100 protein-coding genes and 2 pseudogenes (1 of these 102 only partly in view) are annotated in these 113,712 nt (G+C 70.2%); 47 read left to right on the top strand and 55 right to left on the bottom strand.

Annotated features, from left to right (window positions below; genetic code table 11):
- From ACFVXE_RS15230 to ACFVXE_RS15210, 5 genes are all read left to right on the top strand, one after another.
- Positions 1-50: the 3' portion of a ThuA domain-containing protein gene (locus tag ACFVXE_RS15230; protein WP_389671594.1), read on the top strand. Its footprint begins 613 nt before the window's first position; 50 of the gene's 663 nt are visible here — the last part of the coding sequence; its start codon lies beyond the left edge, outside the window; the stop codon is at positions 48-50.
- A 175-nt stretch (positions 51-225) separates the two neighbouring features.
- On the top strand, positions 226-1,452 hold the full coding sequence (gene manD, locus ACFVXE_RS15225) for a D-mannonate dehydratase ManD (RefSeq protein WP_389671593.1): 1,227 nt from the start codon (positions 226-228) through the stop codon (positions 1,450-1,452).
- Positions 1,453-1,749: 297 nt separating this feature from the next.
- The gene (locus tag ACFVXE_RS15220) at positions 1,750-3,111 is read left to right on the top strand and encodes an FAD-dependent oxidoreductase (RefSeq protein ID WP_389671592.1); all 1,362 of its coding nucleotides are present in this window, start codon (positions 1,750-1,752) and stop codon (positions 3,109-3,111) included.
- 205 nt (positions 3,112-3,316) lie between these two features.
- Entirely contained in the window at positions 3,317-5,101 is a 1,785-nt protein-coding gene (locus ACFVXE_RS15215) for an ABC transporter ATP-binding protein (protein WP_389671591.1), read from the top strand.
- Positions 5,102-5,419: 318 nt separating this feature from the next.
- Positions 5,420-6,313, top strand: a complete 894-nt coding sequence (locus ACFVXE_RS15210) for an aminoglycoside phosphotransferase family protein (RefSeq protein WP_389671615.1) — start codon at positions 5,420-5,422, stop codon at positions 6,311-6,313.
- Between the two features lie 170 nt (positions 6,314-6,483).
- Here the strand turns inward: ACFVXE_RS15210 and ACFVXE_RS15205 are convergent, their stop codons facing one another.
- Positions 6,484-8,433: a discoidin domain-containing protein gene (locus tag ACFVXE_RS15205; RefSeq protein ID WP_389671590.1), complete on the bottom strand. Its 1,950-nt coding sequence runs from the start codon at positions 8,431-8,433 to the stop codon at positions 6,484-6,486.
- A 259-nt stretch (positions 8,434-8,692) separates the two neighbouring features.
- On the opposite strand from ACFVXE_RS15205, the gene ACFVXE_RS15200 reads away from it, so the two are divergent.
- A complete protein-coding gene (locus ACFVXE_RS15200; protein ID WP_389671589.1) occupies positions 8,693-9,721 on the top strand; it encodes a LacI family DNA-binding transcriptional regulator in 1,029 nt (342 codons plus the stop codon).
- 79 nt (positions 9,722-9,800) lie between these two features.
- Entirely contained in the window at positions 9,801-10,817 is a 1,017-nt protein-coding gene (locus ACFVXE_RS15195) for an aminoglycoside phosphotransferase family protein (RefSeq protein WP_389671588.1), read from the top strand.
- A gap of 126 nt (positions 10,818-10,943) precedes the next feature.
- Here the strand turns inward: ACFVXE_RS15195 and ACFVXE_RS15190 are convergent, their stop codons facing one another.
- Positions 10,944-12,518, bottom strand: a complete 1,575-nt coding sequence (locus tag ACFVXE_RS15190) for an alkaline phosphatase D family protein (protein ID WP_389671587.1) — start codon at positions 12,516-12,518, stop codon at positions 10,944-10,946.
- 380 nt (positions 12,519-12,898) lie between these two features.
- On the bottom strand, positions 12,899-13,051 hold the full coding sequence (locus ACFVXE_RS15185; RefSeq protein WP_389671586.1) for a hypothetical protein: 153 nt from the start codon (positions 13,049-13,051) through the stop codon (positions 12,899-12,901).
- Positions 13,052-13,070: 19 nt separating this feature from the next.
- Here ACFVXE_RS15185 and ACFVXE_RS15180 point away from each other — a divergent pair, with 19 nt between their 5' ends.
- Positions 13,071-13,577, top strand: a complete 507-nt coding sequence (locus ACFVXE_RS15180) for a hypothetical protein (RefSeq protein ID WP_389671585.1) — start codon at positions 13,071-13,073, stop codon at positions 13,575-13,577.
- A gap of 109 nt (positions 13,578-13,686) precedes the next feature.
- Here the strand turns inward: ACFVXE_RS15180 and ACFVXE_RS15175 are convergent, their stop codons facing one another.
- The gene (locus tag ACFVXE_RS15175) at positions 13,687-14,454 is read right to left on the bottom strand and encodes a DUF4389 domain-containing protein (RefSeq protein WP_389671584.1); all 768 of its coding nucleotides are present in this window, start codon (positions 14,452-14,454) and stop codon (positions 13,687-13,689) included.
- Between the two features lie 219 nt (positions 14,455-14,673).
- Here ACFVXE_RS15175 and ACFVXE_RS15170 point away from each other — a divergent pair.
- A pseudogene (locus ACFVXE_RS15170) lies at positions 14,674-14,901 on the top strand (hypothetical protein); the annotation flags it as partial.
- A 21-nt stretch (positions 14,902-14,922) separates the two neighbouring features.
- On the opposite strand, the gene ACFVXE_RS15165 reads toward ACFVXE_RS15170, so the two are convergent.
- Positions 14,923-15,714, bottom strand: a complete 792-nt coding sequence (locus tag ACFVXE_RS15165; RefSeq protein ID WP_389671583.1) for a VanZ family protein — start codon at positions 15,712-15,714, stop codon at positions 14,923-14,925.
- Between the two features lie 194 nt (positions 15,715-15,908).
- On the opposite strand from ACFVXE_RS15165, the gene ACFVXE_RS15160 reads away from it, so the two are divergent.
- On the top strand, positions 15,909-16,964 hold the full coding sequence (locus ACFVXE_RS15160; protein ID WP_389671582.1) for a phosphatidylinositol-specific phospholipase C domain-containing protein: 1,056 nt from the start codon (positions 15,909-15,911) through the stop codon (positions 16,962-16,964).
- 305 nt (positions 16,965-17,269) lie between these two features.
- Positions 17,270-17,947: a YoaK family protein gene (locus ACFVXE_RS15155; RefSeq protein WP_389671581.1), complete on the top strand. Its 678-nt coding sequence runs from the start codon at positions 17,270-17,272 to the stop codon at positions 17,945-17,947.
- 164 nt (positions 17,948-18,111) lie between these two features.
- Here the strand turns inward: ACFVXE_RS15155 and ACFVXE_RS15150 are convergent, their stop codons facing one another.
- Together ACFVXE_RS15150 and rpmG are read right to left on the bottom strand one after the other, a co-directional pair.
- Positions 18,112-18,372, bottom strand: coding sequence for a type B 50S ribosomal protein L31 (locus ACFVXE_RS15150; protein WP_389671580.1), 261 nt, complete (start codon positions 18,370-18,372; stop codon positions 18,112-18,114).
- Positions 18,373-18,461: 89 nt separating this feature from the next.
- Positions 18,462-18,626: a 50S ribosomal protein L33 gene (rpmG, locus tag ACFVXE_RS15145; protein ID WP_389671579.1), complete on the bottom strand. Its 165-nt coding sequence runs from the start codon at positions 18,624-18,626 to the stop codon at positions 18,462-18,464.
- 536 nt (positions 18,627-19,162) lie between these two features.
- On the opposite strand from rpmG, the gene ACFVXE_RS15140 reads away from it, so the two are divergent.
- Positions 19,163-20,605: a PP2C family protein-serine/threonine phosphatase gene (locus ACFVXE_RS15140; RefSeq protein ID WP_389671578.1), complete on the top strand. Its 1,443-nt coding sequence runs from the start codon at positions 19,163-19,165 to the stop codon at positions 20,603-20,605.
- Between the two features lie 132 nt (positions 20,606-20,737).
- Here ACFVXE_RS15140 and ACFVXE_RS15135 read toward each other — a convergent pair whose 3' ends face one another.
- A complete protein-coding gene (locus ACFVXE_RS15135; protein WP_389671577.1) occupies positions 20,738-22,234 on the bottom strand; it encodes a hypothetical protein in 1,497 nt (498 codons plus the stop codon).
- 231 nt (positions 22,235-22,465) lie between these two features.
- Between ACFVXE_RS15135 and ACFVXE_RS15130 the strand changes: the two genes are divergently transcribed.
- The gene (locus tag ACFVXE_RS15130; RefSeq protein WP_389671576.1) at positions 22,466-23,602 is read left to right on the top strand and encodes an aminoglycoside phosphotransferase family protein; all 1,137 of its coding nucleotides are present in this window, start codon (positions 22,466-22,468) and stop codon (positions 23,600-23,602) included.
- Positions 23,603-23,797: 195 nt separating this feature from the next.
- Here ACFVXE_RS15130 and ACFVXE_RS15125 read toward each other — a convergent pair whose 3' ends face one another.
- A complete protein-coding gene (locus tag ACFVXE_RS15125; protein ID WP_389671575.1) occupies positions 23,798-25,132 on the bottom strand; it encodes an N-acetylmuramoyl-L-alanine amidase in 1,335 nt (444 codons plus the stop codon).
- A 382-nt stretch (positions 25,133-25,514) separates the two neighbouring features.
- Between ACFVXE_RS15125 and ACFVXE_RS15120 the strand changes: the two genes are divergently transcribed.
- On the top strand, positions 25,515-27,728 hold the full coding sequence (locus tag ACFVXE_RS15120; protein ID WP_389671574.1) for a germacradienol/geosmin synthase: 2,214 nt from the start codon (positions 25,515-25,517) through the stop codon (positions 27,726-27,728).
- Positions 27,729-28,237: 509 nt separating this feature from the next.
- A complete protein-coding gene (locus ACFVXE_RS15115) occupies positions 28,238-29,173 on the top strand; it encodes an alpha/beta fold hydrolase (RefSeq protein WP_389671573.1) in 936 nt (311 codons plus the stop codon).
- Positions 29,174-29,568: 395 nt separating this feature from the next.
- Here ACFVXE_RS15115 and ACFVXE_RS15110 read toward each other — a convergent pair whose 3' ends face one another.
- Positions 29,569-30,003, bottom strand: coding sequence for a MarR family winged helix-turn-helix transcriptional regulator (locus ACFVXE_RS15110; protein ID WP_389671572.1), 435 nt, complete (start codon positions 30,001-30,003; stop codon positions 29,569-29,571).
- A 122-nt stretch (positions 30,004-30,125) separates the two neighbouring features.
- Between ACFVXE_RS15110 and ACFVXE_RS15105 the strand changes: the two genes are divergently transcribed.
- Positions 30,126-30,989, top strand: a complete 864-nt coding sequence (locus ACFVXE_RS15105) for an NAD(P)H-binding protein (protein WP_389671571.1) — start codon at positions 30,126-30,128, stop codon at positions 30,987-30,989.
- Between the two features lie 176 nt (positions 30,990-31,165).
- Here the strand turns inward: ACFVXE_RS15105 and ACFVXE_RS15100 are convergent, their stop codons facing one another.
- From ACFVXE_RS15100 to ACFVXE_RS15090, 3 genes are all read right to left on the bottom strand, one after another.
- Complete coding sequence (locus ACFVXE_RS15100; protein ID WP_030928952.1) at positions 31,166-31,666, bottom strand: hypothetical protein; 501 nt, start codon at positions 31,664-31,666, stop codon at positions 31,166-31,168.
- A gap of 408 nt (positions 31,667-32,074) precedes the next feature.
- Positions 32,075-32,476: an ACT domain-containing protein gene (locus ACFVXE_RS15095; protein WP_389671570.1), complete on the bottom strand. Its 402-nt coding sequence runs from the start codon at positions 32,474-32,476 to the stop codon at positions 32,075-32,077.
- Between the two features lie 294 nt (positions 32,477-32,770).
- Positions 32,771-33,013, bottom strand: coding sequence for a DUF397 domain-containing protein (locus ACFVXE_RS15090; protein ID WP_389671569.1), 243 nt, complete (start codon positions 33,011-33,013; stop codon positions 32,771-32,773).
- Positions 33,014-33,559: 546 nt separating this feature from the next.
- Here ACFVXE_RS15090 and ACFVXE_RS15085 point away from each other — a divergent pair.
- Together ACFVXE_RS15085 and ACFVXE_RS15080 are read left to right on the top strand one after the other, a co-directional pair.
- Positions 33,560-34,633: a nitrous oxide reductase family maturation protein NosD gene (locus tag ACFVXE_RS15085; protein ID WP_389671568.1), complete on the top strand. Its 1,074-nt coding sequence runs from the start codon at positions 33,560-33,562 to the stop codon at positions 34,631-34,633.
- 35 nt (positions 34,634-34,668) lie between these two features.
- The gene (locus ACFVXE_RS15080; protein WP_389671567.1) at positions 34,669-35,733 is read left to right on the top strand and encodes a methyltransferase; all 1,065 of its coding nucleotides are present in this window, start codon (positions 34,669-34,671) and stop codon (positions 35,731-35,733) included.
- Between the two features lie 122 nt (positions 35,734-35,855).
- On the opposite strand, the gene ACFVXE_RS15075 is transcribed toward ACFVXE_RS15080, so the two are convergent.
- From ACFVXE_RS15075 to ACFVXE_RS15045, 7 genes are all read right to left on the bottom strand, one after another.
- Entirely contained in the window at positions 35,856-36,188 is a 333-nt protein-coding gene (locus tag ACFVXE_RS15075) for a TcmI family type II polyketide cyclase (protein WP_389671566.1), read from the bottom strand.
- Between the two features lie 64 nt (positions 36,189-36,252).
- Positions 36,253-36,732: an SRPBCC family protein gene (locus ACFVXE_RS15070; RefSeq protein WP_389671565.1), complete on the bottom strand. Its 480-nt coding sequence runs from the start codon at positions 36,730-36,732 to the stop codon at positions 36,253-36,255.
- A gap of 1 nt (position 36,733) precedes the next feature.
- Positions 36,734-36,991 (bottom strand): acyl carrier protein, encoded by a 258-nt coding sequence (locus tag ACFVXE_RS15065; protein ID WP_389671564.1) that lies wholly within the window; start codon positions 36,989-36,991, stop codon positions 36,734-36,736.
- Positions 36,992-37,006: 15 nt separating this feature from the next.
- Complete coding sequence (locus ACFVXE_RS15060) at positions 37,007-38,257, bottom strand: ketosynthase chain-length factor (protein WP_389671563.1); 1,251 nt, start codon at positions 38,255-38,257, stop codon at positions 37,007-37,009.
- Positions 38,254-39,522: a beta-ketoacyl-[acyl-carrier-protein] synthase family protein gene (locus tag ACFVXE_RS15055; protein ID WP_389671562.1), complete on the bottom strand. Its 1,269-nt coding sequence runs from the start codon at positions 39,520-39,522 to the stop codon at positions 38,254-38,256. The genes ACFVXE_RS15060 and ACFVXE_RS15055 overlap by 4 nt, the downstream gene beginning before the upstream one ends.
- Positions 39,519-39,953, bottom strand: coding sequence for a cupin domain-containing protein (locus ACFVXE_RS15050; RefSeq protein WP_389671561.1), 435 nt, complete (start codon positions 39,951-39,953; stop codon positions 39,519-39,521). The genes ACFVXE_RS15055 and ACFVXE_RS15050 overlap by 4 nt, the downstream gene beginning before the upstream one ends.
- A gap of 75 nt (positions 39,954-40,028) precedes the next feature.
- Positions 40,029-41,147 (bottom strand): SchA/CurD-like domain-containing protein, encoded by a 1,119-nt coding sequence (locus ACFVXE_RS15045; RefSeq protein ID WP_389671560.1) that lies wholly within the window; start codon positions 41,145-41,147, stop codon positions 40,029-40,031.
- 276 nt (positions 41,148-41,423) lie between these two features.
- On the opposite strand from ACFVXE_RS15045, the gene ACFVXE_RS15040 reads away from it, so the two are divergent.
- Positions 41,424-43,052, top strand: coding sequence for an FAD-dependent oxidoreductase (locus ACFVXE_RS15040; RefSeq protein ID WP_389671559.1), 1,629 nt, complete (start codon positions 41,424-41,426; stop codon positions 43,050-43,052).
- A 14-nt stretch (positions 43,053-43,066) separates the two neighbouring features.
- Here ACFVXE_RS15040 and ACFVXE_RS15035 read toward each other — a convergent pair whose 3' ends face one another.
- On the bottom strand, positions 43,067-44,611 hold the full coding sequence (locus ACFVXE_RS15035) for an alpha/beta fold hydrolase (RefSeq protein ID WP_389671614.1): 1,545 nt from the start codon (positions 44,609-44,611) through the stop codon (positions 43,067-43,069).
- A 193-nt stretch (positions 44,612-44,804) separates the two neighbouring features.
- Here ACFVXE_RS15035 and paaK point away from each other — a divergent pair, with 193 nt between their 5' ends.
- A complete protein-coding gene (gene paaK / locus ACFVXE_RS15030) occupies positions 44,805-46,094 on the top strand; it encodes a phenylacetate--CoA ligase PaaK (RefSeq protein ID WP_389671558.1) in 1,290 nt (429 codons plus the stop codon).
- Positions 46,095-46,317: 223 nt separating this feature from the next.
- Here paaK and ACFVXE_RS15025 read toward each other — a convergent pair whose 3' ends face one another.
- Entirely contained in the window at positions 46,318-47,853 is a 1,536-nt protein-coding gene (locus tag ACFVXE_RS15025; RefSeq protein ID WP_389671557.1) for an acyl-CoA synthetase, read from the bottom strand.
- 151 nt (positions 47,854-48,004) lie between these two features.
- On the opposite strand from ACFVXE_RS15025, the gene ACFVXE_RS15020 reads away from it, so the two are divergent.
- Positions 48,005-50,416, top strand: a complete 2,412-nt coding sequence (locus ACFVXE_RS15020) for a penicillin acylase family protein (RefSeq protein ID WP_389671556.1) — start codon at positions 48,005-48,007, stop codon at positions 50,414-50,416.
- A 117-nt stretch (positions 50,417-50,533) separates the two neighbouring features.
- Here ACFVXE_RS15020 and ACFVXE_RS15015 read toward each other — a convergent pair whose 3' ends face one another.
- Positions 50,534-51,634: a calcium:proton antiporter gene (locus ACFVXE_RS15015; RefSeq protein ID WP_389671613.1), complete on the bottom strand. Its 1,101-nt coding sequence runs from the start codon at positions 51,632-51,634 to the stop codon at positions 50,534-50,536.
- A 649-nt stretch (positions 51,635-52,283) separates the two neighbouring features.
- Here ACFVXE_RS15015 and ACFVXE_RS15010 point away from each other — a divergent pair.
- Positions 52,284-54,119: a serine hydrolase gene (locus ACFVXE_RS15010; protein ID WP_389671555.1), complete on the top strand. Its 1,836-nt coding sequence runs from the start codon at positions 52,284-52,286 to the stop codon at positions 54,117-54,119.
- Between the two features lie 98 nt (positions 54,120-54,217).
- On the opposite strand, the gene ACFVXE_RS15005 is transcribed toward ACFVXE_RS15010, so the two are convergent.
- Positions 54,218-54,850: a LysE family transporter gene (locus tag ACFVXE_RS15005; protein WP_389671554.1), complete on the bottom strand. Its 633-nt coding sequence runs from the start codon at positions 54,848-54,850 to the stop codon at positions 54,218-54,220.
- Positions 54,851-55,841: 991 nt separating this feature from the next.
- On the opposite strand from ACFVXE_RS15005, the gene ACFVXE_RS15000 reads away from it, so the two are divergent.
- Positions 55,842-57,188 carry an endo-1,4-beta-xylanase gene (locus ACFVXE_RS15000; RefSeq protein ID WP_389671612.1) on the top strand — a complete coding sequence of 449 codons (1,347 nt, stop codon included), beginning with the start codon at positions 55,842-55,844 and terminating at the stop codon, positions 57,186-57,188.
- Between the two features lie 286 nt (positions 57,189-57,474).
- Here ACFVXE_RS15000 and ACFVXE_RS14995 read toward each other — a convergent pair whose 3' ends face one another.
- The gene (locus ACFVXE_RS14995; protein WP_389671553.1) at positions 57,475-58,581 is read right to left on the bottom strand and encodes a LacI family DNA-binding transcriptional regulator; all 1,107 of its coding nucleotides are present in this window, start codon (positions 58,579-58,581) and stop codon (positions 57,475-57,477) included.
- A gap of 225 nt (positions 58,582-58,806) precedes the next feature.
- On the opposite strand from ACFVXE_RS14995, the gene ACFVXE_RS14990 reads away from it, so the two are divergent.
- The 11 genes from ACFVXE_RS14990 to ACFVXE_RS14940 all read left to right on the top strand — a co-directional run bounded on the left by ACFVXE_RS14990 (position 58,807) and on the right by ACFVXE_RS14940 (position 72,786).
- Positions 58,807-60,075, top strand: coding sequence for an ABC transporter substrate-binding protein (locus tag ACFVXE_RS14990; protein WP_389671552.1), 1,269 nt, complete (start codon positions 58,807-58,809; stop codon positions 60,073-60,075).
- A 69-nt stretch (positions 60,076-60,144) separates the two neighbouring features.
- Entirely contained in the window at positions 60,145-61,056 is a 912-nt protein-coding gene (locus tag ACFVXE_RS14985) for a carbohydrate ABC transporter permease (RefSeq protein WP_389671551.1), read from the top strand.
- A complete protein-coding gene (locus ACFVXE_RS14980; RefSeq protein WP_389671550.1) occupies positions 61,043-61,963 on the top strand; it encodes a carbohydrate ABC transporter permease in 921 nt (306 codons plus the stop codon). The genes ACFVXE_RS14985 and ACFVXE_RS14980 overlap by 14 nt, the downstream gene beginning before the upstream one ends.
- 44 nt (positions 61,964-62,007) lie before the next feature.
- Positions 62,008-62,772: an SDR family NAD(P)-dependent oxidoreductase gene (locus ACFVXE_RS14975; protein WP_389671549.1), complete on the top strand. Its 765-nt coding sequence runs from the start codon at positions 62,008-62,010 to the stop codon at positions 62,770-62,772.
- The gene (locus tag ACFVXE_RS14970; RefSeq protein WP_389671548.1) at positions 62,760-64,547 is read left to right on the top strand and encodes a heparinase II/III family protein; all 1,788 of its coding nucleotides are present in this window, start codon (positions 62,760-62,762) and stop codon (positions 64,545-64,547) included. Before ACFVXE_RS14975 ends, ACFVXE_RS14970 begins: the two co-directional genes overlap by 13 nt.
- 4 nt (positions 64,548-64,551) lie before the next feature.
- Positions 64,552-66,534 (top strand): hypothetical protein, encoded by a 1,983-nt coding sequence (locus ACFVXE_RS14965; protein ID WP_389671547.1) that lies wholly within the window; start codon positions 64,552-64,554, stop codon positions 66,532-66,534.
- 2 nt (positions 66,535-66,536) lie between these two features.
- A complete protein-coding gene (locus ACFVXE_RS14960) occupies positions 66,537-67,166 on the top strand; it encodes a hypothetical protein (RefSeq protein WP_389671546.1) in 630 nt (209 codons plus the stop codon).
- A complete protein-coding gene (locus ACFVXE_RS14955; RefSeq protein ID WP_389671545.1) occupies positions 67,163-68,242 on the top strand; it encodes a DUF1565 domain-containing protein in 1,080 nt (359 codons plus the stop codon). Before ACFVXE_RS14960 ends, ACFVXE_RS14955 begins: the two co-directional genes overlap by 4 nt.
- Positions 68,239-69,393 (top strand): SGNH/GDSL hydrolase family protein, encoded by a 1,155-nt coding sequence (locus ACFVXE_RS14950; protein WP_389671611.1) that lies wholly within the window; start codon positions 68,239-68,241, stop codon positions 69,391-69,393. Before ACFVXE_RS14955 ends, ACFVXE_RS14950 begins: the two co-directional genes overlap by 4 nt.
- A gap of 11 nt (positions 69,394-69,404) precedes the next feature.
- A complete protein-coding gene (locus ACFVXE_RS14945) occupies positions 69,405-71,807 on the top strand; it encodes a polysaccharide lyase 8 family protein (protein ID WP_389671544.1) in 2,403 nt (800 codons plus the stop codon).
- A 4-nt stretch (positions 71,808-71,811) separates the two neighbouring features.
- The gene (locus ACFVXE_RS14940) at positions 71,812-72,786 is read left to right on the top strand and encodes an acetylxylan esterase (RefSeq protein ID WP_389671543.1); all 975 of its coding nucleotides are present in this window, start codon (positions 71,812-71,814) and stop codon (positions 72,784-72,786) included.
- 27 nt (positions 72,787-72,813) lie between these two features.
- Here the strand turns inward: ACFVXE_RS14940 and ACFVXE_RS14935 are convergent, their stop codons facing one another.
- From ACFVXE_RS14935 to ACFVXE_RS14920, 4 genes are all read right to left on the bottom strand, one after another.
- Positions 72,814-74,358 (bottom strand): phytoene desaturase family protein, encoded by a 1,545-nt coding sequence (locus ACFVXE_RS14935; protein ID WP_389671542.1) that lies wholly within the window; start codon positions 74,356-74,358, stop codon positions 72,814-72,816.
- Between the two features lie 61 nt (positions 74,359-74,419).
- On the bottom strand, positions 74,420-76,705 hold the full coding sequence (locus tag ACFVXE_RS14930; protein WP_389671541.1) for a tetratricopeptide repeat protein: 2,286 nt from the start codon (positions 76,703-76,705) through the stop codon (positions 74,420-74,422).
- A gap of 27 nt (positions 76,706-76,732) precedes the next feature.
- Positions 76,733-77,620, bottom strand: coding sequence for an oxygenase MpaB family protein (locus tag ACFVXE_RS14925; protein ID WP_389671540.1), 888 nt, complete (start codon positions 77,618-77,620; stop codon positions 76,733-76,735).
- A 101-nt stretch (positions 77,621-77,721) separates the two neighbouring features.
- Positions 77,722-78,495, bottom strand: a complete 774-nt coding sequence (locus ACFVXE_RS14920; protein ID WP_389671539.1) for an SDR family NAD(P)-dependent oxidoreductase — start codon at positions 78,493-78,495, stop codon at positions 77,722-77,724.
- Between the two features lie 213 nt (positions 78,496-78,708).
- Between ACFVXE_RS14920 and ACFVXE_RS14915 the strand changes: the two genes are divergently transcribed.
- Positions 78,709-79,320, top strand: a complete 612-nt coding sequence (locus ACFVXE_RS14915; protein WP_389671538.1) for a TetR/AcrR family transcriptional regulator — start codon at positions 78,709-78,711, stop codon at positions 79,318-79,320.
- 152 nt (positions 79,321-79,472) lie between these two features.
- Here the strand turns inward: ACFVXE_RS14915 and ACFVXE_RS14910 are convergent, their stop codons facing one another.
- Positions 79,473-80,630, bottom strand: coding sequence for a methyltransferase (locus ACFVXE_RS14910; protein ID WP_389671537.1), 1,158 nt, complete (start codon positions 80,628-80,630; stop codon positions 79,473-79,475).
- A 67-nt stretch (positions 80,631-80,697) separates the two neighbouring features.
- Positions 80,698-80,898, bottom strand: a complete 201-nt coding sequence (locus ACFVXE_RS14905; RefSeq protein ID WP_389671536.1) for a hypothetical protein — start codon at positions 80,896-80,898, stop codon at positions 80,698-80,700.
- 219 nt (positions 80,899-81,117) lie between these two features.
- Here ACFVXE_RS14905 and ACFVXE_RS14900 point away from each other — a divergent pair, with 219 nt between their 5' ends.
- Positions 81,118-81,939, top strand: coding sequence for an endonuclease I family protein (locus ACFVXE_RS14900; RefSeq protein ID WP_389671535.1), 822 nt, complete (start codon positions 81,118-81,120; stop codon positions 81,937-81,939).
- A 37-nt stretch (positions 81,940-81,976) separates the two neighbouring features.
- Here the strand turns inward: ACFVXE_RS14900 and ACFVXE_RS14895 are convergent, their stop codons facing one another.
- The 4 genes from ACFVXE_RS14895 to ACFVXE_RS14880 form a co-directional block, all read right to left on the bottom strand.
- Positions 81,977-83,197 carry a cysteine desulfurase-like protein gene (locus ACFVXE_RS14895; protein WP_389671534.1) on the bottom strand — a complete coding sequence of 407 codons (1,221 nt, stop codon included), beginning with the start codon at positions 83,195-83,197 and terminating at the stop codon, positions 81,977-81,979.
- A 181-nt stretch (positions 83,198-83,378) separates the two neighbouring features.
- The gene (glsA, locus tag ACFVXE_RS14890; RefSeq protein ID WP_389671533.1) at positions 83,379-84,722 is read right to left on the bottom strand and encodes a glutaminase A; all 1,344 of its coding nucleotides are present in this window, start codon (positions 84,720-84,722) and stop codon (positions 83,379-83,381) included.
- 14 nt (positions 84,723-84,736) lie between these two features.
- Complete coding sequence (locus tag ACFVXE_RS14885; protein WP_389671532.1) at positions 84,737-85,303, bottom strand: hypothetical protein; 567 nt, start codon at positions 85,301-85,303, stop codon at positions 84,737-84,739.
- A gap of 97 nt (positions 85,304-85,400) precedes the next feature.
- Positions 85,401-85,895, bottom strand: coding sequence for a DUF1269 domain-containing protein (locus tag ACFVXE_RS14880; RefSeq protein ID WP_389671531.1), 495 nt, complete (start codon positions 85,893-85,895; stop codon positions 85,401-85,403).
- Positions 85,896-86,208: 313 nt separating this feature from the next.
- On the opposite strand from ACFVXE_RS14880, the gene ACFVXE_RS14875 reads away from it, so the two are divergent.
- Positions 86,209-86,532, top strand: a complete 324-nt coding sequence (locus ACFVXE_RS14875) for a plasmid stabilization protein (protein WP_389671530.1) — start codon at positions 86,209-86,211, stop codon at positions 86,530-86,532.
- Positions 86,533-86,600: 68 nt separating this feature from the next.
- Here the strand turns inward: ACFVXE_RS14875 and ACFVXE_RS14870 are convergent, their stop codons facing one another.
- The 9 genes from ACFVXE_RS14870 to ACFVXE_RS14830 form a co-directional block, all read right to left on the bottom strand.
- Complete coding sequence (locus ACFVXE_RS14870; RefSeq protein ID WP_389671529.1) at positions 86,601-88,022, bottom strand: NADP-dependent succinic semialdehyde dehydrogenase; 1,422 nt, start codon at positions 88,020-88,022, stop codon at positions 86,601-86,603.
- 220 nt (positions 88,023-88,242) lie between these two features.
- The gene (locus tag ACFVXE_RS14865; protein WP_389671528.1) at positions 88,243-88,710 is read right to left on the bottom strand and encodes an ATP-binding protein; all 468 of its coding nucleotides are present in this window, start codon (positions 88,708-88,710) and stop codon (positions 88,243-88,245) included.
- A gap of 207 nt (positions 88,711-88,917) precedes the next feature.
- Complete coding sequence (locus tag ACFVXE_RS14860) at positions 88,918-90,675, bottom strand: complex I subunit 5 family protein (protein WP_389671527.1); 1,758 nt, start codon at positions 90,673-90,675, stop codon at positions 88,918-88,920.
- On the bottom strand, positions 90,672-91,019 hold the full coding sequence (locus ACFVXE_RS14855) for a sodium:proton antiporter (RefSeq protein WP_389671610.1): 348 nt from the start codon (positions 91,017-91,019) through the stop codon (positions 90,672-90,674). The genes ACFVXE_RS14860 and ACFVXE_RS14855 overlap by 4 nt, the downstream gene beginning before the upstream one ends.
- 22 nt (positions 91,020-91,041) lie before the next feature.
- Positions 91,042-91,782: an MnhB domain-containing protein gene (locus ACFVXE_RS14850; RefSeq protein ID WP_389671526.1), complete on the bottom strand. Its 741-nt coding sequence runs from the start codon at positions 91,780-91,782 to the stop codon at positions 91,042-91,044.
- Complete coding sequence (locus ACFVXE_RS14845; protein WP_389671525.1) at positions 91,779-92,093, bottom strand: DUF4040 domain-containing protein; 315 nt, start codon at positions 92,091-92,093, stop codon at positions 91,779-91,781. The genes ACFVXE_RS14850 and ACFVXE_RS14845 overlap by 4 nt, the downstream gene beginning before the upstream one ends.
- Positions 92,086-92,541, bottom strand: a complete 456-nt coding sequence (locus ACFVXE_RS14840; RefSeq protein ID WP_389671524.1) for an MrpF/PhaF family protein — start codon at positions 92,539-92,541, stop codon at positions 92,086-92,088. The genes ACFVXE_RS14845 and ACFVXE_RS14840 overlap by 8 nt, the downstream gene beginning before the upstream one ends.
- Positions 92,538-92,714, bottom strand: coding sequence for a hypothetical protein (locus tag ACFVXE_RS14835; RefSeq protein WP_389671523.1), 177 nt, complete (start codon positions 92,712-92,714; stop codon positions 92,538-92,540). The genes ACFVXE_RS14840 and ACFVXE_RS14835 overlap by 4 nt, the downstream gene beginning before the upstream one ends.
- A 323-nt stretch (positions 92,715-93,037) precedes the next feature.
- Positions 93,038-93,427 (bottom strand): hypothetical protein, encoded by a 390-nt coding sequence (locus ACFVXE_RS14830; protein ID WP_389671522.1) that lies wholly within the window; start codon positions 93,425-93,427, stop codon positions 93,038-93,040.
- Positions 93,428-93,806: 379 nt separating this feature from the next.
- Here ACFVXE_RS14830 and ACFVXE_RS14825 point away from each other — a divergent pair, with 379 nt between their 5' ends.
- The 3 genes from ACFVXE_RS14825 (at position 93,807) to ACFVXE_RS14815 (ending at position 96,102) form a co-directional block, all read left to right on the top strand.
- Entirely contained in the window at positions 93,807-94,142 is a 336-nt protein-coding gene (locus tag ACFVXE_RS14825) for a DUF6479 family protein (RefSeq protein ID WP_389671521.1), read from the top strand.
- Positions 94,143-94,279: 137 nt separating this feature from the next.
- Positions 94,280-95,152 carry a cation diffusion facilitator family transporter gene (locus ACFVXE_RS14820; RefSeq protein WP_389671609.1) on the top strand — a complete coding sequence of 291 codons (873 nt, stop codon included), beginning with the start codon at positions 94,280-94,282 and terminating at the stop codon, positions 95,150-95,152.
- Between the two features lie 125 nt (positions 95,153-95,277).
- Complete coding sequence (locus tag ACFVXE_RS14815) at positions 95,278-96,102, top strand: VOC family protein (RefSeq protein WP_389671520.1); 825 nt, start codon at positions 95,278-95,280, stop codon at positions 96,100-96,102.
- A 61-nt stretch (positions 96,103-96,163) separates the two neighbouring features.
- Here ACFVXE_RS14815 and ACFVXE_RS14810 read toward each other — a convergent pair whose 3' ends face one another.
- The gene (locus ACFVXE_RS14810; protein ID WP_389671519.1) at positions 96,164-96,694 is read right to left on the bottom strand and encodes a DUF6328 family protein; all 531 of its coding nucleotides are present in this window, start codon (positions 96,692-96,694) and stop codon (positions 96,164-96,166) included.
- Between the two features lie 272 nt (positions 96,695-96,966).
- Between ACFVXE_RS14810 and ACFVXE_RS14805 the strand changes: the two genes are divergently transcribed.
- Positions 96,967-97,356 carry a VOC family protein gene (locus tag ACFVXE_RS14805; protein WP_389671518.1) on the top strand — a complete coding sequence of 130 codons (390 nt, stop codon included), beginning with the start codon at positions 96,967-96,969 and terminating at the stop codon, positions 97,354-97,356.
- 73 nt (positions 97,357-97,429) lie between these two features.
- Here ACFVXE_RS14805 and ACFVXE_RS14800 read toward each other — a convergent pair whose 3' ends face one another.
- From ACFVXE_RS14800 to ACFVXE_RS14780, 5 genes are all read right to left on the bottom strand, one after another.
- Positions 97,430-97,921, bottom strand: coding sequence for a GNAT family N-acetyltransferase (locus ACFVXE_RS14800; RefSeq protein WP_389671517.1), 492 nt, complete (start codon positions 97,919-97,921; stop codon positions 97,430-97,432).
- 10 nt (positions 97,922-97,931) lie between these two features.
- Complete coding sequence (locus tag ACFVXE_RS14795) at positions 97,932-98,348, bottom strand: DUF1992 domain-containing protein (protein WP_389671516.1); 417 nt, start codon at positions 98,346-98,348, stop codon at positions 97,932-97,934.
- A 112-nt stretch (positions 98,349-98,460) separates the two neighbouring features.
- Positions 98,461-99,294 (bottom strand): tyrosine-protein phosphatase, encoded by an 834-nt coding sequence (locus ACFVXE_RS14790; RefSeq protein WP_389671608.1) that lies wholly within the window; start codon positions 99,292-99,294, stop codon positions 98,461-98,463.
- Positions 99,295-99,418: 124 nt separating this feature from the next.
- Positions 99,419-99,703: an SHOCT domain-containing protein gene (locus ACFVXE_RS14785; protein ID WP_389671515.1), complete on the bottom strand. Its 285-nt coding sequence runs from the start codon at positions 99,701-99,703 to the stop codon at positions 99,419-99,421.
- A gap of 82 nt (positions 99,704-99,785) precedes the next feature.
- A complete protein-coding gene (locus tag ACFVXE_RS14780; RefSeq protein ID WP_389671607.1) occupies positions 99,786-100,190 on the bottom strand; it encodes a DUF6325 family protein in 405 nt (134 codons plus the stop codon).
- A gap of 417 nt (positions 100,191-100,607) precedes the next feature.
- Here ACFVXE_RS14780 and ACFVXE_RS14775 point away from each other — a divergent pair, with 417 nt between their 5' ends.
- The 5 genes from ACFVXE_RS14775 to ACFVXE_RS14755 all read left to right on the top strand — a co-directional run bounded on the left by ACFVXE_RS14775 (position 100,608) and on the right by ACFVXE_RS14755 (position 108,280).
- The gene (locus tag ACFVXE_RS14775; RefSeq protein ID WP_389671514.1) at positions 100,608-102,467 is read left to right on the top strand and encodes a methylmalonyl-CoA mutase family protein; all 1,860 of its coding nucleotides are present in this window, start codon (positions 100,608-100,610) and stop codon (positions 102,465-102,467) included.
- Positions 102,467-104,668: a methylmalonyl-CoA mutase gene (gene scpA / locus ACFVXE_RS14770; protein ID WP_389671513.1), complete on the top strand. Its 2,202-nt coding sequence runs from the start codon at positions 102,467-102,469 to the stop codon at positions 104,666-104,668. Before ACFVXE_RS14775 ends, scpA begins: the two co-directional genes overlap by 1 nt.
- A 12-nt stretch (positions 104,669-104,680) precedes the next feature.
- Positions 104,681-105,679 (top strand): methylmalonyl Co-A mutase-associated GTPase MeaB, encoded by a 999-nt coding sequence (gene meaB / locus ACFVXE_RS14765; protein WP_389671512.1) that lies wholly within the window; start codon positions 104,681-104,683, stop codon positions 105,677-105,679.
- Positions 105,680-106,072: 393 nt separating this feature from the next.
- Positions 106,073-107,209 carry a transcription termination factor Rho gene (gene rho, locus ACFVXE_RS14760; protein WP_389671511.1) on the top strand — a complete coding sequence of 379 codons (1,137 nt, stop codon included), beginning with the start codon at positions 106,073-106,075 and terminating at the stop codon, positions 107,207-107,209.
- A 72-nt stretch (positions 107,210-107,281) separates the two neighbouring features.
- Positions 107,282-108,280 (top strand): aldo/keto reductase family protein, encoded by a 999-nt coding sequence (locus ACFVXE_RS14755; RefSeq protein ID WP_389671510.1) that lies wholly within the window; start codon positions 107,282-107,284, stop codon positions 108,278-108,280.
- 119 nt (positions 108,281-108,399) lie between these two features.
- Here ACFVXE_RS14755 and ACFVXE_RS14750 read toward each other — a convergent pair whose 3' ends face one another.
- The 5 genes from ACFVXE_RS14750 to ACFVXE_RS14730 form a co-directional block, all read right to left on the bottom strand.
- Positions 108,400-109,761 carry an NAD(P)/FAD-dependent oxidoreductase gene (locus tag ACFVXE_RS14750; RefSeq protein ID WP_389671509.1) on the bottom strand — a complete coding sequence of 454 codons (1,362 nt, stop codon included), beginning with the start codon at positions 109,759-109,761 and terminating at the stop codon, positions 108,400-108,402.
- A 134-nt stretch (positions 109,762-109,895) separates the two neighbouring features.
- Positions 109,896-110,240: a hypothetical protein gene (locus ACFVXE_RS14745; protein WP_389671508.1), complete on the bottom strand. Its 345-nt coding sequence runs from the start codon at positions 110,238-110,240 to the stop codon at positions 109,896-109,898.
- A gap of 28 nt (positions 110,241-110,268) precedes the next feature.
- Positions 110,269-111,987 carry a cytochrome c oxidase subunit I gene (gene ctaD / locus ACFVXE_RS14740; protein ID WP_389671606.1) on the bottom strand — a complete coding sequence of 573 codons (1,719 nt, stop codon included), beginning with the start codon at positions 111,985-111,987 and terminating at the stop codon, positions 110,269-110,271.
- A 317-nt stretch (positions 111,988-112,304) separates the two neighbouring features.
- Positions 112,305-112,682 carry a zinc ribbon domain-containing protein gene (locus ACFVXE_RS14735; RefSeq protein ID WP_389671507.1) on the bottom strand — a complete coding sequence of 126 codons (378 nt, stop codon included), beginning with the start codon at positions 112,680-112,682 and terminating at the stop codon, positions 112,305-112,307.
- Positions 112,683-112,812: 130 nt separating this feature from the next.
- Positions 112,813-113,523, bottom strand: a complete 711-nt coding sequence (locus ACFVXE_RS14730; protein ID WP_389671506.1) for a TetR family transcriptional regulator — start codon at positions 113,521-113,523, stop codon at positions 112,813-112,815.
- A gap of 108 nt (positions 113,524-113,631) precedes the next feature.
- On the opposite strand from ACFVXE_RS14730, the pseudogene ACFVXE_RS14725 reads away from it, so the two are divergent.
- Positions 113,632-113,712: pseudogene (locus ACFVXE_RS14725) on the top strand (electron transfer flavoprotein subunit beta); the annotation flags it as partial.

The raw sequence follows: 113,712 nt of genomic DNA, 5'->3' as shown, positions 1-113,712 counted from the left end.
GCGCCCATCTGGAAGGTGGCCTGCGCTACGCGGCCCGTGTCGACGGGTGACTCCTGACGGTGCATCGGTGTCCCGGCCGTCTGAGGTGGAGACGCGTTCCAGCCCTACGTCGGGGTCCTGCCCCCTCGGTGCCGGGCGGCCGCCCTGCTCACGTGGTGGAACGCACCGCACGGAATGATCACGCGGCGGGACGATGGAACACCGATCGAGAGGAAGAGCCATCCGATGAAGATCACGGAAGCCGACGTCGTCGTCACCAACCCCGGACGCAACTTCGTCACGCTGCGCCTCACCACCGAGGACGGTCTGACCGGACTCGGTGACGCCACACTCAACGGCCGCGAACTGGCCGTCGTCGCGTACCTGAGCGAGCATGTCGTGCCCCTGCTCATCGGCCGGGACGCCGGGCGGATCGAGGACACCTGGCAGTACCTGTACCGCGGGGCGTACTGGCGGCGCGGTCCGGTGACGATGGCCGCCATCGCCGCGGTGGACACGGCTCTGTGGGACATCAAGGCGAAGGCGGCCGGAATGCCGCTGTACCAGCTGCTCGGCGGCGCCTCACGCACCGGGGCGCTCGCCTACGGGCACGCCAGCGGGCGTGACATCCCCGAACTGCTGGACTCGATACGTGCGCACCTGGAGCAGGGATTCCGGGCAATCAGGGTGCAGACGGGCATCCCGGGACTGGGCACGGTGTACGGAGTCGCCTCCTCGGCCGGGGACGACGGGCGTTACGACTACGAGCCGGCCCGGCGCACCGCCCTGCCGACCGTGGAGACCTGGGACACGCGGGCGTATCTTCGGCATGTCCCGACAGTCTTCGAGGCGGTACGTGCCGAATTCGGGCCCGAGCTGCCCCTGCTCCACGACGGGCACCACCGCATGACTCCCATCCAGGCGGCGAAGCTGGGCAAGTCCCTGGAGCCGTACGACCTGTTCTGGCTGGAGGACGCGACACCGGGTGAGGACCAGACCGCGCTCCGGCTGATCCGTCAGCACACCACCACTCCGCTGGCCATCGGCGAGGTGTTCAACTCGGTCCACGACTACACCGTCCTGCTGCAGGAACGGCTGATCGACTACGTGCGCTCGGCCGTCACGCACGCCGGTGGCATCACCGCCCTGCGCAAGGTGCTGGACCTGGCGGGCGTGTACGGCATCAAGTCCGGCATGCACGGACCCACCGACATCTCGCCCGTGGGCATGGCTGCGGCCCTCCACCTGGACCTGGCCATCCACAACTTCGGTATCCAGGAGTACATGCCCCACTCCCTTGCGACCCTGGAGGTCTTCCGTACCTCCTACGGGTTCAAGGACGGACTGCTGCATCCCTCCGACTCCCCCGGGCTGGGCGTCGAACTCGATCTCGACGCCGCCGCGCGGTTCCCGTACGAAGCGGCGTACCTGCCCGTCAGCCGGCTCACCGACGGAACCGTGCACGACTGGTGACCGAGGCGGCGGGGCGGCGGCACGGTGCGCAGGCCCCGCCCTTCGCCGCGACGGGGACCGGCCCGCGCACGCACGGAACACTCGGTGCCGCACACGACCGGGCAGCCACATGGAGGTCCCGCGGCGGACGGCGCGCCGACGCGGACAGGGAGGGCCGGCACCTCCCAGGTGGCCCCCCGGTCGACGGCCCGACGAGGGCAGGACATAGCGTGTGCCATGGGGGTGGTTAGTCATGCCTTACTTCTACTGCCCCTGCCAGCGTTCGACTGTCCCGAGGAACGAAGGAACAAGAGCCCCATGACACGCCCCGTCCGCGTCGCCATTGTCGGAGCCGGCCCCGCCGGAATCTACGCAGCAGACGCGCTGCTGAAATCCGAGTGTGCGCAGGACCCGGGTGTATCGATCGACCTGTTCGAGCGCATGCCGGCCCCCTTCGGCCTGATCCGGTACGGAGTGGCTCCCGACCACCCCCGGATCAAGGGGATCGTCACCGCTCTGCACCAGGTGCTGGACAAGCCGCAGCTGCGGCTGTTCGGTAACGTCGACTACCCCCATGACATCGGCCTGGACGAACTGCGGTCCTTCTACGACGCGGTGATCTTCTCCACCGGAGCCGAGGCGGACCGCCCCCTCGACATACCGGGAATCGACCTCGACGGCTCCTACGGTGCGGCCGACTTCGTCTCCTGGTACGACGGGCACCCCGAGGTGCCTCGCACCTGGCCGCTGACGGCCGAGAAGGTCGCCGTGCTGGGCGTGGGCAATGTGGCTCTGGACGTGGCGCGCATGCTCGCCAAGACTGCGGACGAGCTCCTGCCGACGGAAATCCCGGCAAATGTGTATGACGGCCTCAAGGCGAACAAGGCGCTGGAGGTGCACGTCTTCGGGCGGCGCGGTCCGGCCCAGGCCAAGTTCAGTCCCATGGAGCTCCGCGAGCTCGACCACTCGCCCAACATCGAGGTCATCGTCAACCCCGAGGACATCGAGTACGACGAGGGTTCCATCGAGACCCGCCGCGGCAACAAGCAGGCGAACATGGTCGCCTCCACGCTGGAGAACTGGGCCATCCGGGACGTGGGCGATCGGCCGCACAAGCTGTTCCTGCACTTCTTCGAGTCCCCGGTGGAGATCCTCGGCGAGGACGGCAGCGTCGTCGGCCTGCGCACCGAGCGGACGGAGCTGGACGGGACCGGCAACGTCCGAGGCACCGGACGTTTCACCGACTGGGACATCCAGAGCATCTACCGAGCGGTCGGTTACTACTCGGACGAACTGCCCAAGCTTCCGTTCGACCCGGCGTCCGGCACCGTTCCGCACGCCGCCGGGCGGGTCGTCGACGGCGTGGAGCCGATGCCTTCGGTGTACGTCACCGGGTGGATCAAGCGGGGGCCGATCGGACTGATCGGCCACACCAAGGGCGACGCAAACGAGACCGTCGCCTGCCTGCTGGAGGACCGGGCAGCCGGCCGGCTGCCGGCCCCCTCCCAGCCCGAGCCCGAGGCGGTCGTCGCCTTCCTCCAGGAGCGTGGCGTCCGCTATACGACGCGCGACGGCTGGCACCGTCTGGACGCCCACGAGCAGGCTCTCGGCGCTGAGCAGGGCCGAGAGCGGATCAAGGTCGTGGAACGCGGCGCCATGCTGGACGCGTCCGGAGCCTGACCCCATGACCGCGTCCCCGACGGCTTCCCCCAGGGGGCGTCGGGGACGCGGCGCGTTTTCAGCGGGTGGCAGGCCACGGGCGTGACGGCAGCAAGCCACCGACACCGGCCTGCCTCGCAGGGGCGAGGCCCGGAGTCCAGCCTGACCGGGGCCACTATGCGGAAGGGGGGTTGTGGGGTGCGGATGCTGCGGTTTGGCTGATCCGATGCAGCAAACGTCCTCTCTCTCGCAGGGGCTCTCCGCGCTCGACCACCGGTACCGGGGCGAGCATCCGATCCGTACCCTCGGCTATCTCCTCCGGCCGGACCGCCGACGGCTCGTCGCCGCCGTGGGGGCCTTCATCGTCAAGCACAGCCCTGTCTGGCTGCTCCCGCTGATCACCGCGAACATCATCGATGTGGTCGTCCAGCACCTCCCGGAACGGGAACTGTGGTTCAACGCCGGGGCCCTGCTCTTCGTCCTCGTGCTCAACTACCCGATGCACCTGCTGTACGTGCGGTGCCTCAACGGCAGTGTCCGGCGCATGGGCACCGCGTTGCGCGAGGCACTGTGCCGCCGCATGCAGCAGCTCTCCATCGGCTACCACTCACGTACCAGCGCCGGCGTCCTGCAGGCCAAGGTGGTCCGGGACGTCGAGACGGTCGAGCAGATGATCCAGCAGACCGCGGACCTCGGACTGGCCGGCATCATCACCCTGATCGGCGGTCTCGTCGTCATAGCCGTCCGGGTCCCCTCCTTTCTGCCGGTCTTCCTGGTGGTCGTGCCCACCGCCGCGTACCTCGTCATGAAGCTGCGCACCCGGCTGCGCAGCCACAACGAGACCTTCCGCCAGGAGGTGGAGCAACTCTCCGCACGGGTCAGCGAGATGACCAGCCTGATTCCGATCACCCGTGCTCACGGCCTGGAGAGCGCCGCGCTCGGCCGGGTCGACGGTCCGCTGCGCCAGGTCCTGCTGGCGGGGCTGCGGCTGGACCTGCTCAACGGGCGCTTCGGAGCCCTCGCCTGGATCCTGCTGAACTCTCTCGGGGTGGGCTGCCTCGCCGGTTCGGCCCTCGTCGCGTACCACGGCTGGTTGCCGATCACCGCGGGCGACGTCGTCATGCTCAGCGCCTTCTTCACCACGCTGACCGGTTCGGTGTCCACCCTGCTGAGTCTGGCCCCGGTGATCAGCAAGGGCCTGGAGTCGGTGCGCTCCGCCGGTGAGGTGCTCGAAGCACCCGATCTGGAGAGCAATTCAGGGAAGAAGCGGGTGGAGCAGGTCGAGGGCCGGATCGCCTTCGAGAACGCGGGCTTCACCTACGAGGAAGCGGCGGGGGCAGCCGTCACGGACTTCACACTCTCGGCACGCCCGGGTGAGACGGTCGCGCTGGTCGGCGCCTCGGGTGCGGGCAAGTCGACCGTCCTCAACCTCCTCATCGGCTTCATCAGGCCGACCTCCGGCCGGATCCTGCTCGACGGTACGGACATGGCGAAGCTCGACCTCCGCACGTACCGGCAGTTCCTCTCGGTCGTCCCGCAGGAGTCGATCCTGTTCGAAGGCACCATCGAGGAGAACGTCACGTACGGCATGGGCGACACGGACGAGCAGACGGTCCGGCAGGCCCTGCGGGACGCCAACGCGCTCGAATTCGTCGAGACGCTGCCCGACGGGATCCACACCGTCGTCGGCGAACGTGGGGCCCGGCTCTCCGGCGGGCAGAAGCAGCGCCTGGCCATCGCACGTGCACTGATCCGCGACCCGAAGGTGCTGATCCTCGACGAGGCGACGTCCGCCCTGGACACCCGGTCCGAGGCGCTCGTCCAGGAGGCGCTGGCACGGCTGGTGCACGGCAGGACGGTCTTCGTGGTCGCCCACCGGCTCTCCACGATCCGTGCCGCGGACCGGATCGTGGCCATGGAACGGGGACGGATCGCCGAGGTGGGGACGCACGCGGAGCTGATGCGCCGGGGCGGCGTCTACGCGGGGCTCCAGCCGGCCCACTCCGCCTGAGAATTCGTGGGGATGCGGGAGAAACGGTCCGGGGACGAGCCGGCCACCGTCCTCGGGCTCCGCGGACGCTCCCGGAGGTGGGGCGCGCGGCGGGTACCGAGGACGGCGGGGACGCGGACCGCGGCGAACCATGTCGTCCGGTGCATGATGGCGGCCGGCGCAGTGGCCGATCGGTCCACGTGTCCACCGCGTGCGTGGCCGCGCCCGTAGCGAGCCGCGTCCCCGGCGTCCTGGTCCCGGGTCCACCGCCCCGCATCACCACGGCAAAACCGGTTGACGGGTACGACACCCTGAGGATTTCTTTGACGGATGATCAAAATGCACGCCGACGAGCTCGACATCGACGCGGGACTCGTCGCCCGACTGGTCGGCGGGCAGTTCCCGCAGTGGGCGGATCTGCCGGTCGAGCGGCTCGCCTCCGGGGGGACCGTCAACGCGGTCTACCGGCTCGGGAACGCACTGTCGGTCCGGCTCCCCCTCAACGAGGGAGGCGGCAAGGATCCCGAGAAGGAACAACGCTGGCTCCCCGAACTCGCGCCCGCCCTGCCCGTGACGGTCCCGACCGTGGTCGCGACGGGGGAACCCGCGGAGGGATATCCGTGGCCGTGGTCGGTGCACCGGTGGATCGAAGGCGAGAACCCGGTCGAAGGCCGGCTCGACGAGCCCGAGCTCCTGGCGCGCGACGTGGCGGAGTTCGTCAAGGCCATGCGGGCCGCCGGTGTCGCGGGCGGGCCGCCCGCCTACCGAGGGGGTCCGTTGGTGTCCGTGGACGCCGGGACGCGCGCCGCCATCGAGAAACTGCGCCACTGCGACGAGGACTTCGACGCGGACGCGGCGCTGACGGCCTGGGAGGACGCACTCGCCGCGCCGCCCTGGAGCGGACCGCCCCGGTGGGCGCATTCCGACCTCATGCCCAGCAACCTGCTCGTCACCGACGGCAGGCTCACCGCCGTGCTCGATTTCGCCACCGTCGGGATCGGTGATCCCGCCTGCGATCTGATCCCCGCTTGGAATCTGCTGCCGCCGACGGCCAGGGACGTGTTCCGGGGTGCCGTGGACGTCGACGACGCGACATGGATGCGTGGCCGTGGCTGGGCCCTCGCCATGGCCGTCCTGCAACTCCCGTACTACCGCCGCACGAACCCGGTCATTTCCGCCAACGCCCGCCATGTCATCCGCGAGGTCCTCGCTTCCGAGTGCTCCGCTCGTTGACGGTACGCAGGCACATGGCCGGGTCCGCGGAGAGCCGGCCGGGACCGGATCCGGGCGGCCCACCGCGGTGCGGCAGCCGGAAAGACTTGCCCGGGCGTGTGCCCTCGTCCTCGCTCCGTGAGGACGGGACGAAGGCACACCGCCGACGGGCCGGTCGGGCTACCGCGCGGTCAGCGGTAGAGGCGGACGTCGGCCAGGCTCCACCAGTTCCCGGCTGTGCCGGTGGCGGTCACGCGGATGTGGCGTGCGGTGGTGGGCCGCAGGTCGACGTCGGTGAGCTGACCGGTTCCGGTTCCGCTGGCCACGGTGTGCCAGGTGGTTCCGTCATCGCTGACGGAGACCTGCCACCCCCGGGCGTAGTCCCCGGGTTCGTCGCCGCTGTCGATCGCGACCCGCCGGAACTCGGTGCGCTTACCGAGATCGATGTCGATGTGCTGACCGGGCTCCTGAGCCTGTCCACCGGACCAGCGGGTCGAACCGTCGCCGTCGATCGCGAGACCGGCAGCGCCCTGCCCGGCAGGCTGGGTCGTGGCGTGGGCGCCCTCCAGCGAAACCGCGTGGAGCCGGCTGGTCAGCGCCGCCGACTTCGGCCAGGTGAAGGTGGCCAGCGCGCCGCCCGGCAGGGTGTAGTCGAAGGTCCGGTCCCCCACGGCGACTGCGAAGTTGCGCGGGTCGTCGTTCTCGTTGTGGACGACCAGTGCGGTCGAACCGTCGGGGTTGCGGAAGGCGACATCGGTGAGCCGGCCGTTCCAGCCGGTGGTGCCGTAGTTGGTGCTGCCGATCCGTACCGCGCCGGGGCGCACGAACTTCGACAGGTGGCCGATGGTGTAGTACTCGGCGCTGTTCGAGACTGTTCCGTCCGGCTGGACGGAGAGCAGGGCGCTGCAGGTGTCGCAGCCGCCGTTGTGCGGACCGCCGTCGGCGTCCAGCACGAGGTTCCAGTCGGCGACCGACTTGGCCCAGTTACGGGTGGTGCCGACGGTGATGGTGCGCGCGTGCCAGGTGAGTGTGGAGCGGAAGATCTGCGCGGGGGTGTCGGTGGCCCCGTGCGAGCCGGAGCATTCGGTGAACCAGATGCCCTTGTCGGGATGGGCGTCGTGCAGGGCGGTCTGGGCGCTGGGGTCGCCGGAGTAGCAGTGGTAGGCGGTGCCCGCTATCCACTTGGCCGCCGGGCTGTCCAGCACCTGGTACGGGTAGTCGGTCTCCGGGGCTTCGCCGAGCTGCTCGGCGGTGGCGATGTCGTCGGCGTGGGTGGTCCAGTTGTGGTCGTACGCAAGGATCTTGGTGCGCGGGCTGGCCCTGTGCAGCAGCGGCCCGAGTGCCTCGATGACCTTGGCTTCCTGCTGTACGGGCAGGTCGGTGCCGGGGTAGGCACTGGGCTTGCGGTTCTGCGGCTCGTTCTGAACGGTGAGGTAGTCGACCGGCACACCCGCGGCGGCGTACGCCTGGACGAACTTCACCAGGTAACGGGCGTAGGCGTCGTACGCCTTCGGGTCGTCCTTGAGGTGCCCGCCGACGAGCGAGTCGTTGTCCTTCATCCAGGCGGGCGGACTCCACGGGGTGGCCATCACCGTGAGCTGCGGGTTGAGCTTCTTCGCCTGGCGCAGCAACGGCAGTACGTGCTGCTGGTCGTGGGCGACGCTGAAATGCCGCAGGGAGTAGTCGGTCGTTCCGGCCGGGACGTCGTCGTAGGTGTAATGCGTGGCCGAGGCGGTGAAGTCGGAGGAGCCGACCGGCTGGCGCACGAAGCTGACGCCGATGCCCTCCTCGGGGTCGAAGAGACTCCGCATCGCGGAGTCCCTCGCCTTTTCGGGCAGCTCGGCGAGGACGCTCGCCGTGGAATCGGTGAGCGCACCGCCGAAGCCGTCCATGCGCTGGAACTTCTCGTCGGGGTCGACGGTGATGGTGGTGCGGTCGGATGCCCCGGTGCGGAAGGTGACCGGCTTCTGGCGCTGCAGCCTCTGCGCGCCGTCGGCGGTGGTCAGCCACACCTGCGCCTGTGGCGCCTCCTGGTGACGCCCGGACGACGCGGGGGTGTGTGCGGTGGTCGCCGTGGCCGGCAGACAGGTCAGACAGAGAGCGGCGGCTGTGAAGGCAGCGGCACCCAGGGCACGTTTCATGAATGGTCTTCCTCGTTGGCACGGTCGGGGGGCGAGGGCTGAGGGCAGGAGCCGGAGCACGGCGGGGACGGTTCACGGTGCTCCTGGCTCCGCGGGTGACGGGTCACCGGAACTTGCTATGAAACAAACTGAAACAACATGGAAACATCTTTCACGTGCCCAAAGAAAAGCCCCAACCGGATTCAACTGTCAAGCCGTTCTCACCCTGTAAGCACTCTCCCTCGCTATGCTGCAAGCATGAAACAAGGTGCTGTAACAGGTGACTGAGCCGAAGTCTGCCCGGGTCACGGTGCGTGCCGTCGCGGCGGAGGCCGGCGTATCGATCGCCACGGTTTCCCGCGTGATGAACGGACACTCCCAAGTGGCCCCCGCCACGCGGGCGCTGGTGCACCAAACGGTCGAGCGGCTGGGCGCTCCTGCCCCTGTCGGGCGCGGGGCCGCGGAAGGGGCGATCTACGTCCGCTGCCCGTACGTACTGACCGACTACTTCGGAGTCATCGTCTCCTCGCTCGCCGAGACGCTGGAACTTCACGGCAGACGAGTGGTGCTCAGCGCCGGAGACGCCGGCCGCCGGTCCGGAGTGCTGGCCGGGCTGCCACGGGAACCCGGGATCGCCGGCGCGGTACTGCTCCTGCCACCTGAACCGGAGACGGAGCTGGAAGCGCTACGGGCACAGAACTTCCCTTTCGTGGTGATCGACCCGAAGAACCCGCTGTCCCGGGACATCGCCTCGGTGTCCGCGGCGCATCTGACCGCCGCCCACTCGGTCACCGCCCATCTGTTGCAGCTCGGGCACCGGCGCATCGGCGTCATCGGCGGCCCAGGCAACTGGCTGGCCAGTCGGTCGCGCGTCTCCGGCCACACCGCGGCGCTCGCGGAGGCCGGTCTGCTGTCCTCCCCCGGTCTGCTGCGCAGCATCGAGCCGACGGCCGAGCACGGGTACGAGGCCGCGGGTGAACTCCTCGATCTGCCCGAACGCCCCACCGCACTGATCGCGTTCAACGACAAGACCGCGGTCGGCGCTCTGCGGGCCGCGTACGAACGGAATCTGCGCGTTCCGGCCGATCTGTCGATCACCGGATTCGACGACACCGATCTGGGTCGCAGCACCGTGCCCCGGCTGACGACGGTCCGCCAGCCGCTTGAGGAGATGGGCCGGATGGCCGTCTCGCTGCTGATGCGGCTGCTGGAGCAGCACACGGTGGACACCCTGCACGTGGAGCTCGCCACCCAGCTCGTGCTGCGTGAATCGACCGGGCCCGCGCCTCGCGTCCGGCCACCGGCCTGACACGCCGTGCGGTACCGCACGGCGCTCGGCCGGCAATACCCGGTGGAGTTCGAGACGGGTGCGATGCTCAGATGGCTGGATGCGACACGACATGATGCACGAAGTCGACCGGGGGCCGTACGAGAGCACGGTGACCCCCTGGGAGCAGGAGACATGGCGGGAAGCCGCTCTCCGGTGGGCCGAGCAGGGACTGGCGGCCCACGGACTGCGGGAGACCGGCCGGCGAAGCGTGCGGGTGCGACCGTGGTCCGTGCTGGTGCGCATGCCTGTCGCGGGCCAGGGGAGCGTGTGGTTCAAGGCCAATCCCCCCGCCAGCTCCTTCGAGGCGGGGCTCGGCGAGGCGCTGGCCCGATGGGTTCCGGACCATGTGCTGCGGCCGCTCGCCGTCGATGCCGAGCGGGGCTGGTCGCTCCTGCCGGACGGCGGCACCCTCTTCGCCGATGTGCTCGGCGACGGTCCTGCTGCCCCGCGGGCCTGGGAGGAGCCGTTGCGCCAGTACGCCGACATGCAGCGCAAGCTGATCCCGTACGCGGAGAGGCTCGATGCGCTCGGCGTGCCCAGCGGACGTACGACCGTGCTGCCGGAGCTCTTCGACCGGCTGGTCGAGGCGAACACGGCGCTGGAATCCTCCGACCGTGAGGCGCTGCGGGCTCTGCGGCCCCTGCTCCTCGACTGGTGCGCGGAACTCGCGGGCACCGGTATCGGTGACTCCCTCGACCATTCCGACCTGCACGAGTCGCAGCTCTTCGCACCGGGGCCGGGCCGTTTCACGTTCTTCGACTGGGGCGACGCCACCGTCGCGCACCCCTTCACCAGTCTGCTGGTCACTGCCCGGGTGACCCGCGCACGGTACGGGCCGCAGGCACTCCCCCGGCTCCGGGACGCCTACCTGGAGCCGTGGACGGGAGACGGCCGTACGGCGGCCGAGCTGCGGCGCGCGGTGAGTCTGGCCTGCCGGGTCGGGGCCATCGGGCGGGCGGGCGCCTGGGGCCGGCTCTTTCCCGGAACCTACGGTGGCCAGGGTGGTGCAGGTTCGATCGGTGACCCGGATGTCGCCCGCTGGCTGCGCGAACTCCTTTCGGAGCCGCTGCTGTAGAGCGGGCCGGCAGCGCCCGGAGCCCGTCCGAACGCTGTCGATCCGCTCGGCGGGCAGCAGCCGTCCGCCGGAGACGGCCGGAGTGTCCGGGGGTCCAGGACACTCCGGCCGTAGGACAGCGGCCGGTCAGATCTGCACCCCGGGGCGACCGTCCTCGACGACCACCGAGGCCCGGGTGCTGATCGGAGCGTCCGGGCGGGTCACGTACGGAACCACCCGGAAGTCGCTCCGCCAGCGGTTCTTGTCGACGTTGCAGCGGACATAGCCGCGCTGGTTGTTGAAGAACTTCATGTGCGGGTTGGCTGCCAGGAACGTCTCTCCCTGCGGGGTCATGTCCGCGCCGTCGCCGCCACTGGTGATGGAGGTGCCGACGAACTCACTGCCCACCGTGGGCGAGTCGGGATCGGCGTAGTCACGCTTGAGGTCCCAGGCGTAGTTCTGGTGGCGGTCGCCGGTGATCACGACGAGGTTGCGCACCCCGCGGTCCTGCGCTCCGGCCAGCAGGGTGTTGCGCTCGGCGACATAGCCGTCCCAGGGGTCGAGGAAGACGTTGACGGCCTCGCCCGGGTCCTGGTCCGTCTGGCCCATCGGCGCCTGGTTGCCCAGGATCTGCCAGCGGGTCCGCGAGCGGGCGAAACCCTGAAGGACCCAGTCGCGCTGCTCCGCCCCCATCAGGGTGCGGTCGGGATCGAGACGGTCGGTGCAGGTGGCCGAGGAGCCGTCGCCGCACGGCTGGTCGTCGCGGTACTGGCGGGTGTCGAGCATGGTGAAGTCGGCGAGCTGCCCGTAGTTCAACCGCCGATACATCTGCACGTCGGGACCGGAGGGGAGCTGGCCGTGGCGGAACGGGCCGTGCTCGTACATGGCCTGGAACGCCTGTCGGCGCCGCGCCAGGAAGTACGCCGGGTCGTCGTTGTTCTCCGATGTCTCGTCGGCCCAGTTGTTCTCCACCTCGTGGTCGTCGAAGACCATGACCCACGGGAAGCGTGCATGGGCCAGCTGCAGGGGTTCCTCCGACTTGTAGAGGCCGTACTGAAGGCGGTAGCGCGCCAGGTCCGTCGCCTCGGTGTGGAACTTGATGTCGGTGGTCACCCCGCGCTTGTTGGTGCCCACGCCGGACTCGTAGACGTAGTCGCCGAGATGCACGACCAGGTCGAGGTCCTCCTCGGCCATGTGCCGGTAGGCCGTGAAGTAGCCGTCCTGCCATGCCTGGCAGGAGGCGAAGGCGAAGTTCACCTCGCGGGGCGTCGACCAGACGGCCGGTGTCGTCCGGGTACGGCCCGTCCGCGATACGTAGTCGCCCACACGGAAGCGGTAGTAGTACTCGCGGTCCGGGTGCAGGCCGTGGATCTCCGGGTGTACGGAGTGTGCCAGCGCTGGAGTGGCGATCACGCTGCCCTTCCGCACGGACCGGCGGAAACGCTCGTCCGCGGCTATCTCGTAATCCACCCGGATCGGGCGCTGCGGCATGCCGCCGTGCCCGTCGGCCGCGAACGGGTCGGGGGCCAGGCGCGTCCACAGCACCACGCCGTCGGGCCGAGGATCACCCGAGGCCACACCGAGGGTGAAGGGGTTGCCACTCAGCGCCGGGGCGGCGAACGCCAGGTCGGACTGCCACAGCCCGGTCCCGAGCGCCAGAGCGGCTGCTCCGGCACCGCCGAAGCCGAGCAGATGCCTCCGGGACAGAGATTGCGCGGTCAAGGGAACCTCCAGTGCGGGCGAGTTCGGGCGTCGCCATGACCTTCTCGGCCGGTAGTGTCCGCAGAGGTTCCCGAGTACGGCCACAGAGCGGCTATTTGGGCAACTCCGAGTGATCGGGCCGGTCTTGCCGAGGGGTACGGGCAGCGCGGCGGCGTCAGGAGATTGCCTGGGGAGGAGCCTGCGCGAGGAAGGGCGGAGCGCTGACAGCGCGCGGTCGGACCGCTGCCGGCGGGGGCCTGTCGCACAGCTTCTTCGCACCCGCTGACGTCATGACCCGGCGGTTCGCCGTGGGGCACGACCGCGGCGAGGACAGCACGCTGGCCCTCACGCAGCCGTGGAAGGGGACGCGCGGCAACAACCTCGGCGGGGGCATCGTGGCCTCAGCGGTGGACCGACTCCGCTGGGCCCGGTTCCATCTCGGTGACGGCCGCGCGGCAGGCGGTGTCCGTGTCCTGTCCGCCGAGCTCCTGCACCGGATGCAGGAGCCGACGGTCGCGCTGCGCGCCGGCACGCTCGGCGACGCCATCGGGCATCGGCTGGCTCCTGCGCGATGTGGACGGCGTTCGGACGGTCGGGCACGGCGATTCGGCCAACGGCCGGTTCGCCGAGCTTCTCACGGTCCCTGAACGGGACTTCGCCGTCGTCGCGTTCTCCGATGACGGCCCGGACGGCATGCCCTTCAGCCAGGCCGTCGTCCGCTGGGCGCTCAGGACCTGCCTGGGGGTGACCGACCGGGACCCGGAGCCGCTCCCCCACGACAGGAAGCGGGCCGCGGAGATTTTCGGGCGTTACGAGAGCGACGCCATGACACTCACCATCGGTGAGGAGGCGGCAGGACTGCGTCTCGAGGTCCTGATCGAACCGGAGATCCGTGCGGCGGCGGACAGCGGGCTTCCCCGACCGGCTTCTTCACCCGCTCCGGGAGCGGCACGGTCGTGGGCGTCGACCTTGCCGGCCGGTTGTTCAAGGGGAGGCAGGCGGCACGGTGGAGAGCACTCACCCAGGAACGCCAATGATCACTCACGCTTCACCGGAACGAGTGCAGTGCACACCCCGTGAGCATCTCCCGCTCGCCTGCGACGAGGGGACCGGGCGTGCGTAGTGCGTCAGGCGCTGTCCATGTCATCGCATGATCATGCCCGCCACCCCGGGAATCCGGCCAGACCCTTTACCAGTTGTCGGTGGTCTCCGAAGGCGTGGCCACGGAGGTCGCGATCTCCGCGGCCACTCCGACCACCAGGAACAGGACCAGCAGTGCCTTGCCCGCGCCGCTCATGATCAGTGGCCTGGTGGCGGAACGGGATCGCTGCTCGGGTACGGAGAGTGCGTCGTCGCCGAAGAAGCCCTTGGGGTAGGCGGGGGTGAGCATCAGGAAGTAGGCGGTGAAGCGCATCTGGTAGCGGAGCGTGGCGGCCGAGGCTTCGAAGAGGGGTCGCGGCATCCGCCCCAGGATCAGCGTGATCAGCCACCAGATGATGGACAGCGTCCACCAGCCCGACGACACGAGCCCTTGTACGACCGCTGCCGGAATCATCAGGATCAGGCGGAAGAAGACCGCCAGCCGGTTGAGTTCCGTCGGCCGCACCTCGATCCGGACCGGATAGTCCGGCGGCGGATTCAGGGCGAACGGCGGGTAGCGGTCGATCAGCAGCATCGCGCTCGCGGAAACCCGTGTGTGGTAGCCGAGATAGCCGGCGAGGAAGCGGAAGACCGGTTCGGGCAGCCGCCCCAGCACCAGAGCGGCGAACCAGCCGGCGATGGTGGTGAAGAAGGCCGCGATCTGGAGGAAGAACAGCACGATGAAGTGCGGAATCAGCAGGAGCATGCGCACCAGGACGGTGAGCCGGCGTTGCCTCGCCGGTTCGACGAGGTCGAGCACGGGCAGCCACTCACCCATGTCCGTCCCCCTGGGGCCCGTCCACCGGGCGTCAGCCATGTCGCTCCTCCTCGGCGGATGATGCGTACGCCATCGGCACCTACGACGTCATCCCACGCTCGGGGCTCGGAGGCCGTCCCGCAACACACCAAAGGCCGATCGGGTGTCCGGCTCGACCCCCTGGACCGGACCGACCGGAGGCCGACGCACGAGCTCTTCGCCGCGGGCGATGCACGGTTCGCTTCTCCGGCCGTCGCAGGACCGGAGTTGCCGACGGACAACGAGCCGCACCCCGACCGCGCCACGTCCATCGTCGAACAGGCCCGGACCTGATGGCGTACCGGTGGCAGCCGGCCGGGCATCGGGTACGAGGTCGCGGGGATGCAGGATCTCGTCGATGCGGTACGGGCCACCGGCGCCGAGAACCTGATCCCGGCCGGCGGTCTCGCGCACTCCTATGCCCTGACCGGGCGGCTGGGTCCCCGACCGATCGACCCGGCCGGCAATCGCCTGGACCCGGCCCACCGGTCAAGGGTCACGGTGCAGCAACCGGCCGAACAGGGCGCGCCGGGAGGAGCGCCGCCCGGAGACGCTCCGGGCGGCCGCAGCTCTTCCGGTGGTCTTCGGCTTCGAGATCGATGTGGTCTTCGAACTCGGCTTCGGGTTCGCCTTCGCTTTCGTCTTCGCCCTCAGATTCGCCTTCGCCTTCGCCGTCAGATCCGTCTTGGTCGTCGGCTTCGTCTTCGTCGCCTTCGTCGGCTTCGGGTCAGGCTTCGCCCTGGCCTTCGCGCTCGGTTTCTCCTTCGGCTCGGGCGGGACGCTCGCCCGGGTCGTCCCCTCCGCAAGCAGGTGATAGCGGTGACTGAGCCGCCTCCCCACCAGCAGATATCCGAGGAGCGCACCGCTGGTGTTGAGGATCACGTCGTCCACGTCGAAGGCGCGCCCCGCGACCAGTGCGCCCTGGACGAGTTCGATCACCGACATCACCAGTGCGGTCAGCACCACCATGCGCAGCATGCGCAGTCGACGCGGCACCAGAATCGGCAGCAGGATACCGAACGGCACACCCAGCAGCAGGTTTCCGCCCGCCTGTTTGCAGGCCGCGAGGAAGGTGTAGTCCTCGGCGTACTGCCGCAGTGACCTGCCAGGCCGCAGGTTGGCCCGGACGAGGGCCTCGGAAGCCGGCGAGGGCGTCAAGGTCACCTTCGCAAGCGCGACGGAAAAGCCCACCAAGGCCACGAAGGCCACCATCAGCACCAGGGCGCGCAACAGCGTGTTGCCCCACACTCTGTGCCGCTCAGTACGGTCCTCTGCAGTCATGGCACACGGATGCCCTCATCGGCCGTGGCCACACATCCCGAACGCGCCCGGCCCGGGCGCAAGTCGGTCCGCGGCTCCGGAGCACCCGTCCGGGTCGAATCCGAACGGCCTGATTGCGTACGCCTGTTCGTCACTCCATTCTCCTACCGTGCTGTCGTTTGACACGTCCGCATCAAGAATGAGGGTGAAGCTCCATGGGACGCACAAGGCATGGACGGCGCCGATGGGTGACGGCCGCGACTGCCGGTCTGCTCGCCGTCGGTCTGGCTTCGGGAACCGCCCGGTCGGCCGATACGGGTGATTCGGCCTACTCGACGACCACCGGCGTCGGTGTGCACAACGCGTATGAAAAGGCCACGTACCCCTACTTCGCCGACGCACTCGACTCCGGGGCGGCGCTGCTCGAACTCGATGTATGGACCAACGCCTTCGGCAGCTCCTGGCGGGTCTCCCACAGCAATCCGCTCGGCAACGACAACAACTGCGAGAACGCGGCGACCGCGGCAGAACTGCGCACCAAGTCACGCAATCAGAATCTGGCGGGCTGTCTCTCAGACATCCGGGCGTGGCACGACGCGCACCCCGGCCACCGCCCGGTGATGCTGAAGCTCGAACTCAAGGACGGCTTCCAGGCCAACAGCGGTCGCGGACCGGCCGAACTGGACGCTCTGCTGTCCGCGAAGCTCGGCGACGCGCTGTTCCGCCCCGCCGATCTGGCCGCCGGCCACACCACCCTCGACGAAGCGGTGCGGGCCGACGGCTGGCCCAGCCGGACCGCGCTGGCGGGGCGTTTCGTCGTCGAGCTCATTCCCGGAACGGTGGAGGAGGGCAATCCCCTCGATTCGCTGTGGACCGACCGGGAGTACGCCACGCACCTGCGTGACCTCTCGGCAGCCGGGCGGCTGAGAGAGGCTGCCGCCTTCCCCGCGGTCCACGGAGCCGTGTCCGGCGACCCACGCGATCGGTACACGGAGGCGGCCATACGGCCCTGGTTCGTGGTGTTCGACGGCGATGCCGCCACCTATACCGGGGGCTCGGTCGACACCGGGTGGTACGCCCGGAACCAGTACCTCGTCGTGATGACCGACGCGCAGAACGTGGCGCCCGCCATCGACGGCACGAACCCGACGCAGGCGCAGGCCCTGGACCGGCTCGACCTGCTGGCGGGGCGGCACGCGAGCATCATCACCGCGGACTGGCACGCACTCACTGCGGTGCTCTCGACCGTCGTGCCACGCGCGGCCGGCTGACGGATTCCGACGGGTCCACCGTTGCCGGAAATCCGGTTCAGGACGACGCGATCACCGCCCGGCCGCGGTCACCCGCGGCACAAGGAGCGGTCAGGTGATACGTCGTGAGCGGTCTCGGGGCGACGGTCGGCCGGGGAGCACGTGGGCTCTCTCCCGGCCGTCGCCGCGGGGCCCGTCCGGCACCTGGCGGAGGACGGCCGCCCCGGAGCGCCTGTCGACACGGCCCGTCCGCCGGCATCACGGAAGCTGGGGAGTCGCGAGCAGGGTACGTGTCCGTCGCACCGCGGAACCCTATGGTGTCAGGCGTGTCCACTCCCCCCGTGTCCACCGGACGGCCCCGCACGGACTCCGTGCGCGATCCGCGCAGCGAGTGGATGCTGATACTTCTCTCCGCCGCCTCCGGGGCAGCCGATGCCTTCGCGTTCATCTGCGTCGGCCAGGTCTTCGCCGGGGTGATGACGGGCAATCTGGTGCTGCTGGGGGCCTCCGCCGCCGGTTCCACGGAGGCCGGAGTGGCGCAGCGGGTGATGACCGCTCTCGTCTCGTACGGCTGCGGCGTGGTGTGCGGTGCGTGGATGAGCGAGCGGCTGCGGTGGCGTCTGTCGCTCATGCTGCTGACCGAGGTGGCGCTGCTCGCATCAGGTGCCGTGGTGTGGGGGCTGGGTCCGGTCACGTCCGACGGGGGCCGGCTGGGTCTGCTGGTGATCTTCACCGTGGCGATGGGAATTCAGGGCCGCATCCGCGCGACGCCGACCAACTATTTCACCGGCACCCTGACCTCCCTCGTCGGCCGGTTGGCGCTGCGCGCAGCGCGTGAGGGGGACCGCTGGGTGGCCGGCCGGCTGCTTGCGGTGGTGGCGGGCGCGGCAGGGACGGCATCGATGGTGCGGGTCTGGCCGGACGGGGCTGCCGCGGTCGCCGCCGCGCTGGCGGCGGGTGCGTTGCTGGCCGAGGTCGCGCCGAGACGCTTGTCCCGGAGGTGAGGGACGGGCGGACACGGAGAAGCCCCGGCCGAATCGGGGGAATCCAGCCGGGGCAGCCATGGGCGTGGGCGCTGTGCGCGTCATCCACATATAGGTGAACGATAAACCATCCCGTCGCGTTCCCGGGAATCCGCACCGTTCACTGTGACGCGGCACACGAGACCTCAGCGCCCGGTGGGCTCCGCGTTCTCGTAGCGGCGCCGGAACTGTTCGATCCGACCCGCCGTGTCCAGCACCCGGTGGGTACCGGTGTAGAACGGGTGGCTCGCCGCCGAGGTCTCCACGTCGATGACCGGGTAACTGTTGCCGTCCTCCCAGTCCACGCGCTGATCGGCGTCAGCGGTCGAGCGGGTCAGGAAGGCCACTCCCGCGGCGCGGTCGCGGAAGACGACCGGACGGGAGACGGGGTGGATACGGGACTTCATGCGCGTTCCTTCCTTGATGCTGGGAGACCTTGAGGCCGTAGAGCATTGAGGCCGGGGGACGGACTGCCGACACCGGTCGGGTGCAGGGGTCAGCGCTCCTCACGGAAGAGGACATGCTGCCCGGCCGCGGGGTCGTACTTGCGAAGCACCAGCCGGTCCGGGTCGTTGCGGCGGTTCTTCCGGGTCACATAGGTCTGACCTGTTCCGGCGGTCGACCTCAGAGTGACGACGGGACGGGTTTCGCTGCGTGCCATGACATCTCCGCTGGCTTCCACCGACCCCATCCGCCCTGATGGGAATGGGTATCGTTTTCGTTCTGATGCTGTAACGCGGCAGGGTCCGGTCGCATTCCCGTGCCGGACGCCGACCCCCGGCGACGCCCGGCACGGGACTCACCGGCCGCGAAAACGGGCCCGCGAGCGGCCCGGGCACCTACACCCGGGCAGATTCGGGTCGGCGACCACGGCTCGCCCACCGGAGCGACAGCCGGGACCGCCGGAGCCGGCGACTCCCTCAGGCGGCGCATACGCCCCCGCGTCGATGCGCCACGGCGTACGGAAGGCGCCGACGCGGGCCCGAAAAGCGCCGCACCCACCGGATGACTTGCATCAACACCCGCCGACAGCAAGGGTGTTCGAAACTTCGACGGTCCGAACAGCCGCTGACATATGCCAGGTGCAAGAACGCATCGAGTGTTGCCAAACCACTTACGGGCACCCACAGCCTGTGCGACAGTCGTCATCGGTCGCCTTTCAGACCTGGTTGTGCCGCGCCTGTATCGGAGTACGAGATGCCGTCCCCTCTGTCTGCGGACCGCCCCGCCCCACAGCCGCCCGAGCGCGCCGCCGTCGACGTGTTGATCAACCGGACGCGTCGGCTGCGTGGCGATGTGGACGCCGTGCGGCGCGACGCCGTGCTCGTCGACGAGGACGACCCGCAGCTGCGCTGGCAGCGCGCGCTCTGTGAGCTGGCGGTCAATCAGCTCGACTCCCTCGGCGCACATCTGGGTCAGCTCAAGGAGGGCCTGTCCCCGGAGACCGCCGAGCAACTCGCGGCGGAACCGGAGCAGGAGCTCTCCCAGGGGACCGGCAGAGAACCCGGGTCCCTCCTCAGCCGGGTCGGAAGCGCCGAGTGGGATCTGCTGACCGACGAGGTCAGCTGGTCGGAAGAGCTGTTCCAGATCTTCGGCCGGCCCCCGCAGTCGGACCCCCTGTCGCTGGACGAGCTGCCGTCCGTACTCCTCCCCGAGGACCAGCCCCTGCTGACCTCCCTGGTGACGGCCTGCCTGGTGGACGGGAAACCGATAGACGGCGAGTTCCGCATCCTGCGGACCGACGGCCGGATCCGTACCCTGCACATGATGGGCGAGCCCGTTCTCGACGCGGACGGCTGCACCGCCTCCATGTGGGCTGTGCTGCGTGACGTCAGCGAACTGCGACGCAGCCAGAACGTGGTGCTGCGGACCCGCGATTCGGTCCGTCGCCAGCAACACATGGCCCGGACCGAACGCCGGATGGCGGTGGAGCTGCAGGAGGCCGTGCTTCCCCCGTGGCGCGGATCGCTGCGACTGCCGCAGCAGGGGCCCGGTGCGCTGGACGTCGCGGCCCACTATCTGCCGTCCGAGTCCACCGATCTGATCGGGGGTGACTGGTACGACGCGCTGCAACTGCCGGACGGCAGGACGCTCCTCACGGTCGGCGATCTGACCGGCCACGGCATCCCTGCGACCACGGCCATGGCGATGCTGCTGGGCGCTCTGCGCGGAATGGCGGTGGCCGGCATCGCCCCGGGTGCCCTGATGGGCCATCTCAATCAGTTACTCGAATCGTCGGTCCAGCCCGCTCTCGGCAGCGCGATCTGCTGCCGCTTCGACCCCGTGTCCGCCACCCTCACCTGGGCTCAGGCCGGCCACCCCGCACCGCTGCTGTTCCGCAACGGAGCAGGACGGCCGCTGCCCCCACCGGACGGAGTGCTGCTCGGCGCGGCTTCCGGAGTGGCTTTCGAGCAGGACGAAGTGACCCTGCTGCCCGGCGATGTGCTGGTTCTGCACACCGACGGACTGACCCGTCGCAGCGACCGGGGTGCGGGCCCGGAGGAGACACTGCTGAGTCTCGCGCCGCGCCTCGCCGAGGCCCGTTCCGCGCAGGAGTGCGTACGGATCGTCGTCGAGGAGTACGGCGGTACCGAGCGCTTGGGCGATGCCTGCGTGCTGGTTGCCCGAATCGGGGCTTGAGCGCCCGACAGAGGCGCCGGAGCACGAGAGCACGGCCCGGCACGCGCCCGGAAAGACAGCGACACGGCACAGGCGGACAGGACGCCTGCTCGGACGGTATGTGGTCGGCGCCCGTCTTCACGGCGCCACGGATCAGATCTCCGAACGCCTGGGCCGCTTGACGACGGTGCTCTGCGGCATGGCGCGTTCGAGCTCCTCGCGCAGATCCTCGATCTTCGCGTATCCCGCGAACTGGCCGGTGAGCCGGTACATTTCGCGCAGCCGGTCCCAGGTGCGATGCGAGGAGGTCTCCCCCATCGTCACCAGCGCGAGCCGCGCGTAACGGTCGGCCTGCTCCGGGTCGTCGGCGATGAAGCATGCCGAGGCGAGCGAGATGTAGTCGAAGATCTTGGAGCGTTGGCGCCCGTTGGCACGCAGTTCCAGCGCCTGCTTGGCGTGGCGCTGCGCGATGATCGCCGCCGACGGTTCGTGTTCGGCGAGCGTGCGGAACGCCAGGGCTTGCATGCCGTGCAGGTCCGCCTCGTCGAACAGCTGCATCCAACTGGGCGGTGGCACATCGCTCTTGTCCGACACGAAGAGGTCCTCGGCCTTGCCGAGAGTGCGGCGCATCGCCTGGCCCAGGCCCATGGATGCCTGCGCCCAGGCCTCGATGGTGTGCAGCATCGCCTGGGTACGGGGCAGCACCATGTCTCCGGAGCCGGACTTGGCGAGCTTCATCAGGTCCAGAGCGTCGTCGGGACGGCCCAGATGGACCATCTGGCGCGCCGCCCGGGAGAGTGCCTCGCCCGCGCGCGGGCGGTCGCCGCCCTCGCGTGCCGCATGGGCCGCGATGACGAAGTACTTCTGCGCGGTGGGTTCGAGGCCGATGTCGTGCGACATCCACCCGGCGAGTACGGCGAGGTTGGCGGCTACGCCCCAGAGGCGGCGCTGCAGATGGTCGGGGTGACGGTAGGCGAGCATGCCGCCCACCTCGTTGAGCTGGCCCACGACCGCCTTGCGCTGGAGTCCGCCGCCGCGGGAGGCGTCCCAGGCACGGAACACCTCGACGGACCGTTCCAGCGCCTCGATCTCCTCCGATCCGATGGGTGCGGCCTCGTACCGGTCGAAACCGGCGGGGTCCGCGTGGAAGGGATCGTCGATCCGTGGAGCGTCGGCCGCCAGGACGGGGTCGGTGTGCAGCCAGTCGTGCATGGGGCCGGTGATGGTCGATCCAGCGGCGAGCGCGGCGCCCGCGCTCACCAAGCCGCGTCGGTTGAGCATGAGGTCCATTCCCGTGAATTCGGTGAGGACCGCTGCCGTCCGTTCGGGCGCCCACGGGAGTCCGTCGGGATTGTGCTGCGTCCCGACCTCATCCCGCTTCCCCACACGCCCGCGCCGGCCGAACCCGAGGTCCTCGATGGTCACGACACGACCGAGCCGCTCGGTGAACAGGGCAGCCAGCACCTTGGGCACGGGATCACGGGGGGATTCCCCCATGTCGATCCAGCGCCTCACACGCGAGGTGTCGGTCGCCAGCTGCGGGTAGCCCATGGCCGCCGCCTGCCGGTTCACCATTCTCGCGAGTTCGCCCTTGGACCAGCCGGCAAGGCCGAACAGGTCGGAAAGGCGGGTGTTGGGTTCTCCGGTCACGTCAAGCCCCCAGGTTCTCGGCTGTGTTGACAGTAACCCCCTGTCAGATGCTGGGCGACTATTCGCCAGGGTTCGCCAGGGTGCGCCAGATGGTCCGCAACCCGCGGTCCGGTGTCAGGTAGGAAAGCGCCACCCCGCCCGGCAGCCCTAGGTACTCCCCAGGGTGCCGAACGGCCGCCGGCCGGGGCGGCGCACGCAACTTGTCGGCGCACGAAGGGATCTGTCTCGCCCATGTACACAGCATCGTCCTCCGTGTCCGCCCCGCCCCGGTCGCTCCGTCCCCTGGGCGCGGGCGGCGGACCGTACCTCGACCCCCGCGCCGCGTCGCCGGCGCCCGGCACCGTGCGGCCCCGGCGTCCTGCCGGTGCGGGTGCCGGACCGCTCAGCGGACGCCTGGACCTGTCCGGCCCGCAGGGAGCACAGCTGAGAATGGCGATCGCGTCGGTGCACCGGATCTGCCCGGAGTTCAATCCCGTTCAGGTACTGCGCCGCAGCGGGCGGTCGGTGCTGATCGTCGGCACCACCGGACGGACGACGGCGGTGGCCAAGTGTTTACTGGACCACTCCCCCGTCTGGTCGGAGCGGTTCCGCCACGAGATAGCGGCATACCGGGCCTTCGTCCGGCACCGCCCTCCGGTCCGGGTTCCGCGGCTGATCGCTGCGGACCCGGAGAACTGCACCCTGGTCATCGAGCGGATGCCGGGACGGGTGGCGGCGCTGACGAGACACCCGGCGGAGGCTCCGCCCCGCGCCGATGTGCGGGCCGCGCTCGGCGCGATCAGCCGGGTCAACGCGTGGCGGCCGGCCGCGGGCCTCTTCGAGGCCCCGCTCGACTATGCGTCACGCATCGCCCGCTACCACGAGCTCGGACTCTTCACCGACCGTGATCTGGGCGATCTGCAGAAGCTCCTGCACGGTCTGGCGTTTGCCGGTGGCCGTCAGGGCATGGGGCAGTTCTGTCACGGCGACGCGCTGCTCTCCAACATCCTGCTGTCGCCGACGGGTCCGGTACTGGTGGACTGGGAGCACGCGGGCTGGTATCTGCCGGGATACGACCTGGCGACGCTGTGGACGGTGCTGGGTGACGCCCCGGTGGCGCGGCGTCAGATCAGTCAGCTTGCGCAGTCCGCCGGGCCGGCGGCGCGGGACGCGTTCCTGGTCAACCTGATGATCGTACTCACGCGGGAGATCCGTACCTACGAGACCGCCGTGCAGCGTGCCATGCGGGAGGCCACGCCCGTGGGCGGCGGCCAGGACCGTCCGGGTGCCCTGTCGTCGGGCGAGGAACAGCGTCTGCTGTTGCGACGGCTGCATGACGACTGCGCGATGGCCCGGCGGGCCGTACGTGCTGCGGTCGGCACGCGCTGACGCAGCTCTCCGCGGGGGACATGCGCTGCGGGTCCGGTGCCGACACGCCGGGCTCGCATCGCGCGGACACCGTCCCGGCCCCCCGATGCCCTCGATCGCGGTCAGACCTGGGTTGCAGGCCTGCTCCGCGATCGAGGGCGTTTCTTCAGCCCGACCGGCATGTGGTGCGCGCGGTCAGGGCTCGTGCCCCGGTCGTCACCGGGCGCGCACGATGTCCACGTCCGAGGCCTTCACGAACGCGATCCGGTGCCCGATCTGCACCGTCACGTACTTCTCCTGGCCCCTGAAGTAGGAGTGGTCCAGCGGATAGGAGGCGTCGATCGTCGGCGCGTAGAAGAACCCGGTCGGCGCCTCGCCTCCGCCGGGGTACGACTGCCCCTCCTTGATGGTGTACGGAAGCGCCGTTCCCACCCGCTTGTCGGCGAAGTCCGCCGGGTACTCGGACTGTTCCGGATAGGCCACCCCGTACACCGGTACCTCGGTGCGGCCCGCCTTCGGGCGGACGACATAGCCGGCGGTGGGCACAGTGGTCCTGGTGTGTGCCGGGGTCTGAAGCCACGCCTTCTTGCCGTACCACCAGATCGCCGTCCAGCCGGGCGCGTGGTCCGCGACCACGGCCTGCTGGGTGGCGCTGATCTTGCTGCCCCAGTCGGCCGCACAGTTGGTGCCCGGCGAGCCGTCGGTGTGCAGGCCCGGATCGGAGAAGAGCGGCGCGTCCAGGGAGGGTTCGGTGTGGAGCGGTACCGCGCTGCTGCCCTGGACCGGGAGGTCGACGCTCTTCTCGCAGTCGCGGAACGCCTGCTCGTTGTCGGCGAACCGGGGGCCGACGGTGATGAGCGGGCTGTTCTTCGAGGCGCTCGGCACGGTCGTCGGCTTGCCCAGCAGGGCCATGAAGCGGTTCCAGTCCCAGTACGGTCCCGGGTCCCAGTGCATGCTCTTGGTACCGGCCGTGCTGGTGGGCGGCACCCCGTCGTGGCCGATGATGTGCTGGCGGTCGAGCGGGATGTCGTACTTGGCGGCGAGATAACGCACCAGCTTCGCCGTCGACTTGTACATCTCGGGGGTGTACCACTTGGCACCCTCGGCAGCGACGCCCTCCTGCTCTATCCCGATGGAGTGCGTGTTGACGTACCAGTTGCCCGCCTGCCAGGCGACGTCCTTGTCCTTGACCATCTGGGTGACATGGCCGTCGCCCGAGCGCACCACATAGTGGGCGGAGGTCTGCTTCAGCGGGTTCTGGAAGATCTTCAGGGTGGTGTCGAAGTCTTCTTCGGTGTCATGCAGAACTATGAACTTGATCTTGTTGCTGTGCGGCCGGTCCGCGGTGTCGTAGTTGCCGTACGTCTCCTTGTCGGCCGGATCACCGGTCTGCTGGTAAGCCGCCGGGACCCAGTCGCAGTCCAGGCCGCGCGGGCACTCGGGCCGCACCCCGTCCGCGCCGGCCTGCGCCGCGGGGGCCAGCAGCGCGAAGCTCAGTGCGCCGACGGTGGTCAGGGCGAGAGTGAGTCTGGCCCTCTGCTTGGACGTCATGACAACCCTTCTTGGAGCTGAGCGCCGCGCATCGAAAGTCGTACGTGGTCCGGTTCCGCTGTGCGCGCACACTCTGTGACCTGAGGTGATGGCGCGTCAAGAGCGCAAGACGGGCTCACCGGCCAGCCACTGGACCAGACCACTGGCAGGGTGTGTGACCTGCGACGGGAGAGACACAACCAGCCGCTGGCGGTGGGACGTTACCTGAGTTTTACGGAGGCGGCCCGAAGGCGTGGGACTACGCGCACCCATCGGCCCGACGCACTCTTTATGTGACTAATTCCTGATGTGCGTGCCCCGGACGGCCGAAGGGTAGTGCTCGCGCGGACACCCCCGTTCCGCGCGGCCCCCGCGCGGAGGTTCTCGGAAAGGCCGGACGCACATGGCTCAGCCGTTCACCCTGCCGGACTTCTACGTTCCGTATCCGGCGCGGCTCAACCCTCACGTCGAGGAGGCCCGGCAGCACACCAAGAGCTGGGCGCGCAGCATAGGGATGGTGGAGGGGTCCGGCATCTGGGAGGAGAAGGACCTCGACTCCCACGACTACGCGCTGCTCTGCGCATACACCCACCCCGACTGCTCGGCGGAGGCGTTGTCGCTGGTCACCGACTGGTACGTGTGGGTGTTCTTCTTCGACGACCACTTCCTGGAGCTGTTCAAGCGCACCCCGGACCGCGACGGCGGCAAGAGGTACCTGGACCGGCTGCCCGCCTTCATGCCGATGGAGCGCGGGGCGCCGACGCCGGAGCCGACGAATCCCGTGGAGGCCGGACTCGCCGACCTGTGGGCGCGGACCGTCCCGCACATGTCCGACGGCTGGCGCGCCAGGTTCGCCGAGGCGACCGAGAACCTGCTCAACGAGTCGCTGTGGGAGCTCGCCAATATCAACGAGGGCCGGATCGCGAACCCCGTCGAATACATCGAGATGCGCCGCAAGGTGGGCGGCGCCCCCTGGTCGGCGGGGCTGGTCGAGTACGCGGCGGGCGCCGAGGTCCCGGAGCCGGTGGCCGGGGAGCGGGCGCTGCGGGTGCTGCGGGACGCCTTCTCCGACGGCGTCCATCTGCGCAACGACCTCTTCTCGTACCAGCGGGAGGTCGAGGACGAGGGCGAGAACAGCAACGGTGTGCTGGTGCTGGAGACGTTTCTGGGCTGTTCCACACAGGAGGCCGCCGAGGCGGTCAACGATCTGCTGACCTCGCGGCTCCAGCAGTTCGAGAACACGGCGCTCACCGAACTCGGGCCGTTGTGCGCGGAGAAGGGGCTCGATCCGGCGGAGACCGCCTCGGTCCTCGCGTACGTCAAGGGGCTGCAGGACTGGCAGTCCGGCGGTCATGAATGGCACATGCGCTCCAGCCGTTACATGAACAACGGCGGGGCCGGTGAGGCCGCCATCGGCTTCGGTATGTCCGCCGCGTCGATCCGGTTCACTCCCCGTTCGGAGTCGGCTCGGCTGCGCAGCCACACCCATGTGCCGTACCAGCGTGTCGGCCCCTCGCTGTTGCCCGACTTCGAGCTGCCGTTCGGCACGACGCTCAGTCCCCATCTGGACGAGGCACGGGTCCGCAACGTCGAATGGTCGCGCCGGATGGGCATTCTGGAGGCGCAGCCGGGGGTGCCGGGCTCACACATCTGGGACGAGGAACGACTCGTCGCGATCGATCTTCCGCTGTGCGCGGCGGGGCTGCACCCGGACGCCACCGCGGACGAGCTGGATCTCTCCTCGCACTGGCTGACCTGGGGGACCTACGGCGACGACTGGTTCCCGGTGGTACACGGTCGGACCCGGGATCTGGTCGGGGCGCGGCTGGCCAACGAGCGGCTCTCGATGTTCATGCCGCTGGACGGTACCGCGGTGCCGGAGCCGGTGAACGCGCTGGAGCGCGGTCTCGCCGACCTCTGGGAACGCACCGCGGCCCCGATGGACGACGACGGACGGCGGGCGTTCCGTACCACCGTGGAGTCGATGACGGCCAGCTGGCTGTGGGAGCTGGCCAATCAGGCACAGAACCGGATCCCGGATCCGGTGGACTACATCGAGATGCGCCGGCTGACGTTCGGCTCGGATCTCACGATGAGCCTGTGCCGGCTGGGGCACGGCAGGAGGGTACCGGAGGAGGTCTACCGCAGTGGCCCGATGCGCTCCCTGGAGAACGCGGCGTCGGATTACGCCATGCTGCTCAACGACCTGTTCTCGTACCAGAAGGAGATCGAGTACGAGGGGGAGGTGCACAACGGCGTCCTGGTCGTGCAGAACTTCTTCGGCGTCGACTATCCGACCGGTGTGTCGATCGTGCACGACCTGATGGACTCGCGGCTGCGCCAGTTCCTCCATGTCGCCGAGCAGGAACTCCCGGTCCTGTACGACGACTTCGGGCTGGACGCCGAGGCCAGGGAGACCCTGGCGGGTTACGTCCAGGAACTCAAGCACTGGCTCGCCGGCATCCTGATCTGGCACCGGGACTGCCGACGCTACCGCGAGCAGGATCTGCGTCGGGGCTCCGGTGCCCCGTGGCACCTCGGCGGTCCCACGGGGCTCGGCGTCTCGGCTGCGCGGGTGATCTCGCTGTTCGCTCAGCCCTCGGGATCCAGGGTGTAACGGCCGCCCGCCCGGGCCTTGAAGACCCTCTCGCCGCTCGCCGACAGCGAGCTGTGGACGGTCGCTCAGCGGCTGCGGCTCGCCGTGCTCACCACACGGCGGGCCTGCCCGGCGGACCCTTCGATGCCGACGGTGAAGCCACCCCTGGCGCGCGGACCGCGGACCGGTCCACCCGGAGTGGCGGGCGAAATGATGCGGGATGTGGCGACGGTCGTCGGCCGGGTCGTCACGGTCGGGGAACCGGACGGCGGTGGCCCCGTCGTGGACCCGGTGAGGCCCTACGGATCGGTCCCGTTGTGCACCGCCCGGCCGGCCGCGCCGAACATCTTGAGCGGTCTCCCCCCCCGTGAGGCACCAATCCAGTGACCGGTTGCGGGGGTTAACCCCACTGCACGCACTCGCATCAGCTGCACCACCGACACGCATGCCAGCCGGATTCTGTGATCAACCAATTCGCCGAATGATGGATATCGCAGTCTCCACAGCACCCGTAGTCCGGAGGATCATTCATGTCCCGCACCACGCCCAACCGCCGGTCCGCGAACCGGGCCCTATCGGTCCTCGCCCTGCTGGCGTTGACTGCCGGCGCCGTCACCGCCTGCAGCGACCATGCCTCCGCCTCCGAGCACCCGTCCTCGCCATCCACCATCTCGTCCGCCTTGCCGGGGACCAGCCGGGCAGGCGGAGCGAAGCTGCACATGATCGACAACGGCGGTCACCGTCTGGCCTTCCACGTCACGCAGGGCCACGGCCCCACCATCGTCCTGGACTCCGGCGGCGGCGAGGACTCCTCTTACTGGAAGGATCTCGTCCCCGAACTGCACGCGGCCACCGGCGCCACGGTCATCACCTACGACCGGGCCGGACTCGGCAGGAGCGACGTGGTGCCCGGTCCGTGGAAGGTCGAGAGCGCCGTCAGCGATCTCGAGTCGGGGCTCCAGCAGTTGGGCGTCACCAAGAACGTGACCCTGGTGTCCCACTCCCAGGCCGGCGAGATCGCGACCTACTTCGCCAAGGACAACCCGAAGATGCTCTCCGGTGCGCTCCTCGTCGACGCCAACCTGCCCCCCTTCTTCACGGACGAGGAGATCGCCCGACTCGTAGCCTTCAGCCAGCCCCAGGTCGACGCGGCGAAGAAGGACCCGGACAAGCCGCAGAACCGTCAGCTCATCTCGACCGCGGAGAGCTTCGTCTCGACGAACAAGGCCTACCACAAGCTCACGTGGCCGGACGCGGTACCGGCGACGGTCATCGTCTCGGAGAAGACCCCGTTCGACGGGTCCCCCGAGGACGCCCAGCGCTGGCGGGACGCCGCCGCCTCGTTCGTCCAGGACGGGCCCCACCGAACGCTCGTCACCGCCAGGGGCAGTTCCCATGACGTCCCGAAGGACCGTCCCGGCCTCGTGCTCAAGGAGATCGAAAGCATGGTCGCCACACAGCACTGACCGTTCCTGACCAGTACGCGTGAGTGAATCCCGAACCCCCTGCTCCGTACTGGGCGCATCCCGAACGGTGTTGGATGCGCTGGGTTCCCACTTTCGCTTCCCGCTCGTCGGCGGTCCTCCGGGGGGCCGGTCCGTGGCGGGTGGGCGGGTTTCCTCACGTCTCCGGATGTCCGGTCCGGCCTGGGCGGTCCGGTGCCCCGCACGATCACTCCGGTCGTGCGGGGGCGGTGCCGTCCTTCCCCAAGCTCTCAACTCCGTTCGAGCAGGGGATACCCCATCCCGGATCGGGCGTCCGAGGGCGCGTCGCCCGATCGCGATGCGGGTCACGAAGGGGCCCCGGGGCCCCTCACGTGGCGGGCGGGGCCCTCGAACCGGTGGTAGCCGTATGCGTCGCCTCAATCGGCGGACTCGCTCAGCAGCTCGCTCGCCGCCCGGTGGACCTTCGCCAGGGCGTTCAAGAGGGATTCGCGTTCGGTGTCGGTGAGATCCGCGGTGACCTTCTCCTCGATCAATCGCCGCTCCGCTTCGACCGGTTTCTGCAGCGCACGCCCTGCGTCGGTGAGCCAGAGCCGGACGAGACGGTTGTCCCGGTCGTCTCGGCGACGGGTGAGCAGTCCGGCCGCAGTCATCCGGTCAGCCATCTTGACGACGGTGGGCGTCGTGACGTTCAACGTGGCAGCAACTTCGCCGGGCGTGCTGCCGTCCCGCTCCCACAACATCGCGAGCAGGTAGTTCTGTCCGACGTGCAGCCCATGGCGACGCATGGCCGCGTCGGCCAGGGCCCGGAGGACCTTCGACGTTCTGCCGTGCAGATCCAGGAACTCAGGCATCGGGGCCTTTCGGTCATGTGAGGGAGTGGCTGCCCAAGCAGCAAGCGAGTCAGTTGACGGCTAATCATTCACCGGCTAACGTTCTGGATTCATTAGACGGCAAACGACTTCAGGGAGCCACGATGATACTGGTCACCGGAGCCACCGGGAACATCGGCCGAGAACTCACCCGCGAACTCGACACGAAAGGCGCGAAGTTACGTCTCCTCGTCCGTGACCCCGCCCGCGCTGCCGGACTGTCCGACCGCGCCGAGCGCGCCGTCGGCGACCTGGGGGAACCCTCGACGCTGGCGCCGGCCTTCGACGGCGTCGACAAACTCTTCCTGCTCACCCAAGGCATCGGCACCCACTACACAGCCGCCGCCATCGCCGCCGCCGAGGCCGCCGGGGTGAGCCACATCGTGCACGTGTCTTCCCTCCACGTCACCCTTGACCCGTTGCCCGCCATGGCCCGCTGGCATCACGAACGCGAGGAGATCATCCGCGCCTGCGCAATACCCGCCACATTCCTTCGGCCCGGCGGCTTCATGACCAACGCCTTCGACTGGCTGCCCACCATCCGCGAGGGAAACCACGTCCTCGACCCGGTCGGCCCGGGCCGCCACGCGCCGATCGACCCCGCGGACATCGCCGCGGTGGCCGCCCTCGTCCTCACCGAGGCCGGCCACCAGGACAAGGAGTACGCCCTCACCGGCGACGACACGTTCACCGTCACCGAGCAGGTCCGGGTCCTCTCCGAGACGATCGGCCGCGACATCGAGGTCCGGGAAGTGACCACACCGGACGAGGCGGTACGGTTCCGCTTCCCCGACGGGGCGCCCCAGGCCCTCGCCGACGCCGTCACCGAGGGCTTCACACTCATGCGCGCCGACACCGTCGGGTTCCGGACGGACACCGTCGAGCGACTGCTCGGACGCAAGCCGCGGACTTTCGCGGACTGGTGCGCGCGTAACGCCGACGCGTTCCGACGAGCTGCGACCGCCTGAACCGAGAGACGGCCACGCCCTCTTCCGAAACTGCGGTTCGGTCCGCCCGCCGTACCGGTCCGCGCCGCCCGCCCGACCGCCTCCGAACGCGCACGGTCAGGACGGAGGCCGCGCGCTCGGACGGGAAATCCCCCCGTGACCGCCCAGTCGGTGCGGACTGCCGGCGCAGGGACGTTTCAGCCCTGCTGGAAGAGCTCGGCGGGCAGCGGCTTCAGCAGGGTGTACAGATCATCGGTGATGGGCCGGTCCCAGCTGGCGATGGTGACGAGCACCCCGTCGCTGCGATCGAACTGGACGCAGGAGATCCGGGTCTCGGAGAGCTTGACGCGCCGCACGATGAGCAGGTTGTCGCCCTGCATCACGGGCATGTCGTCGGTGCCGGTCACCTCGACCGGTTCGTCGTTCTCCAGTGCGAGGAGCAGCTGGGCCACCTCGAAGGGGACCTGGCCCTCCTCGGTCTCACGTGCGGGCGAACCCTCCGGGAGATTACCGATGATCATCGCGGGTCCGCGGCCGCCGAACAGGTCGTAGCGCAGGAAGACGCCCTGGCAGCTCCCGTCGGGGGCGGGCAGCAGACCGGCACCCAGATTTCCGGGCCAGTCCCCGGGATCCATGGCCAGGACGTCGAAATCCGGGCCCGCGGGTGTGGCGGCGCTACGGCGGCGGAGGAAGGACATGCAGACATGTTACGTGTCCCGGCTCACGTTGCGTAGCCGGGCCCGGCCGCATCGGACCGCGGGCTCCGCTCCGGCCACAACGGATCGACGGGAGCTCGGGCGACCCGGCCCGGCGCGGTCCTCCGGCCCTCGCACCAGGTCGGCGTCCTGGCCGGTGTCGCGCGAGGTGCCCACCCGCGAGGAGACCGCGCCCGTCGACGCTGCCGCGGTGTCGGCCGAGCCTCTGCCGGTCGGCTCCGACTGCCCCGATCGAACGGTTCCGTGATGCCCGCGGCCGATCCTCCGGCCACGCCCGTGTCCTCGCGCGCCCGCCCTCTCGCAGAGGGTTCACCGGGCGGATGTTCATCGGTTCCGCGCCAGCCGGGTGCGGGATCGCATGGCTGCCCGCCCGGGATCACGGGGCACCTCTCAGCCGGACTCGGCCGCCAGCGCCTGAAGCACGCCCAACGCCTCGACGCCGCGGTCATGGGGAACGAACAGGTGGTCGTGGTGGTAGCCCGCCACCACGTTGCAGCTCACCCCCGCGTCGGTGAGCGCGAGTGCCACGGCAGCGGTGAGTCCGACGGCGTCCAGTGCGGAGTGGACACGGAGGGTGATCCAGGCAGCCACGTAGTCGTAGGCCAGCCCTGCGGCAAGGGCTTCCGCCTCCGGAAGCACCAAAGTCAGCCCCTCGCGCTCGGCGACCGTCACCACGGGGTTGGCTCCGGCGGGCACCGTGCCGTCGGGGATCGTGGTGAAGACATGACGGCCGGGGTTCAGCTCCGGCCGCATGCCGCTCAGCAGGGTTCGCAGATCACGCTCGCCAGTCATGATCACCACGCTACTGCGGCGGCCCCGGGAGTGTGACGTGCGGTTCCGTTCGTGGTGTCGGGCCACCCGGCCCGATTGCCGCAGGACGGCGTGCACCACTGGCGTGGGGTGGTGGACGAATTGAGCACCGCCGGGATGGACGCTGCGCAGGGTGCGGCCGCAGACCGTGGAGTTCCGACAGGGCGACGCGCGGCGCCGGCACACGCGTCTCAACTGCCGTTCCACGGAGAACGGTCGGGTGCGCGAACAGCTCCGGCGCTGAGCCTCCGAACGCCCGTCGCGGGCGCACGGCCGTCAGGTGAGGTCGAACTCTCCGTCGCGGGCGTTCACCACGAAGGCCCGCCATTCGTGCGGGGTGAAGATCAGCGAAGGGCTCCCGGGTTTACCGGCGTTGCGCATCGCGACGAATCCTTCGACGAAAGCGATCTGGACGTCCCCGACCCCCTGGGTACCCGGCCGCCAGTCGGCGTTGCTGAGGTCGAGATCCGGCTTTTCCCACCCGGCAAAGGACTGCTGGGTGGTGATGCTCTCGGCCACGTCGGCTCCTCCCGCTCGTCGTACCGGAAAGCCTAGCCACCGTCAGCGGTCCCGGACAGGCCGCGGCCGGGGGCCGTTCCACCGCTCCGGCCGGATCCCGGCGGGCCCGCCGGTCGGCCGGCTCCGGCCGGCTGCGCCGAGAGGAACGGCGTCCGGCCGTCGCAGGCACGGGGCATGCCCTGTGCGGCCTTCCTTCACCCGGCCCTGGCCTCGCCTGTCCGTGTCCCCGCCCGGCCGATACGCGCAGCGGATCATGCCGGAGGCCACGGGGTTGGGCCGCCGGATTCATCCGCAGGGCCGGCGTCGGGTCCGGTACCACGGAACCCGGTGGACCCCCGCCGTTCCCCCGTCGGTGAGGCCGGGGCGTTCCGGGCTCATCGGTTCGCGCCGGGAGGGAGCGGCGTACCGCAGTCTCACCCGAGTGCGCCGCCGCGCGTCCACCACATACGCGGGGCGGTCGTGCAGGCGTAAGCCATTCGGGCACGGGATGCACCGATCCGCTCACCCTGCGTGGCATTGGAGGGTGATCGCCCATAACTTCGGCTCATGCAGAAACGACACATCGGAAGTTTTGCGTGTATCGCAGCTGCCTCGGCGACCGCAGCCGTGGCCACCGTTCCGGCCTGTTCCGCTGCTGCGCAGACACGGCGTGTGGTGCATCCGGGCCAGTCGATCCAGGCCGCGGTGAACGCCGCGCGGGCGGGTGACACCATCGACATCCAGCCCGGCACCTACCGCGGGAGCATCCTGATCACGAAGCCGGGCCTGACCCTCCGCGGCAGCGGAAGCAAGACGGTGATCGTGCCGGGTGCGGCCGGGACCAAGGCCGCGGACGCCTGCACCAAGGCCGGCAACGGCATCTGTGTCCAGGGCACGTCGGGCCACACCATCGGTGCGGTGAGCATCCGCTCGCTGACCGTCTCCGGATTCAAGAAGAACGGTGTCTGGGCCTCCTGGACCGACGGCCTGAAGGTCCGTTCGGTGACTTCCCAGCACAACGGCGTCTGGGGCATCTCCGAGCAGAGGTCCACCCGCTCCGAGATCCGTAACAACACCGCCCGCTCCAACGGCGACGCCGGCATCTTCGTCGCCAACACCGTGGACGAGGAGGGCGGGGCCACCGATACCCACGGCACCGCGATCACCGGCAACACGCTCAAGGACAACCGCATCGGGTTGACCGTCCGCCGGGTCCGTAATCTCTCGGTCGCGGACAACGCCCTCACCGCCAACTGCAGTGGCGTGTTCGTCGTCGGCGACGAGGGCAAGCCGCAGGCCGGGGCGATGACCATCCAACACAACAGCGTCACCAACAACAACAAGTCCTGTGCCGCCACCCCCCGGCTGCCCGCCATCAAGGGCTCGGGCATCGTCCTCACCGGCACCGTGGACACCACGGTGCGCGGCAACACGGTGACGGGCAATGTGGGTACCGGCCCGCTCTCCGGCGGGATCGTGCTCTTCAAGAGCTTCGTCGGCGCCCACAACAAGAACAACACCATCAGCGGCAATGTGGCGCAGGGCAACCGGCCCGCGGACCTGATCAACCAGGAAGCCGGAATGGGCAACACCTTCGTCAGCAACGTATGCGCGAAGTCCACACCGGCCGGCATGTGCTGACCGGTGTCCCCCCGCACGAGGAGAAGCGAGACGGCATGACAACCGTGAGCACCACCACCCCGACCCCCATCGCCACGACGCCCCTGCACACCCCGCAGGCGGGTATGCGGCTGCGTGAGATCGTGTTCGGCGCCGCCTGCGCCGCTGCCGTGCGCGCGGCGGCCCGGCTCGGCGTCGCCGACGCACTCGGAGAGACGCCGCTCGGCGCGGAGGAGCTGGCGTCGGAGCTGAACACCGAGCCGAAGCCGCTGCAGCGCCTGCTGCGTGCCCTGTCCTGCTACGGGATCTTCGCCGAGACCGCCGACGGGAAGTTCGTCCACACCGACATGTCCCGGCTGCTGCGCGAGGACGACCCGAACAGCCTGCGGTACATCTCCCTGTGGTGCACCGAACCGTGGACCTGGGAGGTCTGGCCCCACCTGGACGACGCCGTGCGCACCGGCACAAGCGTCTTCCCCGACGTGTTCGGCAAGGGTTTCTTCGACTACCTGCACGAGGACGCGCACGAGTCGGCCCATGTCTTCAACCGGGCGATGACCACCTCCAGCATGCAGTCCGCGCTGGATGTCGCCGAACTCCTCGACCTGGCGGGGGTGTCCGCCGTCGCCGACATCGGTGGCGGTCAGGGACACGTGCTCGCCAGTCTGCTGGAGAAGCACCCGGGGGTCCGCGGCACACTGATGGATCTTCCGGGCGTGGTGGCCAGGGCCGACGCCCGGCTGCGCGACGGCGGTCCGCTCGCCGGCCGGACCACCATCGTCGCCGGGGACTGCCGCGAGGCGATCCCGGTGGAGGCCGATCTCTACATCATCAAGAACATCCTGGAATGGGACGACGAGAGCACCCGCAGGACACTGCGGAACGTCATGGCGGCGGCTCGGCCGGGTGCCCGGGTCGTCATCATCGAGAACCTCGTCGACGACACCCCGTCGATGCGGTTCACCACCGCCATGGACCTGCTGCTGCTCCTGAACGTCGGCGGAGCGAAGCACACCAGGGAGAGCCTGATCTCGCGGATGACGGAGGCGGGACTGACCGTCGGCGACATCAGTCCGGTCAACGCGTATCTGCACGCGTTCGAGTGCATCGTGCCTGCCTGATCCGTCCACCCGCGTCCCGGATGAACCGGTGCCGGGGGAAATCCGTCCCAGGAGATCCCCGGCACCGGAAATCGCTCCGGGTCCGGCCGATCGGCCGGACCCGGAGCGATTCTTCCTGTGTCTCAGGCGGGGGAACCGCTCTCCCACCGGTAGAACTCGTGCGCCATCGCGTCCTTCGGACCACGCCAGGTCTTCGGGTCGTAGGGGCTGATGAACTCGGTGAGCTTCTCGCTGAGGTCCTTGAACTCCGGGTGCTGCGTCACCTTGGCGATCTCCGGGCCCGGCGGGCGGTCGGACTCGATCAGGTGCAGGTACACGTCGCCGAACTGGAACAGCTTGCGCCGGGTGACCCCGACGAGGTGCGGCAGTTCGCTGCCGTCGGAGGCGGCGAACAGTTCGGCGATGTCCGGCGCGGACTCCGGTGCCATCCGGGCAACGATCAGAGCATGGTGCATCGGCAGGATGCCTTTCTGGTACCCCGCCGGTGCGGCGGGGTGGCCGGATGTGGGTGTGCGGGCGTCAGCGGGCGTTGACCGGGGCGGTCCGGCGCTCACGGTCGCGCTGCTCGATCTTGTCCCGGATGAGTTCCATCTGGACACGGGAGTTGCGGTTGATGTTGTCGGTCATCCACGCGTCGTCGACGGGTGCGTCGGGCCGCATCGCGAAGTCCTGGGCCCAGTGCATCTTCGTGCCGCCGGGGACCTCCGAGTACTCCCACCGGATGTTCATGTGCTGGAACGGACCCGGCTCGACGCGGCGGGCGATGACCGTCCGGGTGGAGCGGTCGGTGGTGCGCTCGGAGACCCAGCTCCAGACCTTGTCGTTCTCGTCGGGGTGCATCGTCAGCCGGAACGTCGTCCTGTCGCCGGCGCGCTCGATGACCTCGACGGACGCGTACTCACTGAACAGCCGCGGCCAGTTCTCGAGATCGTTCGTGACGTCCCAGACCAGGTCCAGCGGGGCGGCGATGGTGATCTCGTTCTCGGTGTGTCCGGACACTTCAGGCTCCTGTCATGAGGTTGTTGTTGACGAGGTCGAGGAACTCACGGGGTGTCTTGCACCGGTCGGCGTCGGCGGGGAGCGGCTGGCCGTGCCGGTTCTCCAGCACACCCACGATGCCGAGAAGTCCCAGCGAGTCCAGGCCGTACTCGTCGAAGCCGGACGCCGGCCGGTTCTCCATGTCCAGCGGGTCGACGGTGACTCCGGCGCCCTTCTTCATCAGCGCGGCCAGCTCCTGGTAGGTCAGTGGGTCGGTCATGAGGGCTTCTCCTTCTCATGCGTGTTTGTCGGTGGGGTGCCGCAGTACGACGGCCGCATTCGAACCCATGAGGCCGCGGCTCAGCACGAGTGCCGTCCGCAGTTCGGCGGGGCGCGCCCGGCCGGTGACCACATCGAGGTCGTGGCACACGTCGATGACGTTGGGAGTGGGGGGTATCAGTCCGTTCTCCATGGCCAGTACGGCAGCGGCCGTGTCCAGGACCGGAGCTCCGCAGTAGGCTCGGCCGATACCGGTCTTCGGCGCCGTCACCGGGACGCTGCGGCCGTGCCCGCCGAGGGCGTCGGCGATGGCAAGCGCCTCGGCACGGTCCGCAGCGGGTACGCCGAGCGCGTCGGCGAACACCACATCGATCTCCTCGGGCGCGCAGCCGGCTTCCCGCAGCGCGCCGCTGATGGCCCGGGCGAGCCCCTCCCGGGACTCCTCCCACCGGGACGCCCCGGTGAACGTCGCGGCGTGGCCCGCCAGTTCGGCACGGACCCGGGCACCGCGGCGGATGGCCGCGCCCTCCTCCTCGACCACGAGCATCGCACCGCCCTCGGCGGGCACGAAGCCACAGGCTCCTTCGGTGAACGGGCGGTAGGCCCGCGCCGGGTCGTCGCACACGCTCAGGTCCTGGTACCCGATCTGGCAGACGACCGAGTACGGCGCCAGGGGGGCCTCGGCGGCCCCGACGACCACGGCGTCGGTGCCACCTCGGATGGACCGGGCGGCGTGCGCCAGGGCGTCCAGGCCGCCGGCTTCGTCGCTGGCCACGACGGCGCACGGTCCCTTGAATCCGCCCCGGATGGAGATCTGTCCGGTGCTGGCGGCGTAGAACCAGGCGATGGACTGGTAGGGGCCGACGTACTTCGATCCCTGCCCCCACAGCCGCTGCAGTTCGCGCTGGCCGAACTCGCCGCCGCCCGATCCGGCGGCGGTCACCACTCCGACGGCGAACGGGTCGTTCTCGTAGTCGGCGCGGCCCATCCGGGCGTCGTCGAGGGCGAGATCGGCGGCAGCCATCGCGAAATGCGTGAAACGGTCGGTCTGTACGAGGTAGCGTTCTTCGACCAGGTCCACCGGGTCGAATCCCCTGACCTCGCCCGCGACCCGCAGCGGCAGATGTTCGCAGCCCTCGCGGGTTACGCGGTCCAGGACGCTCACACCTTCCTGCGTGCTCTTCCAGAACGACTCGGTGGTCGTTCCGTTGGGAGCGACGACACCGATTCCGGTGACGACCGTGCGCCGGGCCTTTCGGGTGCTCATGGTGTCCTCCCACCTGTCCTGGTCAGGGCCACCGCGGACTGGAACCCCCCGAATCCGCTGCCGACCGACAGAACGCTGCGCAGCTTGCAGGGACGTGCGGTACGCGGCACGTAGTCGAGGTCGCACTCCGGGTCCGGGGCTTCGTAGTTCGCCGTCGGCGGCACCGTCTGGTTGACCAGGGCGAGCACGCAGGCGGCGATCTCGATTGCTCCGATTGCTCCGAGCGAGTGACCGACCATGGACTTGATCGAGCTCATGGGCACGTTGTAGGCGTGCGATCCGAGGGCCCGCTTCACGGCGGCCGTCTCGTGCCGGTCGTTCTGCTTGGTGCCGGAACCGTGCGCGTTGACGTAGTCGATCTGTGACCCGTCTATCCGGGCGTGGCCGAGAGCCCGGTTGATGGCTTCGGCCATCTCCAGCCCCTCGGGGGTCAGCCCGGTCATGTGATAGGCGTTGCCGAAGGTGGCGTAGCCCGCGATCTCGCAGTACACGGTCGCGCCGCGGGCGCGGGCGTGCTCCAGCTCCTCCAGGACGAGTACGGCTCCGCCCTCGCCCATGACGAAACCGTCCCGCCGCGCGTCGAACGGCCGGGAGGCGTGCTCCGGGTCGTCGTTGTTCGCGGAAGTCGCCTTGATCGCGTCGAAGCACGCGACAGTGATCGGGGTGATCGGCGAGTCGGACGCGCCGGCGATGCACACGTCGACCCGGCCCTCCTCGATGGAGTGGAAGGCGTATCCGATCGCGTCGAGACCGGAGGTGCATCCCGTCGAGACGGTCTGCACCGGGCCGTGCGCACCGACCTCCTCCGCCACCGCCGAGGCGAGGGAACTGGGCGAGAAGGCCCGTTCCAGGTGCCGGCCGGCCGGACGGTGGTCGACGTCCCACCGGGCACCGCTGCCGCTGACTGCGACGTAGTCGTGCTCCAGCCGGGTGGTGCCTCCGACGGCGGTGCCGAGGGACACTCCGATGCGCCAGGGATCGACCTTCTCCGGATCGAGCCCCGCGTCGCCGAGGGCCTCCCGGGCGGCGACCAGCGCGAACTGGACGTACCGGTCCGAGCGTGCGATCTCCTCCTCGTCGAGGCCGTGGGCCACCGGATCGAAGTCGCACTCGGCGGCGATCCGGGAGCGGAATCCCGCCGGGTCGAAGAGAGTGATGCCCCGTGTGGCGGTGCGCCCGTTGGCCAGGAGGTCCCAGAAGGCCGGCGTCCCGATTCCGCCCGGGGCGACGACGCCGACCCCGGTGACCGCCACGCGCCGGGTCATGAAGCGGCCCCGGTTCGTTCTGGCGGCGCGGTCCGGTCCGCGGTGTCGGTGTGCTCGGTGTCGACGTGGCCGAGCTCCGGGCGCGGGGCGAGTGGGCCGAGGTGGAAGACCAGGCGGGCTTCCACGTCGCCCACGTTGCGGAACCGGTGGCGTACGTGCGGAGGGATCAGCAAGCCCTGGTCGGGCCGCATCTGATGCGGTTCGCCGTCCAGGTCCACCTCCAGGAGACCGTTCACGACGTACACGAACTCCTCCGAGTACGGGTGGTAGTGCTCGCCGATGCGGTCGCCGGGCTGCACGATGGCAAGGCCCATGAATCCGCTGGTGGCGCCCACCGTCGTCGGCGTGAGCATGGCGCGCAGATCGCCTCCGCGCCTGCGGTTGGGCTCGGTCTCACTGAGGTCCACGATGCGTGGCCGGTGCGTGGTCATGACTGCTTTCCTCCTGGCGCAGTGCGCGTGAATTGACGGGTTGAGCGAGAACCCCCCAGGGTGCTGACGCGCGGGTCAGGACTCCGCGGCGCGCCGGTCGGTGATCAGCTTCATCTCGGAGTGGTCGATGAAGCGGGAGATCTCCCGGTCGTTCATGGGGACGGCGTTGGCCTCCTCGTCGAGCAGGCGGCCGAGGCCGGCCAGCTTGCCGGGGCCGTCCACGCCGACCGCCTTGGCGGGCTGTGCGTCGAGCGGGCCGACGGCTTCGAGGAGCCGGACGACGATGTCGTCGCGCTGGAAGATGGTGCTGCTGGCGATCGGGCTCGTCGGGTCGTCGGCGGCCTCCTCGTCGTGGCCGGCGAGGAGCCGGGCGAGTTCCATGCCGCAGCCCTCCTTGGCCTGGTAGAAGAGCGCGTGGCGGCGGACCTCGGCGGCGTTGTGCCGGCCCGTCGTCACGTGGTGGACGGTGGGGAGCGCCGCGCGGGTGAAGAACATCCGGGCGGAGTTGGGGTCGGTGAGGTCCCGGTCCTGCTCCAGGTACGGGTTGATCGCTTCCTCGACGGCCCTGACCTCGGGCTGCCGGGACACGTGGCGAAGCGCCGCGAGGAGGTCGCCCTCGACCTCCACGGCGCGTACGACACGGTTGCCGTGCATGAACAGCGAGGTGCGGCGCAGCCGGGTGTGCTCGTCGACGCGCGCCTGCGGCGAGTCGTAGTCGGCCAGGATCTTGGCGACGATCTCCTCGGTGCCCGGCTGGACGGTGAACGTGAGCGCGTGACGCACCACACCGTCGCCCAGCCGCGGCGAGGACTGGAGGCCGCCCTTGGCCGGCTCCGCGACGCCCTCGAAGGCGCTGCCCGTCTCGCGCAGAATGCTGTAACGCAGCGAGCGTGTGTCGCGTACGCAGCTGTGCAGAGGCTGTACCGTTTTGACGTGCTCCTCGCTGTTGACCCACGCGAGGAACGGCGGAGCGCTCTCCCATTCGCTGGTGATCAGCCATTGGGAGGGGTTCTCGATCGACTGGCAGAGCTGGTCGCTGATGTGTCCGGGGACGGATGCCACCTGGTTGCGCATGTCCTCGTACGCCTCCAGGAATTGCTTCTGGGCTCCGTCGTGCAGATCGAGCAGCAGCACGATCCGTAGCCTGGAGCCGTCGAAGGCGGACTGCGAGATCCGTTCCGAGAGGGTGGTCATGTTGCGCTCTCCTTCGAGAAGGCGCGGTGGGCCGTTTCAACCGGCCGACCGTCAACCGTCGGTTGTCGTGTGAGATCGGAGCGGGGCTTCTCCCGGCGAACCGGTACGGTCCGCCCCCGGACCGCGGGCATCGTCTCCGTGACCGATCGTGAAACGCTGGTCCGCCCGACGCGAGATTTATGAACCGTTCAGGTGAGCAGCGTTCCGGCAGCCGTCCGAACAGCTCCCGCAAGGGCATGGACAGAGCATCTGTACGGCGTCCTAGCTGGAGCACTGATGAACGAGAACGTCGACCACCGCGTACCAGTCCTCATCGTGGGCGGCTCCCTGGTGGGCCTGTCCGCATCGCTTTTCCTCGGCCGGCTCGGCATCGAGCACCTGCTGGTCGAGAAGCACGCCGCCACGTCCACCCATCCGCGTGGGCGTGGCAACAACGTACGGACGATGGAGGTGTTCCGCACGGCCGGAGTGGAGCAGCGCATCCGGGATGCCGCTTCGGTCCTCGCGGACAACCATGGAATCCTGCAGGCGGGTTCCCTGACCGGCGACGACCAGGAATGGCTGTTCAAGGAGATCGATCCAGGCGGCGGACTGGCCCGTTTCAGTCCGAGCGGCTGGTGCCTGTGCAGCCAGAACGATCTGGAGCCGGTGCTGCTCGCCCAGGCGCGTGAACAGGGCGGTGACCTGAGGTTCTCCACCGAGCTGCTGAGTTTCGACCCGAATGGGTCAGGGATCGACGCGGTGCTGAAGAACCGGGAGACCGGCGAGCACACCCGTGTCCGCGCCGATTACCTGATCGCCGCCGACGGGCCGCGCAGTCCGGTCAGGGAGCAGCTGCGGATCGGCCAGTCGGGTCACGGCGACCTGTTCCACAACGTGAGCATCACCTTCCGGTCCAGGAAGCTCGCCGATGTGCTGGGCGACCGGCGCTTCATCGTGTGCTACCTCACCAACCCGGCCGCGGAGGGCGCCCTGCTGCCCGTGGACAACGAGCGGGACTGGGTGTTCCACGCGCCGTGGAAACCCGAGGAGGGCGAGACCCTGGAGGACTTCACCGACGAGCGGTGCGCGGAGCACATCCGCCGGGCCACCGGTGCACCTGACATCGATGTGGAGATCACCGGCAAGGCCCCGTGGCACGCCGCGGAGCGCGTCGCCGACCGGTACGGGTCGGGCAGGGTGTTCCTCGCCGGTGACTCGGCCCACGAGATGTCCCCGACCGGGGCGTTCGGCTCCAACACCGGTATCCAGGACGCGCACAACCTCGCCTGGAAGCTCGCCGCCGTGCTGCGCGGCGAGGCGGGGCCTGGGCTGCTGGACACGTACGAGGCGGAACGGCTGCCTGTGGCGCGGTCGACGAGCGAACGGGCCTCGGCCCGTTCCGCCGAGCACAGCCACCCCGGCTATGCCCCGGCTCCGGGTATGGGCGGCGGGAAGCAGGGCGGCCTGCTGCCGGTGGCACTGGGCTACCGCTACGTCCGAGGGGCCGTGGTGGGTGTCGACCCCGAACAGCCGGTGGTGCCGCGCGGCATGCAGCTGACGGGCGAACCGGGTTCGCGGTCACCGCACCTGTGGGTCCGTCAGGCGGGCGTCCGCAGGTCGACGCTGGACCTCTACGAGCGGTCGTTCGTGCTGCTCTGCGACGGCGGGGACGTTGCGTGGCGTCGGGCCGCGGCACGCGTCGCCGACCGGCTGTCGGTGCGGCTCGACGCGTTCGGTATCGGCTCCGGATCCGATCTGGAGCCGGAGAACGGGGCGGACTGGGCCGAGGTCCACGGCACCACCGCCGAGGGCGCTGTCCTGGTGCGCCCCGACGGCTTCGTGGCCTGGCGATCGGCCGGTGCCGTATCCGATCCGGAGGCGGTCCTGCTGGAGGTCCTGTCCACCGTGCTCAGCCGGAACTGACCGGACCGGCACCCTCAGGGCCGGCCGCCGATGTCTCGGTCCATGCCGAACGACCGTACTGCCGCGAGGAATTCGGTGGGCCGTGCGGTGTGGACGAGATGTCCGGCGTCGATGGTGACCAGCCGACAGTCGGAGATCTGCCCTGCCAGCCAGGCGAGTTGGTCCTGCGGCAGATGACTCCCGTCCCCTCCTGCGATCACGAGCGTCGGGGCGGTGATCTCGCCGAGGCGCTCGCGGGCCGCCGGATCGGGATCGTTGAGCTGGGTGTCGATCGACGGGACGACCTCCCAGTCGAAGTCGAGTTCGCCGTCCGGGCGTCGGGCCGGCCGGCGGGGCGGGTCGAGCGGGATGAGCGGCGGGGCTTCCTCGATGACCAGTCTGCCGATCAGCCCGGGTTCCCGTTCGGCCAGCAGAAAGGCGGCGGCGCCGCCCATCGAGTGCCCGACCACGGTGGCACCGGCCAGATTGCGCGCTTCCATGAAGGCGTGCAGGTCGTCGCGGAACAGCTCGAAGGAGTAGCGGCCGGTCCAGTCGCTGAGACCGTGGCCGCGAAAATCGAGTGCGTACACCCGGTGGTCGGTGGCGAGCTGTTCGGCGATCTCCGTCCAGTCCCGGCTGTCGCCGCCCCGGCCGTGGGCGAGGACGACGGGTGGTGCGGACGGCTCGCCCCAGACCCGGTACGCGAGCCGTATGCCGCCGGCCTGCACGCTGTGCACCTCGGGGTCGAGGAACGCGGAGACGGTGCGGGCGAACGCGCCGGGATCGTCGACCCACGGGTAGTGGCCGGCCCCGCGCTGCACGATGAATTCGCCCCGCGGGAAGAGAGCGGCCAGTTCGGCGGCTCGGTCGGGGGTCGGTCCCGCGTCGTACTCCCCCGCGAGAACGAGCACCGGGACCTGCACACAGCGCAGCGCGGCCACCGTCGCTGCCGTGTCGAAGGCCCCTTCCTCGTAATAGACGGCCGCAGCCTGGTCATTGCGCTGTGTCGCCGCGGCCGCGGCATGCGCCTGCGCGGCCGCGTCCCAACGCCCGTACGCGAACGGTTCGACCGCCGTCCACTGCTCGCTCCCGCCGCGTCCGGCGTGGATCTCCTCCAGTGCGGCGGCTCCTGCCGCGTACCAGGGTTCGTCGCTGCGCAGCGCGAAGGCGTCGCGCCGGTCCCGGTCGGTCGTCTCCACGCCGACGGCCCGGGTACCCGGTGCGACCAGTGTCAACGAGCGCAGCCGGTGCGGATACCGGGCGGCGTAGAGCGCAACCAGGTTGCCGGACGCGGAGTGGCCCAGCAGATCGATGCGGTCCAGACCCAGGTGCGCGCGCAGCGCCTCGACGTCGTCGACGAGACGGTCGCAACGGTACGTCGCGGGGTCGTCGGGCGCTTCGGAGTCACCCGTCCCCCTCTGGTCGAGCAGCACCAGTTGCCGGTGGGCGGAGAGTCCGCCCAGGCCGCCGAGGTGGACGGCGGCCCGCATGGGTCCGCCGGGGACACAGATCAGCGGCTCGCCCTCGCCGCGGAGATGGTAGGCGAGCCCGGTTCCGTCGTACGCGTTGAAGATCGGCATGCCCGCCATCCAAACAGGGTGCACCCGGGCCCGGGCCGGCGTTCGGTGTGAGCGTAAGAGCGATCCGTCACGACCACGGCCGGCGCGTGTGATCTCGCCGCCCCCCTTGCCAGGGCGTGGATCATCCTGAATTACTGCTCCCACAAGGATCGACCGAATGGTCGGTCGCCCGGGCGGAAGGAGGGAGATCCGGATGACGGATCTGCTGGACGCGGCCGAACGGCTCGGCCGTGAGGAACTGGAGGCACTGCAGCTGAAGCGCCTGCGCGCCACACTGCACCGTGCGTACGAACACGTCGGCTTCTACCGCGCCGCGTTCGACAAGGCAGGCCTGCGCCCCGAGGACTGCCGGACGCTCGCCGACCTCGCCCGATTCCCGTTCACCACCAAGGCCGACCTGCGGGACAACTACCCGTTCGGTATGTTCGCGGTGCCCGAGGACCAGGTGCGGCGCATCCACGCGTCCAGCGGGACGACGGGCCGCCCCACGGTCGTCGGCTACACCCGGGCGGACCTGGACACCTGGGCCGACGTGGTCGCCCGCTCGATCCGGGCCGCCGGAGGCCGCCCGGGCCAGAAGGTCCATGTGGCGTACGGGTACGGGCTGTTCACCGGCGGTCTCGGGGCGCACTACGGGGCGGAGCGGCTCGGCTGCACGGTGATCCCCGCGTCCGGGGGAATGACGTCCCGTCAGATACAGCTGATCCAGGACTTCCGGCCCGAGATCATCATGATCACGCCTTCGTACATGCTGACCCTTCTCGACGAGTTCGAGCGCCAGGGCGTCGATCCGAGGACGACGTCGCTGAAGGTCGGGATCTTCGGCGCCGAGCCGTGGACGCAGGAGATGCGCCGGGAGATCGAGGAGCGGTTCGCGATCGACGCGGTCGACATCTACGGGCTGTCGGAGGTGATGGGGCCCGGTGTCGCGCAGGAGTGCGTGGAGACGAAGGACGGGCTGCACATCTGGGAGGACCACTTCTATCCGGAGGTCGTCGATCCGCTCACCGGCGAGGTGCTTCCGGAGGGCGAGGAGGGTGAGCTCGTCTTCACGTCGCTCACCAAGGAGGCCATGCCGGTCATCCGCTACCGGACCCGGGATCTGACCAGGTTGCTGCCCGGCACCGCCCGGGTCTTCCGCCGCATGGAGAAGGTCACCGGGCGCAGTGACGATCTGGTGATCCTGCGCGGGGTGAATCTCTTCCCGACCCAGATCGAGGAGATCGTGCTGCGGACGCCGGCGCTCGCGCCACACTTCCAGCTGCGACTGACCCGCGAGGGCCGTCTCGACGCGCTGACCGTTCGGGCGGAGGCACGGGCCGAGGCGACTCCGGTCCAGCGGGCGGCCGCCGCGCGCTCGATCGCGGTGGCGGTCAAGGACGGCATCGGGGTGTCGGTCGGGGTGGAGATCGTCGATCCCGGGACCCTGGAGCGATCGGTCGGCAAATTCAAGCGAATCGTGGACGACCGCGGCGGACACTGAGACGCCGGGGGCGATACCCACTCGGTCGTGCCCGGCTCCGGCGTGCCGGGCCGCCCGCCCCGTCAGCGCCTGTTTCTCGCGGCTCCCCCGGCTGCGTGGCCGAGGGAGAGGGCCGTCGCCCTCGGCCGCCGGGAGCCGCTGATGCCCGGATGCCGCCCGCCCGGTCGGCCGGGACGCTCCGCGCCACCCCTCGGGTCGGTGTCAGGCGGCGCGGCATCCGGCGTCATCCACCGGAGCTCTCCCCTCCGCCCGGCCCGGCCTGCGAGAACCGGTCCCTGAGCTCGCGCTTGAGGATCTTTCCGCTGGCATTGCGCGGCAGTGCGTCCAGGAAAAGAATCCTCTTCGGGGCCTTGAAGTGGGCGAGCCGCTCCCGCACATGATCGAGAAGCTGCTGTTCGGTGGCGGGCTCGCGAAGCACGACGACGGCGGTGACGGCCTCGATCCACCGTTCGTCCGGCAGCCCCACGACGGCTGTCTCGGCAACGGCGGGGTGGGTGTAGAGGGCGTCCTCGACCTGGCGGGAGGCGACGAGGACGCCGCCGGAGTTGATCACGTCCTTCACCCGGTCGACGACGGTGAAGAAGCCCTCCGGATCGCGGACCGCGAGATCGCCGGAGTGGAACCACCCGTCGCGGAAGGCCTCGGCCGTCTCCTCCGGCTTCTCCCAGTAGCCCTCGCACAACTGCGGTGATCTGTAGACCACTTCGCCCGCAGTGCCGTCCGGCACCTCCTTGCCGTGCTCGTCGACGACGCGTGCCTCGACGAACAGCACCGGCCGGCCGCAGGAGTCCATCCGGCCCTCGTGCTCGTCGGGACCGAGGACCGTGGCCAGCGGGCCGATCTCGCTCTGCCCGAAACAGTTGTAGAAGTCGAGTGCGGGCAGCCTCTCGCGGAGCCGTTCCAGTACCGGGACCGGCATGATCGACGCGCCGTAGTACGCCTTGCGCAGTCCCCCTAGCTCGCGGGTCGCGAACTCCGGGTGGTTGGCGAGCCCGATCCAGACGGTGGGCGGGGCGAACAGACTGTCCGCCTGCCCGGCCTCGACGAGGTCGAAGATCCGGCCGGCGTCGGGCGCGTCGAGGATGGTGTTCTCCGCACCGACCGCGAGATAGGGCAGCAGGAACACGTGCATCTGTGCGGAGTGGTAGAGCGGCAGCGAGTGGACGGGCCGGTCGGTGGACCGCAGGTCGAGAGCGGCGATCGCGCTGACGTACTCGTGGACGAGGGCGCCGTGGGTCATCATCGCGCCCTTGGGAAGTGCGGTGGTGCCCGAGGTGTACAGCAACTGCACCAGGTCGCCCGCGGCCGGTTGCCGCTCGGGGGCGAAGGGCCGCGGAGCGGCGAGTGCGCCGAGGAGCGAGTCCGGTGCGTCGCGCAGCGGCCGTACCGCGAAACCGGACGGGATCCGGTCGGCGAGGGCCGGATCGGTCAGGACGAGGGCGCTGCCGGACTGCCGCAGGACGTACGTCAGGTCGTCACCGGTGAGGTTCTGATTGACCGGCACATGGACGAGCCCGGCCCGGGCACAGGCCAGGTACGCGATCAGATACGCGTCGGAGTTGTGCGCGTAGGCGGCGACCCGGTCACCGGGACGCAGGCCGTGGTCGGTGAGGAGGACGGCGGCCGCGGTACCGATCGCGGCGTCCAGGAACCGGTACGTCCAGGTCCGGTCGGCGTACCGGACGGCGATGCGCTCGGGGGTGCGCCGGGCGCTGCGGGTGACGACACCGTCGACTGTGGAGCTGCGTACACCTGTCATGGCGTGATCCTGTGCGGCCGTGCCCCGGCGGTCAAGGGTTCCGATACGGGCCATGTTGTTGACACGGGTACGCCCGTGCTGGCTGAGTTACGCGTGGTGTCTCGGGACATCCGAGCAACCGCCTTTTCCCACCGTACAGTTGGGAGGAACGTTGCCCTTCCGCAACCGCCTCAGGCTCCTCGCGGTCCCCGCACTCGCTCTGCTCACCGCGTCGGGGTCCCTGCAACCGGCCGCGGCCGACACCTCGTACACCCGGCATCCGTCGGGTGGCGGTCTGGCCGCCGTGATCCGCTACACCGAGTACGGCATCCCGCACATCGTGGCGAAGGACTATGCGAATCTCGGATTCGGGAACGGCTGGGCGCAGGCCGCCGACCAGGTGTGCACGCTTGCCGACGGCTTCGTGACGTTGCGCGGCGAACGGTCGCGGTACTTCGGTCCGGACGCGGCTCCGGACGGTTCACTGTCCTCCGCGGCCGGCAACCTCTCCAGCGATCTCTACTTCCGCGGGGTACGCGACAGCGGCACCGTGGAGAAGCTGCTGAGGGTGTCCGATCCGGCGGGTCAGAGCCGTGAGGTGAAGGAGCTCGAGCGGGGCTGGGCGGCGGGCTACAACGCGTGGCTGAAGCAGAACCGGATATCCGATCCGGCCTGTCGGGGCGCCGACTGGGTACGTCCGGTGACGATGCTGGACGTCGCCACCCGTGCCTTCGCGCTCTCCGTGCTCGGCGGTCAGGGCCGCGGGATCGACGGCATCACAGCCGCGCAGCCACCCACCGGCGCGCCGGCCGCGCCCGGTGTCACCCCCGGTGAGGCCGCGAAGGCGGCGCGGCGGCTGCTGTCCACGCAGAACGCCGACATGGGCTCGAACGCGGTCGCGTTCCGCGGCAGCACGACGGCGAACGGGCGGGGCCTGCTGCTCGGCAATCCGCATTATCCGTGGCAGGGCGGGCGGCGGTTCTGGCAGTCCCAACAGACCATCCCCGGAACGCTCGATGTGGCGGGCGGCTCGCTGCTCGGTTCGGCGACCGTGTCGATCGGGCACAACGCGAACATCGCGTGGAGCCACACGGTCGCCACCGGGGTCACCCTCAATCTGCATCAGCTCACCCTCGATCCGGCGGATCCGACCAGGTATCTGGTGGACGGCAGGCCGGAGCAGATGGTGAAGCGCACGGTGTCGGTGGCGCTGAAGGGCGGCACCACGGTGACCCGCGCCCAGTGGTGGACCCGGTACGGTCCGGTGGTCATCTCACTCGGTTCCGGACTCCCGCTGCCGTGGACGGCGACGACCGCGTACGCGCTGAACGACCCGAACGCCACGAACCTCCGGTCGTCGGACACGGCCCTCGGGTTCAGCAAGGCGCGCAGCACCTCGGACATCCAGGCCGCACTCCGCCGTACCCAGGGGCTGCCGTGGGTGAACACCGTCGCGGCCGACTCCTCGGGGCATTCGTTCTTCTCGCAGTCGCAGGTGCTGCCGCGGATCACGGACGACCTCGCGCAGCGGTGCTCCACCCCGCTGGGCCGGGCCACCTATCCGTCGTCGGGGCTCGCGGTGCTGGACGGGTCGCGGAGCGACTGCGCGCTCGGTTCCGACCCGGACGCGGTGCAGCCGGGCATCTTCGGGCCCGGCCGGATGCCGACGGTCAAGGACACCCCGTACGTCGAGAACTCCAACGACAGCGCCTGGCTGACCAACGCCGGCGCTCCACTGACCGGCTACGAGCGGGTCTTCGGCACGGTCGGTACGCCCCGCTCGATGCGGACCCGCGGCGCGATCGAGGACGTGTCGGCGATGGCGGCGAAGGGCCGGCTGACCGTGGGCGACCTGCAGAACCAGCAGTACGCGAACCGCGCACCGGCCGGTGACAGGGCCGCGGCCGGCCTGGCCCAGGCCTGTGCGGCGCTGCCCGGTGGGAGTGCCGCGGGCAGTGACGGCAAGGCGGTCGATGTGTCGGGGGCGTGCGAGGTGCTGCGGCGCTGGGACCGGAAGGTCGACACCGGCAGCCGGGGCGCGCTGCTCTTCGACCGGTTCTGGCGCAGGGCCGTCGCAGTGCCGGAAGCCGAGCTGTGGAAGGTGCCCTTCTCCCCCGCCGACCCGGTCGGTACGCCGAGCACGCTGAACACCACGTCGCAGCGGGTCATCGCCGCACTGGCCGATGCGGTGGCCGAACTGCGGGCCGCCCGGATCGCGCTGGACGCGCCGCTCGGCACGTACCAGGGCGTCGTACGGAACGGGAAGCGCCTCGCGATGGGCGGAGGCACGGAGTCCCTCGGCGTCTGGAACAAGACCGAGGCGGTGTGGAACGCGGCGGGCAGTGGCTACACGGACATCTCGGCGGGTTCCAGCTACATCCAGGCGGTCGGCTGGGACGGCTCCGGATGCCCGGTGGCCCGCACCCTGCTCACGTACTCCCAGTCCTCCAACCCGAATTCGCCGCACTACAGCGACCAGACCGAGCTGTTCTCGGGTGAGCGCTGGGTGACGTCACGGTTCTGCGAGAAGGACATCGCGCGCTCGCCGGCGCTGCGGGTGGTGGCGGTGCGCGAGCACCGTTAGCACCGCCGGGGTCTTTCGTCCGGATCATGCCGGGCCAGCGTGCCCCGTTGCCTGATCCGGCCCGATCGGGACGAAGGACCCTGGGTGTGCCGTCGGTCCCTGCCCGCTCCGGTGCGGTCAGGGGCTGATCGCAAGGAAGACGAACGCGGCGAAGATCGCCAGGTGGACGCCGCCCTGGAGCAGGGTGGCCCGTCCCGGTACGACGGTCAGCGCGCCGACCACCACGGTCAGGGCGAGCAGCACCATATGGGTGGATCCGAGACCCAGATGCAATGGCCCGGACAGCCAGATGGAGGCCAGGGCGATCGCCGGAATGGTCAGGCCGATGCTGGCCATGGCCGACCCGAGGGCGAGGTTGAGGCTGGTCTGTACACGCTCGCGGCGGGCGGCCCGCACCGCGGCGAGGGTCTCCGGCGCCAGCACCAGCAGCGCGATGACGACACCGACCACGGCCTGCGGCAGCCCGGCGGCCTGCACCCCGGACTCGATCGTCGGCGAGACGGCCTTGGCGTCGCCGACGACGGCGATCAACGCGATGAGCAACATGACCAGGCTCAGCGCGGTGGCGCCCCGGCCGGGCAGGGGCGCGCGATGCTCCTCCTGTTTGAGCCGCCCCTCCTGGGTGAGCGGCAGAAAGTACTCGCGGTGCCGGACCGTCTGCACGGCCACGAACAGCCCGTACAGGAGGAGTGACGCGACGGCGGCGAAGGCGAGCTGCGCGGTGGAGAACTCCGGGCCCGGGCGGCCGATGGTGAAGGTCGGCAGTACCAGGCTGAGGGTGGCAAGGGTCGCGACGGTCGCCAGGGCGGCGCCCGACCCTTCGGCATTGAACACGGCGACACGGGTACGGACCGCGCCCACCAGAAGGGACAGTCCGACGATGCCGTTGCAGGTGATCATCACGGCGGCGAAGACGGTGTCGCGGGCGAGCGCGGACGTCTTGGGGCCGCCGTCCACCATCAGGGTGACGATCAGAGCAACTTCGATGACGGTCACGGCAACGGCCAGGACCAGCGAGCCGAACGGCTCTCCGACCCGGTGGGCGATCACTTCGGCGTGGTGGACGGCGGCGAGCACGGCGCCCGCGAGACAGAGCGCGACCACGGCGACGGCGATGGCAGGGAGCTCCCGTCCCCAGCTGAACACCAGCGCGACCACCGCGACGATCGGCACGACCACGGTCCACTGGGTCACCAGTGACCGGACCGTCGCGCTCATGTTCATGAGCCACACGCTGCCAGAGGTGGCCGGGCGCCGCTCGGCGGACGGCACCCGGCCGCACCGAACGGGGGTCGGGCACACCGGATGTGGGCGGGCGCCGTGCGAAGCGCTCGGCCGCGACGCCGTCTCACCTGAGCCGTCCGCCCGCGGCGCCGGGGCGCGCGGGCGGGCGGGAGGCCGATGGTGATCGGGCGCGGCCGGCGGGCCGGCGAAGCGGTTGCCGGCCGGCACCCCGGTGTCCTACTCCGCCGCCGGCCGGGCGGCGGGCCCTGCACCTGTAGCGGACTCCCGAAGTGCGGCGGTGGCGACGACACGCGGGGTGCCGAGCTCGCGCGGGATGTCCCGGCCGCCGGGGCGCTCGGCGTCCGCCACCTCGCCTGCTCGGCCGGATCGGCGACGGCCTGTCGGCAGTCCGCCGGGAGGGCCGACGCCTCACCTTCGACGGTTCAGATGAAGGACGGATGCTCGGCCTCCGTCCCCTCCCGGGTCCGGGAAGGACAGGCCGCAGCTGACAGATCGTCAGATTCTTTGTTGCGCGAGGGGCCTCCGCCGCGGGGGAGGTGACAGTAATCTCTCCGGCGGCAGGAAGTTTCACCGCAGGACTGAATGACGAAAGTTACTTTCACCCGGTAGAGAGGGGTTCCTGATGACCGAGGACGCGACCGGCAGAGGAATCAGCCGACGCAGGCTGAGCGGCGGGATGCTCGCACTGGGCGGAGCACTCGCGCTGGCACCGATCCCTTTCGCAGAAGCCGCGTCGGCCATGGAATCGGGGGCGGGATCCTCGGCGGCGAAGCGATCGGCCGCCTCGCGCCCACGGCCGACGCTGCGGCTCGGCAGCGCCGCACACGCGGGGCTGCTGCAGGGACCGCTGGACCAACTGGTCACCGAGGCTGAGAAGTTCCTCGCGGCCTCCCCCAAACATCCCTGGTACGCGGGCGCGGTGCTGCTGGCGGGGCGCGGTGGCACGGTGGCTCTGCACCGGCCGATCGGCAAGGCCGTGCGGTATGCGGCGTACGACGAGACGACGGACACCGGGGTGGAGTTCCCGGCGGACCAGCAGATCGCGATGGCCGAGGACACGGTCTTCGATCTGGCGTCGGTGTCCAAGCTGTTCACCTCCATCCTGGCCGTGCAGCAGATCGAGCGCGGGGCACTCGAACTGGAGGCGAAGGTCGCGTCGTACCTCCCCGACTTCGCGGGCGGCGGCAAGCAGGACATCACGATCCGTCAGCTGCTCACGCACACCTCAGGTTTCCGCGCATGGATCCCGCTCTACAAGGAGCCGACGCGGGAAGGGAAGCTCCGCCTGCTGTGGGACGAGGTACCGGCCAACCCGCCTGGCACGGTGTATCTCTACTCCGACCTCAATCTGATCTCGCTGCAGCTGATCCTGGAGAAGATCACCGGACGCACCGAGGACGTGTTGCTCCGCGAGGAGATCACCACTCCGCTCGGGATGCACCGCACGCGCTACAACCCGCCCGCCGCCTGGAAGCCGAAGATCGCGGCGACCGAGGACGCCCGGCTGCCGTGGTCCGGTCTGGACCGCGGGCTGGTCTGGGGAGAGGTCCACGACGAGAACGCGTTCAGCCTGGGCGGGGTGGCGGGCCACGCCGGAGTCTTCTCCTGCGCCTGGGACCTGGCGATCCTGGCCCGCACCCTGCTCAACGGCGGATCCTACGGGCACGCGAGGATTCTCTCCGACGCGTCGGTGGACCTGTTGTTCACCGACTTCAACACCGCGTTCCCCGGGGACGCGCACGGGCTCGGCTTCGAGCTCTACCAGCACTGGTACATGGGCGCCATGGCCACGCCGAGCACCGCGGGCCACACCGGCTTCACGGGGACGAGTCTGGTCCTCGATCCGACGACCGACTCATTCCTGATCGTGCTGGGCAACTCGGTGCATCCGGTGCGCAACTGGCGCTCCGGCAGCGCACCCCGCGTCGCCACCGCGAACCAGCTGGCGCGGGCGGTGGCGGTGCACCCCGCCACGGGCCGCAGCGCCTGGTTCTCCGGCATGGCGAGCGCCACCTCCGCCACGCTCGCGCTGCCCGCACTGCGTCCGGTGTCGTCTCATGCCGCTCTGAACTGCGCACTGTGGTGGGACACCGAACCGGGCTCCGACAACCTCCTCCTGGAGGCTTCCGCGGACGCCGGGGCGACCTGGCAGCCGGTGCCGTTCACCACCGTACCGACGGCCGGCCACCACCGGACGGAGCCCGAAGCGCATCCGGCGGGTTCCGTCTCCGGCTGGTCGGGCCGGGTCTGGCACCGGCTCGACGCGGACCTGGCCGCCTGGCGGAACAAGGACGTACAGCTGCGGTGGCGGTACACCACGGATCAGCTGTACGTCGGGCGCGGGGCGTACGTCGACGGCATCCGGGTCGAGGACGGCGGCCGCACGGTCTTCGACGACAGCAGGTCCGCCGACGCCGGGCGCATCGAGGCGAACGGCTGGACGGTCTCGGCGGACTGAGCACGGGCAGGCGGCTGCCGGGCCGTCGAACACGGTGAGCGGCTGCCGGCCGGATCCCACCGGCCGGCAGCCGCCGGTGCGACGGCCGGGACCGTCCGTCAGCCCCCCGGCAGGAGCAGATGGACGGCGAGCGCCGCGATCAGCACGGAGGACGACAGGGTGGTGAAGAGCCGGCCCCGCGCGCCGGTCAGCGCCCGGCCGAGCAGCGCGCCCCCGCCGGCGAGCAGCAACTGCCAGCAGGCGGACGCAGTGAAGGCAGCGAGGACGAAGACGGACTGTTCCAGCCGGTCCGGCTCGCTGCCCGCACGGCTGCCCAGTACCAGCGCCGCGAAATAGACGACGGTGGCAGGGTTCAGCAGCGTCATACCCGTCAGCCCGAGGTACGCGCGCGCCGGGCTGAGCGGGGTCTTCCCGGTCCGGACCACCGAACGCCGCTCGCGGTACTGGCGGATCCCGGTGAAACCGCCCCGGAGTGCCAGCGCGACGAGCACCAGGACCGAGACCCGACGCAGCGGCAGCGCGACCGGTTCGATGACATGGGTGAGCGAGGAGCCCCCCACGACCGCGATGAGCGCGTAGACGCCGTCGGCGGTCGCGACGCCGAGCGCAGCGGCGGCGCCGGTCCTCAGCGTGGTCCGTGCGGTGAGGGACACCAGATACGTCGCGACCGCTCCGACCGGCATGGCGATGCCGAAGCCGGCCAGGAGCCCCGCGACCAGGGCGGCCGTCACGCGGGAAGGAACGCCGGTCTCCGCCTGGGGCCGGGCTGCTGCTGAACACCCATGGTTCGGGTGGCGAGGGTCGACGGCAGGACGGCGAAGGTCGTGTTCATGGGCAGATGCTGCGGGCGACGAGGCTACCGGGGCAACACATTTTCGCGGCCCGGTCCCCACCGGCCGATCTGCGTCGGAGAACGCGCCGACAGGACCGCCACGCAGTGGTACACCTCTTTTCAGCCGGTGCAGCCCGCGACGGCACCCACCGGGCGGCAGTCGTCCCTCACCGTGGTGTCGTCCAGGGTGATCGCGACGCGTCGCCCGCCCCGCACGCTCCGCAGCGGGCGGCGACACCTGCAAGGTGCCCGGCATGTGGCAGCCGGCGTCGTCCCGCCCGGCGGATCCGAGCCGGCCGGAAACGTCGCCGCAGCCCGTGCGTTCGGCCTGGCATGCTGCGCTCAGCCTCCGAATCTCGAAACATTTCGAAATAAATGCAGGCTACATTCGAAGCAGGATGGGATTGCAGTCAACTCCCGAGACCAGAACCCGCTGTTCAAGGCATTCCAGAAGTACGTCCACCCAGCAACACGACCCACGCCATCGCCCGGAGCCCCCATTCCCTTTCGGGCGACTTTCGTAACCACTCGCTCTCGACACAAGCGTCATACCTTTCACGCAAGGGCAAGGAGCGCCAAGAGCCTTGCGTATGCGCAGGTCAAAGCCATACGGCGCAATGATCCGGCGCTTAACGGTCTCGAAATATTTCGGAAATGCAGCGTTGACGCCACTCCCCGGCGGGCGCATACTCTCCCTCGCCCCTCGTTTCACCGATCAACTCCTGTCACACGCATGCCCTTTGCCGGCGTGCCCACGTGGCGGGATGCACAGCCCTGAGCGGCCCACGCGCCGCCCGGGCAGTCCGCTCATTCCGCCCGCACTCGGAAGAAGAGGTTGATAAGTGATCGTCCATTCCTCCGGCGGCCACGCAGCCGCACGCCCGCACGCCATGAACCGCGCCCGCAAGGCGCTCGTCATCGGGACGGCCGGCATTCTCGCCGCCACCGGGGTCGTCGCGCTGGCCGGCACCGCCCAGGCCGCAAGCACACTCGGCGCCTCGGCAGCCGCCAAGGGCAGATACTTCGGCACAGCGGTGGCCGCGAACCACCTCGGCGAGGCCCAGTACGCCTCGACGCTGGACACCGAGTTCAACGCGGTGACACCGGAGAACGAGATGAAGTGGGACGCCGTGGAAGGCACCCGCAACTCGTTCAGCTTCGGCAACGCCGACCAGATCGTCAGCCACGCCCAGGGCAAGGGCATGAAGGTCCGCGGACACACCCTGGTGTGGCACTCCCAACTGCCCGGTTGGGTCGGTGGGCTCGCCGCCGCCGATCTGCGCACGGCGATGAACAACCACATCACCCAGGTCATGACGCATTACAAGGGCAAGATCTATGCCTGGGACGTGGTCAACGAGGCGTTCCAGGACGGCAGCAGTGGTGCCAGGCGCAGTTCCCCGTTCCAGGACAAGCTCGGTGACGGCTACATCGAAGAGGCCTTCCGCACGGCTCGCGCAGCCGATTCCGGTGCCAAACTCTGCTACAACGACTACAACACCGATGGTCAGAACGCGAAGAGCAACGCGGTCTACAACATGGTGAAGGACTTCAAGCAGCGCGGTGTGCCGATCGACTGCGTGGGCTTCCAGTCGCACTTCAACAGCAACTCCCCCGTCCCCAGCGACTATCAGGCCAACCTGCAGCGCTTCGCCGACCTCGGCGTCGATGTGCAGATCACCGAACTGGACATCGAGGGCTCGGGCTCGGCGCAGGCGACCAACTACAGCAATGTGGTGAAAGCCTGCCTGGCGGTCACGCGCTGCACCGGGATGACCGTCTGGGGAATCCCGGACAAGTACTCGTGGCGCAGCAGCGGCACCCCGCTGCTGTTCGACGACAACTACGGCAAGAAGCCCGCGTACGACGCGGTCCTCGCCGCACTCGGCGGCAGCTCCGGTGGCGGCACCCCCGGCGGGGGCACCGGTGGTGCCACCTGCTCGGCGACCTACACCCTGACGGCCTCATGGAGCGGCGGCTTCAACGGGCAGGTCACGGTGAAGGCCGGCAGCTCGGCGATCACCGGCTGGTCGGTCCCGGTGACGTTCACTTCGCCGCAGAAGGTCTCCGGTTCCTGGAACGGCACCCCCAGCTGGGACTCCAGCGGGAATGTGATGACGATGAAGCCGAACAGCAACGGCAGCCTGGCTGCCGGGGCGTCGACATCCTTCGGTTTCACGGTCATGACGAACGGCAACACCACGGCCCCGACCGTCGGTGCGTGCACCGCTTCCTGACGGCTCGTCGGGCAGACACGAACGCGGGCGCGGCGATCCAGGATCGCCGCGCCCTGCGCCGTCGCGCGGAAGGGTCGGGTGCGGTGACACCCCGCACCCGACCGGAGCGAGCCGGGCCCGAGAGTTGTCCGGTGGTCCCTGGCGGGCGCACCACGACGGATACGGCGCCTGAGCGGGAGCGGAGCGCCCGGACAGGCCAGGTGTGACGCCCGATTCGAGGTCGCCCCTCCCCTGCGACGCACCGCATCCGGCGCCGCGCGTCGCTCCACCACGGATGACGGGACAGTCATCGGCCGAGCGGTCGTCCGGTCGCCGCCGGTGCCGGGGCGACGGCGCCCGCCGGTGCGGGCATCGGGGCCGGTGCCGTCGACTCCCGTACGACCAGCCGTGGCCGGATCAGCAGGGAACGCCCTGCCACCGGAGCCGAGTCGATCCTCGCGCGAAGCTGCTGGAACGTCTCGGCGGCCATCTCGGGCAGCGGCTGGCGGACGGTGGTGAGCGGCGGCTCGAAGAGGTCGGCGAGCAGGATGTCGTCGAAGCCGACCACCGAGACGTCCTGTCCGGCGCTGCGCCCCGCGTCCTTCGCCCCCCGGCAGATCCCGATCGCGCACATGTCGTTGACCGCGACGAACGCGGTGGGCGGACGCGGCCCGGACAGGAGCTCTCTGGCCGCGTTGCGGCCCAGTTCGGCGGCGTCCTTGTCGCCGAACTCGGAGGTGTCGGCGCCCGGCCAGACCACCGCGTCGGCCGGGTCGAGCCCGGCCGATTCCAGTGCCGCACGGAAGCCCCGCAGGCGCTCGCGCCGGTTGACGCTGTTGACCGATCCGGAGACGAACGCCAGCCGCCGGTGACCGAGTTCGATGAGATGACGCGTGGCGAGTTCCGCTCCCATCGCGTTGTCCACGCTGATGGAGGCCAGCGACGGCGGGTCACCCGCTTGTGCGGTGCGGTCGAAGGCGACCATCTTCAGGCCGCGGCTGAGCAACGGCGCCACATGGTCGAGCGAGGGCAGCGAGGAACACAGCACCACTCCGCTCACCCCGTCGGCGAGCAGTTCCTCGCCGTACTTGAGCTCGCGGGCCGGATCACGCTCGCTGTTGCAGAGCAGTACGTGGTATCCCTCAGCGAGCGCGATGGCCTCCAACTCACGGGCGAGCGCCCCCCAGAAGGGGTTGGCGACCGACGGCACGATGAGTCCGATGACCTTGATACGGCCGGTGCGCAGCATCCTCGCCGCACGGTTCGGCCGGTAACTCAACTGCTCGATCACCCGCTCGACCCGGGCCAGGGTGGCCGCCTGCATACGGTCCGTACGTCCGTTGAGGACGTTCGAGACCGTGCTCGCGGAGACCCCAGCAGCCTCCGCGACCTGATGGATCGTTACCCCGCTCATGCCACCTCCGGTTCGGAACCCATTCGCGATCCTAGTGTACCGATTTACTGAACTCTCTTCACCGGTACACCCATTAACATCCCTGAAAATTCTTCTGCATCAGCTGTTGACGTCCCTCTTGAGGCGTTCTTAGCATCAGTGCATCGATTTACCAGTGCTTCCCAGTCATGGCCGGGTTGCCATCACTGGATCGATCCACAGCTTCCAGCTCTAGAGGGGTGTCCCATGGAACTCAACAGACGGTCGCTGCTTGCCGCAATCGGTGCGGGTACCGCTGCCGCCGCCCTCGGCGGATGCGGCACAGGTACGTCGACAGCCGGCTCCGCCGACGGTCCCGCCGAGGGTGAGATCACGCTGCTCACCCCGATCTACGAAGGCGCCGATGGCAAGACGCTGCTGGAGAACGAGATCCTCGGGGGCTTCCGGAAGAAGCATCCCAAGGTCAAGGTGAACGTGGACTACACCACGTACGCCCAGCTCAACGAGAAGATCACCACGGGTCTCGCGGGTGGGCTGCTGCCCGACGTACTGATGATGGGTGTCGGCTGGATCCCGCCGTTCGCCGCCAAGAAGGCGATCGCCGAACTGCCGGAGGAGCTGGCCTCCGCACACGACTACGAGAAGCGGGTACTGGAGCCCTCGCGGTACGACGGCAGGCTCTACGCGCTGCCGGTCGTCCTCGACACCCGCATCGTCGTGTACCGCAAGGACCACCTCGCGGAGGCCGGGATCAAGAAGACCCCGGCCAACTGGGCCGAACTGCGCGCAGTGGCGAAGCAGCTGACCAAGGACGGACGGCTCGGCTTCGACCCGTTCTCGATCGACCTGCGCCAGTGCTGGGAGACCTTCCTCTTCGCCAACGGCGGTCAGCTGTTCAGCGCGGACGGCAAGAAGGTGCTTTTCGACAACGCCCGTGGGGTGGAGGCGCTGCAGCTCTTCAAGGACCTGGTCAAGGACGGCTCGTCCGACTACGCGAAGAAGACCGATCTGGGTGCCCCGTCGAACATCCAGACCGGTAAGGCGTCGATGATGATGTCCACCAGCGCCCTGTGGAACCAGCTCAAGGACACCAATCCGGAGCTGATCGAAGAGGACAAGGTGGGTGCCTTCGTCCTCGCGAACCGCAAGCCGGCGATGCTTCAGGGCGGCACGCTCGTCTGCCAGTCCGCAGGCTCCAAGCGCCCCGCCGCGGCCCGTGCGCTCGTCGAACATCTCGCGACGCCCGAATCGATCCTCGGCGCCGCACGGCAGCGGGGTTCGGTGCCTGGGCTCAAGGACCTCAACGACACCAGCTATGTGAAGGAGAACAAGTTCGTCGATCTTTCCCTGCAGAGCATGGGCGACGCCTGCTCGGAGGGCGGGACCGCGGCCTGGATGGAGATCCGCGAGAAGATCAAGCCGACGCTGGAGCCCGCGATCGTGGGCGGTCAGTCCGCGAAGGACGCCATCGCGGAACTCGGCCGGCTCGCCGAAGCCGCCATCGGCAGGATGTGAGGACCCGTCACCGTGGGAACGACATCCATATTGAAGGCCGGGCCCGCACGGCCGCCTTCCCCGCCCGACATGACGACGGTGCCGAAGCGCACCGGCCGGGTACCGACAGGCCCGGGGCGCCGCCGGCGACGGGCCGGGATGCTGATGGTGGCGCCCGCGCTGCTGCACGCCTCGCTCTGGATCGGTCTGCCGGTCTTCGCCTCGGTGGTCCTGGCCTTCACGAAGTACGACGTGCTGACGGCGCCGCAGTTCGTGGGGCTGGACAACTTCCGGGACATGCTGGACGACGCGGTCTTCCGCAAGTCCATCGTCAACACGGTCGTCTACACCTTCTTCACCGTGCCGTTCGGGATGGTCCTGGGGCTGCTGATGGCCCTGGCCCTGCACACCGGCCTGAGGGCCCGCGGCATCTTCCGTACCGCAGTCTTCCTGCCGCAGGTGACGGCGACCGTCGCGATCGCTCTGGTCTGGCTGTGGATCTACAACCCGGGCAACGGGCTGCTGAACGCGCTGCTCTCGACGTTCGGCATCGACGGCCCGGCCTGGCTCTCGTCGACAGCCTGGGCCATGCCCTCGGTGATCCTGGTCGGCATCTGGCAGGGCATCGGGATGAAGATGCTCATCTACCTGGCCGCGCTGCAGTCCCTGCCGAAGGAGCTGTACGAAGCGGCCTCGGTGGACGGCGCCTCCAGGGTCCGGCAGTTCTTCTCGATCACACTGCCGCTGCTGAAACCCGCCACCTTCTTCGTGCTCATCACGTCGATGATCAGCGCGTTCCAGTCCTTCGACCAGATCTACATCCTCACCGACGGCGGACCCGCCAACAGCACCACGATGATGACGTACGAGATCTACAAATCCGCTTTCCGGGAGTTCCGCGTCGGCTACGCCTGTGCGCAGTCACTGGTGCTGTTCGCCCTGCTGATGGGGTTCACCCTGGTCAACCGGCGGATCATGGGAGGCACCCGTGGCCACAGCTGAGCTGCAGAAACCAGGGGCCCGGTCACAGCCGGCGCGCGGCCGTTCCCCGAAGGTCTCCACCGGCCGGATCGCGCTCTACGTGACGCTGACCGTCATCTCCCTGCTGATGGTCGTGCCGTTCGTCTGGATGGTGCTCACCTCGCTCAAGACCCCGGCGGAGATCGCCTCGCAGGACGCCGGACTGCTGCCGGAGCACTGGGAGTTCGGAAACTATCTCGACGCGCTGAAGGCGGCGCCGTTCGCCACGTACGCCCGGAACAGCTTCGTCATCGCGATCAGCCACACGGTGCTCAATGTGCTCATCGCGTCGATGGCCGGGTACTCGCTGGCCCGGATCAGGTTCCGCGGCAGCGAGGTGATCTTCTACCTCTTCATCGCCGCGCTGATGATCCCGACCTACACCAAGGTGCTGCCGGAGTTCCTGATCGTCCGCTTCATGCCGCTGGCCGGCGGGAACGACATCTTCGGCCAGGGCGGCAGCGGCTGGCTGGACTCCTGGTGGGCGCTGATCGTTCCGGGTGCCGTCACCCCGTTCGCCGTTTTCCTCTTCCGCCAGTTCTATCTGGACCTTCCGGTGGAACTGGAGGAGGCGGCCAGGCTCGACGGGCTCGGCGAGTTCAGGATCTACGCCAGGATCATGACCCCGCAGGTCAAGCCCGCGCTCACCACGGTGGCGCTGCTGACCTTCGAGTCCTCGTGGAACAACTTCCTGTGGCCGCTGCTGGTGACCCGCACGGACAGTCTGCGGGTGATCCAGGTCGGGCTCTCCGTCTTCAAGACGGAGAACGGCACCCAGTGGCACTTCCTGATGGCGGGCACGACGCTCGCCACCCTCCCCATGGTCGTTCTCTTCCTGATCGGCCAGCGCTACTTCGTGCAGGGCTTCGCAACCGCCGGTCTCAAGTGACTGGTTCCGGCCCCGAGCGGCCGGTTATCGAAAGGGTTACCCCCATGTCTGCTGATCTCCTTGGATCCCGCGCGCTGGTGACAGGAGCGGGCCACGGCATCGGCCGCGCCATCGCCGTCGCCCTCGCCGAGGCGGGGGCCGATGTCGCCGTCCACTACCACTCCTCGGCCGACGAGGCCGCGGGGACGGTCTCCGCGATCGAGGCGCTGGGCCGCAGGGCGAAGGCGTTCCAGGCCGATGTGACCGTGACAACGGATGTCGACCGGGTCGTCGAGGAGGCGGCCGGCTTCCTCGGCGGATTGGACGTCCTGGTCTGCAACGCGGGCCATCTGATCGGCCGCGCCACGATCGCCGAGATGACCGACGACCATTTCGAACGGGTGATCTCCACCAATCTGACGTCGACGTTCCGTACCGTCCGGGCCGCGCTGCCGCATCTGACGAAGTCGTCGGCGGGCCGCGTCATCACCATGTCCTCCCTGGCCGCGCACAACGGCGGCGGTCCGGGTTCGGTGGCGTACGCGGCGGCCAAGGCCGGTGTCCGCGGGTTCACCAAGGGGCTGGCGAAGGAACTCGGCGGCACCGGGATCACGGTCAACACCGTCGCACCGGGCTTCATCAAGGGCACCGCCTTCCACGACACGTTCACCGCACCGGAGGCGCAGCAGGCGATGGAGGCGGGGATACCCGTGGGCCGGGCCGGCACGCCGGAGGACGTGGCCGCGGCCGTGGTCCATCTCGCGTCTCCGTCATCCGGCTTCCTCACCGCCACGACGGTGGACATCGACGGTGGCGTGTGGCCGCGTTGAGGCGGATCCCCCGGGAGCGCGGCGGCTGGTGGCACGCGTACGTCTGCCCGGCACACGGGACCGAGCTCGACCACGGTGATCTGCTCGCCGGGTCCTTCCCGGACGGTGGCGCGCGGTGCGCGTACGGCTGCCGGGTGGACGACGAGGCGGTGCGCGGCGCCTGGCTGGTGCTGTCGCACCAGGCGTGGGCGCGGCATCTGCGGGTGCTCGCCCACCGGGGTGAGCGGGCGGAGGCGGTGGCACGGCTCGCCGAGTACGCCGGGCTGTACGCCGAACTCGCCACCGGGCGGCACGGCGAGGCACAGAACTGGATGCTGCGCGGCCGGCTCTTCCACCAGGCTCTGACGGACGCCATCTGGGCCGTCGGGGTCGGGCATGCCGTCATCACGCTCGCCGAGGACTCCACGGACGGTCTGGCGGCGGCGCTGCCGCTCCTCGACGATCTGGAGCGCGCGGCGCTGGACGCCCGGGATGTGCTGACCGGACAGGGGCACCTCGCCTCCAACTACACCGCGTGGCTCAACGCCGCGGGTGTGGCGGCGAGTCGTGGTGCGGCCGCGGCCCGCGGTCAGGAGTGGGAGGGGGCGAAGGTGTGGCTCGACGGCGAGCACGGGCTGTACGCGCATCTGCGTGCAGCGGTCGCCGACGACGGCTGGGAGTGGGAGGGCAGCACCTACTACCACGGGTTCGTGCTGCGGGCCGCGCTGCTGGCGCTGCGCTCCACGGACCCGGCGGCCGTACCGTCCGACGTGGTCGATGTGCTCGCCGGGATGACGGACGTCCTGGCCGCCGTCGCCACCCCGGGCGGTGTTCTCCCCGCGCTGCACGACGGTCCGTATCTGCGCCATCCCCTCGCCCTGGAGTGGCTCGAACTGGTTTCTCTGGCACAGCAGTTGGTTCCTTCCTCGGCCCTCGCGGCGGTGGCGGGGCGGGCCCGGTCCGAACTCGGTGCGCATGACGACGGCCTGGACCGGGCGCTGGCCGGCTGGTTCGCGGGCCCGCCGCTTCCGGAACGTCCGGCGCCGGGTCCGGTGACGGTGTTCGGCGAGGCAGGATACGCGGTGCTGCGCGGGGCGGGGATCCATGCGCTGCTGGACTTCGGCCCGCACGGCGGCTCGCACGGACATCGCGACAAGCTGTCGCTGTATCTGTACGGGGACACCACCCCGTGGCAGCCCGATCCCGGCCAGGTCCCCTATGCGCACGCCGAGTTCCGTGATCTGTACGCGTCCACGGAGGCGCATCCCGCCTTCCGGGTGGACCGCGGCGAACAGGCGGAGTGCGCCGGAAGGCTGCTCGGTTCGGACGGTTCCTCCGTGACGGCCGAGGTGACCGGGGCGTACGAGGGTGTGCGCGCGGTGCGGCGGATCGTGCTCGGTGACGGCTTTCTCGTCGATCTGCTGACCGTGACGGCGGAGGACTCCCGGCGGTTCACCGCGCAGTTGCGCCCCGGCGTCGCGCTCGACGTGCAGCTTCAGGCCGGCGGTCCGGTGCGCACCACCTGGTACGGCGAGGAGACGCTGCACGGCTGGCACACGCATTCCGCCGGGGTGCCGGTCCGGCCGGTCACCCGGCCCGGTCCCGGCCCGGCCGACGATCCGCAGCGGCCCCGTACCCGGGTCGACTTCACCGCCGAGGCACAGCGGATCACGTTCGCCTCGGTGTACCAGGCGTCGTCGGCGGGGCCGGCCGTCACCGACGTGCGGCTGGACGACGACGGGCTGACGGTCGCTCTGGCGGACGGCAGCACGGCCCTGTTCCGGACGGAGGACTGAACCCTTGTTGCTCTCGGCGACCCCGCCCCCCGGCCCGCGCCCCGCCAAGGAGATGCGGCTGTACGAGGAGGCCGCCCGCCACCGCGGGCTGACCCCGCCCCGTACCCATCCCCTGGCCAGCATCACCTGGCTGGGCCCCGCGGCCTCCAACCCGGCGCTGGCCCATCGGGTCGGCGGTGGTCCGGCCCATCTGACGGAGAGCTGCCGCTGGATCGAGGCGGCGGTCCGGCTGCCGCACTGGGGCAGGGCCCATATGCCGGACCACGATCTGGACGCCGGCTGGCTGCTGCACCACCTGTCGCTCGCCTACCGGTGGATCGGCGACGACCTGCCCGAAGGATTGCGGGCGCTGCTGCGGTACAAACTTCTGCTGCAGGGGCGGCGGATGTACGAGTTCGCGGTGGCGAGCGAGGGCGGCTGGTGGTCCTCGTCGTACTGGCAGAACCACAACTGGATCTGTTACGCGGGGCTGGCGACGGCCGGGTACGTGCTGGGCAAGGAGGAGTGGACCGCGCGCGCCAAGGAGAATCTGGGCACGGTCCTCGACCTGATGCCCGAGGACGGCTCGCACGCCGAGGGCGTCGTCTACTGGCGCTACGGCGTGCCGTTCCTGGCGATCCATCTGGATCTCCTCCAGGAGGCGGAGGGTGTCGACTGGTGGGACCGGGGCGGTTTCCTCTCCCAGACGTTCCGCTACCGGCTGCACCAGACCGCCCCCGGCTTCGCCCGCAATGTCGACCACGGTGACTGCCACGACCGGCGCAGCGGCCACAGCGCCGGGCTTTACTACCGACTGGCCGCCCGGTACGGCATCCCGGAGGCCCAGTGGATGGGCGATCTGGCATCGGGGGACCTGCTCCGGCAGGAGGCCGCGGAGAGCGGCGTGCGGCCGGGGATCCTGCCGGAGGCCTACCTCGAATACCTCTGGTACGACCCGTCCGTGCCGGCGGCGCGGCCCACCGAGACCCGGGCGTTCTTCCCGGATCTGGGGTTGCTCGCGGCGCGTACCGGATGGGACGACGACGCCACGCTCGTCTCGTTCAAGGCCAGTCCGGGCGGCGGCCACAAGGCGTGGGAGACATCCGCGAAGCACCGGGCCGAGCGGGGCTGGGAGACGCTCAACCAAGGGCATCACCACCCCGACTCCGGTTCCTTCGTGATGGTCTCGCAGGGTGAGTACCTCGCGGTGGACGAGGGGTACAGCAATCGGAAGCGGGCCGCGCACCACAATCTGCTGCTGGTGGACGGGAAGGGCTACGCGGACGAGGACCGGTACCACGTCTACAAGGACCTCCCGTTCGAGCGGCAGGCCCGGCAGCGCGACGTGCTCGTCGGCGACGAGTGCGGCTGGGCGCACGCGACGGCCGAGATCGCCGCGATGTACGCCCCCGGACTCGGGGTGCGGCGGCTCGACCGGACGCTGGTCTTCACCCCGTCGGGGCGGCTGGTGCTTCTCGACCTGGCGGAGTCCGAACCCGGTGAGGGCCGGGAGTGGACGTTTCTCCTCCAGACCGACCGGCCCACCGAACCGCAGCCGGACGGCACGCGGCTAATCCGGTCGGGTTCGGCCGTGGCACGGGTGCGGCAGTTCCACCCCCGCGCCCCATCGGTCTCCTCGGAGGTCACCGAGGTCGAGGCCAACCCGACGTCCAGTACGCCGGAACTGCGCCTCACCCGCACGCTGCACACGTTCCGGTCGACGACCGCCCGCTCGGCCACCGGGCTGTTCCTCACCGCGATCACGCCCGGTGCGGGAGCCCCGGGCGAGCAGGTCGCCTGCGCGGCCGGGCACGGTGTCGCCTTCGACGGTGAAACGGTGCTGCTCTCCCCCGTCGCCCGGCAGATCCGTACCGCCGGTGTCGAGGCCGACGCGGCCGCCGTGCTGCTCGGTGACGGCGCCGCGTACGTGGTGGCGGCCACGCGGCTGCGGCTGAACGGCCGGGTGCTCCTCGACGGCACGGAGCCGTACACAGGAAAGGTCGGCTGACCATGCAGGCAACCCTCTCGTCCCCGGAACCGCGGACCGCCGCCCCGTCGGGCCGGCCGGCGCTGCTGCGCCTGCTGGAGTTCGTGGCGTATCCGGCGGCCGCCGGAGCCGCGTTCGCCGTACTGTCGCTCGGGATCGTGACCTGGCTGCCCGCGCTCGCCGCGATGGGGCATGCTCTGCAGCGGTGGCGCGCGGAGGGCGACAGCCGCTGTTTCACGGGCACGTTCGCCGCGTTCCCCCGGTACTGGCGCCCGCTGCGGCGGCACTGCGTGGCCTCGACCGCCGGAGCGCTGGTCCTGGCCGCCGACATCGGCTGGCTGCTGGGCCGGTCGGAGCCCTGGACGTTCATGGTGCTCGCCGCGCAGGTGGGCATCGCGGCGGCCGCGGTCATCCACCATGTGGCGCTCGCCGCCGAGGCGGCACTCTCGCCCGGCGGGACGGTCCGCGCCTGGACGCACGGGGCACTGACGCTCGGGTTCGGCTCCGCCGCCCGCGGCACCGCCCTGCTCGGCGCGGTGATCTCCGCGCTGCTCCTCTCCCTCGTCGTACCGCTGGGGCCGCTGCTGCTCGGCCCGAGCATTCCCGTACTGCTCGCTCTCTCCCTCGCCGATCCCAGGAGGCACACCCCATGAGCCGTGTATTACGCGCCGCCCTCGTCGCCGGGCTGGCCACGGCAGCTCCGCTCGCCTGCCCGCCGCCGTCCGTCGCGGCGGAGGCCGCGACCGCGTACTACGTGTCACCGTCGGGCAGCGACTCCGACGCCGGTACGTCGGCAGGCTCCGCACTCGCCACGATCCAGAAGGCCGTGGACCTGGCGCCGTCGGGCGCCGTGGTGAACCTCGCGCCGGGTACGTACGAGCAGGACGTGGTGACCAGGCGGGCCGGCGTCACCATCACCGGCCCCTCGACCGCGGTGGTGAAGGGGGCCGGTGACTCCCGGATCATTCAGGTGCAGCACGACTCGACCACGTTGAACGGTTTCACCGTGGACGGGCTGCACGGGTCGCCCACCGATGTGTCGGGCTACCGCCTGAAGCTCATATATGTCATGAGCACGACTCCGGGGAACGGTGTGGGCGCCCTGCGCATCACCGGCATGACGCTGAAGAACGCCGCCGACGAGTGTCTGCGGGTGCGCTACCTGGCCACCGGCGCCGACATATCCGGCAACACCATCACCGACTGCGGCGTGGCCGACTTCAGGTTCGGCGGCGGCGGGAAGAACGGTGAGGGCATCTACCTCGGCACCGCCCCCGAACAGCAGGGCGCGAACGGCGCACCGGACGCGGCACCCGACGTCAGCAGGAACAACCGCATCCACCACAACACCATCGCCACCCACGGCAACGAATGTGTCGACCTCAAGGAGAACTCGACCGCCAACTACGTCGAGTACAACGACTGCAGCGGCCAGCGGGACTCGAGCTCCGGCGGGCTCGACGCGCGCGGCAGCGGCAACATCTTCCGCTACAACACCGTTCACGACAACGCCGGCGCGGGCATCAGGCTCGGTGGTGACACCGCGACGGACGGAATCGACACCAGCGTCTACGGCAACACCGTCACGGGAAACGCGGGCGGTGGCATCAAATTCATGCGCACCCCGCAGGGGCCGGTGTGCACCAACACGATGAGCGGCAACACCGGCGGCGACGCGGTCGGCACCTACGGCAGCGCCTACGAGCCGACGGGTGCGTGCCCGCAGTGAGCGGGCGGGGGCCCGCGAGACGCGGGGTACTGACGGTGGCAGCGGCGGGACTGGCCTCGGCCGCCGCGACGGCGCCGGACGCGCGGGCCGCGCAGGCGCCCGGTCGCGGCGCCGGCCCCTCGCGCTGGACGACGTCATGGGCGACCGCGCAGACCGCGCCGACCGCCGGCGACACGGTGGCGAGCGCGGGCCTGACCGACGGGACGTTCACCGCCGCCGTCCGGCTGTCGGCCGGCGGGCAGGTTCGGCTGCGGTACGGACACGCGTTCGGCACCACACCGGTCCTGGTCGGGCCGGTGACCGCGGGCGGACGGCCCGTGACGTTCGGCGGCCGGCCGCAGGCGTGGATCGCCGCGGGCGCCTCGCTGACCAGTGATCCGGTCGCCGGTCTGCGCACCGCCGAAGCCGCCCGGCTGACCGTGGAGACCCGGCTGCCCGGCCCCACCGGACCGCTCTCCTTCCACCGCAACACACATGCCTCGCACACCGTCGACGGCACCCGCACCACCTCCGTGTTCCTGCTGACGGGCATCGAGGTGACAGGCGCTCACGGGCCCGTCGTCGCGGTGCTGGGCGACTCCATGGCGGAGGGCGTCGGCACGCCGGACGACGCGGATCTGCGCTGGCCGGACCAACTGGCGCGACGGCTCCCCGGCGCGGCTGTCGCCAATCTCGGAATCAGCGGCAACCGGTTGCTGCTGGACGACGAGCGGTTCGGGCCCAGCGGACAGGCGCGCTTCGACCGCGATGTGCTGTCGCTGCCGGGGCTGCGCACCGTCCTCGTCCACCTCGGCGTCAACGACCTTCAGCAGCCGCCCGGCCAGACCGGTCCCGCGCCCGTCCTGGCCGGCTACCGGCAACTCGCGCTGCGCGCCCGGAACGCCGGTCTGCGGGTCGTCGGCGCCACCATCACCCCGTTCGAGGGCTGGACCCGCTGGACACCCGGACTCGAAGCGGTCCGGCAGCGGATCAACGCGGCGGTGCGCACCGGCCGGGTCTTCGACGCCGTCGCCGACTTCGACACCGCGGTCCGAGACCCGGACCGCCCGTCACGGATGCTGCCCGCGTACGACAGCGGTGACGGACTGCACCCCAACCCCTCCGGCCACGCGGCGCTCGCCGCGGCCGTCGACCGCCGACACCTCCTGTGAGGGCCCGCATCATGAACCGAGGCACCACCCGACGCACCGTTCTCACAGGCGCGGCAGCGCTCGGCGCGGCGGCCGCGCTCCCGCTTACGCCGACCGCGGCCAGGGCACATGCCGCGGAGGCGGCCGGTGACGCCGCCGCACTGCGCTCCCGCTGGCACACGCTGCTCACCGGCGGCCCCGGGCTCGACCTCACGGACCCGCAGATCGCGGCGACGGTGGCCAGGATCGGCAGAGCCGCGACCACGTCCGTCACGGGGCTCGACCCGGCCCGGACCGACGGGCTGTTCCCCGATCTGACCGGCACCACGGTCTCCAACCATGTCACCACGTCGTTCAAGAGGCTCGCCACGGCCGCGACCGCCTGGGCCGTCCCCGGCACTCCGCAGTACGGCGACACCGCGCTGCGCGATCTGCTGCTCGCCGGTCTCGACTGGATGCTGACCAACCGCTACGGCCCCGCGCACGCCAGGTTCGACAACGACTGGGACTGGGAGATCGGCTCCGCTCTCGCCCTCAACGACGCGACCGTCCTGCTCCACGACGCGCTCGGCGCGGAACGGCTGGCCCGGATCAACACCGCGGTCCGCCACTACACCCCGGACCCGAACCTGTGGCGGGCCGACCGCCAGATCGCGACCGGCGCCAACCGGGTGTGGATCTCCACCGTCGTCGCCGTCAACGCGGTGCTGCGCGACGACGGCGACGATCTCGTACGGGTCCGTGACGCTCTCTCGGACGTCGAGGGTTCGGGTGCCAACAGTGTGCTGGCGTTCAACGACACGAGCGCGGCTGCGGAGGGCACCGGCGAGGGGTTCTACGCCGACGGTTCGTTCCTTCAGCACTACAAGCACCCGTACAACGGCGGCTACGGCAAGGAGTTGCTGGGCAACCTCTCCCGGCTGCTGTACCTGCTCGCCGGCACGGCATGGACGGTCACCGATCCGGATCTCGACAACGTCCGGCACTGGGTCGACGACGGATTCGATCCCCTGACAGTCCGGGGGGACGTGATGGCGTCGGTCTGCGGGCGCGAGATCGCCCGCCCCAGCAAGCAGGGCCATGTCTCCGCGCAGACGGTCATCGAGGCAGTGGTCCGACTGATCCCCGGATTCCCCGGAGAGACCGCCGACCGGTTCACCGCGCTGGTCAAGCAATGGATCGCCGAGGACACGTACCGTGATTTCCTCGCCGCCACCGATCTGGCCACGCTCGTCGCCGCCCGGCGGATCATCGCGTCGCCCGTCCCGCCGCGCGGCCCGCTGGTCACCCACAAACAGCATCCGCGGATGGACAAGGCGTCCCACCACCGGCCCTCGTTCGCACTCGGCATCTCCGCGTACTCGTCGAGGATCTACAACTACGAGTCGATCCAGAACGAGAACCTGCACGCCTGGCACCTCTCCGACGGCATGGTGCTCCTCTACACGGACGATCTCGGGCACTACAGCGAGGACTACTGGCCGACCGTCGACCCGGCCCGGCTGCCCGGCACCACCGTCATCGCCGGCCGCCCCGCGGACGCGGCCGGCCAGCGCACCACCAGCTTGTCGGACTGGGCCGGCGGCGCCGCGCTGCCCGGCACGACGCTCGGCGCGTACGGCATGGAACTGCGCGCTGCCGGGAGTTCGCTGCACGGCCTGAAGAGCTGGTTCTGCCTGGACGACGTCATCGCCTGCGTCGGCTCGGGCATCACCGCCGACGCGGGCACCGCCGAGACGGTGGTGGAGAACCGCAAGCTGCGCGACCCGCAGGCGGCGCTCCTCGTCAACGGCACGGCCGTGCCCGCCGGGACGGGCTGGTCGGACCGGATCGACGAGGTCCGCTGGCTGCATCTCGCCGGGACCGGTGGCTACGTCTTCCCACGGCGCGCCACGGTCAACGGCCTGCGTGAGGAGCGCACCGCGACCTGGCGCGAGATCAACCTCAAGTACGGCACCGACGTCCCCGTCACCCGCCCGTACCTGACGCTGTGGCAGGACCACGGCGCGGCCCCGGACGGGGCCGGCTACTTCTGGCTGCAGGCACCCGCCGCGTCCGCGGAACGCACCAGGCTGTGGTCGGCGGCGCCCCCCGTGGAACCGGTCGCCGACTCCACCGTCGTGCACGCGGTACGCCGCTGCGCGGACGGGCTGCTCGCGGCGAACTTCTGGACCGCCGGCACCGCACAGGACCTCACCTCGGACGGGCCGGCGTCGGTGCTGGTGCGACCCGAGGGGAGGACGGTGACCGTGTCGCTGTCCGATCCGACACAGCTGCGGTCCTCCGTCGTGCTGGACCTCGCGCGGCGCGGTCTGTCCGTCGTCACCGCCGACCCGGGCATCGGTGTCTCGGCGACGGCCACGGGCATCCGGATCACGGCCGACACCGCCGGACGCCACGGCGAAACCCTCACCCTCACCCTGAAGTGGAGCTAGACCCTTGCTGTTCGACATGGATCTGGAGCGGCTGCGCGAGTACCGGCCGCAGCCGGAGGAGCCCGCGGACTTCGACGCCTTCTGGGCGAAGACGCTCTCCGAGACGGGCCGTCACGAGCTGGCCGCCGAGTTCGTCCCGTACGACGCCGGGCTGGCGACGGTCGATGTCTTCGACGTGACGTTCCGCGGCTGGGGCGGGCAGCCGGTGAAGGCGTGGCTGATGCTGCCACGCGTCCGCTCGGGCCCGCTGCCCGCCGTGGTGCAGTACATCGGCTACAACGGCGGCCGCGGCATTCCGTACTCCTGGCTGACCTGGAGCGCCCTCGGCTACGCACATCTGATCATGGACAACCGGGGGCAGGGCGGCGGCGGCAAGAACACCGCCGACACCCCGGACGTGCTGCCCGGCGGGCACGGCTCCTCGTCACCGGGCTTCCTCACCCGCGGCATCGAGGACCCGTACCTGCACTACTACCGGCGGCTGATCACGGACGCGGTGCGGGCCGTCGACGCGGCGAAGGCCCATCCGGCGGTGGACGCCTCGCGGGTCGCGGTGCTCGGCGGCAGCCAGGGCGGTGGCCTCACCCTGGCCGTCGCCGGGCTGCGGGACGACGTGGCGGCGGCCGTCGCCGACGTGCCGTTCCTCTGTCACTACCGGCGTGCCTCGCAGATCACGGACGCGGGCCCGTACGCGGAGATCGCCCGCTGGCTCTCCGGGCACCGCTTCCGGATCGACGAGGCGATGGAGACGCTGTCCTACTTCGACGGGGTCAACTTCGCGGCGCGGGCGACCGCTCCGGCCTGGTTCTCGGTGGGACTGATGGACCGGATCTGCCCGTCGTCGACGGTGTTCGCCGCCTACCACCGCTACGCCGGACCGGCCGAGATCGAGGTGTTCACCTACAACGGGCACGAGGGCGGCGCCGAGTACGACCTGCCGCGGAAGCTGGCGGCGCTGCGCGGCGTGTTCGGTCCGTAGCCACGCTTCAGCGGGTACGTGGACGGGTCACCGGCCCAGCGCCGCCATCGCCGCGTTGTGGCCGGGAACCCCGCTCACTCCGCCGCCGCGCACCGCGCCCGCACCGCACAGCAGGACGTTGGCGTGCGCAGTCTCGACGCCCCACCGGCCGGTGGACTCCGTGGCGTACGGGAAGGCGAGGTCCCGGTGGAAGATGTGGCCGCCGGGCAGCCTCAGATCCCGTTCGAGGTCGAGCGGGGTCTTCGCCTCGATGCACGGCTCGCCGTTCCCGTCGACGGCCAGGCAGTCGGCGATCGGCTCGTCCAGGTGCGCGTCGAGTTCGGCGAGCGTGGTCTTGAGCAGCGCCGCGCGGGTCGCCTCGTTGTCCGCGGCGAAGAGCCGGGCGGGTGTGTGCAGACCGAAGAGGGTGAGGGTCTGATAGCCGCGGGCGGCGAGTTCGGGGCCGAGGATCGACGGGTCGGTCAGCGAGTGGCAGTAGATCTCGGACGGCGGAGCCGCCGGCAGTCGTCCCGCGGCCGCATCCCGGTAGGCGTCGGCCAGCTGCCCGTACCCCTCCGAGATGTGGAAGGTTCCGCCGAACGCCTGGCGCGGGTCGACGGAGCGGTCGCGCAGCCGGGGCAGCCTGCGCAGCAGCATGTTCACCTTCAACTGGGCGCCCTCCGCGGGGGCGGGCGGCTCGTCGCCGAGAAGTGCCGCCAGGGCCTGAGGCGACGCGTTGACGAGGACCCGGCGGGCGGCGATCGTCTCCTCGCCCTCGGGTGAGCGGAACGTGACCTCGGCACGTGTCCCGTCGGTCTCGATCCGGGTCGCCTCGTGCCGGACCCGGATCTCGGCACCCGCCGTCCGGGCGGCCCGGGCGAGGGCGTCGGTGAGCGCGCCCATGCCACCGACCGGGACGTCCCAGTCCCCCGTGCCGCCGCCGATCACGTGGTAGAGGAAACAGCGGTTCTGCAGCAGGGACGGGTCGTGCGCGTCGGCGAAGGTGCCGATCAGGGCGTCGGTCAGCACGACGCCTCGTACGAGATCGTCGGCGAAGTTCTTTTCGACCGCCGCACCGATCGGCTCCTCGAACAGCATCCGCCAGGCGTCCGGGTCGCCGATCCGGTCCCGGAGCGCGTCGCGGGTGGGCAGGGGTTCCGTGAGCGTCGGGAAGACCCGCTCGGCGACCTGCTGCGTCATGGCGTAGAAGCGCTGCCAGGCCTCGTACTCGCGCTCGCCACCGGTGAGCGCGGCGAAGGACTCGCGGGTGGTTTCCCCGCCGACGAGCAGTCCGGTGGCACGGCCGCCGCGCACCGTCGGCGTGTATGAGGAGACGGTCCGTTTCCGTACGGCGAACTCCAGTCCGAGATCGTGGACGATCTTCTGCGGGAGCAGGGACACGAGATACGAGTAACGGGACAGCCGGGCGTCCACGCCGGCGAACGCCTGGGTCGAGACGGCCGCTCCCCCGGTGGTACCGAGGCGCTCCAGGACGAGGACGGACTTTCCTGCGCGGGCGAGGTAGGCGGCGGCGACCAGACCGTTGTGGCCACCGCCCACGATCACTGCGTCATACGTGTCAGGTGCGGGCATGGACCTTGGTAACACGGGACGATCGTCCCTGGCCAGAGGCTGCGGCCCGGAGAATTCGCGGTCACTGCGGCGGGGCGCCCCGCCGCCGGCGCAGCGCCGCGACCTTGCGGTACAGCTCGACCGCCTCCGTGCCCCGGCCCAGCTGTTCGAGGCAGTGCGCCTCGTCGTTCCGGCTGGCGAGCGCGTCGGGATGGTCGGCGCCGAAAACATGTTCACGGGTCTCCGCGACCGACCGGTGGACGGCGAGGGCATCGGCCCAGCGGCCGAGCCAGCCGAGACCGACGGCGACCTCACGGCGGCTGACGAGCGTGTCCGGATGGTCGCCGCCGAGGGTCCGCTCGCGGACGGCACACACCTCGCGCGCTTCGGCGAGGGCTTCCTCCCAGCGGGCCAGCCGCCCCAGGTTGACACCGAGGCCGTGGCGGGCGCGGAGTGTCTCCGGGTCGGTGGGGCCGTCGACCCTGGTGCGGTCGTCGACCAGGGCCCGGTACAGCTCCAGGGCCTCGGTGCTGCGGCCGAGTCTGCCGAGGCTGATGCCGACCTCGTAACGGGCGGAGAGCGTGTCCGCGTGGTCGGGGCCGAGGGCTCTCGCGCGGCCCTGGGCAACTTCCCGGTAGGTCTGCAGGGCGTCCGTCCAGCGCCCCAGCCGGCCCAGGGTGTAGGCCACTTCGTAGAGGGTGACCAGGGTGTCCGGATGGTCCGCGCCGAGCAGCCGGGTACGGGCGTGCGCCACGTCGCGGGCCATCCGGTACGAGTCCTCCAAACGCCCGAGCCTGCTGAGATTGAACGCCAGGTTGTGGCGGCAGCGCAGGGTGTCGGGGTGGTCGGGCCCCATCGACCGTTCCCGCGAGGCGAGGACCGCGGCGTACACCTGGTGGGCCTCGAAGTGGCGGCCGAGCTGGCCCAGGACGAACGCCGTCTCCTGGCGGGCGGCGAGGGTCTCCGGGTGGTCGGGGCCGAGCGTGCGCTCCCGGCCGTCGGCGACACGGCCGAACTCGCGCAGGGCGTCCGCCGCCCTTCCGGTACGGCTGAGGGTGAACCCGACCTCGTACCGGCTGGAGAGGGTGTCGGGGTGGTCGGGGCCGAGGGCGTGTTCGCGTTCGGCGGCGACCGCGCGGTGCACCTCGCCGGCCTCCTCCCAGTGGCCGAGCCGGCCCAGGTGGAGGCCCGCGCTGTGCCGGTTGGCGAGGGTGGAGAGCAACTCGGGCGAGGGGGTGGGCCGCTCGGGTCGGACGGGCGGCAGCGCCGCAGGCAGCGCCCGCAGGTCGGTGCCGGTGGTCCACTCGCCGGTCAGGCCCGCGGAATGGTCGGCCGGGGCGAGACCGGGACGGGGCCCGGACGCCTTGTGTCCCATGGTCATGCCGCGGGTCCAGGACGGCAGCCCCGGTTCGGGGTCGGGCTGCGGCCGGCCGGGGAGCACGACGGGGACCGGCGGGGCCAGCCGGACGTTTCCCGAGGTCAGGAGATGCCCGGACGACGGGAGGTGCCGCTGCTCGCCGGTGCGGCCGACGGCGATCCGCTGCCGCAGGTCGTCCGCGTCGGCGGGCCGCTCCTCCGGTGTCTTCGCCAGCAGCTCCAGGACGACCCGGTCGAAGAAGCCGGGGAGTTCGGCCCGGTGGGAGCGGAGGGATTCGGGCTGGGTGTCGCGGTGCCCGACGAGGACGGCCCAGGCGTCGCCGAGGTCGAACGGCGGAACTCCGGTGGCGATCTCGTACAGCACGCAGCCCAGCGAGTAGAGGTCGCTGCGATGGTCGACCTCTCCACCGCTGATCTGCTCGGGCGACATGTAGTGCGGGGTGCCCATGGCGATTCCCGTACCGGTGAGGCGGGAGGTGAAGCCGACGTCGTGGCCGAGCCTGGCGATGCCGAAGTCGCAGATCTTCACCGTGCCGTCGGCCAGCCGCATGATGTTGGCCGGCTTGAGGTCGCGGTGCACGATTCCCTGCTGGTGGGTGTAGCCGAGGGCGTCGGCGACCTGCTCGGCGATGTCGACGATGTCGTCCACCGGCAGCGGATGCTGTTCGTTGTCCTCCAGCAGCTGGCTGAGATTGCGGCCGTCGAGGAGTTCCATCACCAGGTAGAGAACGCCTTCGTGCTCGCCGAAGTCGTGGACGACGGTGACGCCGCGGTGCTGGAGCGCGGCGGCCACCCGGGCCTCGCGGCGGAAGCGTTCGCGCAGGACACGGGCGAACGACCGGTCCTGCTGCTGCCCCACCGGCTTGAGGCACTTGACGGCCACATGCCGGCCGAGCGACTCGTCACGGGCACGCCACACCTCGCCCATCCCGCCACGCCCGATCAGATCGAGCAGCCGGTACCGGCTCTGGATCAGCCTGGTGTCCGCCATCGCGTGCTGTCGCCCCCGTTGCTCCGCCTACCGCTGCGCCCTCCCCGGCCCGTCCAGTATGGCTGCCCCGTCGCGGAGTTTGGAGGGGGTGGGGCGGCTGGCGGGACCGAGTCTCTCCATTGCCTTCACAATGTGACCGGGCGGGAGTTGCCAGCGGATCCGCGAGGGAATGCGGCGCAGGACGGTTCCGGTGGCGCGCAGGCGCCGGTCGACGGTGCCCGGGGGCGGCGCGGCTCTGCCGTAGAGCTCGTGGGCGTACGGGGGCAGCGACTGGTAGGCGAGCGCTGCCACACGCCGCCAGAGCAGTTCGCGCGCCGGGACCAGCAGGGTGTGGACGGGCGGCCGGCGGAGAAAGGCGTCGACGTCGGACGCCTCGGGGCTCGCGGCGAGTTCGGGCCGCACCCGTTCGAAGTAGGCGGCGAGCTCGGCGGTGTTCGCCGGAACGCCGCCGGGATCGAGGCCCACCAGGCGGGCGCTGCTGCGGTGTTCGTCGATGTACCGGTCGGCCTGGGCAGGGGTCAGGGGCAGACCGGAGCGGATCTGCACCTGAAGGTAGGAGTCGACCTCGGCGCAGTGCACCCACAGCAGCAGTGCGGGTTCGTCGACGCCGTACGTCTCACCGGTCACCGGATCGGTGGCCTTGAGCATGCGGTGCATCTTCCGGACCCGGGCACCGACCTTCTCGGCCGCTTCGGTGGTGCCGTAGGTGATGGTGCCGACGAAGCCGGCCGTGCGCATCAGCCGTCCCCAGGTGTCCTCACGGAAGTCCGAGTTCTCCATGACACCGCGGACCGCCCGTGGGTGCAGCGCCTGGAGGTACAGGGCGCGCACCCCGGCGATCCACATCATCGGGTCCGAGTGCAGCTGCCAGGTGACGGATTCGGGCCCGAAGAGTCCCGGGTCGGGGTCCACCATGTCGCTCGCATCCTCCCGTGGGTCGGCCGCGTACCCATGACGTCGGCATCCTCAAGGATGCGCTTCACCCGGCCGGTGCTCCAGACCCCGCTCCGGCTCGCTCATCCCCCGGCGACGACCGCCACGCCGACCCGGCCGCCGTCGACGTCGAGCACCGTTCCATGGACGAACGCGGCCTCGTCGCCGGCCAGGTACACCGCTGCCTGCGCAATGGCCTCGGGGCTGCCGACCCGGCCTGCCGGAGTCCCCTCCATCATGATGTCGCCTGGGTGCGCCTCGGTCTCGTCGGGGGCGGGGGTGCGCACCACTCCGGGCGAGATGGCGTTGACCCGGACCCCGGACGGACCGAATTCGGCGGCCCAGGCCCGGGTCAGGGTCTCCATCGCCCCCTTGGTGGAGCTGTAGAGAGCTCCGACCGGGATTCCCAGGCGGGCGATCCACGATCCGAGGTTGACGATCGCGCCGCCGCCCGCCTCGGCCATGGCGGGGGCGAGAGCCGCGGTCAGGAAGAACGGCGCCTTGACGTTGACGGCGTAGACCCGGTCGAAGGTCTCCTCGTCCGTGGCCGGGGTGGTCGCACCGGGGTAGATGCCGGCGTTGTTGACCAGGATGTCGATCCGCCCGCCGAGCACCCGGGTCGCTTCGTCGGCGAGGGCCCGGGAGGCGGCCGCACTGCCGTCGAGATCGGCGGCGACGAAGTCGGCGCGCCCGCCGGCGGCCCTGATGCCCTCGACAACGGACTGCCCGCGTTCGTGGTTGCGGCCGGAGACGGCGACGTGCGCTCCCTCGGCGGCGTAGGCCTCGGCGATCGCGCGTCCGATGTTGCTGGTGGCTCCGGTGACCAGAGCGGTTTTGTGCTGCAGGCGAGTACCCATGACGTGATGTCTCTTCCCGTCGGCGTGGCGCCGTGTGGTGCGCACGCGGTGGATGCGGTCGGTGCGGGCCGCACCGCGGCGGAGTGGACCGCGGAGTCCAATGTGGACCGCGGAGTCCAATGTGAACCCATAGAACTGGACTGTCAAGTCCAATCGAGTTAGCGTGGTCGCCACCGGAGCCAAGGCGGGCCGGGCAAGGAGGTCATCGACAACGTGCTCACCACCCGTGGAGCCGCCACCCGTCAGCGCATCGTCACCGGCGCGGCGACGCTGATCCGCGACCACGGCGTCGCCGGGGTCAGCCTGGACGACATCCGTGCCGCCACGTCCACCAGCAAGAGCCAGCTGTTCCACTACTTCCCGCAGGGCAGGTCCGACCTGCTCCTCGCGGTGGCCGAGCACGAGGCCGAACAGGTCCTCGCCGATCAGCAGCCGATGCTGGGTGACCTCACCAGCTGGCAGAAATGGCAGGCCTGGCGCGAGCGAGTGATCGAGAAGTACGACGCACAGCGCGCCGGCTGCCCGCTGTCCGCACTCACCGCCCAGCTCGACGTCGCCCGCCCGACCACGCAGGACATCATCACGCGCATGTACGACCGCTGGCACACCCATCTCGTGGAAGGCGTCCGGGCGTTGAAGGCTTCGGGCGAGGCCGGCGAACGTCTCGACGCCGACGCGGCGGCGACAGCCATCCTGACCGCCGTCACCGGCGGCGCGACCCTGCTCCAGGCCACCGACTCCCTGACGTACCTCGAGACCTCCCTGGACCGGGCGCTCGACGCCCTGCGCCGGGACGAGACCCCCATCGCGCAGGACCGCGACTGATCACCGGGCGGAGCCCGGAGCAGCGGAAGAAGGCCGGTCCGACCGGCAGACGGGGCCCGGGCGGATCCGGCGCCCGGCGGTCCGGCCGCGGGCAGCCACGCGCCGGATCGTCCCGCGACCCGGGGGCGGGCCGTTCCGCCCCCGGCCGCCTGTCAGCGCTTGACGGCGCGCAGCACGACGAACTTCGGATCTCCGGCGACGGTGGTGCAGTTGCCGAAGATCCGGCGCAGCTGGGTGTGGTACCCGAGATGCCGGTTGCCGACGACCCAGAGCTCGCCGCCCTGCCGCAGTGCGGTCCGCGCCCCGTGGAACATGTTCCGAGCCGTGGCGTCGGTGGTCGCCAGATGCGAATGGAACGGCGGGTTGTTGAGCACCAGGTCCACGCTGCCCGGAGCGACATCACCCATCCCGTCACCGACCAGGAAACGGGCCTCGGCCTCCGTTCCGGCATTGGCCCGGAACGTCGCCTCCGCCGAGGCGACCGCCTGGTACGACTCGTCGATGAAGGTGACCGCGGCATCGGGGTTGGCGAGCGCCGCGGCGGTGCCGATGACCCCGTTCCCGCAGCCCAGGTCGACGACCCGGTCACGTCCACTGCGCTCGGGCAGCCGGCTCAGGAAGAAGCGGGTGCCGATGTCGAGTCGGTCGGCGCAGAAGATCCCGGCATGGTTGACGACCGTCCGGCCGGAGACCGCGCCGACATCCCCGGGGAGCTCGTACCGGTACGGCCACGGGCTCGGGGCAGGGGCCAGGTCCGGGTCGGGGGTGCAGAAGATGAGCCGGGCCTTCTTCACCGCGAGCGAGGTGCGGGTCGCGCCGATGATCCGCTCGAAGAGTCTGAGGGTGGAGGTGTGGATCTCCTTCACCATCCCGGTGCCGATGACGACGGTGCCCGGATGGACGGCGGGCGCGAGCCGGTGCAGCTGGTCCTCCAGGAGCGCGAGGCTCTTGGGGACGCGCACGAGCAGGACGTCGATCCGGTCCGGCGGGGTGTCCCTGGCCGACAGCAGGCGTACGTCGTCCACGTCGTGACCGTTACGGGTCAGGTTTGCCAGGGTCGCGCGCTGCGCGAGGTACGAGTCGGTGATCTGCACCGGGCGGTGCCCGGCCAGCACGGTGCTCAACGCGCCCCAGCGGTCGCCCACCACGACCACGGCGCCGGTCAGGTCGACCGGTCCTTCGCCGTCGGCCCCCTGCAGCCGCTGCAGCAGGTACTCGTCGGCAGCGTCCCAGGCACGGAACTGGTCGCGCGGGTTCTCGGGGTAGCGGGCGAGGTCGTAATCGCCCTTTGACGTCGTCAAGCGGTTCATTGTGCCTTCAGGCTAGCCGAGCGGCGGGGAGCACCCGCACACGCTCCTCCGCCGCACCGGCCGCCGCCTACGGCAGCTGCTTCTCCATGGCCGCCCGGCCCTCCCGTGCCAGTCGGCGCTGCGCCCACTCCAGATTCTTGGGAGTCAGGTCCCGCCCGGAGGCGAGCACCAGGTCCTCCGCCGACGGATCGGCGCTCCCCCCGGTGTGCAAGAGGCTGTCCGGAGTCACGCCGCGGGCCAGGGATACGGATTCGGGGTCTTCGTTCATGCCGCCTCCTCGTCCTTGCGGCAATTCTCGCCCTGCGGCTCCGGTATCGCATCCGAAGCTTCACTTGACTTGCACATGATAAGTACACAGCGCTCATGCCTCGATCACGGTGCGTATGGAAGGCTCCCGCTGACCACGTACCGCACAGGCACCGCGGCGCCGCCCCCCACCCCGTGACGGCGCCGCGGTGCCGCATGTTCCGGAGAGGACACCCCCCACATGTCCCGTCGCCTCACCCGTCACCGGCGCCCGCTGCTCGCCACACTCGCCGCGTTCGCCGTACTCACCGGCACCGCAGCGGTCGCACCGGCCGCACCCCGGACCTCCCCGGTGGGCGCGACACCGCTCGCCACCCTCGACGACACGTACTACCAGGGCGCACTCGGCAAGACCGGAACCCAGCTCAAGAGTGCCCTGCACTCGATCATCAGCGTCCAGACGAAGATCTCATACAGTCAGGTCTGGGACGCACTCAAGGACACCGACCAGGACCCCGCCAACCCGTCGAACGTGATCCTCCTCTACACCGGGCGCTCCGAGCCGAAGAGCGACAGCGGCGGCTCGGCCGGCCAGTGGAACCGGGAGCACGTCTGGGCCAAGTCGCACGGCGACTTCGGCACCTCCACCGGCCCGGGCACCGACATCCACCACCTGCGCCCGGAGGACGTCACGGTCAACTCCGTCCGCGGGAACAAGGACTTCGACAACGGCGGCAGCGCGGTGAGCGGGGCTCCGGGCAACTACACCGACAGTGACTCCTTCGAGCCGCGCGACGCGGTCAAGGGCGATGTCGCCCGGATGATCCTGTACATGGCCGTGCGGTACGAGGGCGACGACGCCTTCGCCGACCTCGAACCGAACGACAAGGTGAACAACGGCTCCGCGCCGAACATCGGCAGGCTCTCCGTACTGAAGCAGTGGAGCCAGGAGGACCCGCCCGACACCTTCGAGCAGCGGCGCAACGACGTGATATTCAACCAGTACCAGCACAACAGGAACCCGTTCATCGACCACCCCGAATGGGTCGAAGCGATCTGGTAGAACCGGCCGTTCGTACAGCGCGGGGGCGCCGTCCGTGTCAGCCGGTGGCGGACGAGCTGTCCAGGAAGCCGGACAGGGTCTCCAGCAGCCGGTCGACGTCCTCGGCGCTGTTGTAGGGGGCCAGCCCGATCCGCAGCCCGCCCTCGTCCCCCAGTCCGAGCCTGCGGGATGCCTCCAGCGCGTAGAAGGAACCGGCCGGGGCGTCGATGCCGTGCTCCGCCAGATACCGGGAGGCGGCGGTGACGCTCCGGCCCGCCAGGGTGAGCAGCAGCGTAGGGGTGCGGTGGGCGGCGCGGGAGTGCGAAGTGACAGCGCCGAGCGCGGCCAGGCCCTCCTCGATTCGCGCCCGCAGGGCGTCCTCGTGGGCCTCGATCACCTCGAAGGCGGCGAGCAGCCGCTCCCGGCGGGTGCCGTCGGCGCCGGGAGCCAGTCCGGCGAGGAAGTCCACCGCGGCGCATGCGCCGGCGAGCAACTCGTAGGGCAGGGTGCCGAGTTCGAAGCGCTCGGGCACCGCGTCGGTGGAGGGCAGGAGCTTGTCCGGCCGCAGCGTCTCCAACAGCTCGGGGCGGCTCGCGAGCACGCCGAGATGCGGGCCGAGGAACTTGTACGGCGAGCAGACCAGGAAGTCCGCGCCGAGGCCGGGCAGATCGACGGCGGCGTGCGAGGCGTAGTGCACCGCGTCCACGTGCAGCAGGGCTCCGGCCCGGTGTACGACGTCGGCGACGGCGGGGATGTCGGGGCGGGTGCCGATCAGGTTCGAGGCGGCCGTGACAGCGACCAGGCGGGTGCGCGCGGAGAGCACCTCTGCGACGTGGCCGGGCGTCAGCTCACCGGTGGCCGGGTCGAAGTCCGCCCAGCGGACGGTGGCGCCCACGGCGTCGGCCGCCTGGATCCAGGGGCGGATGTTGGAGTCGTGGTCGAGCCGGCTGACCACCACCTCGTCGCCCGGCACCCAGCTCTTGGCGAGGGTGCGGGACAGATCGTAGGCGAGCTGGGTGGAGCTGCGGCCGAACACGATGCCTCGCGGGTCGGCGCCCAGCAGGTCGGCCAGTGCGCGGCGGGCGCCCGACACGACGGCCTCCGCATTGCGCTCACCCTCGGTGGTGACACCCCGGTTGGCCAGCGGGCCGGCCATGGTTTCCGCGATGGCGTCGATCACCGGTTGCGGTGTCTGGGTGCCGCCGGGGGCGTCGAAGCGGGCTGAGCCCGACTTCAGGGCCGGGAACTGGGCCCGGACGGCGTCGACATCGAAGGTCATTTGTACTCCCCAAGGCAGAAGGACCAGGTGGGCGCTACGGTACGGGCGCGTGTGCGGGGTTGCCGGTGCGGGGTCCCGGCCCGTTCCGCTCCACCGGATGCGGGCGCACTGGACTCCGCATCCGACCCGCCACGGGCGTCGTGCCGCTCCGGCCGGGACGAGGCATGCTCCGGGGCGAGGCCTACAGGGTGCCGAGATCCCGCGCGGCGCGTTCGACGGCCTCGTCCCGGGACGCGAACCGCCGCGGCGCAGCCGGATCACCGCCCGGCCCCACTGCGAGATGGCCCGCCGGATCGACCACGGCCGTACGTCGGCCGCCCTCCGCGAGCCGTGCCAGCCCCGACCGCAGCATCGTCCGGGCGACCGTGTCGACACCGGTCACCTGCCGCAGATCCAGCACCACGGATTCGGTCTCCTCCGGCCTCGGCTCGTCGAGCGCATGCAGCACCCGTTCCGCGGCGGTGAAGTCGAGTGCGCCCTGCGCCGCGACCACCGCCACCCGTTCCCGCAGGGCACGCTCCTGTTCCTCCGTCGGGGCGGAGGGCAGGTCGTCGGCGGTGGTGACCAGCGTGACGGTCGAACCGGCGAGCGCCGGGTTGTGCATCAGATGCAGACCGAGCCGCTCCGACAGCGCCCCCAACGCTCGGCGACCACGGACGGAGGTGCCGGTCGGGCCGAGGAGCGGGCTGTACGTCGCCAGACCGAACCGGGCCGGTCCGGCGGCGATCAGACCGCCCGACACCCCGCTCTTGGCGGGCAGCCCCACCCGCAGCAGCCAGTCGCCCGAGACTTCGTACATCCCGCAGGTCGCCATCACGGCAAGCACCTGCGCGGCGACGGGTTCGTCGATGACCACACCGCCGGTGAGCGGGTTCACGCCGCCGTTCGCGAGGGTGGCCGCCATCGCGGCGAGGTCCAGGGCGGTGACCCGTACCGCGCACTGGCGGAAGTACGTCTCCACCGCCGCCACCGGGTCGACGGGCAGCAGTCCCGTGCTGCGGATCAGATAGGCGAGGGCACGGTTGCGGTCGCCGGTGGCGACCTCGGAGGCGTACACCGCCTCGTCGACCTCCAGCCGTCGTCCGGCGAACCGGCTCAGACACTCCAGGATGCGGTCGAACCCGGTGGCGTCGGCGGTGCCCGGGATCAGCGCGGTGGTGACGATCGCACCGGCGTTGACCATCGCGTTGGCCGGCCGTCCGGTGCCCCGCTCCAGACTGATGGCGTTGTACGCCTCGCCGCTGGGCTCGGCGCCGACCCAGCGGCACACCTCGTCGAGTCCGAGGAGCGACAGCGCGAGGGCGTACACGAACGGTTTCGACACGGACTGGAGGGTGAACGGGACATCGGCCGCGCCGGCGCTGTAGCGGTGACCGTCCATGCTGATCAGAGCCAGCCCGAAGGCATCCGGGTCGGCCAGCGCCAGCTGCGGGATGTAGCCGGCGAGTTCGCCGTCCCGCACCTCGGCGAACCGGCTGTGCAGTTCCCGCAGGGTGTCCGTCACCGCATCGGCGGCGGAACTCACCACGTCACCCGCCGTCAGCTGCGCTCGGCCTGGGCGATCCGGGGGAACGTCTTGACGCCCGCCGCCTTGCGGCTGTTGGCGTGCTCACTGACCGTCTTGCCGGGCGGGGCGTCCGCGAAGCCGAGCACCACCGAGTCGAGAACCTTGCCCGACGCATCGACGAATTCCACCCGGACGGCGTAGAAGGCGGGCTTCTTGGTGGGATTGGTGACACGGACCAGGGCGCTGCGGAACTGCTCGGACGGCTCGACCGGCTGCCCGGTCACCGAGACGTCGGCGACCGCGTTACCGTGCCCCTTCACCCCTGCGAGCTGCTTGACGGCCTGCTGCCGGTTCCGTTCGACCGCGGCGGAGACCGAGGCCTCGAAGTCGCGCTGGGTGCGCGCCGAGGCGCTCGCGGACGCCGACTGGTCGGGCTCCGGGGAGACGGTACGGACGTTTCTGGCCGTCCCCGGCGAGGAGGTGCCGGAGCCGTCGCAGGCGGCGGTGCCGGCGACGATCACCGCGGCCAGCAGGACGGGGGTGAGGCGGCGGGCCGTGCGACCGCCGAGGTTGCGCCGCAGAGGGCTGGACTGGTTCACGGACACTCCGGGTCTGCTCGGGAAATTGGGTCGACGGCATACGGCAGGACGGGGGACATGGCGGAGGAGACCGGATCCGCCGGGCTCCTGTGCGCGCTCACTCGGCGTCTTCGCCGAAGATCTCGCGGAGCCGGGCCTCGCTGAGGGTGTCCAGGTTGCTGTGGAGGAGTTCTGCGCCGCCGCCGGGCAGCGCACCGCTGATCCGTTCGGGCACCTCGTCCGTGGTGAGCAGGAAGAGCGCCGAAGTGCCCGGCGTCACCTGCTTCTTGATCTCGGCGATGAAGTCGTCGTCGATTCCGACGTCGGCCAGCTTGCCGCCCAGCGCCCCGGCAGCCGCTCCGATGGCGGCGCCCAGCAGAGGCATCAGGAAGATCAGCCCGAAGAGCATGCCCCAGAACGTGCCGCTCAGGGCGCCCGCTCCGACCAGGTTGAGCAACTGCTTGGTCTTCGGCTTCGCCCTGTCGGCCGGCCAGCTGACCACAGCGGCGTCCAGGATCTTGATCAGTCCCTCCTTCTGGAGCGACTTCAGCGTGGTCTCCACGTCCTCGGCACCCTCGGCCGACTGGAATTTCCACACGGTGAGCGTGGACATCGCACCTACCTCCTGAGGCAAGGTCAACCAATTCGCCCATATTAGGTTCAAAGCATATGAATCGACTCGTTGAATCACCCACTCCACGCGCGAGAGCGGGGAAGCCCGCGGGCGACCACGAGGGGTCACTCCGCCTTGATCGCCGGTCCTGTCGCAGGAGCCGCGAGCCGAGCAGCGTCCGGCCCTGTCCGATCGTGCCGGCGCACCGGCGCGTACCGAGGGCGATCCGATGCGGGCCCGATGGGCCCCTGGGAGACTGAAAGGGGCTGCGGCCGTCCCGCGGACGACGCAGCCCGAAGGGAGTGAGCACGACATGCCACGCGGATCGAGCCCCAAGCGCATGCGGCAGTACGAGCACATCAAGGAGAGCGCGCAGGAGCGCGGAGTGAGCGAGGAGCGGGCGGAGGAGATCGCGGCGCGCACGGTGAACAAGGAGCGCGCCCGCGCCGGCGAGTCGAGGACCGCGAGCGATCTGTCCGTCCACGACATCTCGTCCGGTCGGCGCGGCGGCCTGCGCTCCCACAGCGGGGCGGCGGGCCCCACCCGCGACCAGCTCTACGAGGAGGCCAGGAAGAAGAACGTCAGGGGACGGTCGAACATGACAAAGGCCCAGCTGGCCGAGGCAGTCGACCGCTGAGCCCCTGTCGGTGCGGCCGGCGGGCCGGTGCCCCGGCGGGTCCGCGCCACGATCTCGGCGGAGTCCTCTCAGGCGGATCCGTCGGAATCCGGGCCGTACCAGACGGTGGTCGCATTGCAGAACTCCCGGATGCCGTGCCCGGCGAGCTCCCGCCCGTACCCGGAGCGCTTCACCCCGCCGAAGGGCAGCGCGGGGTGGGAGGCGGTCATGCCGTTGAAGAAGACACCGCCGGCCTGAAGGTCGCGTACGCACCGCCGGCTCTCGTCGGCGTCCCGCGTCCAGACGTTGGAGCTGAGGCCGAACGGGGTGTCGTTGGCGAGGGCCACGGCCTCGTCCAGGCCGGCGGCCCGGTACAGCGTGGCGACGGGGCCGAAGGTCTCCTCCTGGTGGATCCGCATGGCGGGCGTGATTCCGGCGAGGACGGTGGGGGCGTAGAACCAGCCGCGGTCCAGCCCCGGACCCAGCCCCTGGGGCCGGCTGCCGCCGCAGAGCGCGGTCGCGCCCCGGGCCACGGCGTCGTCCACCAGCTCTTCGAGATCGGTGCGGCCCTGCTCGCTGGCGAGGGGGCCGACGTCGGTGGACTCCTCCTGAGGATCTCCGACGGTCAGGGAGCGCATTCCCTCGGTGAAACGCTCAGCGAACTCGTCGTACACATCGGTGTGCACGATGAACCGTTTGGCGGCGATGCACGACTGACCGTTGTTCTGCACCCGGGCGGTCACCGCGGTACGGGCGGCCTGCTTAACGTCGGCCGAGGGCAGGACGAGGAACGGGTCGCTGCCGCCCAGTTCCAGCACGGTGTGCTTCACCTCGTCGCCCGCGACCGCCGCCACCGCACGGCCGGCCGGCTCGCTTCCGGTCAGTGTCGCGGCGACGACCCGGGGGTCGCGCAGGATCGACTCGACCGCACCTGACCCGACCAGCAGCGTCTGGAAGCAGCCGGGCGGGAAGCCCGCCCGGCGGAACAGGTCCTGGAGGTACAGCGCGGTCTGCGGAACGTTCGACGCATGCTTGAGCAGGCCGACATTGCCCGCCATGAGCGCGGGGGCCGCGAACCGTACGACCTGCCAGAGCGGGAAGTTCCACGGCATCACGGCGAGGACGGGGCCCAGCGGACGGTAGTGCACATAGGCGCGGGAGGCTCCGGCGTCGCGCACATCGGCAGCCGCCGGGAACTCGTCGGCGAGCAGTTCATCGGCGTTGGCGGCGTACCAGCGCATGGCCTTGGCGCACTTGGCGGCCTCCGCGCGGGCCGCCTTGACCGGCTTGCCCATCTCGGTGGTCATGGTGCGGGCGATGTCCTGCTGGTCCTCGTCGAGCAGATCGGCGGCGCGGACCAGCAGGCGGGCCCGTTCGTCGAATCCGGTGGTGCGGTACTCACGGAATGTGGTGTCCGCGGTCGCGAGCAGGCGTTCGATCTCCGCCGCTCCCAGCGCTTCGAACGTCTTGAGGGTCTCGCCGTTCGCGGGATTGACCGTCGCGATGGGCATGACTGTTCTCTCCTTGCCTCGGTTCTTCGACCGTGCCGTGCCGCGTTCCGGCGCGCGACGCGTGCCCTGGTGCGGGTACCCGACCGGCGCGGATCATGCGTGCACTGTGCACGTCATCCGCGCCGGTGGGCAGGACGGGCCTGTTCGCGTACGGATTCGGCTGCCGGTCCGGACGGCGGTGAGCACGGCCCGGTCCGGGGGGCCGACAGCGGCGGCCGGGTCAGACGAGGACGGGCTCGGAGACCGGCGGCAACCGGAACTCCCGTACTCCGGGAAGCGGCGCCCGCGGCAGCAGGTCGGTGTTCCGCGGCGCCTCGGCGTACCGGGTGAACCAGACGACCTTGCCGTCGAGGGTCCTGCAGGTGCCCCAGCTGTGGCTCAGGGCCATGACACGGCTGAGACCACCGCCGCCGGAGCTGAGCAGCCGCGGCATCTCGGAGCTGTTGTCTGCGACGGAGACCGTGAGGTGCCGTCCGGACCAGCGGAGTTCGACGACGCAGTTGTTGTCGTCACCGACATGCCGGTGGACATTGGTCAGCAGCTCCTCCACGCCACGGCAGACGGGCCGGACGTGGAGTTCGAGACTCCAGTGCCGAAGATGCGCGGCGACGATCCGTCGCAACTGCGAAACGCGCTCTTCCGATACCTGGAGTTCGACCAGATAGTGCCGGTCGAGTGGAACGGTCATCGTCGAAGCTCCTCACATCGAGGCCCACTCGCTTCGCCCCGTTGAACCAACAACCCCCGAACACGAAGAGTGAGCAGACGTCCCTGATGGGTCACTCCATAGGGTGACCCGGTAGGCCCGGGTGCGCAACACGTCGACGAACGGGCTCGTGTCCGCGGGATGTGCGGGCCGTGCCGGAAGCCGGCTCGGCCCTGGTCAGGAGCCTGCTCAGCCCTGGAGGAGCGAAGGGAGCGCCAGCGTGCCGAGCAACGTCATGCCCATGAGCGCCCACGCCACGTAGTCACCCACATGCCCCGATTGAAGACGGCGCAGCGGCTCGGCCCACCGGCGGGCCGCCGATTCCGCCGGCCGCCGCACGCCGAGGGCGGCGAGTGCGACGGCCAGCAGCGTCGCCAGCCCCCCGAGCACGAGTCCGGCCCCGGACCAGTGCGGCGCACGCGCCGCCGCACCGGGCACGGCCTCGTCCACGGCATTCGAGACGTCCACCGCGATGCCGGGTACGAGGCCCACGACGACTGCCCCGGCGAGGAGCAGTGCCGGGACGACGAGCATGGTGTCGGGTACCCTCCCCAGCTTCTCCTCGGTCTCCGGCTGCTCGTCCTCGCCACTGGTCTCGTATGCGCCCGACTTCGACGGCTTGGGGCCGAACCCCCCGAACACCCGGGCGGTCATGCGCAGTACCGCTCCCCCGGTCACGGCGGAGACGACGACGAAGAGTCCGGTCAGCGGTGCGCCGGCCCCTTCCTCGATGACCCCCTTGCCCAGTCCCGTACCGAACGGAGGCATTCCGGCGAGAGCCAGTGCGCCGACGGTGAAGAGCACCGCCACGAAGGGCAACCCGCGTGCCCTGCCGTGGAGTTCGTACTCGTCGATGCTGCCGAAGCGGTCCAGCAGAATGCCCGCGCAGGCGAAGAGCGCCGCTTTCACCCCCGCGTGCCCGAGGACGTACAGCGCCAGTCCGCCGGTCGCCTCGGGTGTGAGCAGTCCGAGACCGATGAGAAAGAGGCCGGTGTGAGCGACCGTCGCGTACGCGAGCAGCCGCTTCACATGCCGCTGCTGCCAGCACATGACGGCCCCGAGAACGGCCGATGCGGCCCCCAGGGTCAGCAGGACGCGTGCGGCGTCGGCGGCCGGGATGCCTCCCGGGCCGCCGAACACGGTCCAGTACACCCGGGCCGTGCCGTAGACCCCGAGCTCGACCATCACCCCGGACAGCAGCATGCAGACAGGCGTGGGTGCGACTGCGTGTGCGTCGGGCAGCCAGAAGTGGAACGGGAACGCGGCCGCCTTGACCAGCAGCCCGGTCAGGACGAGGACGAAGGCGGCCAGGACGAGTGCGTCGGGTCCGCCCCGCTCGTCGAGCCGCTGACCGATGGCTCGCATGCCGAGCTCGCCGGTGCGCGCGTAGAGCAGCACGATGCCCGTCAGAGTGGCGTACGCACCGAGGGAGTTGACGAGGCCGAAGGTGAGCGCGCCCTGCACCGCCTTGGCCTCCTCGACCCGGTATCCGGTGAGCGCGTACGCGACGACGCTCATCAGCTCGAAGAACACGAAGGCGTTGAACAGGTCACCGGTCAGGACGAATCCGCACATGCCCGCCTGGAAGAGCAGGACGAGAGCGGGGAAGGATCCGGCACGGCGCCGTGGCGGCTCGGCGAAGTAGCGCCAGGAGTAGACGAGTACGGCCACGGTCAGCAGCGAGATCACGGCCGCGAGTCCGAGCGCCGGCGGGTCTCCGACCAGCACGATGCCCACGCTCCGGCCACCCTGCGGCTTCCAGCCGCCGACCCATTCCACCGCGGGCCGGGACGGGACGAGAAGCCGGAGGGCGAGTGCGGCGACCGCCGCGGCGACCGCGGCGCCCAGGGCTTCGGCCGCCCGCCTGGGCAGTCGTCGCCCCGCAGCCACCAGAAGGGCCGCTCCGAACAGCGGCAGCGCGACGATCAGCGGCAGCAGCCGGTTCATCCGCGCAGCTCGGACAGTTCGTCCGGATCGACGGTGTCATGCCGCTTCGCAACCTGGACGACCAGCGCGAGGAGCAGGGCGGTGACGGTCGCGCCGACGACGACGTCGGTGAGCGCCAGAGCCTGGACGACGGGGTCCACCACCGGACGGGATCCCGGAGTCAGGTCCGAGAAGACCGGTGCGGTACCCCCGTCGCGGTAGCCGACGGACAGCAGCAGTACATACGTGGCGGACTGGCAGACGGCGAGGCAGCCCACGGCGTGGACGAGGTTCCGGCTGGTGGCCAGCCCGTAACAGCCGACGAGAAAAATCCAAGCGGCGGCCAGGTACGGCAGGACCGGCATCACGGCGCGCTCCCTTCCCATGTCATGCGGGGTGCTCCTCCTCGATCTCCACGGCCTGGTCCAGGAACCGTGCGAGCAGCACGACGACCGCGCAGGCGACCTCCATGCCGATCGCGGCGTTGAGCAGCGGCACGGTGCCGCCGGAGGCCAGCGTGTTGAACGTGCCGTACGGCAGCAGCGTGTTGGCGAGGAACGCGGACCCGCCGAGCAGTCCGGCGAGGCCGAGCACCAGATAGGCGGCCTCGCCCGCGGCGTCACCGACCTCGTACAGGCCGACCGGTCGGATCCGTTCCAGCGCCCGGTAGTCGACGGCGATGTAGAGCAGGTGGAGTGCGGTGGCCGCTACGACGCCGCCCTGGAATCCGCCGCCGGGACTGAGCTGTCCGTGCGCGACGACGTACAGGCCCACGAGGAGGGTGACCGGCAGGAGAACGAGCGCATAGCGGCGCACGGGGGGTGCGACGCGGGCCGGGGCCGGCGCCACCGGCCGTTCGTCGCGGGTCTGCCGCAGCAGGACGATCGTCCCGAGGACGGCTGCGAACAGGATGCTCTCCTCGCCGAGGGTGTCGAAGGCCCGCTGGTCGAAGTTGACGGCCGATACGACATTCGCGGTGTGCCGCGCCAATGCGGCGCGTACGGCACGGTCGCCGTACGGGTGCACGTCACCGCCGAAGTCCGGGAGCCGGAAGCATGCGGCGCCGAGCAGGACGGCCAGTCCGCTCGCCCCGACGGCCAGGACCCAGAGCCGGAGCCTGCGGCTCATGCCCGCTCCCCCTCCCCGGTCCGGGCCTCGCCCTGCCCCTCCCCCTCCTTTTCGGCGTCCGGTCCGGAGCGCGCGCCGTGTCTGTGTACCTTGCGGACGGTGAGCATGATCAACAATGGGGTCAGCGCCGATCCGACCGCGAGTTGTGACAGCGCCACGTCCGGCGCCTGGAGGGTCAGGAACAGTACGGCGAGGGTCAGGCCGAGCACGGAGAGCACCAGCGCCTGACGTGCCGGTTCGCGCACCAGCACGGCGGCGGTCGCGGCCACCACGACCAGCAGCAGGGCAACGGCGATCAGGGCGTCAGTCATGTTCGGCCACCTTCGGATCTCGCGCGCGCAGGGCCCTCGACCCGACCAGGTTGCCCGCCGTCAGGAGTACCCCGGTCACGAGAAGTTTCACCGCTGCCCTCCCCGGGCCCGCGGCCACGCACAACGGCACGAGGACGGCTGCCGTGACCACGACCGCGCAGACGTCGGCAGTTCGCGCGTGAGGTGAGGCACCGCGGAGTTCGGGCCCGAGCAGCCGGGCGTAGACGAGCGTGCCGGCCGGGCCGAGCAGGGCGAGCACCAGGGCGGCGTCGGTGTACGACGGCCGGGAGAATCCCTGCGAGAGCAGCAGGAGCACGAGACAGACCAGGAGCGTGGCGAGGTTCTGGGCTTCGGTCCGGCGCCGCAGCGGTCCGGTGGCCACCGCCACGACCGTGGGCCCGACCGCGCCCAGCAACAGGACCACCGCCGCCAGCAGCCAGAGGTTCACCGGTGGGCCACCGCTCGCCTGGCGCCGCGCGCCGCGAGCGCCGCCACGAGTGCGGCCGCCGCGCCCACCAGGAACTCCAGGAAGTCCACCGTGCTGATCAGCACCATCCACAGGCCCAGCAGCGCCGCCCACCACAGGGCCACTTCGGCAACGCCCTTCGCCGCGCGAGCCATCCGCCGCACCTCCCTGTGGTCTCCGGCGCTTCTCTCCTGCCCCGGATATCGCGGTCCGATCGCCCTTCACCGGCCGCCGGAGCGGACACGGCAGCTCGTCGGGAGGTGAGCCTGAGGCTGTACGGCCGGACGCCGGCGCCGCGCGGCACGGCGTCGCCGACGGCGGAACGGTGACCGGCCGCTTCCGGCGGCCCGGCACCGTCCACCGTCCGGCTCGTGTCGTCCACTCCTTCGCACCTCTCAGGAGTGCGGCATTTCCGAGCTTTTTACCAGATGGGCATCACCTTCCGGCCCATTGCGCCGATTCCGGCGCCGTCCGCGCCCTACCGGCTCTCCAGCCGCAGGCGCACCTCCTCCTCCTGGTCACCGGAGACGGTTCCCACCACCTGGACGGCAAAGGCGTCCGCGAGATGTTTCGTCACCTCGTCGACCGCCCAGTAGCCACCCTGGACGTCGACCGTCACGGGCTCACCGATGGCGACGGGGCCGGAGACCACTCTCGCCTCCGACGCGTCGACGGTCACGGTCCACACGGTGGGGCGTTTCCCCGCCATGTGCCGAGGCACGTCCACGGAGGCCCGGTCGGTGGCGAAGGACGCCCGCAGGACGTCGAAGACCATCCGCGCGTCGTCCTTCTCGCATCCGGTGATGGCGACCGCCACCTCCCGCCCGTACCGGTTCTCCTCCGCCTGCGTGTGTTCTGTCCTGTTCACCGGGGCTCCTTCCGCTCGAAGTGCTGCCGCACCTCTCCGCGCCGGGGACCGACGGTGCGGGCCCGGGTCCCTGGCGAGGGCCGTCCTACACCGCGGCATCGCCGCCGTACCGACCGCAGACAACGGCGGGTCCGGCCCGGCGGGCCGGGCATTCCCTCCGATGCCTCCGCGATTCGGAGGCCCGTCTCCAGGCTCACCCCGCGGCCGGATCTCGGCGACACGAACCCGGCGGCCGGCCCGCCGCCAGGTGCGACCTGCGCATCCGGCGGCCGGTCAGCGGGTCGCCGAGCGGTAAAACTCTTTTCTATTTATATCCACTTAAAATATGAAATCACGACCTGTGCCGAGTGCTGGCCCCACCTCGGGGTATCCGGCATGCATGGACGTATCGAACGGAGCTCTCAATTCCCTCGCGCTCGGTCTCGCGGACGGCGGGCGGGGTGCGCTCGGCGTGGTGCTGCCGATCGTCGGCATCGCCCTGGTGGGCGTTCTGATCGGCGCTGTATGGCTGGGCAGGCGGCGGCGCGCGCAGGAACTGCCGCCGCCCCGGCCCGACGAGCAGCCGCCCCGCCCGGACCACCGGACCCATTTGGAGGAGCGCAGCATCCACGGCGACACCCGCTTCCCGGCCGACGGAGGAGGTCTCTCCCCCTACGAACTCGGCGAGCACGGCAACCAGCCCCTCCCCCACGACAAGGACGAGACACGCGATTGAACGGGGACGCGGCATCGGCCGGAGGGTGCGCCGTGACCGGTGAGCAGCACCGGACGGGTACACCACCGGCCGACCATGCGACCGGGAGAGACCCGGCGAACCGACCGTCGACCGACAGCAGGACCCGCGTCACCGTCCTGGTGGCTCTGGCCGCGAATGTGGTGATCGCTGCCGCCAAGGCCGTGGGCGGCTTGATCTCCGGCTCTCCCGCGCTGCTCTCCGAGGCCGCACATTCCGTCGCGGACAGCGTCAACGAGGTCTTCCTGCTGGCCGCGGTGCCCCGCAGCCGCCGCCCCGCGGACGCCCGCCACCCGTTCGGTTACGGCAAGGAGCGCTACTTCTGGTCACTGCTCGCCGCGGTCGGCATCTTCGTCATGGGCGGCTGCTTCGCGTTCTTCCAGGGCTTCGAGGCACTCACCCGGGATGAACAGGAGTCCCCCACCGGATACACCGCCGGGCTGATCGTCCTCGGCATCGCGCTGGTCGCCGAGGGCAGTTCCCTGGTCCGCGCCCTGTACCAGGCCCGCGGGGAGAGGGGCGGGGCCGGTGATCCGGCCCTGCGCACCGTCATCGCCGAGGACAGCACCGCAGTTCTCGGCGTCGTCCTGGCCATGGGCGGCATGGTGCTGCACCTGGTCACGGGGAACGTGGTCTGGGAGGCTTCGGCGTCGCTGGCGATCGGCCTGCTGCTCGTGTTCGTCGCCTTCCGGCTCGGCCGGGACGCCCGCGACCGACTGATCGGGGAATCCGCCGACCCGGAACTTCGCCACCGTATCCATGAGCTGCTCGACGGCCGGCCGGAGATCGACAATGTGGCCTCCCTCCTCACCATGCGACCGGGGCTCGACTCGGTGCTGGTGGCCGCCCGGGGCGATCTGGCCCCCGGTATCGACAGCGAGGAGATCGATCGGGTCTGTGTACGCATCAAGGAGTCGGTGTCCCGGAAGTGGCCGCAGGCCGATCACGTCTATCTCGACATCACGAACGCGCCCCCGCCCGGTGGAGTGTGAACGGCTCCCTGCGGCAGTGGGCCCGCCCGGCGCGTGTTGCGGGAGTCTTCGGTCGAAGTGAGGCTGGTAGAGGCCCGACGGCCACCGGCGCAGGTATGCCGCAGCTCCGATGAAGGCAGTAACACATGACGGGACGCAAACCCAGGACGGTGTCCGCACCGGCTCCGCTCACCGGGCCGGCAGCCCCCTGCTGGGTCAATCTCATGACCCGCGACCTGAAATCGGCGCAGGACTTCTACAGCGCGGTGCTCGGCTGGGAGTTCCGGGCGGGCAAACTCGGTCAGGAGTTCTCCGTGGCACGCCGCGGCGGCGTACCCGTGGCCGGAATCGCCGCAGTGGCGACGGCCTACCGGGTCGCCGTGGCCTGGACGCCCTACTTCTCGGTGCAGAACGCGGATGTGACCGCATCGCGCATCCGCGAGCGCAGCGGCACGGTGGCGGTGGGGCCGCTGGCTCTCGGCAAGGGGCGCGGCGCCCTGGCGGCGGATCGTGACGGCGCCGTGTTCGGCTTCTGGGAGCGCACCGAGCCGGCGACCTCGCCCCCGGCGCCGGACGATCATTCGCACACCTGGCTCCGGCTGCGCACCAGGGACGCCTTCGAGGCCGCGATCTTCTACGGCGAGGTGCTCGACTGGGCGAGCGACACGCCCGGCGGCTGCGAGGTGTCCTTCGACAAGGACGAGGTCGTCGTGGAGTGCGAGGGGAGGCAGCTCGCGCGCATCAACTCCGGGGCCGTCGAAGCCGCCCCGGACCCGTTGGTCCGTCCGCACTGGCAGGTCCACTTCCCCGTGGACGACGTGGCGGCGGCCGTCAAGATCGCGCGCGAGCGCGGTGGTTCGGTCGTCGAGGAGCGCACCCAGGGGCAGGGTACCGAGGCGACCCTGATGGACCCGGACGGCGGCCTGTTCACCGTGACGAACATCCGGAAACCGGCCGCCGAGGTGCTCTGAGCGCGGCTGCCCCCTTGCCGCCGCCCCGATGCGCGGGCGGGGCACTCAGCACGTCGGTGGGTCACTCACGGCTTCGCCCGGGCGACGTGCGGGCCAGCGCCCAGGCCGGGAACACGAGCCAGCAGGCCAGGAACCACAGTGCCATGCCGCCGACCAGCCACAGGGCGAGCGCGCTGTGCAGGGCCACGCGCAGGATGAGCAGCAGCGCGGAGCACATGGTGCAGAACAGCAGGCCGAGGCCGAGCACGGTCAGACGCGACGCCCATGTGACGGTCTCCGGCTTCAGCCGGTGCCCGGTGAGCAGCCGGTGGTACGAAACGGGCCCGATCAGCGCGGCAGCCGTGGCCGATCCCAGCATCACCGTGACCACATAGATGGTGTGGTCGGTGTCCGACAGTTCCGCGAACCTCGGCTGGAAGACCACGGCGAGCAGGAAGCCGAAGAGGATCTGGACACCTGTCTGGGCGACGCGCAGCTCCTGGAGCAGATCGGTCCACCGCCGGTCCGCCCGCTCCTCCGGTGTCTCGCGGCGGCCGGCGCCACCCTCCCGGCGCCTGTCCGCGTCGCCGTCCGCTTCGGGTGTCGCAGTCACCGTTCGCCTCCGTCCGCGGCAGGACTCACCAGGTGTGCCTCTCCCTCACGGTAGACCGCTCGGCGGCCGGGCAGCCGGAGTTCCTACGCCGAGGTCCTCGACGGCCGGTGCGGAGCTGTCCGGTGATCCGCGGCGAGATGCCGTGGCTGTCGTCGTGTGCCCGCCACGGATTGCGGACAGCCCTTAGGATCTTCAGTACGGCATCGCGCGCCGGTCACCGGCCGGGTGAGGCGTGGAGGTGCCCGTGAGATGCCCGTTGGAGGCATTCCACAGTGTCAGTCGAGTTGAATCACACCATCATTCACGCCCGGAACAACCGGGAATCAGCCGAGTTCCTGGCGAATATTCTGGGGCTGGAAATCGGCGCGGAATGGGGACCCTTCGTCGCGGTCGTCACCGCGAACGGGGTCACGCTGGATTTCGCGACCGTCCCTGCCGAATCGATCGTCATGCAGCATTACGCCTTCCTTGTCTCGGAGGCCGAGTTCGATTCGGCGTATGCCCTCGTCAAGGAGCTCGGGATCACCTACTGGGCAGATCCGCACCAGAAGCATCCGGGCGAGATCAACCACAATGACGGCGGCCGGGGAATCTATTTCCTCGACCCCGCCGGTCACGCGATGGAGATCATCACGCGTCCGTACGGTGGCTTCGCTCCGTAACGGGACCCGACGTCCGGGGAAACCGGCCGGGAGGCGGGCGTCCGTCACCCGGCCGGGGTTCTTCCCCGCGCCGTCAGGCGACCGGGAGCGTCAGCTCGGGCCGGTCCCACATCACCGCGGGCGGGCGGGCCGGCTCGGTGCCGGTCCGCCGCGCACCCACGCTGCGGTAGAAACCCTCGGCGGGCGGATGCGAGACGACGCGGACGTCCGCGAGCCCGGCGGTCCGCGCCTCACCGCGCAGATGGCCCACGAGCAGTCGGCCGATCCCCCGGCCCTGCGCATCGTCGGCGACGAACATCAGGTCCAGCTCAGCAGGGTCGAGTACCAGCGCGTAGAAGCCGAGCACCCGGTCGGTCCCGGGCTCGACGGCCACGAAGACCCGGTGGCTCTCGATGTAGTCGGGTCCCACCCGGTAGCCGGCCACCATGGAGGCGTAAGGACCCTCGTAGGCGCGGGATTTCCTGACCAGCCGGGTGAGACGTTTCGCATCGCGCGCCGTCGCACGACGGACCCGTACGTCGCGGTGTCCCGCCGCGCCGACCGATGCCGTAACACTCGATTCCATAGGAGGAGTATTACGTATCGCGCGCGGTGCCTCCGCGTCCCGCACGCCACTCCTGAACCACGGCGTCGATGTCGAACGGCCGCAGATTCAGCAGCGGTCCCGGCGGCGGCCGCCGGATCGCGGCCTCGATCTCCTCGTTGACCTCGGCGAGCATGCGGCGCACCTCGCCCTCGGAACGGGCCTGCGACACGGCCTCCCGGACGTCCTCGGCCTTCTTGCGCAGGGCCAGCGCAGGCGGGAGCACCGACAAGCCCTCGCGCTGCATCTTCGACTTGATCCACCAGGTTTCGTCGTACGGGCGGTCGAGGCCGGGCAGCGGCTTGCCGAAGCCCGGCAGCCGCGAGAAGTCGCCGCGCTGCTCGGAATCACGGATCTGCTTGTCGACCCATGATTCGAAGCTCACACCTGTGGGTTTGCGTTCGGTCACGGTGCGCCTCTCTCGAAGGAGCCCTCATCCGGCCCTCCACGATACCGACGACCGGTGGCGCGGTACCGCGCCGCCCACCGGATGCCTCACCGGCGGAAACCACCGTATGCCGTCACCCCTCGCGCACCCCTGCGACGAGCGGTTCCGAATCGGTGGCGACCACGAGCTGACTGCGCAGGCGCTCCAGCGCGGGCTCCGGGATCCGCAGTCCGTCGCGCACGTATCCGTCGAGACCGCCCCACCGCTCGTCCATCGCGTCCAGTGCGACGTCGAGATAGCGGGGACGGACCTCGATGATCGCCGCCGCGATCTCGGGGTCGCCGCCCGCGTCCAGAAAGGTCTGCACATACGGGTGGAAGTCGGCCCGCACCACCGGGTTCACCGCCAGGAACTCGGCGCGCACGACATCGCGCGACGCACCCATCACCATCAGCAGCACCGCGGTCGCCCACCCGGTGCGATCCTTGCCCGCGGTGCAGTGGAAGAGCACCGGACGGGCCCGGTCGTCCGCGGCCGTCTCGACGAAGGCCCGGTACGCGGCCGAGGCACCCGGCGACAACACCATCCGCCGGTACGTGTGCGCGAACAGATCCTCGGCCTTCCCTCCGCCGAGAAGCTCCGACGCCGCCGCCGGATCGGCGAGCAGTGCGCGCAGCCGGGCGGGTGCCACACCCGGGTTGGCACCGAGGACGTCCGCGACGAACAGCCGCGCCCCGGGCGGCAGCCGATCGGGGGCGGCCGAGCGTTCGTCGGCGGTCCGCAGGTCGACGACGGTACGGATACCCAGGGCGGTCACCGCCGGATCGAGCAGCGGGTCGAGGCCGCTGAGCTGGCCGGACCGCAGCACCGCGCCGGACCGGACGCTTCGGTCGCGGCCCAGCGAAATGCCGCCCAGGTCACGAAGATTGATGACGGTGGCTGCCGGAACCGGCCTGGCGGTCTGCACGATGAACTTCCCCTCACTCCGCATACGGCTGATGAATCGGTTCGGCTCGACCGCATCAGAACTCGCACGGTGCCGGGAGATCGACAAGAGAGACGCCGGGAATCGGGACGGTTGCGCAGCCGGATCAGTCGGCCAGGAGCTTCGCCTTCTGCGCCTCGAACTCGGCATCGGTCAGGATGCCCTGCTTCTTCAGCTCGGCCAGCCGTTCCAGCCGGTCCAGGAGGTCGTCCGCCGCGGGTGCCGGCGGGGCCGCCTGGGCGGGCGCCGCCTGTTGCCGGGCGGCAGCCTCTTCGGCCCCCCACCTGTCCTGCTGACGCCTCTGGACACGTCCGCCGACCGCGGACGCGGTTCCCGCGACGACGGCCGTACGCGCCACGGTGCCCAGCAGTCCCGGTCCTCGGCGGTTCATGCCCGGTCCTCGGAAAATCGGCATGATGTGCGCCCCTTCCTGTGCTACTCGACGTCGACGGTGAGCGTCGGGCGGAACGGAGTCAGCCGGCGGCCGCCACGGCGGTCTCCGCGACATCGGCCGGAATCCGCTCGTGCGCCACCAGTCGGCCTCCCGCGGCGCGGACGGCCTCAGTGAGCGGCACCGCCCACAGGTCCTCCCACACGATCAGCGCGGCGGAGCTGCCCGGCGGAACCCTCTCCCCGAGGGCCCGGATGTCCTCGCTGTTCAGCAGGCCGCCGACCACACCTTCGACCGGCTCGTACGAGACCAGGTCATCGGGGTCCAGGTCCTCCAGCTCGACGAGTTCGAGCGTGCCGTCCTCGGCGCGGTACACAAAGGTGAGGTCGAGGATCCGCACCGCTTTCGAGGCGACCGCGTCCGCCAGCGCCGGCGCGATCGCCCCGGTGAAATGGCTGCCGGGAAATGCGACGACGAGGTACTCCACTGGTCCCACGGTCACGGGCGTTTCCTCTCGTGAAGGATGGAATGTCAGCAGCATAACTTTGGTCATTTCATGCCGCACTGTGACAATTCATCCGCAACACCGACCTGAGCGCATGACCGCGCCACAGCGGCACGGAGGCGGGCGCCGCACGGCGCCCGCGCGAAGCCCTGACGCCGCCCCGCTGTGGCCGCGCGGACGCGGAACCGGCACGCCGTTCCGCAGCACCGGGCGGCACACCGCCGCGGCGCGGGGCCGGAAAGGTGACGCGCCGCGGCGCACAGAACTCGGCCGGATGCGCGAAGCAGCGTCCGAGGACCGGGTACGCCACCGTCCGTACCGGATCAAGTGCAGTGGGAGAGGGCAAGGTCACAGGCGGCACCCCTGCTGCTCATCTGAGCCTTCGCCTAGCATCTGGGCATGACGGTCCAGCCTGCTGACGGGCTTTCGTTGGCCGCCGAGTTCCCCGATCCAGCCCATGAGCAGTGGCAGAGCCTTGTCGAAGGTGTGCTGCGCAAGTCGGGCAAGGACGTCGCGGGTTCGGCCGCCGAGGAAGCACTGTCCACCAAGGTGGAGGACGGGCTCATCACCCGCCCTCTGTACACCTCTCGCGATGACGCGCCCGATGCCGGATATCCGGGCTTCGCCCCCTTCACCCGCGGCAGTACGGCCGGGGGGAACACGGCGGGCGGCTGGGACGTACGGCAGCGGCACAGCCTGACGGATCCGGCGCGGCTGGGCGACGCCGTGCTGGCGGATCTCGAGAACGGTGTCACCTCGCTGTGGCTGACCGTCGGCGGTGGCACGGGCGTACCGGTGTCCGGTCTGGCCCGGGCGCTGGACGGCGTCTACCTCGATCTGGCTCCGGTCGTACTCGAAGCGGGCGACGAACTCGACGCCGCCGCAACGGAACTGCTGCGGCTGTACGCGGAGCGGGGGGTGTCCCCGGCAGCGGCGCGCGGCGGTCTCGGCGCGGATCCGCTCGGAGAGGCGGCACGCAGCGGCGGCGCACCGGACCTCACGGCCGCCGTCCACTGGGCACTGCGGTGCACACAGGAGTATCCCGGGCTGCGGGCACTGACCGTGGACGCGCTTCCGTACCACGAGGCCGGCGGCTCGGCCGCCCAGGAACTGGGCAGTTCGCTGGCGACCGGCGTCGCCTATCTGCGGGCGCTGACCGCGGCGGGCCTCTCCGTCGAGGCGGCCTGTGCCCAGGTGGAGTTCCGGTATGCGGCGACCGCCGACCAGTTCCTGACCATCGCCAAACTGCGGGCGGCACGCCGGTTGTGGGCACGGGTGGCCCAGGTGTGCGGGGCGTCGGGTGCCGGTGCGCAGCGCCAGCACGCGGTGACCTCGTCGGTGATGATGACCCGGCGCGACCCGTGGGTGAACATGTTGCGCACGACACTGGCGTGCCTGGGCGCGGGAGTCGGCGGGGCCGGCTCCGTCACCGTGCTGCCGTTCGACCACGCGCTGGGACTGCCGGATGCGTTCGCCCGGCGAATCGCCCGCAACACCTCGACGATCCTGCTGGAGGAGTCGCATCTGGCCCGGGTGATCGACCCGGCGGGCGGCTCCTGGTACGTCGAGCGGCTGACCTCCGAACTCGCCGATGCGGCCTGGTCGTTCTTCCAGGAGATCGAGCGGGCGGGCGGCCAGGCTGCGGCGCTCGGCTCCGGGCTGGTCGGTGAGCGGCTGGCGGCCACCTGGGCGGCGCGCAGCAAGGATCTGGCGCGGCGCAAGGAGCCGGTCACCGGGGTCAGCGAGTTCCCGAACCTGGCGGAGCAGCCGGTGGAGCGTGCGGCGGCACCCGCCGTCGACGAAGCTCCGGGCGGTCTGCCCGTCGTCCGTCGTGACGAGGCGTTCGAGGCGCTGCGCGCCCGGTCGGACGCCCATCTGGCGGCGACCGGCCGCCGGCCCCGGGCGTTCCTCGCCGCGCTCGGGCCCGCGTCCGCGCACACCGCGCGGGCGGCGTTCGCCTCGAACCTGTTCCAGGCGGGCGGGATCGAGCCGGTGCACGACCCCGTGTCGGTGGACGCGTCCACGGCCGCGGCGGCCTTCACGGCAAGCGGGTCAGCCATGGCGGTGCTGTGTTCCAGCGACGCGCTCTACACCGATCAGGCCGGGGCCGTCTCCGCTGCGCTGCACGCGGCCGGTGCGCAGCAGGTGTTCCTGGCGGGCCGGCCCGGTGAGTACGCCGGTGTCGACGCGTACGTCTTCGCGGGCTGCGACGTGGTGGCCGTGCTCTCCTCCGTTCTCGACCGTATGGGTGTGGCGTAATGGGGATCCCCGACTTCTCCGACATCGAACTCGGGCCGGACACCGGCGCCGAGGGGTCCGATGACCAGTGGCGCACTGCGGTGAAGGAGTCCGCCGGCGACCCCGAGGGCGACCTCCTGTGGGAGACCCCCGAGGGCATCGCGGTCAAGCCGCTGTACACCGGGCGCGACCTGGAGGGGCTCGACTTCCTCGGTACGTATCCGGGCATGGCCCCGTATCTGCGCGGCCCCTACCCGACGATGTACGTCAACCAGCCCTGGACGATCCGCCAGTACGCGGGCTTCTCCACGGCCGAGGAGTCCAACGCCTTCTACCGCCGCAACCTCGCGGCCGGGCAGAAGGGCCTCTCCGTCGCCTTCGACCTGCCGACCCACCGTGGCTACGACAGTGACCACCCGCGGGTGACCGGTGACGTCGGCATGGCCGGTGTGGCCATCGACTCGATCTACGACATGCGGCAGCTGTTCGAGGGCATTCCGCTGGACCGGATGACGGTGTCGATGACGATGAACGGCGCGGTGCTTCCCGTGCTGGCGCTGTACATCGTGGCCGCCGAGGAGCAGGGCGTACCGCCGGAGAAGCTGGCCGGGACCATTCAGAACGACATCCTCAAGGAGTTCATGGTCCGCAACACCTACATCTATCCACCGAAGCCCTCGATGCGGATCATCTCCGACATCTTCGCGTACACCTCGCAGAAGATGCCGCGCTACAACTCGATCTCCATCTCCGGCTATCACATCCAGGAGGCGGGTGCGACAGCAGATCTGGAACTGGCGTACACCCTCGCGGACGGTGTGGAGTATCTGCGGGCGGGGCGGGAGGCCGGTCTCGACGTGGACGCGTTCGCTCCACGGCTGTCGTTCTTCTGGGCGATCGGCATGAACTTCTTCATGGAGATCGCGAAGTTGCGGGCGGCCCGCCTGCTGTGGGCGAAGCTGGTCAGGGAGTTCGAGCCGAAGAACGCCAAGTCCCTCTCCCTGCGCACCCATTCACAGACGTCGGGGTGGTCGCTGACCGCGCAGGACGTGTTCAACAACGTCACGCGGACCTGTGTGGAGGCGATGGCAGCCACCCAGGGGCACACCCAGTCGCTGCACACCAACGCCCTCGACGAGGCGCTGGCCCTGCCGACGGACTTCTCGGCGCGGATCGCCCGGAACACCCAGCTGCTGCTGCAGCAGGAGTCGGGTACCGGCCGGGTCATCGATCCGTGGGGAGGCAGCGCCTACGTCGAGAAGCTGACGTACGACCTGGCGCGTCGGGCCTGGCAGCACATCGAGGAGGTGGAGGCGGCCGGCGGAATGGCGCAGGCCATCGACGCGGGTATCCCGAAGCTCCGGGTGGAGGAGGCCGCCGCCCGCACCCAGGCCCGGATCGACTCCGGGCGGCAGCCGGTGATCGGGGTCAACAAGTACCGGGTGGAAACCGATGAGCAGATCGATGTGCTCAAGGTCGACAACTCCTCGGTGCGCACGCAGCAGATCGAGAAGCTGCGGCGGCTGCGCGCCGAGCGCGACGAGGCCGCCTGCCGGGCGGCGCTGGAGGCGCTGACGGCGGCTGCCGAACGCGGTCCCGGTCCGGGGCTCGAAGGCAATCTGCTGGCGCTCGCAGTCGACGCGGCCCGCGCGATGGCCACGGTCGGCGAGATCTCGGACGCCCTGGAGAAGGTGTACGGGAGGCATGCCGGCCAGATCCGTACGATCTCCGGTGTGTACCGCAACGAGGCAGGAGAGTCCCCGTCGGTGGACCGGACCCGGGCACTGGTCGCCGAATTCGAGGAGGCGGAGGGGCGCCGTCCGAGGATCCTGGTCGCCAAGATGGGGCAGGACGGTCACGACCGGGGCCAGAAGGTGATCTCGACGGCCTTCGCCGACCTGGGCTTCGACGTCGACGTCGGTCCGCTGTTCCAGACGCCCGCCGAGGTGGCGCGGCAGGCGGTGGAGGCGGACGTGCACATCGTGGGCGTCTCCTCACTGGCTGCCGGGCACCTCACGCTCGTACCGGCGCTCCGCGAGGAGCTGGCAGCGGAGGGCCGCCAGGACATCATGATCGTGGTCGGCGGGGTGATCCCGCCGCAGGATGTCGAGGCGCTGCACGAGGCGGGTGCGACGGCGGTGTTCCCGCCCGGCACGGTGATCCCCGATGCCGCCTTCGATCTGGTGACGCGGCTCGGCGCCGCGCTCGGCCATGAGCTGTGAGCCGCTGACCCGATGGCTCCGAAGATCGATCTCGACAGCTATGTGAAGGGCGTACTCGACGGGAAGCGGGCGCACATCGCGCGCGCCATCACTCTCGTCGAGTCCACCCGCCCCGATCACCGTGCGCTGGCCCAGCGGCTGCTCCGCGAGCTGTTGCCGCATTCGGGGAATGCCAGACGGATCGGCATCAGCGGGGTGCCGGGGGTCGGGAAGTCCACATTCATCGATGCGCTCGGCACGATGCTCACCGGGCTCGGACACCGGGTCGCGGTGCTGGCGGTCGACCCGTCCTCCAGCCGCACAGGCGGTTCCATCCTGGGCGACAAGACCAGGATGGAGCGGCTGGCGGTCGATCCGGCGGCGTTCGTCCGGCCGTCCCCCACCGCCGGGACACTGGGCGGGGTGGCCAAGGCCACCCGGGAGTCCATCGTGGTGATGGAGGCGGCGGGTTACGACGTGGTGCTGGTGGAGACGGTCGGCGTGGGCCAGTCGGAGACGGCCGTGGCCCAGATGGTCGACACGTTTCTGCTGCTCACGCTGGCCCGTACCGGCGATCAGCTGCAGGGCATCAAGAAGGGTGTCCTGGAGCTGGCGGACGCGATCGCGGTGAACAAGGCCGACGGTCCGCACGAGCGTGACGCGCGTGCGGCGGCCCGCGAACTGGCGGGCGCCCTGCGGCTGATGCATCCCGCGGACGCCGCCTGGACCCCTCCGGTCCTGACGTGCAGCGCCCGCGAGTCGACCGGTCTCGACACGTTGTGGGAGCGGCTGGAGCAGCATCGCGCTCTGCTGGACTCCACGGGCCGGCTCGCCGCCAAGCGGCGTGACCAGCAGGTCGACTGGACCTGGACGATGGTGCGCGACGAACTGCTGGACAGTCTGCGCAGCCATCCGGAGGTACGCGCCCTCACGCCCGGCCTCGAACAGCGGGTGCGCGAGGGCGAGTTGACGGCGACGCTGGCCGCCGAGCAGATCATCGCCGCGTTCCGGGGCGAGGGCCGAGAGGGCTGAGCCGCAGTACCCGGACCCGGCTCCCGCCCCGCCGTACGGCTCACGGGCGGGGGCCGGGCGGGTCCGGGCGAGCGGCCGTTCCCGTACGGAGCGAGGCGGCCACGGACGGCGGAGCGCACCGCGGGACCGCACCCGCGCCGCACATTCCGACCCCTGCCGAGTCCGGCAGGTGATACAGTGCGATTGGCACGCGTGTACGCCCCCAATCTCGGGCGCCGGTGCCGGTTTCCCTTTTCACTGCTCCGCCCGTCCTTCGTTGACCGGCGTCGCAGCTCTCGCATCACCTTCCTCAAGTCCACTACGGACTTTCCCGCCCGCCGTCCGGGGCGTGATCCCACCGCCCCCACACCCGCCGGGCCCCTCATTCGCCATGTCCGCGAAAGGACCACCCGCATGACCACCACAGTCGAACACCCCCTCACCGGGCTACGGCCCTCCGTCGCCGCCGGTGTCCTGGACATCACGCGCCAGGGGCACGGTGCCCTCCGCGCCGACGACGGCCACCCCTCCCCCGGCGACACCCAGGTACCGTCCGCCCTCATCCGCCGGCACGGCCTGCGCAAGGGCGATCTCGTCGAGGGCTCCTGCGACCGGCCCCGCTCGCTCGGAGCGGTCGAGCGGGTCAACGGCCTCCCTCCGCAGGCGCTCCGCGGACGGCCGCACTTCGCCGAACTCACCCCGCTCCACCCCAGGCAACGGCTGCGCCTGGAGACACCCGGCGGAGGTCCGGCAACCCGTGTCGTCGACCTCGTCGCGCCCGTGGGCAAGGGCCAGCGCGGGCTGATCGTCGCCCCGCCGAGGACCGGTAAGACGGTGCTGCTGCAACAGCTCGCCGCCGCCGTGGCGGCCAACCACCCCGAGTGCCACCTGATGGTGGTACTGCTCGACGAACGCCCCGAGGAGGTCACCGACATGCGCCGTTCGGTGCGGGGCGATGTGCTCGCCTCGACCTTCGACCGGCCCGCGAAGGAGCACATCGCGCTGGCCGAACTCGCGGTGGAACGCGCCAAGCGGCTCGTCGAACAGGGGCAGGACGTCGTGATCCTGCTCGACTCGCTGACCCGGCTGTGCCGGGCCCACAACAACGCCGCCACTGCCGGCGGCCGCACCCTCAGCGGTGGTGTCGACGCCACCGCGCTGCTCGGCCCCAAGAGGCTGTTCGGCGCCGCCCGCCTCACCGAGCAGGGCGGCTCGCTGACCATCCTCGCGACGGCACTGGTGGAAACCGGATCCCTCGCCGACGACTTCTTCTTCGAAGAGCTCAAGAGCACCGGGAACATGGAGCTCCGGCTGGACCGCGCCTTGGCGGAAAAGCGGATGTATCCGGCCGTGCACATTCCGCAGTCCGGAACCCGCCGCGAGGAACTGCTGCTGCCCGCCGCCGAACTGGCCGCCGTACGAGGGCTCCGGCGCGCACTGCACACGCGGGACGCGCAGGCGACCCTGGAAGTGATGCTGGATAAGATCCGGCAGACCCCTGACAACGCGGACTTCCTCCGCCGGATCCACGGCACCGTCCCCCCGGCCTGAGGGCGCCCGGCCGATCGCGTCGCCCGGGCATAGCATGACGTGATCACGTATCAGAACAGGGAGAGCAGGCACATGGAATTCCGCCGACTCGGTCGCAGCGGTCTGACGATCAGTGAGATCGCCTACGGGAATTGGATCACCCACGGCTCCCAGGTGGAGGAGGATGCGGCTGTCGCCTGCATCCGGGCCGCCCTGGAGGCCGGAATCACCACCTTCGACACTGCGGACGTCTATGCCGAGACACGCGCCGAGGCCGTCCTCGGCCGGGCGCTGAAGGACGAGCGCCGCGAGAGCGTCGAGGTGTTCACGAAGGTCTACTTCCCGACCGGTCCAGGGCAGAACGACCGAGGCCTGGGCCGCAAGCACATCCTCGAATCGATCGACAACTCCCTGCGCCGGCTGCAGACGGACTACGTGGACCTGTACCAGGCCCACCGCTACGACCACACCACGCCGCTGGAAGAGACCATGGAGGCCTTCGCCGACGTGGTCCGCTCCGGCAAGGCCCTCTACATCGGGGTTTCCGAGTGGACGGCCGACCAGCTGCGTGCCGGCCACGAACTGGCCCGCGCGCTGAACGTGCCGCTCATCTCCAACCAGCCCCAGTACTCGGCCCTGTGGCGGGTCATCGAGGGCGAAGTGGTGCCCACGTCCGAGGAGCTCGGCATCGGCCAGATCGTCTGGTCGCCGATCGCGCAGGGTGTGCTGACCGGCAAGTACAAGCCGGGGGCGCAGCTTCCGGCCGGCTCCCGGGCGACGGACGAGAAGGGCGGCGCGAACTTCGTGGCCGGCTGGCTCCGTGACGATGTCCTGGAACGCGTCCAGCAGCTGCGGCCGCTCGCCGACGAGGCCGGTCTGAGCCTTGCTCAGCTGGCGGTCGCCTGGGTGCTGCAGAACTCCAATGTCTCCGCCGCGATCATCGGTGCCTCCCGGCCCGAGCAGGTCACGGAGAACGCGAAGGCGGCGGGTGTCACGTTCGACGCGGACCTGCTCAAGGCCATCGACGACGTACTGGAGCCCGTGGTGGAGCGTGACCCGCAACTGACCGCCAGTCGCAAGAGCGACGACTGAGCCGATCGGTCCCGCGTGCGGGGAGGGGACGGGTGCGCCCCTCCCCACACGCGGACGGTCCACCGGCGGGGTACCACGGGGAACCGGTGGGCACGGGCGGGACCGGCGACGCTGAGCGATCAGCCCCGGGCGGTCATCGACGCGGTGTGCTCGCGGACCTGTTCCGGGGTGAGGTAGGCGTCCGTGTACTCGAAGTCGCGCAGCGTGGCGGGCTTCCGGGACTGGAATCCGGTGCGTACGAAGTCGTCGCCGGCGATCGCGTTGAGCATCCAGTTGGTCATGACGCGGGCCTTCGCCACATTGGTCCGCAGCGCCGACCAGTGATAGCCGCGGGCGACCGCCTGAGCGCTGATGCCGTGCAGCTCGATGCCGAGCGGCTTGGAGACCGCGTCCTTGCCGCCGAGGTCCACGACGAGCCCGAGATCCTTGTGGACGTACGGCTCCAGCGGCTTGTGGCGGAGGGCGGCGATCAGGTTGTCGGCAAGCCTGCGCCCCTGACGCATGGCGTGCTGCGCGGTGGGCGGGCAGACCGCGCCGCCGCCCTTGGCGAGGTCCGGTACGGCGGCGGCGTCGCCGAGGGCGAAGACTCCGTCGAAGCCCGGCAGCGTCATTTCGGGTGTCACCGCGAGCCGACCGCGTACCGTCTCGGCGTCGAAGGTGGCGACCAGCGGGCTCGCGGTGACCCCCGCCGTCCAGATCAGCGTGCGGCAGGGCAGAACCCGGCCGTCGGTGAGCGTCACCTTGTCCGCTCCGGCTTCGGCGACGGAGACGCCGAGCGACACCTCGATACCGCGGGCACGCAGGACTTCCAGGGCGCTGAGTCCCAGCTTGTCGCCGAGCTCGGGCATCAGCTTCGGGGCGATGTCGACCAGGTGCCACTTGATGAGTTTCGGATCGAGCCGGGGGTACTGGCGGACCGCGTTCGTGGTGAGCCGTTGCAGGCACGCCGCGGTCTCGGTGCCCGCGTAGCCGCCGCCGACCACGACGAACTGCAGCCGGGAGGCCCGCTCGTCCTCGTCGTGGCTGGCGTCCGCCAGGTCGAGCTGGGCGATCACATGGTCCCGTACGTAGGCGGCCTCGGCCAGCGTCTTCATCCCGCGGGCGTTGTCGAGCAGACCGGGGATGTCGAAGGTGCGTGTGACACTGCCGGGGGCGAGGACGATGTAGTCGTACCGTTCGTCCACCACCTCGTCGGTGATCTTGCGGATGACGCAGACCTTCGCCTTCGGGTCGACGCCGATGGCGCCACCGGGGATGATCCGGGTCCGGTGCTTGCGGCTCCGGCGCAGCGACACCGCGACCGACTGCGGCGTGAGAACTCCTGAGGCCACCTGTGGCAGGAGCGGCATGTAGAGCTGGTACGAGAACGGGGCGACGAGCGCGATGTCCGCCTCACCCGGCTGGAGTCCGCGCTCCAGCCGGCGTACGCACTCGACCCCGCCAAATCCGGCGCCAACGACAAGAATCCTGGGTCGTGCCACGGTGTTCGTTCCCTTCTAGGGTCTGCGCGGTCGCCCGTACTCCTGCCCGGTCACACGCGCCCATCACCCCTCATCCTCACGAACCACGTCCGAGTCCGCCTGCTGAGGAGGTCGGAACGGACGACCGCGGCACATCAGCGGGTCAGCAGGGTGAGCGCCGTACAGGTGCCGCCGACCGCACCCGCGGTGACGACGGCCGTCGCGACACAGCGGGCTCTGAGCCGGCGATAACGCGCGTCGTACTCCCCGCGCAGCTCCGTGGCACGGGCCGCGATCCGGGCGAGCATCGCCCGGGATGCGGCGACCCGGTCCGTGGTGTAGACGCGTTCCACATCCTCGCGCTGGGCCGTGGTCAGCCAGGGCAGCTCGACGGTGAAGCGGGCAGCCCGTCTGCGTGCCTCCTCGACCTCGGCGTTCCACAGCAGATAGCCCTCCATCTGGGCCAGGCCGCGCGCGGCGCTGTCCTTGTCGGAATCCACGCAATCCTCCTTCACCGGGCCGTCGTGGTCACGCCTGCCCGTTCCTCGGTTCCACCGGCGTGGAGTCCCGGTGGTCGAACGTCTCGTAGAGGGCGCGCACCGTGGGGTGGTGCAGATCGAACGCGGGGGATTCGGAGCGGATCCGGGGCAGGGTGAGGAAGTTGTGCCGCGGCGGCGGGCAGGAGGTCGCCCACTCCAGCGAACGGCCGTAACCCCATGGGTCGTCGACCCCCACCGGCTTGCCGTACTTGGCGGTCTTCCACACGTTGTAGAAGAACGGCAGCAGCGACGATCCGAGCAGGAAGGAGGAGATCGTCGAGACCGTGTTCAGCGCGGTGAACCCGTCACTGGCGAGATAGTCCGCGTAACGACGCGGCATCCCCTCGGCGCCCAGCCAGTGCTGCACCAGGAACGTGCCGTGGAAGCCCACGAACAGCAGCCAGAACGTCATCTTCCCGAGCCGCTCGTCGAGCATCTTGCCGGTGAACTTCGGCCACCAGAAGTGGAACCCGGCGAACATCGCGAACACCACGGTGCCGAAGACGACGTAATGGAAGTGCGCGACGACGAAGTACGAGTCCGAGACGTGGAAGTCCATCGGCGGCGAGGCCAGGATCACACCGGTCAGACCGCCGAAGAGGAAGGTCACCAGAAAGCCGATGGACCAGAGCATCGGTGTCTCGAAGGACAGCGAGCCCTTCCACATCGTGCCGATCCAGTTGAAGAACTTCACGCCGGTGGGTACCGCGATGAGGAACGTCATGAACGAGAAGAACGGCAACAGCACCGCGCCGGTGACGAACATGTGGTGCGCCCAGACGGTCGCCGAGAGACCCGCGATCGAGATGGTGGCGCCGATCAGACCGATGTACCCGAAGACCGGTTTGCGGCTGAAGACCGGGATGATCTCGGTGACGATGCCGAAGAACGGCAGAGCGATGATGTACACCTCGGGATGGCCGAAGAACCAGAAGAGGTGCTGCCACAGCACGGCCCCGCCGTTGGCCGCCTCGAAGACATGCGCGCCGAACTTGCGGTCGGCCTCCAGTACCAGAAGCGCGGCGGCGAGCACCGGGAAGGCCAGCAGGACCAGCACAGCGGTCAGCAGGACGTTCCACACGAAGATCGGCATCCGGAACATCGTCATGCCGGGTGCGCGCATGCAGATGATCGTGGTGATGAAGTTGACCGAACCGAGGATCGTGCCGAAGCCGGAGAAGGCCAGACCCATGATCCACATGTCGGCGCCGACACCCGGCGAACGGACCGCGTCCGAGAGCGGGGAGTAGGCGAACCACCCGAAGTCGGCCGCACCGGCCGGCGTCAGGAAACCGGCCACGGCGATGATCGAGCCGAAGAGGTACAGCCAGTACGCGAACATGTTCAGCCGCGGGAACGCCACGTCGGGCGCGCCGATCTGCAGCGGCATGATCCAGTTGGTGAACCCGGCGAACAGCGGCGTCGCGAACATCAGCAGCATGACCGTGCCGTGCATCGTGAACAGCTGGTTGAACTGCTCGTTGGAGACGATCTGGATACCGGGGCGGGCCAGCTCGGCGCGCATGATGAGTGCCATCACGCCGCCGACGACGAAGAACGCGAACGAAGTGACCAGGTACAACGTGCCGATCGTCTTGTGATCGGTGGTGGTCATCCATCTGATGACCACGTTGCCCGGTTCCCTGCTCCGTACCGGCAGCTCGTTCGCGTACGACTCGTCCGCCTCGTCCGCCCCTGCTGTGCCCATCGCCGTCACTGCGACGCTCCTTCGATCGGTCCTTCGCGGGTGGACTCGACACCCGGCGGGGCGCCGCTTCCGCCAGGGTTGCCGACAGTTCCCCGGGCGCGGAGCGCCAGCTTCCTGGTGCAGCAAACCAGCCGCAGGAGCGACATGGGGGGCCCGGCGCCCGCCATGGCGTGACTTTCACTCTTCAGGGCGTGCCGACGGCCGCGACCGACGATCAGGCGGCTCCAGCCGTATCGCCTGGCCACTCCGTGCCGGTCAGGAGCCGGCCCCCGGACGCCGCGCCGCTTCGGCGGCAACCGGTCCCCACCCGGGCCGGCTCATCGCCATTCGGCGTGCCCGACCGGATCGCAGAGTTCCAGGACGACCTCCGCGCCGGCCTCCGGGTCGGATTCGGATTCGGCCAACGGGCGCACCCGCGCGCCGACGTGCACCAGGTGAGGTGCGGCACCCACGACACGGCACCTGAACACGAAGCCTTCCGGCAGCCGTACGAACGACTCGTTGCGCGCGGCCTCGGTGTAACGGTGCACCACGCTGGACCGCACGACGACGCCGACACCCTCGCTGCGCACGGTATCCATGTCGCTCGACGCGCACACGGGACACAGCAGCCGCCGGAAGGACGCGGTGCCGCACCAGCGGCAACGCTGATGGATCAGTCCTGCTTCGCTCCGCGCCGCGGGCGCGGCATCCATCGATGAAAATGAACGGGACACGTCTCGACCCCTTGCACTCGGCCCGGTGCGTCTGCGCCGCGCACCGGCACCGGCACACCATATGGCACTGAGTGCCACGAGGTAAAGGTACCGAGTGCCGCGACCGAGCTCAGTCCTTCTCGAGGGCCGACTCGACCCTCTGCACCACCCGCCACATGGGCGTGCCCCGGGAGGCCACCACCACGACGACGTCGTCCTCATCGCCCGCGGCCCGTTCGGCGGAGCCCGCCCCCATGGCCCCCCATACCTCCCGGACGACTCCGAGCGCATGGTCCACCGCGGCCTCCGCGTCACCGTCGCCGCCCGAGCGCAGCCACGAGCGGAGTCCGTTGTTGTGCGCGGCGACGACGGCCGCGGCGATCACCTCGGCATGCAGGGGGCCGTCCGGGGCGTCGGCGAAGCGACCGCGCAGGAATTCGGCCATCGTCCGCTCGTATCGGCGTACCACCGACAACTCGTAGGTACGCAGGCCGGGAACCTCCCGCGTGAGGTGGTACCGCTGGACGGAGAACTCCGGATTGGCGGCGTACATCCGCAGCACGAGCCGGGCCGCGTCGCACACCGCGACCACCGGATCACCGTCGTCGGCCGCCTTCAGAAGCTCGGTCATGTCCGTCAGGCAGCGCTCGTGGTCGGGGAAGACCACGTCCTCCTTCGACGGGAAGTAGCGGAAGAACGAACGCCGCCCCACCCCGGCCCGCGCGACGATGTCGTCCACGGTGGTCCGCTCGAAGCCCCGGTCCAGGAACAGCTGGAAAGCCGCCTCGGCGAGCACCTCCCGCATGGGGCGTTTCTTCACTGGTCTGCGCGCCTCGGTCATGCCGGGAACCTAACACCAAAGCCGACCATCCGACACTGCGTACCTTTACAGAGGGTACTGAGTGCCATAGGCTCGCCTCAGGAATCGTACCCAGGTAGGAGAGCCGGCGTGAGCTTGAGGATCGTTGTCTGTGTGAAGTACGTGCCCGACGCCACCGGCGACCGGCATTTCGCCGATGATCTGACGTTG

Source organism: Streptomyces sp. NPDC058231 (genome assembly GCF_042882275.1).
In the GTDB taxonomy this organism is placed as follows: domain Bacteria; phylum Actinomycetota; class Actinomycetes; order Streptomycetales; family Streptomycetaceae; genus Streptomyces.
Note: the sequence above shows the minus strand (reverse complement) of the source record. Positions and strands in the feature narration are given on the sequence as shown.

Coding starts and splice junctions, on each gene's coding strand:
- manD (WP_389671593.1), top strand. CDS start 226: ATGAAGATCACGGAAGCCGACGTCGTCGTCACCAACCCCGGACGCAAC.
- ACFVXE_RS15220 (WP_389671592.1), top strand. CDS start 1,750: ATGACACGCCCCGTCCGCGTCGCCATTGTCGGAGCCGGCCCCGCCGGA.
- ACFVXE_RS15215 (WP_389671591.1), top strand. CDS start 3,317: ATGCAGCAAACGTCCTCTCTCTCGCAGGGGCTCTCCGCGCTCGACCAC.
- ACFVXE_RS15210 (WP_389671615.1), top strand. CDS start 5,420: ATGCACGCCGACGAGCTCGACATCGACGCGGGACTCGTCGCCCGACTG.
- ACFVXE_RS15205 (WP_389671590.1), bottom strand. CDS start 8,433: ATGAAACGTGCCCTGGGTGCCGCTGCCTTCACAGCCGCCGCTCTCTGT.
- ACFVXE_RS15195 (WP_389671588.1), top strand. CDS start 9,801: ATGCGACACGACATGATGCACGAAGTCGACCGGGGGCCGTACGAGAGC.
- ACFVXE_RS15185 (WP_389671586.1), bottom strand. CDS start 13,051: ATGCCCGATGGCGTCGCCGAGCGTGCCGGCGCGCAGCGCGACCGTCGG.
- ACFVXE_RS15175 (WP_389671584.1), bottom strand. CDS start 14,454: ATGGCTGACGCCCGGTGGACGGGCCCCAGGGGGACGGACATGGGTGAG.
- ACFVXE_RS15165 (WP_389671583.1), bottom strand. CDS start 15,714: ATGACTGCAGAGGACCGTACTGAGCGGCACAGAGTGTGGGGCAACACG.
- ACFVXE_RS15160 (WP_389671582.1), top strand. CDS start 15,909: ATGGGACGCACAAGGCATGGACGGCGCCGATGGGTGACGGCCGCGACT.
- ACFVXE_RS15150 (WP_389671580.1), bottom strand. CDS start 18,372: ATGAAGTCCCGTATCCACCCCGTCTCCCGTCCGGTCGTCTTCCGCGAC.
- rpmG (WP_389671579.1), bottom strand. CDS start 18,626: ATGGCACGCAGCGAAACCCGTCCCGTCGTCACTCTGAGGTCGACCGCC.
- ACFVXE_RS15140 (WP_389671578.1), top strand. CDS start 19,163: ATGCCGTCCCCTCTGTCTGCGGACCGCCCCGCCCCACAGCCGCCCGAG.
- ACFVXE_RS15130 (WP_389671576.1), top strand. CDS start 22,466: ATGTACACAGCATCGTCCTCCGTGTCCGCCCCGCCCCGGTCGCTCCGT.
- ACFVXE_RS15125 (WP_389671575.1), bottom strand. CDS start 25,132: ATGACGTCCAAGCAGAGGGCCAGACTCACTCTCGCCCTGACCACCGTC.
- ACFVXE_RS15120 (WP_389671574.1), top strand. CDS start 25,515: ATGGCTCAGCCGTTCACCCTGCCGGACTTCTACGTTCCGTATCCGGCG.
- ACFVXE_RS15115 (WP_389671573.1), top strand. CDS start 28,238: ATGTCCCGCACCACGCCCAACCGCCGGTCCGCGAACCGGGCCCTATCG.
- ACFVXE_RS15110 (WP_389671572.1), bottom strand. CDS start 30,003: ATGCCTGAGTTCCTGGATCTGCACGGCAGAACGTCGAAGGTCCTCCGG.
- ACFVXE_RS15105 (WP_389671571.1), top strand. CDS start 30,126: ATGATACTGGTCACCGGAGCCACCGGGAACATCGGCCGAGAACTCACC.
- ACFVXE_RS15100 (WP_030928952.1), bottom strand. CDS start 31,666: ATGTCCTTCCTCCGCCGCCGTAGCGCCGCCACACCCGCGGGCCCGGAT.
- ACFVXE_RS15095 (WP_389671570.1), bottom strand. CDS start 32,476: ATGACTGGCGAGCGTGATCTGCGAACCCTGCTGAGCGGCATGCGGCCG.
- ACFVXE_RS15085 (WP_389671568.1), top strand. CDS start 33,560: ATGCAGAAACGACACATCGGAAGTTTTGCGTGTATCGCAGCTGCCTCG.
- ACFVXE_RS15080 (WP_389671567.1), top strand. CDS start 34,669: ATGACAACCGTGAGCACCACCACCCCGACCCCCATCGCCACGACGCCC.
- ACFVXE_RS15075 (WP_389671566.1), bottom strand. CDS start 36,188: ATGCACCATGCTCTGATCGTTGCCCGGATGGCACCGGAGTCCGCGCCG.
- ACFVXE_RS15065 (WP_389671564.1), bottom strand. CDS start 36,991: ATGACCGACCCACTGACCTACCAGGAGCTGGCCGCGCTGATGAAGAAG.
- ACFVXE_RS15060 (WP_389671563.1), bottom strand. CDS start 38,257: ATGAGCACCCGAAAGGCCCGGCGCACGGTCGTCACCGGAATCGGTGTC.
- ACFVXE_RS15055 (WP_389671562.1), bottom strand. CDS start 39,522: ATGACCCGGCGCGTGGCGGTCACCGGGGTCGGCGTCGTCGCCCCGGGC.
- ACFVXE_RS15050 (WP_389671561.1), bottom strand. CDS start 39,953: ATGACCACGCACCGGCCACGCATCGTGGACCTCAGTGAGACCGAGCCC.
- ACFVXE_RS15045 (WP_389671560.1), bottom strand. CDS start 41,147: ATGACCACCCTCTCGGAACGGATCTCGCAGTCCGCCTTCGACGGCTCC.
- ACFVXE_RS15040 (WP_389671559.1), top strand. CDS start 41,424: ATGAACGAGAACGTCGACCACCGCGTACCAGTCCTCATCGTGGGCGGC.
- ACFVXE_RS15035 (WP_389671614.1), bottom strand. CDS start 44,611: ATGCCGATCTTCAACGCGTACGACGGAACCGGGCTCGCCTACCATCTC.
- paaK (WP_389671558.1), top strand. CDS start 44,805: ATGACGGATCTGCTGGACGCGGCCGAACGGCTCGGCCGTGAGGAACTG.
- ACFVXE_RS15025 (WP_389671557.1), bottom strand. CDS start 47,853: ATGACAGGTGTACGCAGCTCCACAGTCGACGGTGTCGTCACCCGCAGC.
- ACFVXE_RS15015 (WP_389671613.1), bottom strand. CDS start 51,634: ATGAGCGCGACGGTCCGGTCACTGGTGACCCAGTGGACCGTGGTCGTG.
- ACFVXE_RS15010 (WP_389671555.1), top strand. CDS start 52,284: ATGACCGAGGACGCGACCGGCAGAGGAATCAGCCGACGCAGGCTGAGC.
- ACFVXE_RS15000 (WP_389671612.1), top strand. CDS start 55,842: ATGAACCGCGCCCGCAAGGCGCTCGTCATCGGGACGGCCGGCATTCTC.
- ACFVXE_RS14995 (WP_389671553.1), bottom strand. CDS start 58,581: ATGAGCGGGGTAACGATCCATCAGGTCGCGGAGGCTGCTGGGGTCTCC.
- ACFVXE_RS14990 (WP_389671552.1), top strand. CDS start 58,807: ATGGAACTCAACAGACGGTCGCTGCTTGCCGCAATCGGTGCGGGTACC.
- ACFVXE_RS14985 (WP_389671551.1), top strand. CDS start 60,145: ATGACGACGGTGCCGAAGCGCACCGGCCGGGTACCGACAGGCCCGGGG.
- ACFVXE_RS14975 (WP_389671549.1), top strand. CDS start 62,008: ATGTCTGCTGATCTCCTTGGATCCCGCGCGCTGGTGACAGGAGCGGGC.
- ACFVXE_RS14960 (WP_389671546.1), top strand. CDS start 66,537: ATGCAGGCAACCCTCTCGTCCCCGGAACCGCGGACCGCCGCCCCGTCG.
- ACFVXE_RS14955 (WP_389671545.1), top strand. CDS start 67,163: ATGAGCCGTGTATTACGCGCCGCCCTCGTCGCCGGGCTGGCCACGGCA.
- ACFVXE_RS14945 (WP_389671544.1), top strand. CDS start 69,405: ATGAACCGAGGCACCACCCGACGCACCGTTCTCACAGGCGCGGCAGCG.
- ACFVXE_RS14935 (WP_389671542.1), bottom strand. CDS start 74,358: ATGCCCGCACCTGACACGTATGACGCAGTGATCGTGGGCGGTGGCCAC.
- ACFVXE_RS14930 (WP_389671541.1), bottom strand. CDS start 76,705: ATGGCGGACACCAGGCTGATCCAGAGCCGGTACCGGCTGCTCGATCTG.
- ACFVXE_RS14925 (WP_389671540.1), bottom strand. CDS start 77,620: ATGGTGGACCCCGACCCGGGACTCTTCGGGCCCGAATCCGTCACCTGG.
- ACFVXE_RS14920 (WP_389671539.1), bottom strand. CDS start 78,495: ATGGGTACTCGCCTGCAGCACAAAACCGCTCTGGTCACCGGAGCCACC.
- ACFVXE_RS14910 (WP_389671537.1), bottom strand. CDS start 80,630: ATGAACCGCTTGACGACGTCAAAGGGCGATTACGACCTCGCCCGCTAC.
- ACFVXE_RS14905 (WP_389671536.1), bottom strand. CDS start 80,898: ATGAACGAAGACCCCGAATCCGTATCCCTGGCCCGCGGCGTGACTCCG.
- ACFVXE_RS14900 (WP_389671535.1), top strand. CDS start 81,118: ATGTCCCGTCGCCTCACCCGTCACCGGCGCCCGCTGCTCGCCACACTC.
- ACFVXE_RS14895 (WP_389671534.1), bottom strand. CDS start 83,197: ATGACCTTCGATGTCGACGCCGTCCGGGCCCAGTTCCCGGCCCTGAAG.
- ACFVXE_RS14880 (WP_389671531.1), bottom strand. CDS start 85,895: ATGTCCACGCTCACCGTGTGGAAATTCCAGTCGGCCGAGGGTGCCGAG.
- ACFVXE_RS14875 (WP_389671530.1), top strand. CDS start 86,209: ATGCCACGCGGATCGAGCCCCAAGCGCATGCGGCAGTACGAGCACATC.
- ACFVXE_RS14870 (WP_389671529.1), bottom strand. CDS start 88,022: ATGCCCATCGCGACGGTCAATCCCGCGAACGGCGAGACCCTCAAGACG.
- ACFVXE_RS14865 (WP_389671528.1), bottom strand. CDS start 88,710: ATGACCGTTCCACTCGACCGGCACTATCTGGTCGAACTCCAGGTATCG.
- ACFVXE_RS14860 (WP_389671527.1), bottom strand. CDS start 90,675: ATGAACCGGCTGCTGCCGCTGATCGTCGCGCTGCCGCTGTTCGGAGCG.
- ACFVXE_RS14855 (WP_389671610.1), bottom strand. CDS start 91,019: ATGCCGGTCCTGCCGTACCTGGCCGCCGCTTGGATTTTTCTCGTCGGC.
- ACFVXE_RS14850 (WP_389671526.1), bottom strand. CDS start 91,782: ATGAGCCGCAGGCTCCGGCTCTGGGTCCTGGCCGTCGGGGCGAGCGGA.
- ACFVXE_RS14845 (WP_389671525.1), bottom strand. CDS start 92,093: ATGACTGACGCCCTGATCGCCGTTGCCCTGCTGCTGGTCGTGGTGGCC.
- ACFVXE_RS14835 (WP_389671523.1), bottom strand. CDS start 92,714: ATGGCTCGCGCGGCGAAGGGCGTTGCCGAAGTGGCCCTGTGGTGGGCG.
- ACFVXE_RS14825 (WP_389671521.1), top strand. CDS start 93,807: ATGGACGTATCGAACGGAGCTCTCAATTCCCTCGCGCTCGGTCTCGCG.
- ACFVXE_RS14815 (WP_389671520.1), top strand. CDS start 95,278: ATGACGGGACGCAAACCCAGGACGGTGTCCGCACCGGCTCCGCTCACC.
- ACFVXE_RS14800 (WP_389671517.1), bottom strand. CDS start 97,921: ATGGAATCGAGTGTTACGGCATCGGTCGGCGCGGCGGGACACCGCGAC.
- ACFVXE_RS14785 (WP_389671515.1), bottom strand. CDS start 99,703: ATGAACCGCCGAGGACCGGGACTGCTGGGCACCGTGGCGCGTACGGCC.
- ACFVXE_RS14775 (WP_389671514.1), top strand. CDS start 100,608: ATGACGGTCCAGCCTGCTGACGGGCTTTCGTTGGCCGCCGAGTTCCCC.
- scpA (WP_389671513.1), top strand. CDS start 102,467: ATGGGGATCCCCGACTTCTCCGACATCGAACTCGGGCCGGACACCGGC.
- meaB (WP_389671512.1), top strand. CDS start 104,681: ATGGCTCCGAAGATCGATCTCGACAGCTATGTGAAGGGCGTACTCGAC.
- rho (WP_389671511.1), top strand. CDS start 106,073: ATGACCACCACAGTCGAACACCCCCTCACCGGGCTACGGCCCTCCGTC.
- ACFVXE_RS14755 (WP_389671510.1), top strand. CDS start 107,282: ATGGAATTCCGCCGACTCGGTCGCAGCGGTCTGACGATCAGTGAGATC.
- ctaD (WP_389671606.1), bottom strand. CDS start 111,987: ATGGGCACAGCAGGGGCGGACGAGGCGGACGAGTCGTACGCGAACGAG.
- ACFVXE_RS14735 (WP_389671507.1), bottom strand. CDS start 112,682: ATGGATGCCGCGCCCGCGGCGCGGAGCGAAGCAGGACTGATCCATCAG.
- ACFVXE_RS14730 (WP_389671506.1), bottom strand. CDS start 113,523: ATGACCGAGGCGCGCAGACCAGTGAAGAAACGCCCCATGCGGGAGGTG.